The 111,916-nt window shown below is 63.3% G+C and carries 106 protein-coding genes, 4 tRNA genes and 1 riboswitch (1 of these 111 running past the window's edge); of the genes, 64 read left to right on the top strand and 46 right to left on the bottom strand.

Going from position 1 to position 111,916, the window contains the following annotated elements; translation table 11 throughout:
• Positions 1-79: 79 nt before the first annotated feature.
• Both DOM54_RS04100 and DOM54_RS20645 read right to left on the bottom strand, forming a co-directional pair.
• Positions 80-442: a P-loop nucleotide/nucleoside kinase family protein gene (locus tag DOM54_RS04100; protein ID WP_110715075.1), complete on the bottom strand. Its 363-nt coding sequence runs from the start codon at positions 440-442 to the stop codon at positions 80-82.
• Entirely contained in the window at positions 443-604 is a 162-nt protein-coding gene (locus tag DOM54_RS20645) for an AAA family ATPase (RefSeq protein ID WP_162619754.1), read from the bottom strand.
• A gap of 128 nt (positions 605-732) precedes the next feature.
• Here DOM54_RS20645 and DOM54_RS04090 point away from each other — a divergent pair, with 128 nt between their 5' ends.
• Positions 733-1,503 (top strand): SDR family NAD(P)-dependent oxidoreductase, encoded by a 771-nt coding sequence (locus DOM54_RS04090; RefSeq protein ID WP_281430313.1) that lies wholly within the window; start codon positions 733-735, stop codon positions 1,501-1,503.
• Between the two features lie 10 nt (positions 1,504-1,513).
• Here the strand turns inward: DOM54_RS04090 and hisC are convergent, their stop codons facing one another.
• Complete coding sequence (gene hisC / locus DOM54_RS04085; RefSeq protein WP_110715072.1) at positions 1,514-2,566, bottom strand: histidinol-phosphate transaminase; 1,053 nt, start codon at positions 2,564-2,566, stop codon at positions 1,514-1,516.
• Positions 2,567-2,744: 178 nt separating this feature from the next.
• Here hisC and DOM54_RS04080 point away from each other — a divergent pair, with 178 nt between their 5' ends.
• From DOM54_RS04080 to mnmH, 5 genes are all read left to right on the top strand, one after another.
• The gene (locus DOM54_RS04080; protein ID WP_110715071.1) at positions 2,745-3,842 is read left to right on the top strand and encodes an alkene reductase; all 1,098 of its coding nucleotides are present in this window, start codon (positions 2,745-2,747) and stop codon (positions 3,840-3,842) included.
• Positions 3,843-3,969: 127 nt separating this feature from the next.
• Positions 3,970-4,434, top strand: a complete 465-nt coding sequence (locus DOM54_RS04075) for a copper resistance protein NlpE N-terminal domain-containing protein (RefSeq protein WP_110598169.1) — start codon at positions 3,970-3,972, stop codon at positions 4,432-4,434.
• A 118-nt stretch (positions 4,435-4,552) separates the two neighbouring features.
• A complete protein-coding gene (gene radA, locus DOM54_RS04070; protein ID WP_110715070.1) occupies positions 4,553-5,932 on the top strand; it encodes a DNA repair protein RadA in 1,380 nt (459 codons plus the stop codon).
• A gap of 98 nt (positions 5,933-6,030) precedes the next feature.
• On the top strand, positions 6,031-7,071 hold the full coding sequence (gene selD / locus DOM54_RS04065) for a selenide, water dikinase SelD (protein WP_110715069.1): 1,041 nt from the start codon (positions 6,031-6,033) through the stop codon (positions 7,069-7,071).
• On the top strand, positions 7,068-8,156 hold the full coding sequence (gene mnmH, locus DOM54_RS04060; RefSeq protein ID WP_110715068.1) for a tRNA 2-selenouridine(34) synthase MnmH: 1,089 nt from the start codon (positions 7,068-7,070) through the stop codon (positions 8,154-8,156). Before selD ends, mnmH begins: the two co-directional genes overlap by 4 nt.
• Positions 8,157-8,167: 11 nt before the next feature.
• Here mnmH and DOM54_RS04055 read toward each other — a convergent pair whose 3' ends face one another.
• Positions 8,168-8,839, bottom strand: coding sequence for a type 1 glutamine amidotransferase (locus tag DOM54_RS04055; protein ID WP_110715067.1), 672 nt, complete (start codon positions 8,837-8,839; stop codon positions 8,168-8,170).
• A 59-nt stretch (positions 8,840-8,898) separates the two neighbouring features.
• Between DOM54_RS04055 and DOM54_RS04050 the strand changes: the two genes are divergently transcribed.
• From DOM54_RS04050 to DOM54_RS04040, 3 genes are all read left to right on the top strand, one after another.
• Positions 8,899-9,201, top strand: coding sequence for an MGMT family protein (locus DOM54_RS04050; protein ID WP_110715066.1), 303 nt, complete (start codon positions 8,899-8,901; stop codon positions 9,199-9,201).
• A gap of 10 nt (positions 9,202-9,211) precedes the next feature.
• Positions 9,212-9,802 (top strand): YjaG family protein, encoded by a 591-nt coding sequence (locus DOM54_RS04045; protein WP_110715065.1) that lies wholly within the window; start codon positions 9,212-9,214, stop codon positions 9,800-9,802.
• A 99-nt stretch (positions 9,803-9,901) separates the two neighbouring features.
• On the top strand, positions 9,902-10,678 hold the full coding sequence (locus tag DOM54_RS04040; protein ID WP_110715064.1) for an RsiV family protein: 777 nt from the start codon (positions 9,902-9,904) through the stop codon (positions 10,676-10,678).
• A 119-nt stretch (positions 10,679-10,797) separates the two neighbouring features.
• Here the strand turns inward: DOM54_RS04040 and hisF are convergent, their stop codons facing one another.
• The 4 genes from hisF to hisB all read right to left on the bottom strand — a co-directional run bounded on the left by hisF (position 10,798) and on the right by hisB (position 13,697).
• On the bottom strand, positions 10,798-11,571 hold the full coding sequence (hisF, locus tag DOM54_RS04035) for an imidazole glycerol phosphate synthase subunit HisF (protein WP_110715063.1): 774 nt from the start codon (positions 11,569-11,571) through the stop codon (positions 10,798-10,800).
• Positions 11,568-12,350: a 1-(5-phosphoribosyl)-5-[(5-phosphoribosylamino)methylideneamino]imidazole-4-carboxamide isomerase gene (gene hisA / locus DOM54_RS04030; protein ID WP_110715062.1), complete on the bottom strand. Its 783-nt coding sequence runs from the start codon at positions 12,348-12,350 to the stop codon at positions 11,568-11,570. Before hisA ends, hisF begins: the two co-directional genes overlap by 4 nt.
• A gap of 71 nt (positions 12,351-12,421) precedes the next feature.
• A complete protein-coding gene (gene hisH / locus DOM54_RS04025; protein ID WP_110715061.1) occupies positions 12,422-13,063 on the bottom strand; it encodes an imidazole glycerol phosphate synthase subunit HisH in 642 nt (213 codons plus the stop codon).
• A 40-nt stretch (positions 13,064-13,103) separates the two neighbouring features.
• Entirely contained in the window at positions 13,104-13,697 is a 594-nt protein-coding gene (gene hisB / locus DOM54_RS04020; RefSeq protein WP_110708031.1) for an imidazoleglycerol-phosphate dehydratase HisB, read from the bottom strand.
• Positions 13,698-13,979: 282 nt separating this feature from the next.
• Between hisB and DOM54_RS04015 the strand changes: the two genes are divergently transcribed.
• The 6 genes from DOM54_RS04015 (at position 13,980) to DOM54_RS03990 (ending at position 18,253) form a co-directional block, all read left to right on the top strand.
• The gene (locus tag DOM54_RS04015; protein WP_110715060.1) at positions 13,980-16,394 is read left to right on the top strand and encodes an AsmA family protein; all 2,415 of its coding nucleotides are present in this window, start codon (positions 13,980-13,982) and stop codon (positions 16,392-16,394) included.
• Between the two features lie 145 nt (positions 16,395-16,539).
• Positions 16,540-17,622 carry an A/G-specific adenine glycosylase gene (gene mutY / locus DOM54_RS04010; RefSeq protein WP_110715059.1) on the top strand — a complete coding sequence of 361 codons (1,083 nt, stop codon included), beginning with the start codon at positions 16,540-16,542 and terminating at the stop codon, positions 17,620-17,622.
• Positions 17,623-17,634: 12 nt separating this feature from the next.
• On the top strand, positions 17,635-17,907 hold the full coding sequence (locus DOM54_RS04005) for an oxidative damage protection protein (RefSeq protein ID WP_110715058.1): 273 nt from the start codon (positions 17,635-17,637) through the stop codon (positions 17,905-17,907).
• Positions 17,908-17,999: 92 nt separating this feature from the next.
• Positions 18,000-18,075 (top strand) — tRNA-Phe (locus DOM54_RS04000).
• Positions 18,076-18,082: 7 nt separating this feature from the next.
• Positions 18,083-18,157 (top strand) — tRNA-Gln (locus DOM54_RS03995).
• Between the two features lie 20 nt (positions 18,158-18,177).
• Positions 18,178-18,253: transfer RNA gene (locus DOM54_RS03990), tRNA-Thr, on the top strand.
• A 75-nt stretch (positions 18,254-18,328) separates the two neighbouring features.
• On the opposite strand, the gene DOM54_RS03985 is transcribed toward DOM54_RS03990, so the two are convergent.
• The 12 genes from DOM54_RS03985 to DOM54_RS03930 form a co-directional block, all read right to left on the bottom strand.
• Positions 18,329-19,321 (bottom strand): phage integrase, encoded by a 993-nt coding sequence (locus DOM54_RS03985; RefSeq protein ID WP_110715057.1) that lies wholly within the window; start codon positions 19,319-19,321, stop codon positions 18,329-18,331.
• Positions 19,321-20,616 carry a hypothetical protein gene (locus DOM54_RS03980; RefSeq protein ID WP_110715056.1) on the bottom strand — a complete coding sequence of 432 codons (1,296 nt, stop codon included), beginning with the start codon at positions 20,614-20,616 and terminating at the stop codon, positions 19,321-19,323. Before DOM54_RS03980 ends, DOM54_RS03985 begins: the two co-directional genes overlap by 1 nt.
• 231 nt (positions 20,617-20,847) lie before the next feature.
• The gene (locus DOM54_RS03975; RefSeq protein ID WP_110715055.1) at positions 20,848-21,594 is read right to left on the bottom strand and encodes a TraX family protein; all 747 of its coding nucleotides are present in this window, start codon (positions 21,592-21,594) and stop codon (positions 20,848-20,850) included.
• Positions 21,591-22,862: a secretin N-terminal domain-containing protein gene (locus DOM54_RS03970; protein ID WP_110715054.1), complete on the bottom strand. Its 1,272-nt coding sequence runs from the start codon at positions 22,860-22,862 to the stop codon at positions 21,591-21,593. The genes DOM54_RS03975 and DOM54_RS03970 overlap by 4 nt, the downstream gene beginning before the upstream one ends.
• The gene (locus tag DOM54_RS03965; protein WP_110715053.1) at positions 22,843-23,925 is read right to left on the bottom strand and encodes a zonular occludens toxin domain-containing protein; all 1,083 of its coding nucleotides are present in this window, start codon (positions 23,923-23,925) and stop codon (positions 22,843-22,845) included. The genes DOM54_RS03970 and DOM54_RS03965 overlap by 20 nt, the downstream gene beginning before the upstream one ends.
• The gene (locus tag DOM54_RS03960; RefSeq protein WP_110715052.1) at positions 23,925-24,287 is read right to left on the bottom strand and encodes a DUF5455 family protein; all 363 of its coding nucleotides are present in this window, start codon (positions 24,285-24,287) and stop codon (positions 23,925-23,927) included. Before DOM54_RS03960 ends, DOM54_RS03965 begins: the two co-directional genes overlap by 1 nt.
• Before the next feature lie 15 nt (positions 24,288-24,302).
• Entirely contained in the window at positions 24,303-25,733 is a 1,431-nt protein-coding gene (locus DOM54_RS20235) for a hypothetical protein (RefSeq protein ID WP_206019000.1), read from the bottom strand.
• 95 nt (positions 25,734-25,828) lie between these two features.
• Complete coding sequence (locus DOM54_RS03950; RefSeq protein WP_110715051.1) at positions 25,829-26,098, bottom strand: major coat protein; 270 nt, start codon at positions 26,096-26,098, stop codon at positions 25,829-25,831.
• A 100-nt stretch (positions 26,099-26,198) separates the two neighbouring features.
• Positions 26,199-26,297: a tail virion protein G7P-2 gene (locus tag DOM54_RS20570; RefSeq protein ID WP_420852727.1), complete on the bottom strand. Its 99-nt coding sequence runs from the start codon at positions 26,295-26,297 to the stop codon at positions 26,199-26,201.
• A 54-nt stretch (positions 26,298-26,351) separates the two neighbouring features.
• Positions 26,352-26,702, bottom strand: a complete 351-nt coding sequence (locus tag DOM54_RS03945; protein WP_240613755.1) for a hypothetical protein — start codon at positions 26,700-26,702, stop codon at positions 26,352-26,354.
• A 369-nt stretch (positions 26,703-27,071) separates the two neighbouring features.
• A complete protein-coding gene (locus DOM54_RS03935) occupies positions 27,072-27,278 on the bottom strand; it encodes a hypothetical protein (RefSeq protein WP_110598145.1) in 207 nt (68 codons plus the stop codon).
• Between the two features lie 931 nt (positions 27,279-28,209).
• Positions 28,210-28,416 (bottom strand): DNA-binding protein, encoded by a 207-nt coding sequence (locus DOM54_RS03930; RefSeq protein ID WP_110715049.1) that lies wholly within the window; start codon positions 28,414-28,416, stop codon positions 28,210-28,212.
• 667 nt (positions 28,417-29,083) lie between these two features.
• Between DOM54_RS03930 and DOM54_RS03925 the strand changes: the two genes are divergently transcribed.
• The 3 genes from DOM54_RS03925 (at position 29,084) to DOM54_RS20565 (ending at position 31,307) form a co-directional block, all read left to right on the top strand.
• Positions 29,084-30,550 carry a TIR domain-containing anti-phage reverse transcriptase gene (locus DOM54_RS03925; RefSeq protein WP_110715048.1) on the top strand — a complete coding sequence of 489 codons (1,467 nt, stop codon included), beginning with the start codon at positions 29,084-29,086 and terminating at the stop codon, positions 30,548-30,550.
• Positions 30,551-30,876: 326 nt separating this feature from the next.
• Positions 30,877-31,095: a hypothetical protein gene (locus DOM54_RS20230; protein WP_206019011.1), complete on the top strand. Its 219-nt coding sequence runs from the start codon at positions 30,877-30,879 to the stop codon at positions 31,093-31,095.
• On the top strand, positions 31,026-31,307 hold the full coding sequence (locus DOM54_RS20565) for a LysE family translocator (protein WP_206018999.1): 282 nt from the start codon (positions 31,026-31,028) through the stop codon (positions 31,305-31,307). Before DOM54_RS20230 ends, DOM54_RS20565 begins: the two co-directional genes overlap by 70 nt.
• A gap of 238 nt (positions 31,308-31,545) precedes the next feature.
• Here DOM54_RS20565 and DOM54_RS19950 read toward each other — a convergent pair whose 3' ends face one another.
• Positions 31,546-31,755 carry a hypothetical protein gene (locus tag DOM54_RS19950; RefSeq protein ID WP_162619753.1) on the bottom strand — a complete coding sequence of 70 codons (210 nt, stop codon included), beginning with the start codon at positions 31,753-31,755 and terminating at the stop codon, positions 31,546-31,548.
• Between the two features lie 152 nt (positions 31,756-31,907).
• On the opposite strand from DOM54_RS19950, the gene DOM54_RS03915 reads away from it, so the two are divergent.
• Positions 31,908-32,843 carry a pirin family protein gene (locus DOM54_RS03915; RefSeq protein WP_110715047.1) on the top strand — a complete coding sequence of 312 codons (936 nt, stop codon included), beginning with the start codon at positions 31,908-31,910 and terminating at the stop codon, positions 32,841-32,843.
• A 91-nt stretch (positions 32,844-32,934) separates the two neighbouring features.
• On the top strand, positions 32,935-33,060 hold the full coding sequence (locus tag DOM54_RS20510; RefSeq protein WP_276309660.1) for a hypothetical protein: 126 nt from the start codon (positions 32,935-32,937) through the stop codon (positions 33,058-33,060).
• 126 nt (positions 33,061-33,186) lie between these two features.
• On the opposite strand, the gene DOM54_RS03910 is transcribed toward DOM54_RS20510, so the two are convergent.
• Positions 33,187-34,113: a LysR family transcriptional regulator gene (locus DOM54_RS03910; protein WP_110715046.1), complete on the bottom strand. Its 927-nt coding sequence runs from the start codon at positions 34,111-34,113 to the stop codon at positions 33,187-33,189.
• Between the two features lie 231 nt (positions 34,114-34,344).
• Between DOM54_RS03910 and DOM54_RS03905 the strand changes: the two genes are divergently transcribed.
• From DOM54_RS03905 to DOM54_RS03850, 12 genes are all read left to right on the top strand, one after another.
• Positions 34,345-35,424, top strand: coding sequence for a 4-oxalomesaconate tautomerase (locus DOM54_RS03905; RefSeq protein ID WP_110715045.1), 1,080 nt, complete (start codon positions 34,345-34,347; stop codon positions 35,422-35,424).
• A gap of 130 nt (positions 35,425-35,554) precedes the next feature.
• The gene (locus DOM54_RS03900) at positions 35,555-36,664 is read left to right on the top strand and encodes a Bug family tripartite tricarboxylate transporter substrate binding protein (protein WP_240613754.1); all 1,110 of its coding nucleotides are present in this window, start codon (positions 35,555-35,557) and stop codon (positions 36,662-36,664) included.
• A 40-nt stretch (positions 36,665-36,704) separates the two neighbouring features.
• Positions 36,705-38,657 carry a tripartite tricarboxylate transporter permease gene (locus tag DOM54_RS03895; RefSeq protein WP_110715044.1) on the top strand — a complete coding sequence of 651 codons (1,953 nt, stop codon included), beginning with the start codon at positions 36,705-36,707 and terminating at the stop codon, positions 38,655-38,657.
• Positions 38,658-38,862: 205 nt separating this feature from the next.
• Positions 38,863-39,777, top strand: a complete 915-nt coding sequence (locus tag DOM54_RS03890) for an MBL fold metallo-hydrolase (protein WP_110715043.1) — start codon at positions 38,863-38,865, stop codon at positions 39,775-39,777.
• A gap of 82 nt (positions 39,778-39,859) precedes the next feature.
• A riboswitch (Fluoride riboswitch) is annotated at positions 39,860-39,944 on the top strand.
• 102 nt (positions 39,945-40,046) lie between these two features.
• Positions 40,047-40,448: a fluoride efflux transporter CrcB gene (crcB, locus tag DOM54_RS03885; RefSeq protein ID WP_110715042.1), complete on the top strand. Its 402-nt coding sequence runs from the start codon at positions 40,047-40,049 to the stop codon at positions 40,446-40,448.
• Positions 40,445-40,780, top strand: coding sequence for a DUF190 domain-containing protein (locus tag DOM54_RS03880; RefSeq protein ID WP_110715041.1), 336 nt, complete (start codon positions 40,445-40,447; stop codon positions 40,778-40,780). The genes crcB and DOM54_RS03880 overlap by 4 nt, the downstream gene beginning before the upstream one ends.
• Positions 40,781-40,874: 94 nt before the next feature.
• Positions 40,875-41,225 (top strand): ArsR/SmtB family transcription factor, encoded by a 351-nt coding sequence (locus DOM54_RS03875; RefSeq protein WP_110715040.1) that lies wholly within the window; start codon positions 40,875-40,877, stop codon positions 41,223-41,225.
• Positions 41,226-41,232: 7 nt separating this feature from the next.
• Complete coding sequence (gene arsC / locus DOM54_RS03870) at positions 41,233-41,649, top strand: arsenate reductase (glutaredoxin) (RefSeq protein WP_110715039.1); 417 nt, start codon at positions 41,233-41,235, stop codon at positions 41,647-41,649.
• Between the two features lie 31 nt (positions 41,650-41,680).
• Complete coding sequence (gene arsH, locus DOM54_RS03865; RefSeq protein WP_110715137.1) at positions 41,681-42,409, top strand: arsenical resistance protein ArsH; 729 nt, start codon at positions 41,681-41,683, stop codon at positions 42,407-42,409.
• 55 nt (positions 42,410-42,464) lie between these two features.
• Complete coding sequence (locus DOM54_RS03860; RefSeq protein WP_110715038.1) at positions 42,465-43,775, top strand: arsenic transporter; 1,311 nt, start codon at positions 42,465-42,467, stop codon at positions 43,773-43,775.
• Between the two features lie 42 nt (positions 43,776-43,817).
• Complete coding sequence (gene chrA / locus DOM54_RS03855; RefSeq protein WP_110715037.1) at positions 43,818-45,008, top strand: chromate efflux transporter; 1,191 nt, start codon at positions 43,818-43,820, stop codon at positions 45,006-45,008.
• 288 nt (positions 45,009-45,296) lie between these two features.
• Positions 45,297-45,578, top strand: a complete 282-nt coding sequence (locus DOM54_RS03850) for a DUF2243 domain-containing protein (protein ID WP_240613753.1) — start codon at positions 45,297-45,299, stop codon at positions 45,576-45,578.
• Between the two features lie 456 nt (positions 45,579-46,034).
• Here the strand turns inward: DOM54_RS03850 and DOM54_RS19945 are convergent, their stop codons facing one another.
• Positions 46,035-46,283 carry a hypothetical protein gene (locus DOM54_RS19945; RefSeq protein ID WP_162619752.1) on the bottom strand — a complete coding sequence of 83 codons (249 nt, stop codon included), beginning with the start codon at positions 46,281-46,283 and terminating at the stop codon, positions 46,035-46,037.
• A 471-nt stretch (positions 46,284-46,754) separates the two neighbouring features.
• Here DOM54_RS19945 and DOM54_RS03835 point away from each other — a divergent pair, with 471 nt between their 5' ends.
• Positions 46,755-48,437 carry a methyl-accepting chemotaxis protein gene (locus DOM54_RS03835; protein WP_110715035.1) on the top strand — a complete coding sequence of 561 codons (1,683 nt, stop codon included), beginning with the start codon at positions 46,755-46,757 and terminating at the stop codon, positions 48,435-48,437.
• A gap of 103 nt (positions 48,438-48,540) precedes the next feature.
• On the opposite strand, the gene DOM54_RS03830 is transcribed toward DOM54_RS03835, so the two are convergent.
• The 3 genes from DOM54_RS03830 to DOM54_RS20505 all read right to left on the bottom strand — a co-directional run bounded on the left by DOM54_RS03830 (position 48,541) and on the right by DOM54_RS20505 (position 51,405).
• The gene (locus DOM54_RS03830) at positions 48,541-49,353 is read right to left on the bottom strand and encodes a transglutaminase-like domain-containing protein (protein ID WP_110715034.1); all 813 of its coding nucleotides are present in this window, start codon (positions 49,351-49,353) and stop codon (positions 48,541-48,543) included.
• 70 nt (positions 49,354-49,423) lie between these two features.
• Positions 49,424-51,253 (bottom strand): GH36-type glycosyl hydrolase domain-containing protein, encoded by a 1,830-nt coding sequence (locus tag DOM54_RS03825; protein ID WP_276309659.1) that lies wholly within the window; start codon positions 51,251-51,253, stop codon positions 49,424-49,426.
• Between the two features lie 2 nt (positions 51,254-51,255).
• Positions 51,256-51,405 carry a hypothetical protein gene (locus DOM54_RS20505; protein ID WP_276309663.1) on the bottom strand — a complete coding sequence of 50 codons (150 nt, stop codon included), beginning with the start codon at positions 51,403-51,405 and terminating at the stop codon, positions 51,256-51,258.
• Positions 51,406-51,931: 526 nt separating this feature from the next.
• Between DOM54_RS20505 and DOM54_RS03820 the strand changes: the two genes are divergently transcribed.
• Complete coding sequence (locus DOM54_RS03820; RefSeq protein ID WP_110715033.1) at positions 51,932-52,153, top strand: hypothetical protein; 222 nt, start codon at positions 51,932-51,934, stop codon at positions 52,151-52,153.
• A 283-nt stretch (positions 52,154-52,436) separates the two neighbouring features.
• Here DOM54_RS03820 and DOM54_RS03815 read toward each other — a convergent pair whose 3' ends face one another.
• Together DOM54_RS03815 and DOM54_RS03810 are read right to left on the bottom strand one after the other, a co-directional pair.
• On the bottom strand, positions 52,437-52,913 hold the full coding sequence (locus DOM54_RS03815) for a hypothetical protein (protein ID WP_110715032.1): 477 nt from the start codon (positions 52,911-52,913) through the stop codon (positions 52,437-52,439).
• A gap of 290 nt (positions 52,914-53,203) precedes the next feature.
• A complete protein-coding gene (locus DOM54_RS03810; protein ID WP_206018998.1) occupies positions 53,204-53,467 on the bottom strand; it encodes a hypothetical protein in 264 nt (87 codons plus the stop codon).
• 591 nt (positions 53,468-54,058) lie between these two features.
• Here DOM54_RS03810 and DOM54_RS03805 point away from each other — a divergent pair.
• The 5 genes from DOM54_RS03805 to DOM54_RS03775 all read left to right on the top strand — a co-directional run bounded on the left by DOM54_RS03805 (position 54,059) and on the right by DOM54_RS03775 (position 62,529).
• A complete protein-coding gene (locus DOM54_RS03805; RefSeq protein WP_110715030.1) occupies positions 54,059-55,186 on the top strand; it encodes an AI-2E family transporter in 1,128 nt (375 codons plus the stop codon).
• A gap of 57 nt (positions 55,187-55,243) precedes the next feature.
• Positions 55,244-56,740: an efflux transporter outer membrane subunit gene (locus DOM54_RS03800; RefSeq protein WP_206018997.1), complete on the top strand. Its 1,497-nt coding sequence runs from the start codon at positions 55,244-55,246 to the stop codon at positions 56,738-56,740.
• Between the two features lie 91 nt (positions 56,741-56,831).
• Positions 56,832-56,907 (top strand) — tRNA-Thr (locus DOM54_RS03795).
• A 3,801-nt stretch (positions 56,908-60,708) separates the two neighbouring features.
• Entirely contained in the window at positions 60,709-61,659 is a 951-nt protein-coding gene (thpD, locus tag DOM54_RS03780) for an ectoine hydroxylase (protein WP_110715026.1), read from the top strand.
• Between the two features lie 207 nt (positions 61,660-61,866).
• On the top strand, positions 61,867-62,529 hold the full coding sequence (locus DOM54_RS03775; RefSeq protein WP_110715135.1) for a fumarylacetoacetate hydrolase family protein: 663 nt from the start codon (positions 61,867-61,869) through the stop codon (positions 62,527-62,529).
• A 173-nt stretch (positions 62,530-62,702) separates the two neighbouring features.
• Here DOM54_RS03775 and speA read toward each other — a convergent pair whose 3' ends face one another.
• The 3 genes from speA to DOM54_RS03760 all read right to left on the bottom strand — a co-directional run bounded on the left by speA (position 62,703) and on the right by DOM54_RS03760 (position 66,198).
• Positions 62,703-64,613 carry a biosynthetic arginine decarboxylase gene (speA, locus tag DOM54_RS03770; protein ID WP_110715025.1) on the bottom strand — a complete coding sequence of 637 codons (1,911 nt, stop codon included), beginning with the start codon at positions 64,611-64,613 and terminating at the stop codon, positions 62,703-62,705.
• A 172-nt stretch (positions 64,614-64,785) separates the two neighbouring features.
• Positions 64,786-65,742, bottom strand: coding sequence for a homoserine kinase (locus DOM54_RS03765; protein ID WP_110715024.1), 957 nt, complete (start codon positions 65,740-65,742; stop codon positions 64,786-64,788).
• Between the two features lie 144 nt (positions 65,743-65,886).
• Positions 65,887-66,198, bottom strand: coding sequence for a DUF2782 domain-containing protein (locus DOM54_RS03760; protein ID WP_240613752.1), 312 nt, complete (start codon positions 66,196-66,198; stop codon positions 65,887-65,889).
• 163 nt (positions 66,199-66,361) lie between these two features.
• On the opposite strand from DOM54_RS03760, the gene polA reads away from it, so the two are divergent.
• The 3 genes from polA to nadA all read left to right on the top strand — a co-directional run bounded on the left by polA (position 66,362) and on the right by nadA (position 71,785).
• On the top strand, positions 66,362-69,157 hold the full coding sequence (gene polA / locus DOM54_RS03755) for a DNA polymerase I (RefSeq protein ID WP_110715133.1): 2,796 nt from the start codon (positions 66,362-66,364) through the stop codon (positions 69,155-69,157).
• A gap of 152 nt (positions 69,158-69,309) precedes the next feature.
• Positions 69,310-70,725: an NADP-dependent phosphogluconate dehydrogenase gene (gndA, locus tag DOM54_RS03750; RefSeq protein ID WP_110715023.1), complete on the top strand. Its 1,416-nt coding sequence runs from the start codon at positions 69,310-69,312 to the stop codon at positions 70,723-70,725.
• Between the two features lie 13 nt (positions 70,726-70,738).
• Entirely contained in the window at positions 70,739-71,785 is a 1,047-nt protein-coding gene (nadA, locus tag DOM54_RS03745) for a quinolinate synthase NadA (protein WP_110715022.1), read from the top strand.
• Positions 71,786-71,910: 125 nt separating this feature from the next.
• Here nadA and DOM54_RS03740 read toward each other — a convergent pair whose 3' ends face one another.
• The gene (locus DOM54_RS03740) at positions 71,911-72,681 is read right to left on the bottom strand and encodes a MipA/OmpV family protein (protein ID WP_110715021.1); all 771 of its coding nucleotides are present in this window, start codon (positions 72,679-72,681) and stop codon (positions 71,911-71,913) included.
• A 350-nt stretch (positions 72,682-73,031) separates the two neighbouring features.
• Here DOM54_RS03740 and DOM54_RS03735 point away from each other — a divergent pair, with 350 nt between their 5' ends.
• Genes DOM54_RS03735 through DOM54_RS03725 form a run of 3 tightly spaced genes read left to right on the top strand, consistent with a single transcriptional unit; the run spans position 73,032 to position 76,955 of the window.
• Positions 73,032-73,724 (top strand): (2Fe-2S)-binding protein, encoded by a 693-nt coding sequence (locus DOM54_RS03735; protein ID WP_110715020.1) that lies wholly within the window; start codon positions 73,032-73,034, stop codon positions 73,722-73,724.
• A complete protein-coding gene (locus DOM54_RS03730; protein WP_110715019.1) occupies positions 73,721-74,707 on the top strand; it encodes an FAD binding domain-containing protein in 987 nt (328 codons plus the stop codon). The genes DOM54_RS03735 and DOM54_RS03730 overlap by 4 nt, the downstream gene beginning before the upstream one ends.
• A 22-nt stretch (positions 74,708-74,729) precedes the next feature.
• A complete protein-coding gene (locus DOM54_RS03725; protein ID WP_110715018.1) occupies positions 74,730-76,955 on the top strand; it encodes a xanthine dehydrogenase family protein molybdopterin-binding subunit in 2,226 nt (741 codons plus the stop codon).
• 108 nt (positions 76,956-77,063) lie between these two features.
• On the opposite strand, the gene DOM54_RS20220 is transcribed toward DOM54_RS03725, so the two are convergent.
• Both DOM54_RS20220 and DOM54_RS03715 read right to left on the bottom strand, forming a co-directional pair.
• The gene (locus DOM54_RS20220; RefSeq protein WP_206018996.1) at positions 77,064-77,582 is read right to left on the bottom strand and encodes a DUF302 domain-containing protein; all 519 of its coding nucleotides are present in this window, start codon (positions 77,580-77,582) and stop codon (positions 77,064-77,066) included.
• A 79-nt stretch (positions 77,583-77,661) separates the two neighbouring features.
• Positions 77,662-79,380, bottom strand: coding sequence for a Na+/H+ antiporter (locus DOM54_RS03715; protein ID WP_110715017.1), 1,719 nt, complete (start codon positions 79,378-79,380; stop codon positions 77,662-77,664).
• Between the two features lie 395 nt (positions 79,381-79,775).
• On the opposite strand from DOM54_RS03715, the gene DOM54_RS03710 reads away from it, so the two are divergent.
• The 3 genes from DOM54_RS03710 to DOM54_RS03700 are packed head-to-tail and all read left to right on the top strand — an operon-like array spanning position 79,776 to position 83,562.
• Positions 79,776-80,321, top strand: a complete 546-nt coding sequence (locus DOM54_RS03710) for a (2Fe-2S)-binding protein (protein WP_110715016.1) — start codon at positions 79,776-79,778, stop codon at positions 80,319-80,321.
• The gene (locus DOM54_RS03705) at positions 80,318-81,331 is read left to right on the top strand and encodes an FAD binding domain-containing protein (RefSeq protein WP_110715015.1); all 1,014 of its coding nucleotides are present in this window, start codon (positions 80,318-80,320) and stop codon (positions 81,329-81,331) included. The genes DOM54_RS03710 and DOM54_RS03705 overlap by 4 nt, the downstream gene beginning before the upstream one ends.
• Entirely contained in the window at positions 81,328-83,562 is a 2,235-nt protein-coding gene (locus DOM54_RS03700; RefSeq protein ID WP_240613751.1) for a xanthine dehydrogenase family protein molybdopterin-binding subunit, read from the top strand. Before DOM54_RS03705 ends, DOM54_RS03700 begins: the two co-directional genes overlap by 4 nt.
• Here DOM54_RS03700 and DOM54_RS03695 read toward each other — a convergent pair.
• On the bottom strand, positions 83,554-84,201 hold the full coding sequence (locus DOM54_RS03695) for a TetR/AcrR family transcriptional regulator (RefSeq protein ID WP_110715014.1): 648 nt from the start codon (positions 84,199-84,201) through the stop codon (positions 83,554-83,556). The genes DOM54_RS03700 and DOM54_RS03695 overlap by 9 nt on opposite strands.
• Before the next feature lie 122 nt (positions 84,202-84,323).
• On the opposite strand from DOM54_RS03695, the gene DOM54_RS03690 reads away from it, so the two are divergent.
• The 5 genes from DOM54_RS03690 to DOM54_RS03670 all read left to right on the top strand — a co-directional run bounded on the left by DOM54_RS03690 (position 84,324) and on the right by DOM54_RS03670 (position 91,716).
• Entirely contained in the window at positions 84,324-85,415 is a 1,092-nt protein-coding gene (locus DOM54_RS03690) for an HlyD family secretion protein (RefSeq protein WP_110715130.1), read from the top strand.
• 22 nt (positions 85,416-85,437) lie between these two features.
• Positions 85,438-86,988 (top strand): DHA2 family efflux MFS transporter permease subunit, encoded by a 1,551-nt coding sequence (locus DOM54_RS03685; protein WP_110715013.1) that lies wholly within the window; start codon positions 85,438-85,440, stop codon positions 86,986-86,988.
• A 296-nt stretch (positions 86,989-87,284) separates the two neighbouring features.
• The gene (locus DOM54_RS03680) at positions 87,285-87,698 is read left to right on the top strand and encodes a hypothetical protein (RefSeq protein WP_110715012.1); all 414 of its coding nucleotides are present in this window, start codon (positions 87,285-87,287) and stop codon (positions 87,696-87,698) included.
• Between the two features lie 9 nt (positions 87,699-87,707).
• Positions 87,708-90,077, top strand: coding sequence for a GNAT family N-acetyltransferase (locus DOM54_RS03675; protein WP_110715129.1), 2,370 nt, complete (start codon positions 87,708-87,710; stop codon positions 90,075-90,077).
• Positions 90,078-90,240: 163 nt separating this feature from the next.
• On the top strand, positions 90,241-91,716 hold the full coding sequence (locus tag DOM54_RS03670; RefSeq protein WP_110715011.1) for an aminoacyl-histidine dipeptidase: 1,476 nt from the start codon (positions 90,241-90,243) through the stop codon (positions 91,714-91,716).
• A gap of 189 nt (positions 91,717-91,905) precedes the next feature.
• Here DOM54_RS03670 and DOM54_RS03665 read toward each other — a convergent pair whose 3' ends face one another.
• Together DOM54_RS03665 and DOM54_RS03660 are read right to left on the bottom strand one after the other, a co-directional pair.
• Positions 91,906-93,072, bottom strand: a complete 1,167-nt coding sequence (locus DOM54_RS03665) for an App1 family protein (protein WP_338067005.1) — start codon at positions 93,070-93,072, stop codon at positions 91,906-91,908.
• A gap of 146 nt (positions 93,073-93,218) precedes the next feature.
• Complete coding sequence (locus tag DOM54_RS03660) at positions 93,219-93,782, bottom strand: type 1 glutamine amidotransferase domain-containing protein (protein WP_110715010.1); 564 nt, start codon at positions 93,780-93,782, stop codon at positions 93,219-93,221.
• Positions 93,783-94,020: 238 nt separating this feature from the next.
• On the opposite strand from DOM54_RS03660, the gene DOM54_RS03655 reads away from it, so the two are divergent.
• Positions 94,021-95,592: a DNA recombination protein RmuC gene (locus tag DOM54_RS03655; protein WP_110715009.1), complete on the top strand. Its 1,572-nt coding sequence runs from the start codon at positions 94,021-94,023 to the stop codon at positions 95,590-95,592.
• Here DOM54_RS03655 and DOM54_RS03650 read toward each other — a convergent pair.
• The 4 genes from DOM54_RS03650 to DOM54_RS03635 form a co-directional block, all read right to left on the bottom strand.
• Positions 95,589-97,151, bottom strand: a complete 1,563-nt coding sequence (locus tag DOM54_RS03650) for a chemotaxis protein CheW (RefSeq protein ID WP_110715008.1) — start codon at positions 97,149-97,151, stop codon at positions 95,589-95,591. The two genes, DOM54_RS03655 and DOM54_RS03650, sit on opposite strands and share 4 nt — an antisense overlap.
• Positions 97,148-98,518: a methyl-accepting chemotaxis protein gene (locus DOM54_RS03645; protein WP_240613750.1), complete on the bottom strand. Its 1,371-nt coding sequence runs from the start codon at positions 98,516-98,518 to the stop codon at positions 97,148-97,150. Before DOM54_RS03645 ends, DOM54_RS03650 begins: the two co-directional genes overlap by 4 nt.
• 197 nt (positions 98,519-98,715) lie before the next feature.
• Entirely contained in the window at positions 98,716-99,195 is a 480-nt protein-coding gene (locus tag DOM54_RS03640) for a Dps family protein (RefSeq protein ID WP_110715006.1), read from the bottom strand.
• Positions 99,196-99,375: 180 nt separating this feature from the next.
• Complete coding sequence (locus tag DOM54_RS03635) at positions 99,376-100,515, bottom strand: glycerate kinase (protein ID WP_110715127.1); 1,140 nt, start codon at positions 100,513-100,515, stop codon at positions 99,376-99,378.
• A 364-nt stretch (positions 100,516-100,879) separates the two neighbouring features.
• Between DOM54_RS03635 and DOM54_RS03630 the strand changes: the two genes are divergently transcribed.
• The 4 genes from DOM54_RS03630 to DOM54_RS03615 are packed head-to-tail and all read left to right on the top strand — an operon-like array spanning position 100,880 to position 103,669.
• Complete coding sequence (locus DOM54_RS03630; protein ID WP_110715005.1) at positions 100,880-101,467, top strand: hypothetical protein; 588 nt, start codon at positions 100,880-100,882, stop codon at positions 101,465-101,467.
• Positions 101,464-101,910, top strand: a complete 447-nt coding sequence (locus DOM54_RS03625; protein WP_110715004.1) for a hypothetical protein — start codon at positions 101,464-101,466, stop codon at positions 101,908-101,910. The genes DOM54_RS03630 and DOM54_RS03625 overlap by 4 nt, the downstream gene beginning before the upstream one ends.
• A 44-nt stretch (positions 101,911-101,954) precedes the next feature.
• Positions 101,955-102,593, top strand: a complete 639-nt coding sequence (locus DOM54_RS03620) for a DUF1007 family protein (RefSeq protein ID WP_110715126.1) — start codon at positions 101,955-101,957, stop codon at positions 102,591-102,593.
• Positions 102,581-103,669: a nickel/cobalt transporter gene (locus DOM54_RS03615; RefSeq protein WP_110715003.1), complete on the top strand. Its 1,089-nt coding sequence runs from the start codon at positions 102,581-102,583 to the stop codon at positions 103,667-103,669. Before DOM54_RS03620 ends, DOM54_RS03615 begins: the two co-directional genes overlap by 13 nt.
• Before the next feature lie 36 nt (positions 103,670-103,705).
• Here DOM54_RS03615 and DOM54_RS03610 read toward each other — a convergent pair whose 3' ends face one another.
• Positions 103,706-104,131: an HIT domain-containing protein gene (locus DOM54_RS03610; protein ID WP_110715002.1), complete on the bottom strand. Its 426-nt coding sequence runs from the start codon at positions 104,129-104,131 to the stop codon at positions 103,706-103,708.
• Positions 104,132-104,288: 157 nt separating this feature from the next.
• Here DOM54_RS03610 and DOM54_RS03605 point away from each other — a divergent pair, with 157 nt between their 5' ends.
• The 6 genes from DOM54_RS03605 (at position 104,289) to DOM54_RS03580 (ending at position 109,382) form a co-directional block, all read left to right on the top strand.
• On the top strand, positions 104,289-104,417 hold the full coding sequence (locus tag DOM54_RS03605; RefSeq protein ID WP_110715125.1) for an entericidin A/B family lipoprotein: 129 nt from the start codon (positions 104,289-104,291) through the stop codon (positions 104,415-104,417).
• A 143-nt stretch (positions 104,418-104,560) separates the two neighbouring features.
• Complete coding sequence (locus tag DOM54_RS03600; protein WP_110715001.1) at positions 104,561-104,692, top strand: entericidin A/B family lipoprotein; 132 nt, start codon at positions 104,561-104,563, stop codon at positions 104,690-104,692.
• A 136-nt stretch (positions 104,693-104,828) separates the two neighbouring features.
• Entirely contained in the window at positions 104,829-105,632 is an 804-nt protein-coding gene (locus DOM54_RS03595) for a formate dehydrogenase accessory sulfurtransferase FdhD (RefSeq protein WP_110715000.1), read from the top strand.
• A gap of 295 nt (positions 105,633-105,927) precedes the next feature.
• A complete protein-coding gene (locus DOM54_RS03590; protein WP_110714999.1) occupies positions 105,928-108,291 on the top strand; it encodes an FdhF/YdeP family oxidoreductase in 2,364 nt (787 codons plus the stop codon).
• Positions 108,284-108,571: a hypothetical protein gene (locus tag DOM54_RS03585; protein ID WP_162619751.1), complete on the top strand. Its 288-nt coding sequence runs from the start codon at positions 108,284-108,286 to the stop codon at positions 108,569-108,571. Before DOM54_RS03590 ends, DOM54_RS03585 begins: the two co-directional genes overlap by 8 nt.
• A 49-nt stretch (positions 108,572-108,620) precedes the next feature.
• Complete coding sequence (locus DOM54_RS03580; protein ID WP_110714997.1) at positions 108,621-109,382, top strand: SDR family NAD(P)-dependent oxidoreductase; 762 nt, start codon at positions 108,621-108,623, stop codon at positions 109,380-109,382.
• Positions 109,383-109,414: 32 nt separating this feature from the next.
• Here the strand turns inward: DOM54_RS03580 and DOM54_RS03575 are convergent, their stop codons facing one another.
• The 4 genes from DOM54_RS03575 to DOM54_RS03560 form a co-directional block, all read right to left on the bottom strand.
• Positions 109,415-110,137 carry an alpha/beta fold hydrolase gene (locus DOM54_RS03575; protein ID WP_110714996.1) on the bottom strand — a complete coding sequence of 241 codons (723 nt, stop codon included), beginning with the start codon at positions 110,135-110,137 and terminating at the stop codon, positions 109,415-109,417.
• Positions 110,130-111,437, bottom strand: coding sequence for a CitMHS family transporter (locus DOM54_RS03570; RefSeq protein ID WP_110714995.1), 1,308 nt, complete (start codon positions 111,435-111,437; stop codon positions 110,130-110,132). Before DOM54_RS03570 ends, DOM54_RS03575 begins: the two co-directional genes overlap by 8 nt.
• 119 nt (positions 111,438-111,556) lie before the next feature.
• Positions 111,557-111,883, bottom strand: a complete 327-nt coding sequence (locus DOM54_RS03565) for an AtuA-related protein (protein WP_110714994.1) — start codon at positions 111,881-111,883, stop codon at positions 111,557-111,559.
• Between the two features lie 10 nt (positions 111,884-111,893).
• Positions 111,894-111,916, bottom strand: partial view of an acyclic terpene utilization AtuA family protein gene (locus DOM54_RS03560; RefSeq protein WP_110714993.1) — the 3' portion only. Its footprint extends 1,339 nt past the window's final position; the window shows 23 of its 1,362 coding nt (coding positions 1,340-1,362); its start codon lies off the right edge, out of view; its stop codon occupies positions 111,894-111,896.

Below are 111,916 nucleotides of genomic sequence, written 5' to 3'. Positions count from 1 at the left end.
GCTGGGGTTTTTTTATGGTGGCATCCTCGGAAGAGAGACGGGCCTGTTCGTGGGCAAAGGGCGACAGCAGGCACTCGTGCTAAACGACACGACGCTCGAGTCGGGCATTGACCAGATCAATAATCTGGCGTGACGCTGTTTCGATATCTGTCTGCGCTGTATCCATCACCAGATCAATATTCTTCCAAGGCTCGTAATGACGCGCTTCGACCAGGGGCCAGTCGGGTAATTCCAGGTTCTCAATATCGCTTTCGCGGCTTTCAACGCGATTCCGATGCGTCGCTTCATCCGAGCAGAACAGCTCGATCTGCACGAATTCCGCGTTGGCTGACTCGGCTGCCCTACGCCATGCCTGTCGGGCGTCCTCGACAGCATTGACCGCATCGCCAATGACAATGCGACCCAGGCGTAGGTTATCCGTTGCCAAGCGGCTGGCAACCATTTATCCCACTGTCCCCACCCCATCATCGGGACAGACGTTAGCGTCCCGGACAGCCTGTTCGATCGTATCGATGCGGAGGTGGATTGCGCCAAGTGATTCTGCCACCCTTCTTGCAACGGAGGTCTTCCCGACGCCAGGTAGCCCTCCCAGAATCATCAGCATCTTCCTATCCCTGTGCCAATCTGCGCCATCAACGTGGCGGGGCATCGGAATCCTCTAAGCCGTTTGGGCTACGGGGATCCCAGGTGGCGCATCTCGTCGCCGTATGAACTAGTCTTCTTGCTGTGCCGATGAACTCATCTTCAGACGAGGGAAAAGCCGTGCTGCCAGCGCTACCCGAAGGATTCACGGCTGTCATGACCGGTGCCGGCGGTGGTATCGGTCAGGCCATGCTGAATCGGCTACTGAAGAGTGATCGTCCGGGGCGTGTCATCGCGGTTTCCCGTCAGAGTCTCGAGCATGACGATCGCCGAGTCGAAAATCTCAAAGCCGATGTCACGACCGAAGAGGGGCGCAAGGCGCTAAAGAAGCAATTGGATGGTGCGCCCCTGCACCTGCTATTCAATGCCATTGGCCTGTTGCATGACGAGCGGCGCAGGATCTCGCCGGAGAAGCGGCTCGAGGACCTCGATGCTGAAGCGTTGTCCACGCTATTTCACGTCAATGCCATCACGCCGGTTCTACTGATCCAGACGTTAGTCAGTTCCCTCAAGGGTCGCCATTCCGCCATCATCGCCAGCCTCTCGGCCAGGGTGGGTTCGATCGGCGATAACGAGCTGGGCGGGTGGTACGGCTATCGAGCCAGCAAGGCGGCACACAATATGCTCCTGCGCACTGCCGCCGTCGAACTGGCACGCTATAACCGGCAGGCGATAGTGCTCAATCTCCATCCCGGCACCACTGATACCGTCCTGTCCCGACCCTTCCAGCGCCGAGTTCCGGAAGGCAAGCTGTTCACGCCAGATTTCGTGGCGGCGCGACTTCTCGCGGTAATGGAAGACCGCCGCCCCGGCGAGAGCGGCAGTTTCTGGGACTGGGACGGCAAGCCGGTACCATTTTGATGGCGCTTGCCTAGACCATGACCTGCAACGCTTCGACCAGGCTGCCCATCTCGTCATCGGTGCCGATCGAAATGCGCAGGAAATCGCTGAGGCCATCCTTGTTGAAATGACGAACCAGAATGCCGCGCTCGCGCAGACCGCTGAACAGGCTGGCCCCGCTGTGTCGGGGATGGCGCACGAACAGGAAGTTGGTCTGTGATGGCAGGACCTCGAACGCCATCGCCTCGAGCTGTTGGCGTGTCCACTCGCGGGTGGCCATGACTTGTTCGCAGCACGCCTGGAAATGCGACTGATCCTCGAGCGAAGCGATGGCGACCTCGCTGGCCAGCATGTCGATCGGGTAGGAGTTGAAGGAATTCTTGACGCGCTCCAACCCTTCGATCAGCTCACGCGAGCCGATCGCGTAGCCCACACGCAAACCGGCCAGGCTGCGCCCTTTCGACAAGGTCCCGGTAACCAGCAGGTTGGGGTGATCCGCGATCAGCGGTACGATACTCTCGCCACCGAAATCGACATAGGCCTCGTCGACCAGGACGACGCTCTCGGTGACGCGCTCCAGCAGCTGCGCGACAGCCTGGCGCGTGTGGCCATGGCCGGTCGGTGCGTTGGGGTTCGCGAACACCACACCGCCGTTATCCGTGTCGAAGGCCTCCAGGGCGATCTGCCAGCGGTCGTCCAGCGCCACGGTTCGATAGTGAATATCGTAGAGCTTGCAGTAGACCGGATAGAAGCTATAGCTGATGGCGGGCATCAGCAGTGGCTTCGGCTGGCAGAAGAAGGTCTGGAACGCCAGTGCCAGCACTTCATCGGAACCATTGCCGACGAAGACCTGGTCCGGCTCGACACCGTGTGTCCTCGCCAATGCCTGGCGTAGTGCCAGCGATTCGGGATCGGGGTAGCGGCGAAGGTGGTCCACCGCGAACGCCTGCAACACCCGCTCGACGGCCGGGGAGGGCGGATAGGGGTTCTCGTTGGTATTCAGCTTGACCAGTTTTTCGCGCGGTTGCTCGCCCGGTACGTAGGGCGTCAGGACGCGAACGGCGGGGCTCCAGAATTGACTCATGATCTCTCGCGGGACGTTTTCTACGATGCTCGTTAGGCGTGGCGGGTCTGAGCTCATAGTGACCTCTGGCCCGAAGCGGCGCAAGCCACTCCCGTCGAATGTGGGTGACAGGGTTGATTAGTGTTCTAACTGCCTCATCTATGGGGTATCCGTTCTACTCAACGATCGAAGGCATTCCATGAATCACGACAGACTGCTCTCGCCCCTCACCGTCGGCGACGTCGAACTCCCCAACCGGGTGCTGATGGCACCGCTGACGCGCGCTCGCACCCCGGACAGCGTGCCGGGAGCGCTACAGGCCGATTATTACGCTCAACGCGCCGGTGCCGGGCTGATCATCAGCGAAGCGACCAATATCTCGCCCACGGCGCGGGGCTACGTCTACACGCCGGGTATCTGGACCGATGCCCAGGAAGCCGGGTGGCGTCAGGTCGTCGATGCCGTGCACGATGGCGGCGGCAAGATCGCACTCCAGCTCTGGCATGTCGGACGTATCTCCCATGAGATGGTGCAGCCGGGTGGTCAGGCACCGGTCGCCCCCAGCGCCCTGCGCGCCGAGGGGGCCAACTGCTTCGTCGAATTCGAAGATGGCAGCTCGGGCCAGCATCCGACCAGTACCCCGCGCGCGCTGGCACTCGACGAGATCCCCGGTGTGATCGACGACTATCGCCAAGCTGCCAAACGCGCCCAGCGGGCCGGATTCGACCTGGTCGAGGTCCATGCCGCCAATGCCTACCTGCTGCAGCAATTCCTCGCCACCGGCAGCAACCAGCGCAACGACCGCTACGGCGGCAGTGTCGTCAACCGCGCTCGCTTGCTGCTGGAAGTCATCGATGCCGTCGTCGACGTCATGGGCGCGGGACGTGTCGGTGTACGCCTGTCGCCATTCATCGAGATATTCGGCCTGTCGGATGATGAGCCCGAGGCGATGATGCGCTACCTGGCCAGCGAACTGAGCCGTCGCCGGATCGCCTACCTGCACGTCAATGAGCCTGACTGGACCGGCGAAGGCCCGCAGCTGACCGACGATTTCCGCCGCGACCTGCGCGAGCGCTTCAGCGGTACGCTGATCTACTGCGGGCACTACACGGCCGAACGCGCGGAGACCTTGATCGACAATGGGCTGGGCGACGCCGCTGCTTTCGGCCGCCCCTATATCGCGAATCCGGATCTGGTCGAGCGGTTCCGGCGTGATGCGACTCTCAACGAACCGAATCCGGAGACATTCTACGGCGGCGGCGCCGAAGGCTATACCGACTATCCAGTCATGGATTGAGACGCGCTCGCGTGGCAGCCTGATGCTCTCGTTTGAATGGGATGTCATGCGGGAGACTTACCGCTATCCTGTAGTCACGTGGCCGCCAAGGCGGCCTGTATGGCCCAGAAGTGTAAGGAGAACCAATATGCAGATCAGGACGTTGCTGGCCAGCGCCGCCACGGTAGCCGTACTGGCCGGTTGTGCCAGTGGTGGATCTCAGACTCAGTCCGGCACCGCCGATTCCTCTGCCGGGATGTCGTCGAACGCCGTCACCTACGAAGGCACGCTGCCTTGCCGTAGCTGCGATGGCATCGACCTGACCGTCAATCTCAACGGTACCGAGTCCTCTCCGGCCTCACAGCGCACCTTCACGCTCGAAGCCGACTACATGAATCACCCGCAGAATCCGGATCCCGAGCAGTACGAAGGCCAGTGGGAAACGATGACGGGTACCGCGGTCGACCCGCAGGCGACGGTCTATGAGCTGACGCCGAATGGCGAAGGCCAGATCTACTATTTCCAGAAGATCGATGACCGCACGCTGGAGCTGATCGATCCCCAGCGTCGTCGTTTCGAGAACGGCCAGATGTTGCGCCTGACTCGCCAGTAGGCAAGGCACTGACGAGCGTAGAGGCGGCCATGGGCCGCCTCTCGTCGTTTTGGGCTGACCCTTTGTGGCACCATACGGGTCTTGCGACCCTCTACCCGGCCTGACGGAGACCCCGCGCGTGGCAAAAGCGAAGAGCGCCTTCGTCTGCACCGAATGCGGTGCGGAGTACAGTAAATGGCAAGGCCAGTGCAGCAACTGCCGTGAGTGGAACACGCTGACCGAGATTCGCCTCGGCAGCGCGCGTCCCGGCGCTTCGACTCCTGGTAGCAACGGCGCTCGTGGCGGCTACGCGGGCACGCTGTCGCGGGAAGTCGTCGATCTCTCTGGTGTCGATCTCACCGAGGTACCTCGGTTCAGCTCCACGTTCGAGGAGTTCGACCGGGTGCTCGGCGGCGGGCTGGTGCCCGGTTCGGCGGTATTGTTGGGCGGTCATCCCGGTGCGGGCAAGTCTACCCTGCTGTTGCAGACGGCCTGCCGCCTGGCCCAGAGCAAGCGGGTGCTCTACGTGACCGGCGAGGAGTCGCTGTCGCAGGTGGCGATGCGCGCCCACCGCCTGCAGCTGCCCACGCAGGGCCTCAAGATGCTCGCCGAGACCAGCATCGAGACGTTGCTGGCCGTGGCGGAGCGAGAGCGTCCCGAAGTGTTGATCATCGACTCCATCCAGACCATGCATCTGGAGGATATCGGCTCGGCACCCGGTGGCGTGGCCCAGGTTCGCGAGTCCGCGGCGGCGCTGACGCGCTTCGCCAAGCAGAGCAACACCGTACTGTTGCTGGTCGGCCACGTGACCAAGGATGGCACCCTGGCGGGCCCCAAGGTGCTCGAGCACATGATCGATGCCTCGCTGCTGCTGGAGGGTGGCAGCGACTCGCGTTTTCGCACCTTGCGCGGCCAGAAGAACCGCTTTGGCGCGATCAACGAACTGGGTGTGTTCGCGATGGTCGAGCTCGGTCTCAAGGAGGTCAAGAACCCTAGCGCGATCTTCCTGTCGCGGAGCGAGGAGCAGGCCTCCGGCAGTCTGGTGATGGTGGTATGGGAGGGCACCCGTCCGATCCTGGTCGAGGTCCAGGCGCTGCTCGACGAGTCCGCGCTGGGCAATCCGCGCCGGGTGGCGGTGGGGCTCGACCACAATCGCCTGGCCATGCTGTTGGCGGTGCTGCACAAGCACGGCGGCCTGTTTACCGGCGATCAGGATGTCTTTCTCAACGTCGTCGGCGGGGTCAAGGTGCTGGAGACCAGCGCCGATCTGGCGGTGCTGCTGGCGGTGGTCTCCAGTCTCCAGAATCGGCCCCTGCCGCGGGAGTTGGTGGTGTTTGGCGAGGTCGGCCTCTCCGGGGAGATCAGGCCGGTCCCCAGCGGCCAGGAACGCATCGTCGAGGCCGCCAAGCATGGTTTCACGCGGGCCATCGTGCCTCGCGGCAATGCGCCCAAGAAGGCACCCGCCGGCATGCAGGTGGTGGCGGTCGACAAGCTGGCCGAGGCGCTGGAGGCGCTGTGAGCGGAGGCGGTTCGGCCGTCGCCGCTGAGTCGCGTCGCCGGGTCGGTTAAACTGACTGCCAGGATCGATATCTCCAGGAACGGGACGAGGAGCCAGAAATGAGTGCCATTCGCCTGACCCAGTACAGCCACGGGGCCGGCTGCGGCTGCAAGATCGCCCCAGACGTGCTCGATCGGATTCTCGCCAAGGCGGGACCGGGCGCCAACAGCAAGAATCTGATCGTCGGCAACCAGGGGCGCGAGGATGCCGCCGTCTACGATCTCGGCGACGGCCGTGGCTTGATCTCCACCACCGATTTCTTCATGCCGATCGTCGACGACCCGTTCGATTTCGGCCGTATCGCGGCGACCAACGCCATCAGTGACGTCTACGCCATGGGGGGTGACCCGGTCATGGCACTGGGTATCCTCGGCTGGCCGCTGGACAAGCTGCCGGCGGAAATCGCCGGTGACGTCATGTCCGGCGCCCAGGCCGTCTGCCGCGCCCTGGGCGTTGCCTTGGCGGGCGGGCACTCCATCGATGCGCCGGAGCCGATCTTCGGGCTGGCGGTCAACGGCCTGGTCGATCTCGACCACCTCAAGCTCAACAGCGGCGCCAAGCCCGGCGACCTGCTCTATCTGACCAAGCCGCTGGGCGTCGGGCTGCTGACGACGGCCGAGAAACAGGGCAGGCTGCAGCCCGGGCATCACGGTCTGGCGCGCGAGACCATGCTGGTCGCCAACGACATCGGCAAGGAACTGGCCAAGGTTCAGGGCGTAAATGCCATGACCGATGTCACCGGCTTCGGCCTGGCGGGTCACCTGAGCGAAGTGTGTGCTGCCAGCGGTGTCGAGGCACGAATCGACTTCGCCAAGCTGCCGAGGCTTGCCGAAGCCGAGGCCTACCGGCGCCAGGGTGCGGTGCCGGGCGGTACGAGTCGCAATCGCGAGGCGCTCGGCAAGGCGCTGCCGGACATGGATGCCGCCCATTGGCAGTGGCTGTGCGATCCGCAGACCTCCGGCGGGCTGCTGCTGGCCGTGGATCCGGCCTGGGCCGACGATGTCGAGCGGATCGGGCGCCACCACCAGCTCAAGCTGGAGGCGTTCGGCGAGTGCATCACGCCTCGCGGCGGCGCGGGACTGATCGAGGTGCGCGGTTGAAAAGCGACGAGTTCATCGACGCGGACCTGGCACTGCTGAAACGGCCTCTGATCGATGTGCGCGCACCGATCGAGTTCTCGGCGGGCGCCTTGCCCGGTGCGATCAACCTGCCACTGATGGACGACGACGAGCGCCGAGAAGTCGGCATTCGCTACAAGCAGGCGGGCCAGGCCTCGGCGGTTGCGCTGGGTAACCACCTGGTCTCGGGCGATCGCCGTGAGAGATGTCTCGCCGCCTGGGAGCAGGCGCTCGGCGCGGCGCCGGATAGCGTGATCTACTGCTTCCGAGGCGGCATGCGGTCGAAGATTTCGCAGCAGTGGCTGGCCGAACGGGGCCATCCGCTGCCGCGAATTCGCGGCGGTTGGAAGGCGATGCGCAATCAACTGATCGAGGCGCTCGAGATCCATAGCCCGGCCCCTCTGTTGCTGGTCGCGGGGCTGACCGGTTGTGCCAAGACTGCGCTGATCAACGCGCTTGGTTCGGGAGTCGACCTGGAAGGTCACGCACGTCACAAGGGCTCTGCCTTTGGCCAGCACCCGATGGCCGGCCCTTCGCAGATCGATTTCGAACACGGTTTGACGCTGGATCTGATGCGGTTGCCGCAGGCCCGCGTGGTCGAGGACGAATCGCAGCGCATCGGCCGGCTGGCGATACCGGCGACCTTCTGGCAGTCGATGAAAGCCGCGCCGTGCATCCGCGTGGAGATGCCGCTGGAGTGGCGCCTCGAACAGATCCGCAAGGATTACATCGAGGATCTCAGCGAAATCTACCATCGCCACTATGGCCCGCAGCTGGGCGAGGTGCTGTTTCGCAAGCAGCTTTCCGGTGCCCTGAAACGTCTCGGCAAACGCTTGGGGGGTGAGCGGCTGGCCCGATTGATCGAGGCACAGCAGAGGGCGTTCTCGGCGCAACGCCTCGGCAACGTGCAGGCACACGATGACTGGCTGGCTCCGCTGCTACGGGAATATTACGACCCGATGTATCGTCATCAGCTCGAGCACCAGCCCCGATCGACCCTGCACGTCGGGGACTGGGATAGCTGTCTGGTGGTCGCCCGGCAGTGGGAGCGCGAGTACGTGGCCTAGCGCCTTCGAAGCTAGCGGCCGCCGAGCCACTGGGTCATGACCCGGTCCAGCAGTGCCGACTGCCGATCGAAGCGTTTCGGGTCGCGCAGGATCTCGTCACGGGTCTGGATATAGGCAGCGGGGGCGGTCGTCGGCAGATCGTGATTGCACAGCGCCGCCGTGCCTTGGGCCGTCGATTCCAGATGGCACTGCAGTGCGACGACGCGACCCCCATCCCAGGCGAATCCCTGGACCGGGCCACCCGGCGTGCTGCCCAGAGGCAGGCAGCCATCCGGCAGGCCGAAAATGTCGCGATGCCAGAGCAGCGTCTCGAACATCTCGGGCAGGTCGAAGGGGCTGTCGTCGGCCAGGGTCAGCGGCTGCCAGCCGATCTCCGGCTGAACCGCGGGGGACACGATGGCGCCGAGCGTCTCGGCGATCAGGCCGGCTCCGAAGCCGATGCCCAGTACCGGCTTGTTGCTCTTCAGGGCGCGATCCACCAGCTTGCGCTCTCGCTTGAACAGCGTCGTCTCCGGTGGCGAGAACGCGTCGAGCAGCACGAGTGCGTCGCAGTTGGCCAGCGGTGGCGGCAGTTCGCCCTCGTCGAGCCGGCAGTGGTTGTAGCTGTGACCCATACCGGTGAGCCAGTCCGCCATGCGGGCTGGACCGAACAGCGGACTATGCTGGAGAAAATAGATATGCATGATACGTCCATGATGGGGTCGATCGGGCGACTCCACAAGCGGGGAGTTAGCATTTAGCCATGGCCATCCGTGCCCAAATTCTCGAACAGATCTATACCATCGTGGCGCAGATTCCGCCGGGGCGCGTCACCACCTATGGTCGGATCGCCGGGATGACGGAAGGGGCCACGGCGCGCATGGTCGGTACGGCAATGCGACAGTTGCCGACCGGGCACGACCTGCCCTGGCATCGGGTGATTGGTGCCAGCCGCCGGATCGCGGATCATGGCGGTGCCCAACGACAACACGAGAAACTGCGCGCCGAGGGTGTCGTCTTCGATGCCAGCGGCCGCGTACCCACGCATTTGATGTGGCCAGAATAACGGAGAGTCCATGACCAAGCCTTCGGGTGGCTTCAACGCCAGATTGCGTCAGCTCGACGCGCGCCAGCGGGTCGCATTCATGGCCGCGCTGAGCGAACGGCTGGTACCCAATTACGCGCTCTATGCCGGTGTGAGCGGCCAGGGCAACCCCAGCGTACTCCATAACGTGCTGGATCTGGTGTGGGAGCGGCTCAAGATCGCCGCGGCGAAGATCGACTTCGACAAGCAGGCCGAGAAGCTCGCCGATGTCGAGCCACCGGAGGCCGATGACAGCTTTGGAGCGAGGCGGGCGACGGAGGCGGTCATGGCTCTGACCACGCTGCTGGACACCCTGCGCGGCGAGGCCCCGGAAGCGGCGCTGGAGGTGAGCCGCGTCTCGCGCAACGGCGTACGCGCCTATATCGAGATGACCGAGGGCAGCGAGGACGCCGAGAGGCTCGATGCGTTGTTTCGCGAGCATGAGCTGATGCAGGACGAGCGCGACTTCCAGGACGCGGTGCTCGAAGCACTCGAGGCGGACCCTGGGCTCACGGAGCTCTCGGCATTGCGCGCGCTCGGTCGCAACCAGGGGGTCAGCAACCTGGGCCTGAGTCTCGACTGACCCGCTACCGGTTGTGGATAAACCGGCTACCCTGAGGCGTGTGGATGACGCTGACGACCACTCAGTGCCTCGACCTACGAATGTTCATGGAGGAACACCATGCAGAAGCGCTGGTTGATTGGCGGCCTGACCCTGGCGGCCGTCATGCTGTCAGGCTGCCATAGCCTGACCGGATGGGGAGGGGACGCGCTGCGAACCGAGGCGGTAGTGAAGAGCGCCCACGAGCCGGGCTGCGAGGAAGACAGCTGCGCCAACGTCAATGCAGCCTACTTGCGTTTCCCCGAGTCGCCGCGGCTTTCCGCCGAACTCGAGCGACGATTGTTCGGGCTGGCGAGCGGGCTCAGCGACAGCCCCGACGGCAATGCCATGGGACAGGCCACCTCGTTCGACGCCTTTGCCGATCAGGTCTTTGCGGCTTCGCGCCGCGCTCGCGAAGACGTGCCGCAGCTGCCGGGCTACGAGGCCGATCTCAAGGCCCACGTCGTGGCGGATCATGACGATCTGCTGGTGATCGAACTCGACGGTTATCTCTACAGTGGCGGCGCTCACGGCTTGCCGTTGACCTCCTACATGGTGATCGAGCGCGACACGCAGCAGATCGTCGATCTCGCCGACATGCTGCGGCCGGGCAAGCGGCCGGCCTACGAAGCGGCGCTGGAGCGGGCCCATCGGCGCTGGCTGCAGACGGATCAGGCTAGCGGACTGTCCAAATCCCAGTGGCCGTTCGTCGTCTCCGACAATGTCGCGCCGCTGGCGGATGCCGTCGCGGTCAAGTATCAGGTCTACGACCTGGCACCCTACGCCGTGGGCCAGCCGGTGCTGACCATTCCCTATGCCGATCTCGAGGGCATCTTCCGGCCGCGCTATCTGCCCTGACTATCTGTCCTGACATAGGCACCGAAGCGCACCGCACCAACGCAAGCGCCGCGACCCGGTCGGGTCGCGGCGCTTTTCGTGGATACGCTCTCGCCGCTTCGGCGCAGATCTCTGAGCGCTCAGAGCCGCATTTCGATCCCGTGCTCGGCCATGTAGCGCTTGGCGTCGGGGATGGTGTACTCACCGAAGTGGAAGATGCTGGCGGCGAGCACCGCATCGGCGCCGCCTTCCTTCACCCCGGCCACCAGGTGATCGAGGTTGCCGACGCCGCCGGAAGCGATCACCGGCACCTCGACTGCGTCGCTGATCGCGCGGGTCACGCCGAGATCGAAACCGACCTTGGTGCCATCGCGATCCATGCTGGTCAGCAGCAGTTCACCGGCGCCGTAGTCGACCATCTTGCGCGCCCACTCGACGGCATCCAGGCCGGTGGGGCGACGGCCGCCATGGGTGAAGATCTCCCAGCGCGGCGACTCGCCCTCGGCGCTGACCCGCTTGGCGTCGATCGCCACCACGATGCACTGGCTGCCGAAGCGCTCGGCGGCCTCGCGCACGAAATCCGGGTTGGTGACGGCCGCGGTATTGATCGAAACCTTGTCCGCCCCGGCATTGAGCATGGTACGGATATCCTCGCAGCGACGAATGCCTCCCCCAACGGTGAGCGGGATGAACACCTCGCCGGCAATGCGCTCGACCATCTCGACGGTGGTGTCGCGGTCCTCATGGCTGGCGGTAATGTCGAGAAAGGTGATCTCGTCGGCGCCCTGCTGGTTGTAGCGCTTGGCGATCTCGACCGGGTCGCCGGCATCGCGGATGCCGACGAAATTGACACCCTTGACCACGCGGCCGGCGTCGACGTCGAGGCAGGGAATGATGCGCTTGGCCAATGTCATGAGCGGGCTCCTTCGGTATCGATCCGGTCACCCCGCATCGAATCGCCCTGAATCGAATCACTCAAGGCCTGGGCCTCGGCGACGTCGAGCGAACCTTCATAGATGGCTCGGCCGGTAATGGCGCCGATGATGCCGCTGTCGGCGACCTTGGCCAGGGTGCGGATATCTTCCAGATCGGTCACCCCGCCGGAGGCGATCACCGGCAGGCCGCCGTCGCGGGCGAGTTGGGCGGTGGCTTCGACGTTGACGCCCTGCATCATCCCGTCGCGGGCGATGTCGGTGTAGACGATCGAGGAGACGCCGTCGTCCCGAAAGCGTCTGGCCAGGTCTACTGCCTTTACCGTCGAGACTTCCGCCCAGCCATCGGTGGCGACAAAGCCATCGCGGGCGTCCAGGCCAACGATCACGTGGCCTGGAAAGCGACGACACATCTCGCCGACGAAGTCCGGCTCCTTGACTGCCTTGGTGCCGATGATCACGTAGCTGACGCCGGCGGCGAGATAGTGCTCGATGGTCTCGGCACTGCGAATGCCACCACCGATCTGGATCGGCAGGTCCGGATAGGCGCGGGCAATTGCCGTGACGGCTTCACCGTTGACCGGCTTGCCCTCGAAGGCGCCGTTGAGATCGACCAGATGGAGCCGCCGGGCGCCGGCGTCGACCCAGCGTGCAGCCATCGCCACCGGGTCGTCACCGTAAGAGGTGGCATCGTCCATGCGGCCCTGCTTGAGCCGCACGCACTGGCCGTCCTTGAGATCGATGGCGGGGATTACCAGCATGGTTTCGAGTCCTTTGAGTCAGTCAGGTGCCGTCTGAAAAGCCGGCGGGGCAGCTACGTCTCGGGTTGTGTCTAGGGCGCCCAGTTGACGAAATTTTCCAGCAGCTGAAGGCCATCTTTGGCACTCTTCTCCGGGTGGAACTGCACCGCGAACACGGTGCCACGGCCGGTGACCACATGGGCATCGGCGCCAGCGTAATCGGTCTTGCCGAAGATATCGGCATCGCTGGCGGCTTCGACGTAATAGCTGTGCACGAAGTAGAACCTCGCGCCGTCCTCGATGCCGCTCCACAGCGGATGCGAATGGTGCTGGGTCACCCGGTTCCAGCCCATGTGAGGCACCTTGAGGCGCTCGCCCTCGGGGCTGGTCAGGTTGTGGCCGAAGTGACGCACGCCTCCGGGGAGGAAACCGAGGCAATCGATGCCGCCATTCTCCTCGCTGCGCTCGAACAGCATCTGCTGGCCGACGCAGATGCCGAGCAGCGGTTTGGCCTGCTCCTCGAGCAGATCCTTGACCAGCCCCTCTAGCTCGGTGCGCTGGAGTTCGCCCATGCAGTCGCGGATCGCCCCCTGGCCGGGAAGCACCAGCCGCGAAGCGCCGCGAATCGAGCGCGGATCGCGGGTCACCATGACGTTTTCATGGGTGACGTGCTCGAGCGCCTTGGCCACGGAGTGCAGATTGCCCATCCCGTAATCGATCACGGCGATCGTCATTGCGGTTTCCTCGCTGAGTCGGTGATGGCGCCGGCCGGTATCACAGGCTGCCCTTGGTCGATGGCATCTGGCCGGCCATGCGCGGATCCTGCTCGACCGCCGCCCGTAGTGCGCGACCGAACGCCTTGAAGATGGTTTCCGCCTGGTGGTGCGCGTTGAAACCCTTCAGGTTGTCGATGTGCAAGGTGACCTGGGCATGGTTGACGAAGCCTTGGAAGAACTCCCAGAACAGTTGGGTATCGAGCCGGCCGATGGTCGCGCGGGTGAATTCGACATCCATGAACAGCCCCGACCGCCCGGAGAAATCGATCACCACGCGAGAGAGCGCCTCGTCGAGCGGCACGTAAGCATGGCCGTAGCGACGTATGCCGCGCTTGTCGCCGATCGCCTGGGCGAACGCCTGGCCCAGGGTGATACCGAGATCCTCGACGGTATGGTGCTCGTCGATCTCGAGATCGCCCTGGGCGTCTATCGTCAGGTCGAGCATGCCGTGGCGCGCCACTTGGTCCAGCATGTGATCTAGAAAGGGGACCCCGGTCCGGCAATCGAGGCGGCCGCTGCCGTCCAGATTCACCGTCACCGTGATCTGCGTCTCGTTGGTGTCGCGCGACACCGTGGCGATGCGCTCGGACATGCGGGGGAAATCTCCCGGTACGGTTGGCGAGAATCGGCCATTATAGTGAATCGGGCGCCGCATCCGCTACAATGGCGGTGTTTATCGGGCGGCTGTCATTCGGCCGTTCTCCACCGCAGTCAAGTCGTTCCGCCGACAGGGAGACACAGGGGGCATGCCGGGAATCGCACAGCAGGTCGAGTCGCATCATCGGGCCATGCCCGGCCGCATCCGGCTCGAGTGGTGCAACGGTGGTTCCCGCCCACGAGTGCCTGCCCATGTTCGCGCACAGGGAGGATTCGAATGAAGGGGCTGGTCAGAGCACTGCTGGCGGCGATCGGTGTACTGGGAATTCTGGTCGTCGTGGCCGTGGTCTATATCACCACGTTCTTCGATCCGAACGATCTCAAGCCGCGTCTGATCGAGGCGGTCCGCAACCAGAGCGGGCTCGAACTGCGTCTCGATGGTCCATTGTCGTGGTCCTTCTATCCGCGCATCGGCGTCAGCGTCAAGGACGCCGAGGCCTGGCTTCCCGAACAGTCGCAGGACGATGCGCCCTTCGTCGGCTTCGACAGCGCCGAGGTTAGCGTGGCCTTTACGCCGCTGCTGACGGGAGACGTGTCCGTCGACGGGCTGATTCTCGATGGCATGCGTCTCAACCTGGCCCGCGACGCGCAGGGCCGGGGCAACTGGCAGGTATTGCTGGATCGCCTGGCCGGCAACGACGACGCCGGCCAGTCGGGGGAAGCGCCGCCGACATCACCGTCGCAGAATACCGCACCGTCGGAGCAGCCGGCCCAGCCCCAGAAACGAGGCCCCGGCCTGAAGGCGGGCGACGACCAGGCCGTGGCGTTCGATATCGCCAGCGTCAAGGTCTCCAACAGCCAGGTGAATTACGTCGACCAGCAGAAATCGTTGGATGTCACGCTGGCCAACCTCAGCCTGCAGAGCAGCAACGTCAGCCCGCAGTCGTCGTTCCCGGTCCAGCTGTCGTTCGATGTCGGCGGACGTCAGCCGAGCGTCGACGGCAACCTCCAGTTCAAGAGCCAGATGCGCATGGATCTCGGCGCTGGGCGCTACACCTTCGAGAACGTGACGCTCAACGGCAAGGCGCAATTGCCGGCGCTTGCCGAGCAGGCTCAGTCGCTCAACCTGAAGGTCGCCACGCTGGTCGCGGATACCCAGGCCAAGCATTATCGGGCCGACGGAATCGAACTGGGCGCCTCGCTCTACCACACGGCCATGCAGGAAACACCGCTATCGCTGGATCTCCGCGCCAATGCCGTGGCCGACCTGGAAGCCCGGACCGCCACGCTCAGCGATGTCGTCCTGAGCGGGGACGATGGGCTGAATCTCAAAGGCAATCTGGACGTCACGCAACTGGACGACACGCCGCAATACCAAGGGCGGTTGGAACTCGCGCCGCTATCGGTTCGAGACTGGCTGACGCGCTTCGGTGTCGAGGTGAACAGCGCCGATGACAAGGCGCTCACGGCGCTCTCGATGAGCGGGCCGTTCACCGCCAACGCCCAGCGTGTCGACTTCGACAAGCTGCAGTTGACGCTGGACGGCACGACGTTACAGGGCTCGCTGGGTGGCGCCTTCGACGGTCGGGCGCTGGATTTCGATCTGGCGGGTGACCAGCTCGACCTGGATCGTTATCTGCCCCCTCGGGCCCCGAGTGCGGAGGGGGCGGAGAGTGGCGACGGCAAGGACACGGCATGGCTTTCGGCGCTCGGGGTCCAGCCGGCGCTGGCCGCGGCCGAAGGTGCCGAGCTGCTGCCGGTGGACTGGCTGGCCGATCTCAAGCAGGAGGGGCATTTGACGCTCGACTCGCTCAAGGCCAAGGGCGTTCAGATGGGTGACGTCGAACTGAATACCAGCGGCAGTGGTGGTCGCCAGCGCATCGACTCGCTTGATGCCTCGCTCTATGGCGGCTCGCTGAAGGCCTCGAGCGCGCTCGATCTTCGCCAGCCGCCGATGAAGCTGTCCTTCACCGAGCGCATGAATGGGGTCGACATCGCACCGCTCTACCGGGACTTCAGTGGCAAGGATTCGCCGCTGCGTGGCAAGCTCAACCTGCAGGGCGATTTCGATTCGCGCACCAATACCGCCGAAGGACTCAAGCAGAATCTCGATGGCCAGGCGGCGCTGCGGATCGACGACGGCGCGATGCTCGATGTCAACGTGTCGCGTCAGCTGTGCAGCGCGGTAGCGACCCTGGAAGGCCGCGAGTCGACCCGCGAATGGAGCGAGGACACCGCCTTCGATCGTCTGCAGGCCAGCGTGAAAGTCGACAAGGGTGTGGCACACAACGACGATTTGGATATCGCCATTCCCGGCATCGCAGTGACCGGCAAGGGCGACGTCAACCTGGTGACCAACCGTTTCGACTATCGTGCGGCGGCGCGCTTTACCGACACCGCTGACAAGGCCGCCTGCGGCGTCAATCCACGACTGGCCAAAATCGACTTCCCGATTCGCTGTCAGGGTAACCTGAGTGATGCGCCTGGGCAGTGGTGTGGATTCGACCGTGAAGCGTTTCAGGATTCGTTGGCGAATCTCGCCACGGACGAGGCCAAGCGCAAGGCTGGCGAGCGTGTCGACAAAGAGCTGAACAAGCAGTTGGATGAAGAGACCCGTCAGAAGATCGACGACAAACTGGGGGAAGGGGCGTCCGAGAAACTCGGCAACAAGCTCCGCGATCTGTTCAATTGAACCGAGCCGGTAGCCGGCACCCTTGCGCCGACGCGATGTCGGCGCCTTCTCGCCAAGCCGTGCCACGGTTGTAGCGCCGGCTGATTTCCCGGAGCGATTCACCCTCGATGATCAACTCGATTCCACTACTCTGGAGAGGTGCTGTTTGGCGGAAATAGCTCTATCGGCCGAGGCCTTTCGCGAGCGAGTCTTCGGCTGGTTCGACGCCCACGGTCGCAAGTCGCTGCCGTGGCAGCACGACAAGACGCCCTACCGTGTCTGGGTATCGGAGATCATGCTGCAGCAGACCCAAGTCACCACCGTCATTCCCTACTTCGAGCGCTTCATGGCGCGCTTCCCCGATGTCCGGACGCTGGCGGATGCGCCCCAGGATGACGTGCTGCATCTGTGGACCGGGCTTGGCTATTACGCCCGCGCTCGCAATCTGCACAAGGCGGCCCGGGTCGTCGTCGGCGATCACGATGGCGAGTTCCCGACCCACGATCTCGAGGCGATGACGGCGCTGCCGGGGATCGGTCGTTCCACGGCCGGCGCCATCGTCAGCATCAGCACCGGCCAGCGTGCCGCGATCCTCGACGGCAACGTCAAGCGCGTGCTGGCTCGCCTGCACGCGGTGGAGGGCTGGCCGGGCAGGAGCGACGTGCTGGCGAGCCTGTGGGAACTGGCGGAGCGCTACACGCCGGAACGCCGGCTACCGGAGTACACCCAGGCGATGATGGATCTTGGCGCCATGATCTGCACACGCGGCAAGCCAAGCTGCCTGCTGTGTCCGTTCGAGGATGTCTGCGTGGCCCACGAACAGGGCGATGAGCGCCGCTATCCCGGCTCCAAGCCCAGACGCGAGTTGCCGACGCGGCGGACGCAGATGTTACTGTTGCAGGATGACACGGGCCGGGTGCTGCTCGAGCAACGTCCACCCAGCGGCCTGTGGGGCGGCCTGTGGGGCTTTCCCCAGTTCGATGGCGACAGTGAGCTGCATGACTGGCTGGAGCGGCGCTATCGAGGCTCTCACCTTGGCACTGCCTGGCAGCCGTTCATACACACGTTCACCCACTTTCGCCTGGAGATCACGCCGAGACCGGCTCGACTATCGGATCGCCGGGCCGCCACCGTGGCCGAATCGAACCAGCAGTGGGTCGATCCCGCCGCACCGGCGAATGTCGGGCTGGCGGCGCCGGTCAAGACCCTGCTGGCCACGCTGGCCCAGGCGCACGCACTTATCGACTGAGAGGAGACTGACATGGCGCAGACGGTATTCTGCCGCAAGTACCAGCAGGAGCTAGAAGCTCTGGCATTTCCGCCGCTGCCCGGTGCCAAGGGCCAGGAGATTCAGCAGACGGTCTCCAGGCGCGCCTGGGAGGAGTGGCAGGCGCTGCAGACGCGGCTGATCAACGAGAAGCATCTCAATATGCTGGACCCGCAGGCGCGGGAGTATTTGACGACGCAGATGAATCGGTTCTTCGACAATCAGGAAACGGATCACGCCGAGGGCTACGTGCCGCCTGACCAGTGATTTTCCGGCAGCGTGAAGGGAACTCATCTTTTTGAAATAAAAAGGCTTGACCCCCAAACGGCATGCTGGTTAAATGCGTCCCCGTTGGCGAGGGCCAGATAGCTCAGTTGGTAGAGCAGGGGATTGAAAATCCCCGTGTCGGCGGTTCGATTCCGTCTCTGGCCACCATCAATGCTGGGGTATCGCCAAGTGGTAAGGCACCGGTTTTTGGTATCGGCATGCGCAGGTTCGAATCCTGCTACCCCAGCCATCGCTGACGTCTCTATGCTCGCCGACATAGCTCAGTTGGTAGAGCAACTGACTTGTAATCAGTAGGTCCCGGGTTCGACTCCTGGTGTCGGCACCAGAGCTTAGAGATTGATTTAAAAGGCTTTTTAAGCCTTTCAAGAGACCGCCCTTAAAGGCGGTTTTTTTGTATGTGTCAACCAAGTGTCAACCGCGCCAGCGGGTTGAATTTTACCGCCTCCTCCAGGTGGTCGGGTGCAAAGTGCGCGTAGCGCATGGTCATTGCCAATGACTGATGCCCCAAGATCCTTTGAAGAACCAGTATGTTGCCGCCGTTCATCATGAAATGGCTGGCGAATGTGTGCCGCAGAACGTGGGTCAGTTGCCCCGGTGGTAGCTGGATCTGGCTGTCTTCAATGGCCTGCCCGAATACCTTGTATGCGTTACCGAACAGTCGCCCCACGCGTTTGCGCTGCCGTATCTGCCCGACCAGTTGCTGGTCGATGGGAACGGTTCGATTCTTGCCGGCTTTGGTGTCGACGAACGTGACGCGGTCGGCTCGGAGGTTTTCGGCGCGTAGCGTTTCGGCTTCGGACCAGCGTGCGCCCGTCGAGAGACAGATGCAGGTGATGTAGTAACAATCTCGATTGGCGAGGCTCTTAAGTCGGGTCAGCAGCGCACGGATGTCGGGTTCGGAAAGAAACGCCATTTCTTTTTCCGTAACGCGGAGCAGGCGGATGCGTGCCAACGGGTTTTCCTGATCCCAGAGCCCGAGGCGTCCGAGTTCGGAAAAGACAGCCTTGAGATAGGTGTGTTCGTGATTGACGCTGATCGGGGAGACTTCCTTGATACGCTCCGTTCGGTACTCTGCCCAGGTCTGGGACGTGAAGTGTCGAACCTTGGGATTGCCCAGTGCCTGGGCGACGTTCTTGAGCGACCTAACGCGTTCCTTCCCGCTTTTCAGCGACATCCCATGATGCGCGTACCAGAGGTCGACGAGATCGGAGAGAGTCCGGTCGTCGCGCTGAGGTTTCAGGTAGGGCGTGCCATCGGCATGCTGAGCCCGGACCTTGTTTTCGAAGCGCTGGGCCTCGGCTTTCGTAGGGAACGACTTTCGAACGCGGCGCTGCCCACGGCCTCCAGGTTGTATGTCGACCTGCCATCCCTTCGCGGTTTTCTTGATCGCCACTAAGCCGCTTTCCCCAGTAGTCGCCGCTCGACGAGCCGTTGCGAGATGAGTAGCCGTAGCTGATCTGCGTCTATCCCTCGTCGCCGGTAGTAGTTGGCGATGTCGTCCCAGGCACCGCAGCGGGTGAGGCCGTTCATGGCTTGTTGGGTGGTGAAGCCCTGGCGTGCGTAGAGCGAGATCAAGTTACCCACGACCAGGGCGACGTTCTTTTCGTTGCCGAGCCCAGGGGCCTTGCGGGCCCGTTTGTAGAGGAAGTGGGGTTCGTGATCGTAGAACCGGGCGTCTTCCTGCAGGAGCTGCCACGCGCTGTCGATAAGGTTGCGGGAGTGGTCGAGCCGGTACTTGACCATGGCGGTGCGCCAGAGGCCGGTGAGGTGGGGCACAGTGTCGATGAAGCGCTTGAAGCCGTGTTCCATGTCCAGGCATTCGCCGGTGTCGACATTGCAGGGGACGCCTTGGGCGAACTCCCGCAGCACGGATTGATGGAACCGCATCTCGATACGCCACACGTCACGGTCGGGGTCGTAGTCGGAGACGGTGGGGTCGTCGCTGGAGGCGGTGTTCCAGATGCTTTCCCAGAAGTGGATCTTGTCGCGGGCGTGGGCCTCCTTGGTCTTGTTGTAGATGCAGCACTGGAGCGCACTGGCGGTACCGAACATGAAGGTTTCGGCGTTGCCGTAGGTGGTGGCGATGGTGCCGTGGTTGAAGCTGAAATCGTAGATGCCGTCGATCTTGGTGACCTTTTTGGAACGGGTGACGAAGCGGTCCATGAAGTCTTTCGGGGGCTTCCAGCCTTGGATGTCCAGGGCGAGGTGAACGGCACAGCCCATGGGCTCGACGTAGGCCATCAGTTCCTTGGCGATGCTGTCCAGGTAGGTCTGGATATCGGCGGTGCTGCGCTCGTGGATGAAGTGGGGTGACAGCTCGATCTTGAGGTGGGTGCCGACGTCTTCGGCCTTGGTGTGCCGGGCGTAGAACAGGACGATGACGCCAAGCTCGTTGTTCTGGAGCCGGTAGCGGAAGCCGCTGTTGGTGTTGCCGGCGCCGACGATCCAGGTGGTGCCGAACAGGTCGATGGTGGCGCCACGTCCCTCGCGGTACGTCTCGATGATCCGGTCGAACAGGTGTATGCACGGCTTGCCGGCGTAAAGCTGACGCACGGTGTCGACGCCAGTGTGGAGAAGCTTGATGTGGCCGAGTTGCTGCTGGCCCTTGGGACTTAGAAAAAGCCGACCCCTGGGGTCTTCACGGTCTTCGATAAGTGACTCGATGGAGTAGCGTTCCCAGCGTTTCATGGCTTGTTCCTCGTAATGGCGGTCAATGACGGTTTATGACGGTTTCGATAGTTAATCTGCGAGACGTGTTACAGGGAGGGTCTCGCCACCTTCCGAGCCTGGGCGGACTGGTTGACTACCGTTGATCCACGACAGATTCGCTCAGGCTCACTAGTCATTGATCCCCGGCAGTCTGCATTTCGGCCGCTTGTCGATTCCGTAATAGATAGCGTTTTCATTGGGTTAGGAAATTTACGGGGTTATGGCCATAACGATGATGGCGATGACCAGGAGATGCAGCGGGTACCAGGAGAGCCGGAGCTGGCGCGGTATGGCCGGCACCGGGACGTCGAAGCGTAGCGAGCCGTTGGCCAGCAGGACGAGCGTCATGGCCGTGGCGGTGCTGATCAGCATGTGTAGCGGTGTTCCGTTGATCATGGCGGCCAGGAGCAATGCCGGGATCGCGGCGACGGTGCGGTGTGGGTAGCGATAGGCCAGCACGAACGCTGGCACCAGGAGCAGCCCAAACAGGCCGTATTCGACATGGGGGCTGATCGAGAGGGCCAGGATGACCAGGACGATACCAATGGCGGCCTGGAGGGTGCGTTCCTGGAGCTGCTGCAGGGCGATGACGGAGAGCATGCCCAGGGCGAGGGTGAAGCAGACGTTCAACTTGTCCGGGGTGATCACCAGGGCATAGGGCAACTGCGCCAGGGAGCCTACCCAGAGCAGCCGAAGGCCGTATCGAGCCGGCCGACGAGTGTTGTGGAGGAGATGCCACGCGACCATGCCGGCGAACAGCGGGAAGGCGACGCGGCCGAGGGTGATGGCCCAGGGCGTGAACGCGGCATCGGGCCAGAGGTATTTGGAGACGTGCTCGACGGTCATGGCCAGGATCGCGAGCCACTGGGCGAGCGGTACCCAGGTATTGTGGGACGACTCCGAACACAAGATGTTGTGCCGGTTCAGCTGACTTTTGCTACCACATATTGTGTTCATGACGTGACCTCCTGGGTGGGTAGCACGGTGGCCTGGAGCAGCACATAGAGATTGCTGGTCTGGGAGCTGGTCGAGGTGGAGCGGAACAGACCGCCGATGACGGGGATATCGGAGAGCACCGGGACGGAGTTCTCCTGGCGGCGGTTTTCTTCGGAGACGAGGCCGCCCAGGAGCACCGACTGGCCGGACTGGATCTGGACCGTGGTGGCGATGCTGCGCTGGTTGGTGATGATGTCCGAGGCCAATAGCGAGTCCGTCAAGCTGTCGGCGGCGGTGTTGACGTCCATGACCACCAACCCCGAGGGGGTGACCACCGGGAACACGTTGAGGGTGATGCCGATGTCCTTGCGCTCGATGGTCTGGAACGGGTTTTCGATATTGGCCGCTTCTCCGGTAATTCGCCCGGTGATGAACGGCACGTTCTGGCCGACGCTGATGGTGCCGCGCTGACCCGAGAGGGTGAGGATCTGCGGCGTGGAGAGTACGCGGGCGTTGGAATCGCGGCGGATGGCGTTCACCGCGAGCGCGAGGGTGTCGCCGTCGAAGATCCCGAACGAGGCCCCGGGCACGGAGAGCGCGTTACCCAGGCTGGAGGTGTTGAAGCCGCCGGCGGGGTTGCTGCCGTTCCTGGCCCGACCGAACGCGACACCGAGATCGAAGGTATCGCCATCGCTGGTTTCGAAGATGATGGCGCGGATCAGCACCTGGGCGCGGGTGACATCGATCTGCGGCAGTAGCTGCTCCAGTGCGTCGATCCGATCCTGGGGGCCGTTGACCAGGAGCGCGTTGGCGGCGTGGAGGATCTGGGCATTGGCGGCGGTGAGGCTGCCGGTGGTGGTCTGCGCGAGGAACGCATCGACCAGGGGCGCGAGATCGTCGGCCCGAAGGTGGGTAATCGGCAGCACGCGGGAGACGGTGGGTTGGAGCGGTTCCGGGGTGCCGATCTGGGCCATGAACGTCTGTTGAGACCGAGCGGGTACCAGCGTCGGCGGATTGCCGGGGACGAGCTGATAGCCGTGGGACTGCATCACGCCCTGGAAGAACTCGGGGAGCTGATCGTCAGGAACATCCGGGGCGTAGACGGTCAGCGTGCCGTCGACGCGGGGATCGATGGCGATGGGTGTGGCGGTTTCCTGGGAATACCAGTGGACGAACTCCCGCACGTCGGCGCCCTGCATATCGATGGGCATGGCGTGAGCGGAGACGGCAGAGAACGAGGCCGCGAGGGTGAGCGCGGCCAGGGCGTGTCTAGCAACCGATGTCGGCATGTTGGGCTCCAGATTCGAGGCGGAGGTGACAGGCACCCATCGGGACGAGGGAGAGCCCTTGGCGCTCGAGATCGTCACTGGTGAGAGGTTGTTTGTCGCCGTCCAGGAGTCGATAGGTGGTGAGGTCGCCCAGCTGGGCATACCCGGTGATCCGCGCCCGTTGGTAGGCCGTGAGGTCGACCGTGGGGGCGGGGGTGTCGGGCGTGGCCTCCGGGTCCGGTCGGCTGTTGCGCGCATCGACTTCATCGATGACCAGCACGGACGTGGTGAGGACGATTCCCAGAACGAAAGCGGCGACCGCCATCAACGGTCGGTTGAAGCGTTTCCAGTAGATGCGGGTCAGGCGCATGAAGAACCTCGCGTCGCGGGGCACGCGGAACACGCCATGGGTGAGCCACGGCGGCAGCATGGAATAGGTCTGGTGGGGATAGGCGTCGGAGAACGCCTGCTTGGTGTCATAGGCCGGGTAGAGGGAACGGCCGGTATAGGTCCAGCGCTCGACGACGAGGCTTTGCGGAGAATCGCCGTACTTGACGATGCCGAGGTGGACCTTGGGCATCGGCAGCTTGCCGCCGGCGAACATCGACCACAGCGAGCCGATGAACGGAATCGAGAGGCGATCCAGGCGACGGCAGTAGACGACGTGTTCCGCCAGGGCAACGCGGGCCTGCTTATCCATGATCGAGAGATCCTGGATCAGGAAAATGATGTCCCAGCCGAGCTTTCGGGCGTGGAGAAACCAGTCGATGACCGCCTGGCGTGACTTGTCCGCCCAGGATCGGGAGTTGAACCAGGTACCGCACTCGTCGAGCACCAGGAGACCGTTCTTGGCCTCGTCGTAGCTTTCGTTGCCCCTACCGATCGCTTCCAGGTCGGCCAACTGGGGCTTATCCGGGATGCGATAGACGCGGGTGTTCCTAGCCTTCTCCCCGATCAGTTTGTTCAGCCGGAGATCCAGGTTGGTGGCCACCGGGCAGCCGCGGTTGAGCTTGTCCTTGATCTTGCCCACCGCGACCAGGGTTTTGCCCGCGCCGAGTTTGCCGGTGACGACGTAGACGGCCATTAGAGCGTGCTCGTCACGAAGGAGACGAACTTCGTCGAAATCGAGAAGAAGAACGAGATGGCTTTGGCCGCGATAATGACCGTCAGACACTCACCGAAATTATCGGGAAGAACGCGCTGGATGCCTTCGAATAGCATAGGTGGCATGACGACCTGGATGCTATCAAAGAGGGGAGAAATCTTGTCCCAGAGATATTCGATACAGAGCTTAAGGATATAGACCTTGATCAAAATCACGGTCCAAATCAGTCCGATCTTGAAGTAGTAAATGCGGAAGCGTGCGAGGATGTTCCCTTCGGCAATCGCTTCAACCAAGGCGAACCAAATCCGACTGCCAATACCGATAAGCGCTGCGAGTGGCATCGTTATTATCTCCGTTTAATGGGGTCGAGCGTTGAACATGGTTGTAATAACGACGTAAGCCGTCAGCGCGTACATGATCCAGGCGAGTGCATCGCGGATAAGATCGAAGATTTCGCAGTCGATGGTGAAGCTGTAGACCTCACCCGGTGCGAAGACGAGAGGGGTGCAGGAAGGCGCGGGGACGGTGGGCATCATGGATTGCCCCCACGACTGCATGTCGTCAACCACGCCGGTCAGCGTGTCGTCAGTACCGTCAACGTACTTCGAGAGATCCGAGCCGAGCCCTTCAACCGCTTGGTTGACCAGAGCGGCATTACCTTCATCGCTGCCATATTTGGCGTCGTAGTCGGCCTGGGTAGGGGCGCCATCAGCGATAGCGGAAAAACGATCTTCGGCGGCCTGATTGCCTTCATCGACGGAAGCCTTCACGTCATCGACGGCATTGGTAACGCCAGTAACCTTATCGACGAGGTTGTTGAAGCCATTGTTGATCGCGCTGCGGACGCCGGCTATGGCATCCAGAACGGCATCGAGACCATCACCGGAATCGCCGTCACCATCGCCGCTATCACCACCGGACGATCCACCATCCCCACTACCGCCCCCTGATGAGCCGCCACCACCAGAGCCGCCGCCACCGCCAGAACCACCGCCGGATGAACCGCCACCAGAGCCACCGGAATCACCACCGGAGGAACCGCCATCAGAGCCGCCAGTATCGCCAGTATCACCGCCGTCACTGCCGCCAGAGTTGCCGCCGTCATTGGAGTCATCGATAACATCCCCGTTTTCGTCGACGTTATATTCCGTCGGTTCGCTCGTACCGGTGTAGCAATAAGACTTGCCGCCGCTGCTGTAATAGCCCCCCGAGCAGCTAGCGGGATCGTCGGTTTGCTGAAATAACGGTTCTTCGACAATGCCAGGTGAAGACTCAGGATCGTTTTCTTCATCTGTCGATTCAGCGACCCAATTAGAGAGACAGGTTTGTGTGCCGTCATCGTTGTTATAACAGGGCATAACGCCGCCGGTAGACGTCACTCGGCAAGCGCCCAGGTTCACTGTCGTGCGAGATTGGCCACCTAGATCTTGAGGTAAGCCGGAAATTTCGCGAGAGCCGCCATATTTAGCCTGACATTGCTCGTCTGTATATGAGCCGCCGTACACTTGATACTGCGAATAGATATCCGGATTAACACTATCAGTAAACGCAGCATCCCAGCCAACGACTGCAGGATAACCCTTATCGCAACTAGTGCCGGTTATCCAGAAAACACGACCTTGTTCATCAGGAACAACGTTAACACGATAGAATTTAGAGGTTGCTTCGGCGATCAAAAGGGGGCAGTTAGAAAGGTCCGAGTTAGCTTTTCCTGTTGACTTAGTAACACCAGCATAGGCAGTCGATGAAAAAGCAAAGGCAAAAATAACCAAAAGAAGGATTCGCATAAGTCACCAACAAAAAAGGAGCCCCGGAAGGCCCCTTGAGTCACCGGCCCCGGTGTACGCCCAGGGCGGAGATCGGGGCCGGTTGAACCACCGGATCAGGTGGCTTTGTTGGCGAACTTCTTGAACAGGCCGATGGCGAGTAGCGAGCCAACGACACCGACTACGACCGGCCACGCTTCGGCAGCCATACCGGTTGCCTGGACGCTCAGCGTGGAGAACGCTTCCGACCAGGGCTGGCTGCCCTCGGAGGCCATGGCGGCACCAGTGCCAGCGAGTGAACCGGCACCGACCAGAGCGGCTTTGCCGGAGACGGACTTGGCGATGTTGCGGGTACGAGCGACAGCGTTTTTCAGTTGAGTTTTCATAGTGTTTTTTCCATGAATTGTTTGAACGCGAGTGTGGACTTACCCCACGCCCAACCTAGGGCGTAGGCTCCTAACAGGTAGCCGATGAGGGTTGCGGAACTCATCGTTGGCCACCCTTGATTGCACCAAGCCCGAAGCAAGCCACGAGCCCGATACAAAAGATGAGGAGGCAGAGTTGATCGAACTGTTCTGCGGTCATGGCTGCCTCCTCGTTGTCGGTGAATGCGTCTGGTGATGAATCAGGGGTTCAGGGTTACGCCTTGGCGGATTCCGGCTTGGCGTTGCTGGACGGTGCCGATCCGGCGCCCTTGGGTCGACGGGCGGCGATGACGTGCATCGAAGTGGTTTGTTGCTTGTTCTGGCCCGCGCGGACCATGCGCAGTTCGATGTCGAGTTCGAGATTGCACGGCAGCTCGACCCCAGCGTTACGAATCTGATCGACGATGGAAAAATCGGCGGACATGTCGGAGCACTGCATACCGACCTGATTGTCGTTGTCGGCGTCGACTTCGTTGATGACGCTGAGCTTGCCGCCCTTGCGGCCGTCGAATTCGTAGCGAGAGGCACCGGAGACGCGAGCGACGATGGTGTTAATCATGGACATGGTTTGGTTCCTTTTAGCGTTGGTACTGGGTTGCCAGGGTGTGGCAGTGGCGAGCGAGTACGACTAGCTCTGTTAGGTCGGATGACTCGGGATCGAGCATCCGGGTTAAGTGTTCGGCCTGGGCGTAGAGGAGCGCGGCGTGACCGAAATCGCGCCCCTGGAGACACCGCCGAGCCCGCTCCCTCAGAACTCGGGGCTCCGGGCAGGCGTCTGCCCACCCGACACCGCCTGCCATCGGTCGTGAAGCACGGCGGCCGATCCCGCACCCCCCGTCAACCCGTGCTGCGCAGGGTATGACGGGGGGCACGGTTCCGGCCTGGGAGGCCGTGCGACCGATGGGCGACGGGTGACGGGCAGGCAGGAACATGATTAGAGCCCCGGTTCCGGGCGGGCCGGAGAAGGGTCACCTTCCAGGACGGAGCGGTCGCCGCGCTCAAGTTGGGCAAGGCCGTACTGAAAGAGCCGTTCGCCCAGGGCGGAAGGGGTCAGGCGGTTGGTGCCAGCCTGGACGAGAAACCGGGAGTGGTCGCTCTGATCCAGGAACACGCGAACGGGTTGTTTCTTCGCGGTGGTCATTGGGTGTTCCTCGTGTGGGTGGGTGCTGCTGGAATGCTGCGATGCGCATTCAGGAGTGAACGCGTAATCGCTTTGGGGAGAAAAAAGGCCCGTGACGCCGGGGAAGCCTGTCGGGCTGGGAACGACGAGCAGGCGGAAGCGCCACGGACCAAGGGGAACGCGGTTGGGGCGGAAAGCGGGGACAAAAAAATGGCCCGGTAAGCGCCACCAGGGAAGATGGTTGACTTACGGGCCGGAAAAGATCGCTTTCTGTGGAAGGCGACCATGAACTCGGTGGAGGCGACATCGATTAGGAGAATCGAATTTAGCCTAATGCGGAAATTGTCGCCGTTCTGCGTCGCCGGGGCAAAGTCAATTTTGACATCGTAATAATATTTTACAATCTCTAGCCAGACTTCAGACCAAAGACGAAGGAAGGTAGCGCTTATCGGTAGGAGAACGTCGATGGAAAGTAAGCGAGAGATACAACCGGCATGAAAAACCCGCGTACGGCATAAGGCTTGGTTGAGCCATACACCGACGCGGGCTGGGAGTGCGTCAACTGATCGAGTCAGGACGTCATTTTTTTGATGACACTGTTCATGGTCGATTTGTAACTGTGCGAGCCGACGAGCGAGCTCATCCGCAGTACGACTAAGGGATAGGGGCCCACCCGGTAGACCGGATGCACAGGTTGATGCTACGCCCTCCGCACGGGGGGAAGCAACCTCGCCGAATGGATAATGACCAAAAGAAACCCGGCCATGGGAAACGTTCAGCGGGGAGCGTTTGCCATGCCGGGTTGAAGCGGCCGCAGGGAAGCAACCAGAACTGGAAATCTTGGCGCGTGTGTCAGCGCAGACATATGTTACCAAATGTATCGGAAAAGTTACGGTTTGATTAAGAGCTGAATACGACGCTTTCTCTGAAAGTTGTGTAGGAGATCGACGATTCATGACCATTCCTCCTCATCGAGGCATTCGCACTGGAGGAGGGCGACGTTGATCATCAGGCGGCGACCGATCTTGCGAGACGGCAGATAGCCACGGCGAAGGTGGCCTTCAATGGTGTCGAGAGACAGTCCGGAGAGTTCGGAGAAGCGCTCTTTGGTCATGAGTGGCACGAGGGCCGGGACCTGGGGCGTTTTGCTTGCTTCCATTGTCGTAAGCCGCCTGTGTTTGTCTGTGGTAGGCTTTTTCTGATTCACGTCGGGATTGAGTAGAGTGTACCCGTACGCGAGGACACCGTTAGAAGGTATACCCTTGGGCGAGTATATGGCAAGCGATTTAGCAAAAAGAATTCGCCTTATCCGTGAAGTGGAGACTTCAGGGCGCGCGGAGTTTTCGCAAGTCACTGGAATTTCTAAGAAAACCATTGAGGGTGTGGAGCAATCTGGTCGTACCCCTAAGGGGGAACTGCTCGAGGCTGTTTGCCTTCAGTGGCCGAAATACTCTCTATGGCTGATGACAGGGCAAGTGAATGAAGCGGCAGGGCAGATAAGCCCAGAGATAGAGGCGACAAGAGATCGGCTTAAGCCGACCGGAACGGATACAGGATCGCGAAGCGAGTAAGGGATCGCTGGTACCAGGGAACAGGGAATTAGTGTTGGGCGGGAAAAGGGATGGGAGGGATGCTAGTCAATGAACGTACATTCTGATAATTTGAAACGGCGCTTTTCCCTTCATCATGCAATGCTACCGTTGCACACAGATAGAACGTGAGGGACAAACGCCCCTCTACGCCATCGCGCCAGGATTACGCTGATTGTCGGATCGCCAATTAGCGCGCGGCAGAAAGTTACGGGGAAAAGCGCTTTTAATTTACATATGAAACTAATTGAAAAAGAAGAAAATCCGCTTCGGGATATAAAATCAATAGACGACCTTTTGTCGGTGTTGAATATCGAAAAAGGAAAGCTTTTTTACGTTCTATATGAAGTTGGTGTTGATAAAAGATATAAGAAGTTTTCAATACCCAAGAAAAGAGGTGGCGAGAGACCTATTTCGGCGCCTACAAAAGGGCTAAGGTTGGCGCAATATCGTTTGTTTAAATTGTTAACGGATAATATAGAGTTTAAGCAGTGTGCAACCGGCTTTGTCAGTAAACGGGGGATAATAAAAAACGCTAAAGTCCACAAGGGGACGAAATGGATCCTTAATGTGGACATCGAAGATTTTTTTGGCACGATAAATTTTGGCAGAGTGCGAGGGGTTTTTATGTCGAGCCCTTTTGATATGCCTAAGCAAGTGGCTACTCTTATAGCTAAAATATGTACTTTTAATAATGCTCTACCTCAAGGCGCCCCTACATCTCCTGTTATATCTAATATAATAGCGTCGTCCTTAGATAATAAGTTGCTACGATTGAGCAAGCAATATCGTTTAAGATATACGCGCTATGCTGATGATATAACATTGTCGGGTTTTGGCCAGCCTCCACAAGATATTGCAAAAATAGTAGAACAAAAGACAGTTCTGAGCGAAAAACTTGTTGCTGCTTTTACAAAGTCTGGATTTAAAGTAAATGAATCCAAAACAAGATTGCAGAAAAAAGTAGTGCGGCAAGAAGTCACCGGGTTGGTTATAAATAGTAAAGTCAATGTGCCGGTTGAGTTCAAGAAAAGCTTAAGGGCTGCAATTCATCAGTGGTGCGATAATCCAGAAGAAGCAGAGCGGAAGTTTTTAGCATCAACTGGAAAGATTAAAGAAGGAGAGGAGGTGACCCAAGGAGGTCAGATTCTTAAGAGAAATATTTATGGGCGTTTGTCATACCTGGCGCAAGCAAAGGGCAATGAGGATCCGACATACATAAAGCTGGCTATGAAGATGGGGCGTGCGGATCCTGAGCCACCAAAATTCTTAAGGCGTATTATGGAAAAATACCACGAGTATCAAGTTTTTATATGTCATGCTTCCGAGGATAAAACTAAAATAGCATCTCCGCTGTATGAAGCGCTTGAAGAAAGGGAGATCTCAACTTTTATAGACAACAAAGTTATCGAGTGGGGGGATTCTCTAGTTGATACTATTAACCACGCACTGTACAAGGCGAAGTTGGTTGTTGCAGTGGTTTCGGAGAATTCTTTAGGCAAGAGTTGGCCACAAAAGGAAATTAATGCGGTTTTAGCCAGCGAAATTCAAGGTGAGAGTAAACTACTAGTGCTTGTTGATGGCGATGGTCAGGAGCTGCTAGGAAGGCTTTTCCTTCTGCAAGATAAGCTATACAGGCAATGGGAAGATAATCCAGATGAACTGGCAGATGAAATTGCACGGATCGCAATGAAGATTCAGTAGTGTCAACGAGATGTCAACCGCGTTGACGCTTAGAGACGTGCTTTGCCGATCCTGTCTCTTATAACCGACTGTTTTTGCGAATAAAGACGGCCAGCGGCAACGCCCTGTAACAACTTGTAATCAGTAGGTCCCGGGTTCGACTCCTGGTGTCGGCACCAGAGCTTAGAGATTGATTTAAAAGGCTAGTGAGCCTTGAAGAAAACCGCCCATCGAGGCGGTTTTTTCGTTTGCGTAGATTGGCTACGTAGAGGAAAGCGACCCATCGCCATGAGATGCTTGCAGCTGGGGTTTTTGATCACCTATCGAGTGCGACATCGCGAGCCGCCATGGAAAACATAATTGCTTTCATCTTCGCGGCCACGCTGCTCACCTTGACTCCCGGCCTCGATACGGCGCTGGTGCTCAGAACGGCTTCGATTGAGGGGCCCTGGCAGGCGGTGAAGGCCGCGCTCGGAATCAATGTCGGCTGTTTTCTATGGGGGCGGCGGTTGCCTTTGGCCTGGGCGCTGTCGTTGCCGTTTCAGAACTCGCTTACAGCGTGCTGAAGTATTGCGGCGCTGCTTACCTAGGCTGGCTGGGTCTGAACATGCTGCTTTCGCCCCGCTGCAGTATAGGGGCGTTCGATCTCCACTCGATCAAGCGTGAAAACTGGTTCCTGAAAGGCGTTCTGGGAAACGCGCTGAATCCAAAGGTGGGTGTCTTCTATGCATCATTCCTTCCTCAATTTATTCCCCAAGATAGCTCGTTAGTCGTCTAGACGTTTGGACTCGTGGCCATTCACGTGCTAATTGGTTCGGCGTGGTGCCTGACTCTTATCGCCGCGACTCGACCGCTCGGTCGCTTCCTGCGCAAAGCGCGTGTTATCCAGTGGCTGGATAGAACTACCGGTATGGTGCTGCTGCTGTTCGCCGCGCGCCTGGCCTATAGTCAGCGCTGACTTCTGATAAGCCGCATCGTTGGACGGCAGTGGGTGAAGCGGCTTCGTCGCCATCCGGCTACGATTCCTCTGCAGTGGGGTGATCTCCCGGTCGTCGATACCCATGCCGTTTCCGGACGAGGTTGGAGCGTGCCGTGGTGAAGAGCCGGGTACCCGGTTCATCGCGCAGGGCCCGCACGTCGTCGATGAGTGCCAGCGTGTCGGTCTGGCGCGGACAGTGCAGCGAGCGATGCCCGGCTCGGCCATCAAGTCGATCGTCAGGTGCCATCTCGTCGCAGTGCCTTTGGCGTTCCCTGTTCAGCAACACGGTCGGACGGTCCCCAAGGCTAGTCATCAAAACGCTCCGAGCGCTAAATTGACGCTTGATGGCAGCGGGTCCGACTTCACTCCCGCCGCACCTGCCGAGGAGAAAAAAACCCCATGAGCTGGAATCCCGCATTCGAGCCCGGCTGCCCCAATGACGTTGACATCGACGCGATCGAGACATTGATCATTCCCCGCGCCCGCGATCTGGGGGGATTCGAAGTTCGACGCGCGCTACCGGCACCCAAGCGGCAGATGGTCGGGCCGTTCATTTTCTTCGACCAGGCCGGGCCGGCCGAGCTGTTGACCGGCCAGTGCATCGATGTCCGCCCACACCCGCATATCGGTCTCGGCACGGTGACCTATCTTTTTCGCGGGGATTTCCATCACCGCGACAGCACCGGGGCCGACCAGATCATTCAGCCTGGCGCAGTGAACTGGATGGTCGCCGGACGCGGTGTTACCCACTCCGAACGCACGACGAGCGCTGCCCGAAATGCCGCCAACAGCCTGTTCGGAATCCAGACCTGGCTGGCACTCCCCGAAAGCCACGAGGACATGGCGCCCACGTTCGAGCACCACGGCAAGGCGACGCTGCCGGTCATCGAGGATGGCGGTACGCGTGTTCGGCTGATCCTCGGTAGCGCCTACGGCAAGACCGCCCCTGCCTCGATGTTCTCCGAGACCTTCTACGCCGAGGTGACACTCGAAGCGAAAAGCCTGCTGCCCCTACCGGATGATCACGAGGATCGGGGCATCTATATCGTCGAGGGCGCGATCTCGATCGCTGGCCAGGATTACGCCGCGCCTCAGATGATGGTTTTTCGGCCCGGCGACCGCATCACCGTCGCTGCCGGTGGAGCCGGTGCACGGCTGATGATTCTGGGCGGCGCCACGCTCGGCGGTCCTCGCTACATCTGGTGGAACTTCGTCGCCTCTTCTCGCGAGCGCATCGAGGAGGCCAAGGCCGAATGGCGGGCCGAAGACTGGGGGCGTGGGCGCTTCGATCTTCCGGTGGATGACCGGGAGGAACATATACCGCTGCCGAGCTGACCGGCGGCGAGCCGGAATAGCGGCGGGTGCGCCCGACACTCCGGGAGCGACATCGCTCCCCGGTATGGGACCGAACGTGGACAAGGAAGTCATGACAGATCGTCTGCCCCCGCCGGCAGGTCAGTATCCCGCCCGCAAGATCCGCATCCTCACCGAGCTGCTGATCGAGAGTTTCGAGCAGACCCCGCAACGTTGGGGTTTGAGTGTCGAAGCATGACGGGTTCGCGGCCTCTTTCCGGCCAGGCTCTAGCCGAGATGATCTTGGGCGCGGGTGACCTCACGTCAACGTTCCTGGGGCAAGTCCCAGGAGCCCAGAGGTGAACGGTCGACGGGAATTGCATCGTTACAAGTTGATCGGCCCGATGCCACCTTCAATGCCGCCCTTGTCCCAGTGTTTCAGTAGTGTCTCGACGAAGCGCTCCGCCGCCGGTGATAGCGCGCTATCCCGTCGCCTTACCATTCCCAGGGTCCGTTTCACCAGCGGCTCGATCAGCGGACACTGGACCAGCAGCGGGTGTTCCTGGTCGGGCATCGACAGGCGGGGAACCGCCGCGACGCCCAGCCCGGCCTCGACCATGCCGAGCGAGGTCGATAGGTGCTGGACCTCGTAGAACCAGCTCGGTCGCTGGGTCAGCGACGAGAGTTCGTGGTCCAGCAGCATCCGGTTGCCGCTCATCTTTCCCACCCCGATCAGCTTGTGCTCGCTGAGCTCGCTCCAGGTGACGCTGCCATGCGTTGCCAGCGGATGATCGTGCCGACAGACCAGCACGAACGGCTCGACGACCAGGGGAGTAAAGACGATATCGGGGTGATGCCCGCTGAGCATGTTGATGCCGAATTCGGCTTCGCCGCTCAATACGGCACCGAGTCCGTCGTTCGCGCTCAGGTCGAGAAGGCGGATTCGGATATTGGGATAGCGGGCGTTGTACTCACGGATGACGGCAGGGAGGAAATAGAACGCGGCGGTGGGTATGCAGGCCAGCGTGATCTGGCCGATCCGGTTCTCGGCCAGGGCGCGAATGTTGAACAGGGCATGGTCGAACTCATCCACCAGTCGCTTGGCCTGGGGGAAGAAGTCCCGCCCGACGGTGGTGAGCGAAACGCTGCGCGTCGTGCGCGCCAATAGCGGCGTGCCCAGAATGGATTCCAGCTTCTTGATGCGTCGGCTCAGGGCCGGCTGGGAGAGATTGAGCGACTGCGCCGCCGCCTGGAAGCTCTCGAGTTCCGCGACCTTGAGGAACGCCTGAATCTGCTGCAGCTCATAGTTCACAACTTAAAGCTCATAGTTCATTGGTCGAATACCGCCTCGGCAGACCTCTCTGGAAAATGTAGCGGATGAATCATTTTAATAATAAATATCAAAAGGTTATGTGATTTTGGTCTATTGATGTCTTTGGTGCATTAATGGTCACGATAATTGCATTGGATCACTCGATACAAGCGTGCGAGTTTGCCTTCCACCAGTGGCCGCGGGTCGGCCGAAACGTGGAAGGAACGATCTATGCAAGCCATTCCCTGCGTGCTGATGCGCGGTGGTACATCGAAGGGCCCGGTATTTCTGGGTAGCGATCTGCCTCGGGATCCTGCCCGGCGCGACGAGGTGCTGCTGGCGCTGATGGGATCGGGCAACGAACTGGAAGTGGACGGCATCGGCGGCGGTTACCCGCAGACCAGCAAGGTCGCCATCGTGTCGCCCTCGTCGGAGCCCGGTATCGATGTGGATTATCTGTTCGTCCAGGTCATGGTCGAACAGCGGCGCGTGGATACCTCCCCCAACTGCGGCAACATGCTGAGCGCGGTCGGTCCCTTTGCGATCGAGCAGGGCCTGGTAGCGGCCCAGGGCGATGTCACGCGGGTCACGATCCGCAACGTCAATACCCAGAGCGTCATCGATGCCGATATCCAGACGCCGGACGGCCGGGTCGCTTACGTCGGCGAGACGCATATCGATGGTGTCCCCGGCACCGCCGCGCCGGTGTTGCTGGAGTTTCGCAACGTCGTGGGAGCGAAAACCGGCGAGCTCTATCCCACCGGCCGGCCACGAGACGTCATCGACGGCCTCGAGGTGACCTGTCTCGACGCCGCCATGCCCATGGTACTCCTCCGGGCTGCAGATCTCGGCAAACGGGGTGACGCGTCGCCGGCCGAACTCGATGGCGATCGCGAGCTGATGGCCAGGCTGGAGTCGATCCGACGACAGGCCGGAGCCGCCATGGGTCTGGGCGATGTCGCCGACAAGGTGATCCCCAAACCCGTTCTGATCAGTGCGCCGCAAGCGGGCGGTATTTTGCAGGTGCGCTATTTCATGCCGCACCGGTGCCATCGCGCGCTTGCCATCACCGGTGCAGTGGGGCTTGCCGTGGCGTGTGCCGACAGCCGCGGTATCACCGACGGCCTCGCCAGCGTGCCGGACGACAACGGACTGATGGAGTTCGAGCATCCAAGCGGCCGGCTGGGCGTGGTCAGCCATTGGCCCACGGGGCAGCCGTGGCCGCGCTGTTCGCTGGTGCGTACCGCTCGCCGGCTGTTCAGCGGTTCGGTATTCGTCCCGGAAACGCTGGAGCTGGATGCCGCCGGCTGAGGACGTCGGACACCTTATCCAAGGAAATACTGAATAAATCGACGAGCAGGATGAAGCGCAACGCAGCGATTCGCCTGCGCAGGCATTTATGCAGTGTTTCCCCAACACAACACCAAGAGAAGGAGAGGATATGCACGCCAAGCCAAAACTCTCGCGAATGCCTTGCCGGCGCTGGTGGATCGCCTGTGCGCTGGCGCTGTTACCGCTATTCGCCGAAGCCGACGACGGCCAGCCCATGCCCGACACGCTGACCTGGACCGTGCCGTTCGGGGTCGGCGGGGGCACCGATGTCTGGGCGCGCTTCATGTCGCATTGGATGGCGCAGTCGCTGCCCTCGCATCCCGCCATCGTCGTCGACAACGTGCCTGGGGGCGGTTCGATCACCGGTACCAATCTCTTCTATACCCGCGCTCAGCCCAATGGCGAGGAGATGCTGGTCACTTCGGCCTCCACGCAGTTCCCGGCCATGCTGCAGGATCCTCGGGTCCGCTTCGATTACGCCAAGTGGACGCCGATCATTGCCGCGCCCACCGGCGGCGTGGTCTACGTCCAGCCGCGCTTCGGCAAGGAGACCGCCGAGATTCTCGACAATCTGCGCGAGGAGCCGACGAAGTTCGCGATGCAGACGCCGACCGGGCTCGAGATGCCGGTGATGCTGGCATTCGACATGCTGGGCCTGGCGGTCGAGCCGGTCTTCGGCATGCGCAGTCGTGGCGAGGGGCGCCTGGCGTTCGAGCGCGGAGAGGCCGGGGTCGATTTCCAGACCACCTCTGCCTACTTCAGCAGCGTCACGCCGCTGGTCGAATCCGGCCAGGCCGTGCCGCTCTTTTCGCTGGGCGTGATGAACGAAGAGGGCGTGATCGTGCGTGATCCCGCCTTCCCCGATCTGCCCACGTTCTCGGAACTCTATCTGGCCCAGCCCGGCGCCAGCCGAGACGACGTCGCCTACGAGGTCTTCCACAAGTTCTTCGCCTCCGGCTATGCCCTGCAGAAACTGCTGCTGGTGCCCAAGCAGGTCGATGCCGAGCTGCTGGGGCGTTATCGCGCCGCTGCCAAGGACCTGACGACGAACGAGGCGTTTATTGCCGCCGCGCGTCAGCAGGTCGGGCCGTACGAGCCGGTCGTGGGAGAAGTTGCCGCCAAGCAGCTGGCGTCAGCGATGGAACTCAGCGATGCCCGTCGTCAATGGGTCGTCGACTGGCTCAAGGATCGTTACGGCGTGCGGGTCGTGACGCGTTAACTGATTCGTCGTCGCCGAGACGGTATGAGGAGACAACACAATGATAGATGCCTTGGTCGCGAGTTTAGGCGAGGTATTCAGTGCCTCGCATCTGGTCTACATGGGTCTGGGGGTGATGATCGGTCTGCTGGTCGGCATCATTCCCGGGTTGGGCGGGATTGCCGGCATGGCGCTGCTGCTGCCGTTTCTTTACGGCATGGAGCCGGGATTGGCGCTGGGTATGCTGATGGGCATGGTCGCGGTCATTCCCACGGGAGACACGTTCACCTCGGTGCTGATGGGAATTCCTGGTTCGAGCGCCTCCCAGGCTACCGTGATGGACGGCTTCCCACTGGCCAAGAAGGGCCAAGCGGCGCGGGCGCTGGCTAGCGCCTTCCTGTCATCGCTGTGCGGCGGCGTTATCGGCGCCATCGTGTTGACCGGATTCATCCTGGTTGCGCGGCCGCTGGTGCTGGCGTTCTCGTCGGCGGAACTGTTCGTGCTGACGCTGCTGGGGCTGGCCATGGTCGCGGTGCTCTCCGGCGACAGCCTGTTCAAGGGCATGGCCGCCTGCGGCCTGGGATTGCTGGCCGGGGCGATCGGGACGGCGCCGGCGACCGGCGAGTTTCGCCTCAACCTTGGCGTCGAGTATCTGTTCGACGGTATCCCGCTGATCGTCGTAGGGCTGGCGATCTTTGCGTTGCCGGAGATCGTCGATCTGCTCATTCGGCGCGGCAGTATCGCCCGTGAGCAGACGTCGCTGGGCCATGGGTGGCGCCAGGGCATTCGCGACGTCGTCGACAATCGCGGTCTGGTCGCCAAGTGCGCCGGTATGGGGAGCCTCATCGGCACCATCCCCGGGCTCGCCGGCTCGGTCGTCGACTGGCTCACCTATGCGTTCGCATCGAAGACGAAGGGCGAGAAGCATTTTGGCCACGGCGACATTCGCGGCGTCATCGCGCCGGAGTCGGCCAACAACGCCTGTGCCTGCGGGGCCATGGTGCCGACGCTGCTGTTCGGCGTGCCGGGTTCGGGCACGGCGGCGATCTTTCTGGGCGGACTGCTGCTGCTGGGGCTTGAGCCCGGGGTTAGCATGATCACCACCCACCTGGATCTCACTTACACCATCATCTGGTCGCTGGCGCTGGCCAATATCCTCGGTGCCGCACTGTGCCTGATGCTGGCGCGGCCGGTCGCCCAGCTCACGCGCATCCCCTTCGTGCTGCTGGCGCCGGTGATCACCACGCTGATCCTGTTTGCCGCCTTCCAGGCCACCCGGTCGTTGGGCGACTGGTACACCCTGGTCGCCGTCGGCGCGATCGGGCTACTGTTCAAGCAGGCCGGCTGGTCCCGTCCCGCTTTCCTGATCGGCTTCGTGCTCGCACCGGGTGCCGAGACCTACTTCTATCAGAGCGTGCAGTTCCATGGCATGGCGGCGTTTCTTCGCCCCGGGGTCATCATCATTCTGGCATTGATCGCGCTGGCGTTTGCCTTCCCGCTGATCAAGCGGTTGCTCCAGCGACGGCGGCAGCCGCTGGCGGTGGGTGCCGATGTCAACCGCCAGACGGCCGACTCGCCGGCGCCGACCTTCGGCAAGATCGATCTGGTGCTGGTCGCGGGCATGCTCGCACTGGCGGCCGGTGCCTGGTACGACGTCAGCGGCATGTCGATGATCGGCGGCATCTTCCCGATGCTGGCCATCGCGATCATGGCCATCGGCGCGTTGCTGACCGGCGCCCAGGCGTGGAAGGGGCAGGCAACCTGGGTCAGCCAACCCATCGGCCAGCCGCTGGTCTGGCTCGGCGGACTGCTGGCCCTGATCGTCGTGGCCTCGCTACTCGGCTTCATCAGCACTGCGGTCCTCATGACGCTGTGCTTCATCCGGTTCGTTGCCAAGGCACGCTGGTCGGCGGCGCTGCTGATCGCCATCGGCATTGGAATCTTCCTGCTCGGCATGCAGGCACTCCTGAACCTGCACTATCCCACGGGATGGCTGGACGCGATGCTGTTCTAAGCTGTCGCTCGTAGGGAGACTGAAGGACAACACCACCAAAACCAGGATGGCACCGGCGACACCGGTGCCGTTTTTTTGGCCTCGAGAGCGATGATACCCAGGAGGCATAACCGCAGGCGCCAAACGGGTCTTGATGTCAGAAATCGATATAACGTTATAACTGTACAGGCGTTACGCTAGGGGTAGGCTTTCCCAAGGAGTCGTCATGAAGACCTTCGCTCTCTCTCGGGGTGATGCAAACGGAGCCCGCCCTGATGTCGCCGGCTTTTTCGATCCCCGCACCTTCAGCATCCAGTATGTCGTCAGCGACCCACTCACAAGCCATTGCGCGATCATCGACCCCGTGCTCGACTACGATGAGAAGTCCGGCGCCACGACGACGTTCCAGGCCGATGAGCTGCTGGCCTATGTCGAGCGCAAAAGACTTAAGGTCGACTGGGTTCTGGATACCCATCCCCACGCGGATCACTTCTCCGCTGCCCGATATCTGCACGAGAAAACCGGTGCGCCTACCGCTATCGGCCAGCCGGTGATCCGGGTGCAGGCGCTATGGAAGGCAATCTACAACTGGCCGGATCTGAAGGACGACGGCAGCCAGTGGGATCATCTGTTCGATGACGGGGACACCTTCAAGCTGGGCGAACTCGACTGTCGCGTAATGCTCTCACCGGGTCATACGCCGGCCTCGATCACCTACCTGATCGGCGATGCGGCCTTCGTTCACGACACCCTGTTTCAGCCCGACTTCGGCACCGCCCGCGCCGACTTTCCCGGCGGAAGCGCTCATCAGTTGTGGCACTCGATCCAGGCGATCCTGGCGCTGTCCGACGAGACCCGGTTATTCACCGGTCACGACTACATGCCCGACGGCCGCGAACCGCAGTGGGAAAGCACGGTGCAGGAGCAGCGCGAGACCAACAAGCACCGACTCGATGACAGTAGCGAGGCCGAGTACGTCGAGCTGCGTCATCGTCGCGACCGCGAATTGCCGATGCCGAAGCTGATCCTGCATGCGCTGCAGGTCAATATCCTCGGCGGACGACTTCCCGAGCCGGAGAGCAACGGCAAACGCTATCTGAAGATTCCGCTCGACGCCCTGGAAGGCGCGGCGTGGGAGTGAGAGGGCGCCACTCTACGCATCAATAGGGCAGCGTGGCGTACCGGACTGCCAGTGGCGCGGCCGGCGCGTTCGGTGCTAAGGTCTCGGCGTGGGAGATGGCATTCCTCCCGAGCGGTTTTCCCGGTCGCTCGAACCACCGTCTATCGGTTAATGATGCCTGCGAGGCGCTTCGGTCGAGGCGTGTCAGCAGGTGTCCGTATTTCCTTCCTTGCTGGCTCGCCTCCTCGAGCGGATCATTCCATCAAAAGGATCTATCGAGGACGTCAGGTATGTGGTTGTCCGTATTGTCGATCGGGGCCGGTGCCGCGATTGGCGCGAATCTGCGATGGCTGTTGGGCGTCTGGCTCAACGCCCTGTTTCCGGCGATTCCGCCCGGTACGCTGGTGGCGAACCTGTTGGGCGCGTGGCTGATCGGCATCGGCATCGCGCTTTTCGCGCAACTGCCGTCCCTGTCGCCGGAGGTCCGATTGTTCGTGATCACCGGCTTCCTGGGCGCGCTGACCACGTTTTCCACCTTCTCCGCCGAGATGTTCGGCAACATCCAGGCGGGGCGCTACGGCATGGCGCTGCTGGGCATCGGCGTTCACGTGCTGGGCTCGCTGGTCATGACCGGCCTGGGTTTTCTGACCTACGGCGTCATCCAGAACCTGCTGGGAGGATCACAGTCATGAATCGGCTCAAGAGCGGCTATGAAGTGATATTCATCGTGCCGGAGTCGCGTCGGCACGAGGGCAAGCGCGTCTATGACTGGATCATCGAGACGGCGGAAAGTCTGGATCTCGGCCGGATGACCCAGCGCAGCGACGTCGAGGGGACCGGGGCGGACGGCAAGCTGCACTCCGCCCATTTCTTCGATCTGGCCGACCAGCCCATCGAGCTGATGTACGCGATGGACGAGGAGACGGCGGAGCGCTTCGTCACGGCCGTCGAGGCAACAGGGGCGCCAGTCTTCTGTCTCTGCCGACCCGTCTACTATGGCCAGTTGAACGACAAGAGCGGCTGAGGCGGCGCGGGGAGAGGCTCCCGAGGAACCTCTCCCTCCTCGATCTTTTTCAAAGGTCGTTGTCAGGCTTCAATGTGTCTTATATTCTGGACATATGGAAATAAAGAACGCTATCGACAGTTTCGCCGCCCTGTCCCAGGAGACGAGGCTCGAGACCTACCGGCTGCTGGTGAGCCATGAACCCGAGGGGCTTCCCGCCGGCGAGATCGCGCGTCAGCTCAGCGTGCCTCACAACACCCTGTCCGCCCATCTCTCGGTGCTGGCGCGGGCGGGGTGGGTCGTTTCCCGGCGGCAGAGCCGGTCGATCATCTACCGCGCCAATCTCTCTCACATGAGCGAGACGATCCGGTTCCTGGTTCGCGATTGCTGCGCCGGGCACCCGGAGGCCTGTGAACCTTTTCTGAACTGTTCCCCCGATGACGGGAATGCCGAAGACAAATCGTGAGGGCGCCATGAAGACGTTGATCTATCACAACCCCGCCTGTGGTACGTCGCGCAACACGCTGGCGATGATCGAGGCCTCCGGCGAGACGCCGGACGTGATCGAATACCTGAACACGCCGCCCACTCGCGAGCGCCTGGTCGAGCTGATCGCGATGATGGGCATCACGCCGCGAGAGCTGCTGCGCCGCAAGGGCACGCCGTTCGAGGAACTCGGCCTCGACGATCCGGCCCTGAGCGATGACCGGTTGATCGACGCGATGATGGCACACCCGATCCTGATCAACCGGCCGATCGTGGTCACCGACAAGGGCGCCCGACTGTGCCGGCCTTCGGAGCTCGTGCTGGCGCTGCTGGCCGACCCGGTGGCGACGTTCACCAAGGAAGACGGCGAAGTGGTGCGGGCCGATGGGGCCGGGCATGAGTGACGGCAATAGGCGTGCCAGCGGCGGGCGTGAAATGAGTGATTCTGTCGATCTCGACGACCTGCCCAATATCGATCCGGAGAAGTTGCAGCCGATCGATGTCGAGGCGCTGGTGGGCGCCGACGCGCCGCGCCATCCGCCAAGGATCCTGGTGCTCTATGGTTCGCTGCGCGAGCGCGCCTTTTCGCGGCTGGCATCCGAGGAGGCGGGCCGGCTGCTGCGCTGGTATGGCTGTGAGGTGAGAACCTTCAATCCGTCCGGTCTGCCGCTGCCGGACGATGCCGAGGCGGAGCACCCCAAGGTACGGGAGCTGCGTGATCTCGCCGAGTGGTCCGACGGTATGCTGTGGGTCAGTCCGGAGCGTCATGGCGCCATGACCGGGGTCATGAAGGCCCAGATCGACTGGATTCCGCTGTCGCTGGGTGGCGTGCGCCCGACCCAGGGCAAGACGCTGGCGGTGATGGAAGTCTCCGGCGGCAGCCAGAGCTTCAATGCGGTCAACCAACTGAGAATCCTGGGGCGCTGGATGCGGATGATCACCATCCCCAACCAGTCCTCCGTACCCAAGGCATTCACCGAGTTCGACGACGCCGGACGGATGAAACCCTCGCCGCTCTACATGAGAGTCGTCGATGTCTGCGAGGAACTGGTGAAGTTCACCTGGCTGACGCGGGGGCGCTCGGCCTATCTTACCGATCGCTATTCCGAGCGGGTCGAGAGCGCAGACGAACTCTCGCGTCGCGTCAATCAGGGCACTCACTGAAAGTGCTCGCTAAACGTAATTGCTAGAAAGTACTCACTGAACGCAGGGGCATTCGATGCTGGCACTGGCTATTTTCGTCGTCACCCTGATCCTGGTGATCTGGCAGCCCAAGGGTCTGGGAATCGGCTGGAGCGCCCTCGGCGGGGCGCTGGTGGCACTGCTGGCGGGCGTGGTGCGGCTCTCCGATGTCGGCGTGGTGTGGGATATCGTCTGGGATGCGACGTTTACCTTCGTCGCCCTGATCGTCATCTCGCTGATTCTCGACGAGGCTGGGTTCTTCGCCTGGGCGGCGCTGCATGTCGCCCGCTGGGGCAACGGCCGCGGGCATCTGCTGTTCCCGCTGGTGGTGGTGCTGGGCGCGGTCATCGCGGCGCTCTTCGCCAACGACGGCGCGGCGCTGCTGCTGACGCCGATCGTGATCGCGATCCTGTTGCGGCTGGACTTCTCGCCACCGGCGGCGCTGGCGTTCATCATCGCCACCGGCTTCGTCGCCGATTCCACCAGCCTGCCGCTGATCATCTCCAACCTGGTCAATATCGTCAGCGCCAACTACTTCGACATCGGCTTCGACCGCTACGCGGCAGTCATGGTGCCGGTCAACCTGGTTTCGCTGGCGGCGACCCTGGGCGTGCTCTGGATCGCCTTCGGCCGTCGGATCCCCAAGCGCTACTCGGTCGAGGAACTCGATGCCCCGCGCTCGGTGATCCAGGATCCGCTGATTTTCCGCACCGCGTTTCCGCTGCTGGCAGTTCTGCTCGTCGCCTACTTCGTCACCGCGCCGCTGGGTGTCCCCATCGCCTTCGTGACCGGTGCCGCGGCCATCGTGCTGATGGCGATCGCCGGTCGCTGGTGGCGGGGCGGCAAGGGCGCCGCCGTGTCGGTCACCGCGGCGCTCAAGGGCGCGCCGTGGCAGATCGTGCTGTTCTCCATCGGCATGTATCTGGTGGTCTACGGGCTGGGCAACGCGGGCCTGACCGACTATGGCGCCCGGGCGCTGCAGTGGCTGGCCGGGCAGGGCGACTTCATCGCTACCATCGGCACCGGCTTTCTCTCCGCCATCGTCGCCTCGATCATGAACAACCTGCCGTCGACGCTGGTGGGGGCGCTGGCCATCGACCGGGCCCAGGTGCCGGCGGTGACCCAGGAGCTGATGGTCTACGCCAATGTGATCGGCAACGACCTGGGGCCGAAGTTCACGCCCATCGGCAGCCTGGCGACGCTGCTGTGGCTGCATGTGCTGGCCGGCAAGGGTTACAAGATCGGCTGGGGGCAGTACATGAAGATCGGCCTGTTGATCACCCCGCCGGTACTGCTGGCGACGCTCGTCGCGCTGGCGCTGTGGCTGCCTGTCATTTCCACACCGTAAGGTGAGCGGTAATAAAGGTCGCCGCGAACAAGGAGTGTCGGCATGACCGGGATCCGGCAGTCCCCCTCCCGCTATGGTGAGATATTTCGGGCGTTTCTGCTGCTCGGGCTGACCTCCTTCGGCGGCCCCATCGCGCATCTGGGGTATTTCCGCGAGGCTTTCGTGGTGCGTCGGAAGTGGCTTTCCGAGCCGGATTTCGCCGATCTCGTCGCGCTTTGCCAGTTCCTGCCCGGTCCCGCCAGCAGCCAGGTCGGCTTTGCGATCGGCCTGCGGCGGGGTGGCCTACCCGGCGCGCTCGCTGCCTGGTTTGCGTTCACGTTGCCCTCGGCCATCGTGCTGGTGCTGTTCGCCTCCGGCGCGTCGGCGCTGGGGGGCGATGTCGGCCAGTCCCTGATTCATGGTCTCAAGCTGGTGGCCGTCGCCGTGGTCGCCAACGCCGTCTGGGGGATGGCCGGGAAGCTGTGTCCCGACCGGCGGCGGGCCGGGATCGCCCTGATCGCCGTATTCATGGCCGTCTTCATCGGCGGCATGACAGGCCAGTTGGGGGCCATCGCGGTGGGAGCCGCTATTGGCGTCTGGCGCTGCCGGCCGGAAACGACGACCCCATCCGATCGCCTCGAGCTCTCCGGGCGCTGGAGCCGATTCGCGCTTGTCCTGTTCTTCCTGCTCCTTCTGCTGCTGCCGCTGGCGGCATCGGTGGGGGGAAGCGAGGTCGTCGCGGTCATGGACGCGTTCTACCGGGCCGGAGCGCTCGTCTTCGGTGGCGGGCATGTCGTGCTGCCGCTGCTGCAGGCCGAGGTGGTCGACCCCGGTTGGATCTCGGAGAGCACCTTCCTGACCGGTTACGGAGTCGCGCAGGCCGTGCCGGGTCCGTTATTTACCTTCGCTTCCTATCTGGGTGCGGCGATGGCGCCCGGCGCTCAAGGCTGGTTGCTGGCGGCAGTGGCGACGATCATGATTTTTCTACCGGGCATGCTGTTGCTGGTGGGCGTCCTCCCGCACTGGGACCGGTTGCGCGCCTCGTCGACCGCGCAGCGGCTGATCCAAGGCACGAACGCGGCGGTGGTCGGCATACTGGGGGCCGCGCTGTACGCCCCGATCTGGCAAGGCGCCGTTGTCGAGCCGGCCGATTTCGCGCTGGCGCTGGCCGGCTTCCTGCTGCTGACGGTATGGCGCTGGCCGGCGTGGCTGGTTGTGATCGCGCTTCCCGTGGGCAGTCTCGTATCGGGCTGATGGTTCCAGCGACGAGTGACTGGGTGATATGGGTCGAACGATCAGGCTGGCGTTACACAACGAAACATAACTTCCGCGCTTCTTTAACCTGCATGAACTTCATTGATGGCTTTGAGGCGTACGGTGGTCTTGCAGCGTCAGGAAGACGCAGTGCCAAGGAGGGAGTCGCGGGAAGCGATGTTCACAAGGACGCATGGCAGGACGCCATGGCAAGTTGGCAAGGAACCGCCACGATCTAACCCCGGCCCCAGTGGCCGGGGTTTTTTGCATCCTCATGGGCGTCGAGAGATGAAGACGCATCTGCACGAGGGGATCGATATGAGCGAGCGAGTTCAGCGACGAACCGGCGCGACGATGGTGACCGCCGTCCTGTTGGGCGTCGGCATCATGGCGGCGCTCGACGAGATCGTATTTCACCAGGTATTGGCCTGGCACCACTTCGTCGAAGCGGAAATCCTACTCGTCTGCTCGTTCTCCCGACAAGGGCGCCCAGTCGGCCGACCACGGCTCGGCATCGAAAAAATCCCGCAAGGCACCCGCCAAGGGCGAACTGGCCAGGCTCTCTCGTGAGGCACGCTACCGACTGGCACAACAACGCGACATCGCCGGGCGCCGTGGCATGACCAAGGCCCAATTGATCGAGGTGCTACGATAAGGTGGCTAGAACGAGGTAGCTGGTTCGGTGCGACTGGCGTGGGGAAAGCGGAAATACCCACGCCTTATCGCTTCGTCGCCGCCAACGTGGGTGGCGCTGCTGTCTGGCCGGCCCTGCCGACTGGCCAAAAAAAGCCGCCAGAACAACGAGGCGGCCAGACAAGTACGATCGAGTGATGAATCAGGCGGCGGAGACTGCTGTGCGGTGCCGGCTTCGGCCAACGGCGATCAGGGCCTTCTCGAGATCCTGGACCTGACACTTGTACGCCGAGCAGTTCGCGCAGATGACACGGGACCCTTCCTCCTGCTTGATAGGCAGTCGAAAACGATGATGCCCGCAGACGCTGCAGTCGAGATTCAGGGTGACGGTCATCATGCCGATTGCCGCATCATCTGCTGCTCGAGACGATGGCCGCTCTCTCTCGCCATCTGCAGGATCAAACCACGCGATAGATTGAGTGTGTGAAGCGCGTAGCTGGGCGAGGCGAGATCGGCCTGGTGGCCGTAGGTGTCGATGAACTCTCCGCACTCCGTGCAGGTGATTTCATCCCAGTCTCGTGGACTATCTGCAGATACTGCGTGGGGGTTTCCACAGCGGGTGCATGAAATATGATGCTTCATGATGCTCCCTCCTTGGTGATGGCTGGCCGTCCTGGCCAGCGAGATGAGGCAGTCCTTGCCTGCGGCGGTTCGACGATCCTTGTCGACTCGGCCAGCGATCCCTGCGGCCGTTAAGAACACTTTGGCATAGCCGTAAAAATTGTACAAGAAAGAATTTGCGTACAAGAGTCGTCATCGTTGGGCAGTTTGGCGCTGCCGAGAGCCCTTCCTCCTTCCATCGCCATATCGATACCTCGTTTGGTTTTTTTAAAAGGGCCTTTACCCTTTCCAATCAATGCTTACGGGCCAAAAATCCATAACGGCGGTGTGTGGTAGCAACATAATGGGCTAAATGAAATTAAGTTTATTTGTACAGCAGCCGATAGGACGTCTCACGGCATGGTGCGAGTGATACAGGCCTTCTCACGCTTGCCGAATCCAGTTCCATACCGCCTGACGGCCAGAGCCGTGGGCATCTATCGGGGGCTTGCCATGCTGCTACTGAATCGAAGTGTGAAATTGCGTCTCGCCGCGAGCCTGGGCGCCTGTGTCGTGATGTTGTTCATCGTCGGAAGCTTCGGATTGTTCGGGCTGAGTTCGACCAAGGACGCTCTAGAACGCACCTACCAAGGTAACGTGCTGACGCTGAAAGCGCTCAGTCGCATCGACCGAGCGCTGCTCAGCAACCGGGTCAAGATCACCGCAGAACAGCGTGATCGTGACCCCGAATCGGCTCGGACGACACAGCAGGAGATTGCGGAAAACGATGCCATCATCGACGCGGCCTGGCAGGACTACTATCCGAACCGTATCAGCGGTCCGCGTGAGCGAGAGATGGCCGATGCCTTCATCACCTCGTTGGCCAAACTCAGACCCACCATCGCCGAGCTCAACACGGCGATGATCGGCAATGATTTCGACCGAGCCCGAGTCATTGCTACCACGACGCTGCGGCAACAGTATCCCGACGTACTCAATGGCATTCAGCAGTTGGTGGAACGCAACAGCGCGCAGGCCGCCGAATCCTTCGAGGGTGCGGTCGCGCTGTATGAGTGGGAGCGCAAGCTCGTCATCGGCACCATGATCGGTGCATTGATCGCGAGCGTACTGCTGGCGCTGTGGCTGATCCGGGGAATCATGACGCCGCTGGGTAAAGCCCAGGATCTCGCCAACGCCATGGCCGACGGCAATCTCGACAACGCGATCGATATCACCTGCAAGGACGAGTTCGGCGTGATGCTGCGTTCGTTGAAGGCGATGGAGAGCCAGTTCTCCCATATCGTCATGAGCGTACGCGGCAACGCCCAATCGGTCAGCATCGCGGCGGACGAGATCGCCCAAGGCACCGACGATCTCAGTCGCCGTACCCAGGAGCAGGCCGCGAGCCTCGAGCAGACGGCGGCATCGATGGACGAGATCACCTCGACCGTACGCCAGAACGCGGAGAACGCCGCCGAAGCCGACAGGCTCGTGCATGACGTCAGCCAGCGAGCCAATGCCGGCGGCGAGGTGGCCGGCGAGGCGGTCAAGGCGATGGAGGGGATCAATTCCTCAAGCCGCAAGATCGCTGGCATCGTCGGGTTGATCGACGAGATCGCCTTCCAGACCAATCTGTTGGCACTGAATGCCTCGGTGGAAGCGGCAAGGGCTGGCGAGCAGGGACGCGGCTTCGCCGTGGTGGCCAGCGAGGTGCGGAATCTTGCCGGGCGCAGCGCCGATGCCGCCAAGGAGATCAAGCAGCTGGTTCAGGAAAGCATGGGTCAGGTCGATGCCGGTACCGAGCTGGTCAATCGGGCGGGTCATGCGCTGGAAGAGATCGTCGAGGGGGTCGCCCGCGTGACCACGCTGGTCGGGGAGATCGCTGTGGCTAGCCGCGAGCAGGCGCAGGGCATCGACCAGGTCAACACCGCCGTGTCCCAGATGGATGGCGTAACCCAGCAGAACGCGAGCCTGGTGGAAGAGTCCAGTGCCGCCGGGCGATCCTTGCAGAGCCAGGCCGCGTCGCTATTGAAAGAGGTCTCTTTCTTCAAGGGGGCCGCGAGCGCCACCACCCAGGCGCTACCCGCCGCCTCGACCGGTGTGGCGTCGACCGTGCCGAGGCCCCAGGGGCTTAAACGACCACCGGCGAAAGCCGTTCCGCGGCAAGCCGAAACCGAAGAGTGGACCGCTTTCTGATACTCGTCACGCTTGAAGCGCCTCCCAAGAGGGGGCGCTTCGTCTCTCGACTACCCTCGGGGTAGCCTCTCGCATTCTGGACTGCCCTCATTCCATTCGGTCCTTACTTCGCTTCCAGCTCGTAAATCCACACACTGAAGCCGCCCAGGGTATTGGGGCCGAAGGTATGGGTCAGCGGCACGTCGGTGGCGTCGCGACCCTGAGCGATCAGCACACGGCCGATGCAGGGCGCGTTGTTGCGCGGATCGAAGGTCCACCAGCGCCCTCCCAGATAGACCTCCATCCAGGCGGCGAAATCCATGTCGGCGTAGGGAGGCGGCTTGCCGATGTCGCTGATGTAGCCGGTGCAGTAGCGAGCCGGCAGGTTCATGCACCGACAGAGGGTGATGGCGAGATGTGTGTAGTCGCGACAGACGCCGACCTTTTCCCGGTAAGCTTCGGCGGCCGTACGCGTGGGGCGCGAGTGCTCGTAGCCGAAGGTGAGGTGCTGGTTGACGAAGTCACAGATTGCCTGGACACGAGTCCATCCCGGCGGCGTGCCCTGAAAGCGCTGCCACGCCACTTCGCTGAGCAGGTCGGTCTCACAGTAGCGACTGCCGAGCAGATACTGGAGGACATCGGCCGGCAGCTCTTCCACCGGATGCTGGCGGGCCGATGGCTCGACGGGATCGTAGCCGCCGTCGTCATGCAGGATCGCATTGGTGCCGAGGGTGAAGGTGCCGGCCGGCGCCACCATCCGGTTGCACCAGTTGCCGAAGCTGTCGCGATAACTCGATAGATCGACCATCGGGGAGGTGATCAGGTGATCGGGCCCCTCCAGGCTCGAAAAGCGCGAGTGGTGCACATTGAGCATGGCAATCATCGGCGTGTGGGCCGCGAACTGGTAAATCATTTCACAACCGAGCTGAATTCTCATGAGCGGTTTCTCCGAGGTGCCGTGTCGGCGAGTGTTGGTGCTTGTGGGGCAGCCCTGCCCCGGCGTTCCTTCATGATCCACCGCCGTCGGCGCTGGCAGTTGGTGTCGGCGAGGTTCGCGGGACGGCACCGGGCCATGCCGGATCGGGCCCGCGTTCCGCGAGACGCAGGATCAACAGATGAGGTTTGCCATCCAGCGTCAGCCAGGCTTCGAAGGCGCTGTCGGGTAGCGGCTCGCCATCCAAGGTGGCGCCGGCAGGCCGGTCCTCGGAGGGGCGCTCGACGCGTATCACGCAGGCGCTCCCCTCGAGGTCGACGGTGGCCGAAAAACCTGGCCAGGTGTCGGGAATGCAGGGTGAGACGATCAAGCGGCGACCTTCGCGGCGGATCCCGAGGATGCCGGCCACGCCGGCCTGATGCATCCAGCCGGCGGAACCGGTGTACCAGGTCCAGCCACCGCGTCCGACGTGGGGCGGTTCGGAGTAGACGTCGGCGGCGATCACATAAGGCTCGACGCGGTAACGCGCCACGTCTTCCGGGGTCAGGGCGTGGTTGATCGGATTGAGCAGCGAGAACAGCCGATAGGCCTGTTCGGCTTGGCCCAGCTTGACGAACGCCAGGATCGACCACATCGCAGCGTGGGTATATTGCCCGCCGTTCTCCCGCAGCCCTGCCGGGTACCCCTTGATGTAACCCGGCTCCATGGCGGTTCGGTCGAACGCTGGCGTGAACAGCAGCGCCAATCGTTGCTCGGGGTGGATCAAGTGGCGCGACACCGACGCCATGGCCTGGTTGGCGCGTTCGGGATCGGCACCTTCCGACAGTACTGCCCAGGACTGCGCGATGGCGTCGATTCGGCAGGCATCGTTATCGTGGGTGCCAAGCCACCGGCCGTCGTCGAAGGTGGCACGTCGGTACCATTCGCCGTCCCAGGCCTCGTTTTCCAGCGCCAGGCGCAATGTCTCGGCGCGTTCCCGCCAGCGTTGGGCAAGGGCACGATCTTCTGGCGCATCGCGGGCTTCGGCCAGCGGCGCAAACAGCCTCAGCGTGCGCAGCGGTAGCCAGCCCAGCCAAACGCTCTCGCCTCGGCCCGCATCACCGATACGATTGAATCCATCGTTCCAGTCGCCGGTGCCGATCAGCGGCAGCCCGTGTTCTCCGAACCTTTCGAGCGTCTGATTCAGCGCCCGGGCGCAGTGCTCGAACAGCGACGCCGTTTCGTCGGCTATCCACGGTTGTGCGAAGTCGTCATGCGCCTCCGGCGCCAGCGGCGGCCCGTCCAGGAACGCGACCCGCTCATCCAGCACGGCGGTGCCGTCTGCCGCCTGGATATAGGTGGCGGTGGCGAAAGCCAGCCACACCCGGTCGTCGGAGATACGGGTGCGCACGCCCTGGCCGGAGTGCGGTAGCCACCAATGCTGTACGTCGCCCTCGACGAACTGGCGGCCGGCGGCGCGCAGCAGATGCTGCCGCGCCAGCGCCGGCATGGCGAAGGTGAGTGCCATGCCATCTTGCAACTGGTCGCGGAAACCGAAGGCACCGCTGGCCTGGTAGAACGCCGAGCGCGCCACGATTTCGACCGTCTCTCCGGGGGCCAGTGTCAGCTCGCACTGCTGCACCGTGCAGGGGTCGTGTCCCGCCCAACTGCTTGCCGACAACGGCCGCATTGCGGTCAACGCTTCCGGCGCGGCCAGCGAGCCCCGGCCGAGGAACTCGCGGCGGTCCGTGGTCCAGCGACTCTGGCGTCCGTCCAGATCGACGAACCCGACCCGTCCTGGGAAGGCCTGGTTCCATGGGTTGTGCATCAACAGTGCACCAGTGACGGTATCGTGTCGGGAGACCAGGAACGGCGCGGTCTTGGCTCGCGCCGTGCCCATCACCCACGCGGTATAGGCAGTCACTATCAGCCGACGGGGGGGGGCGCGGTGCGATTCTCCAGCGTCAGTCGCGATATCTTGATCGGGTGGTTCAACGGCACGTACTGCAGCAGCATCATGGATAGCTGGGGCGTGTCGTGCTCGAAACGGGTGTAGCCGAAACCGTGACGCGTGATGTGGCGAGCTCGGCAAGCAGTTGCATCGATGCATTGGTGATCTCCTGCCGCCGACCGAGGGGATCAGCGCTCGGGTCCAGGCGGTAACGCCATGCCATGGTGAGAAACTAAGCACGCCCGCTGGCGTTAGGCGGTGCCACTCGAAAGTTCGTCGAGTGTCGAGTTGAAAAGCGTCGTGACTGGTCACCACGACGAGCGGAGAGATGAGAGGCTCACGAGAGGTACAGGCCGACCTAGGATGATCGTCACACGCCTGGCGAAAGTCGGAATAGATCGTGAAGTCAGTATGGGTGCTGGATAGCAAATTAGCGAATGCTAACTTCGTTGCCAGCCGGGGCTTTCGGCGCGACGAAGTCGGGCAATCTTCTCTGGCTGGAGTCTCTGCCGAAAAAGGAGTGGCCAGCGGCGTGAGAAGCGACTAGTTTCGAGAGTCTCGATGTCGTCGAGTTGCCCAGTTCTATCCTCCCTCCCATACCATTTCTTCTCACCCGAGAAAGAGGTGGCTAGTGCCTCCAAGGAAGTCGCGATGAAGATCACCCCGCACGAGCAGCGAGTGCTCGTCCCGAGAAAGAGAAACACTCCCAAAGAGGGGAGTCTCTCGGCCAGGGCAGCATTGAGCAAAGTGCCGGTAGGCACACTCAAGACACGCCTCAAGAAACTCGTTGAGAGTGGTCTCGACCGGGATCGTGCGATCGAGGTTGCGCTGGGCCGCCCCATCGGCCCGCAGGGGCGGCCTAGGAAGTTCTGAAATTTCAAGTTTTCAACGAGACGGTGACGTTGCAAGGGGCTTGGCGCGCAGTTGAACTGGGTAAAAAAGGGCGTGAGGGTAGAATTGTGGGCGAAAGTCGGCTCTCGTCGGGCTTTTGCCGGGGGAGACTTTGGCTAGACTGCCTGTCGTTTCGTTTCCTGCGGAACCTTTCCTTGGCCCCGATTTCGATCGGGGCTTTTTTGTGGCCAAAGGGGGCGCATCACGATGCCGGAAACGGCGACATCGGCATTTCCTGGGCTTTGGCCATCCTATCGTGACGGCTTCAGGTACGGAGCCAGCGATAGAGCAGTTTGTAGAACGATACGTCGGTCAACTGGTGGTATCGCGAAAGATCGCGCTTCTGACCGAACTGCAGTTCGGTGAAGTAGTATTCGTCTTCCGACTTGATGATCTCCTTGATGTCATCTTCATCGGCAGACGAATACAACAGGATGCGAGAGCCATGAAGGTACTGCTCCTCGGGAGCGACATGCAGCTTACAACTGCCAAAGGAGAGCGTCAGTTGCTGCAGCGTCAGCTCAAAGGTCTCGTCGAACTTCTCTATCGTATGGGTGGTTTCATCATAGCGGCGATCGATATTTTCCAGCTCCAGCGCATCGACCCACTCTTCGATCTTTGCCTGCAATAGACGCAGGTCTTGTTGACGGGCTTCCAGCTCCTGCTTGAATGTCGCCAGGCGCTGCTGGCAGGCACCAACCTCGTCCCTGATGTGACTTCTCAGCTGCTCGATGTCGACCATGACTTGGATCCTTCGTCGGAACCTCTAATGAGTTTTTCATTATGATTGGCAACGCAAAAAACCGCCTCTTGGAGGCGGCTTTTCGAATGGCAGCTCGCGTCACGCTGCCGCAGGCTGGTGCCTGGCGGGTAGCCGGTTCACGGCACTGAGGGCTTTCTCCAGGTCCAATATCTTGCATTTGAAGGCGCTGCAGTTGGCGCACCGGACATTGGAACCTTGCTGGCTATTGACCGGCAAATGAAACTGTTGATGACCACAAACGGAGCAAGTGAGATCCAGAGTGACTTTCATCATGCCGATTGCCTCAAGTCGAGGTGATGGTCATTCGGAAAGTGATACGAGAAATCGCTCTCGCGCGACATCTTCAATGTCAGGCTGCGGCACTGGTTGAGAATCTGTACCGAGTAACTGGGCGCGTGGATATCCTTCCAATGACCGACGGTATCGAGGAACTCGCCGCATTCGATGCAGCTGATTTCGTCCCACTCGGTGTGCGATTCAAATTGAACCGGCTGAGTATGACCGCAGCGGGTACAAGCAATGGTATCTTTCACGATCAGCCCTCCTTGGCTTGGACGTTGGTCTTCCTGATTGGCCAGTTGGCGGCAATCCTCGTCGCCTCGTGCCGGGCGTCTTTGCCCGATCATTCCGGCTTTCCGTGCCGACTTCACGACTTCATGCTGGCATAGCGACTGAGGGTGTACAAGGGTTGTACGGCGAGGGATTTGATGTCTTATTATCCTGCGTTAAACAGTGCCTGGTAAGTCGCTGAATCGGCTAAGCCGGCCCCAGTCCTGAAAATTGAAATTTTTTGTAAGCCTGCAGGGTGCCGCAACCAAGACATTTCTCCGAGTAGATTCACACCGTTGTTAACGTTTTGTCATCTATCGGGGGCTAGAGTGGCGACGCGATACCGGGAAGGTGTCGATCAGCAGGGAAGCGCAACGCAGGAAGCTTGATACGACATCAGGGACGATGGGTCAGTACCAGCGCTCAGCCGTGAGGCTTGGCGCTTCTTTGCCGTCTGGCGCGGGTGGTTGGAGCGCCTGGACAGGGCAACATCGAATTGTAGGCATTCTTAGTTGAACGCCAAGGTGGCGAGAACGCTATGCTTAGCGTCAGTGACCCTTCAATTCGGAATCCCCATGAGTTCTCTGAGCCAACACAAAGCGTTCATTCTCTTGCTGACGCTGGTGTCCATCGCGTTCGTATGGCTACTGCTGCCTTTCTATGGTGCCGTGCTATGGGCGGTGATTCTGGCGATCCTCTTCCAACCCATGCATCGGCGTCTGGTCATCCGGCTCAAGGGCCGAAGCAATTGGGCTGCGCTCATCAGCGTAATGGCGTGCGTATTCATCGTCATCATCCCCATGTCGTTGATCTTCGGGGCCTTGGTACGTGAGGGGGCGAGTGTCTATCAGCGCGTGGGCAGCGGCGATATCGATTTCAATCAGTACATCCAGCAGTTTCAGGGATCGCTACCGGCCTCGGTTCAGAGCTGGCTGGGGGATGCGGGCTTCGGGAGCTTTTCCGATATCAGCAACCGCCTGGCTTCGGCGCTCGAGCAGGGGAGTCGACTGATCGCCACGCATATGCTGAGCATCGGGCAGAACACGCTCCAGTTTCTGGTCAGCGCCGGCATCATGCTCTATCTGCTGTTCTTCCTGTTCCGGGACGGGCGCACGCTCGGACAGCTGATTCGCACGACGATCCCGTTGAGTGACGAGTACACCTCCAAGCTGATCGAGAAATTCACTGCCGTGGTGCGTTCCACCGTGAAAGGTAATGTGATCATCGCCATCGTCCAGGGGGCGATCGGAGGGGTGGCGTTCTGGGCGCTAGGTATCGAAGCCGCGCTGCTGTGGGGGGTGATGATGGCGTTCCTGTCGCTGCTGCCGGCGATCGGCTCGGCGATCGTCTGGGTCCCGGTGGCTGCCTACCTGCTGCTCAGTGGGGCCTACGTGAAAGGCGTGATTCTGGTATTTGTCGGTGTGGTGGTCATCGGGCTCGTCGATAACTTCCTGCGTCCACCGCTGGTGGGCAAGGAGACCAAGCTGCCCGATTATGTGGTGCTGATCTCGACCGTCGGCGGAATGACTCTGTTGGGGATCAACGGCTTCGTGCTCGGGCCGCTGATCGCTGCGCTGTTCATCGTCGTCTGGTCGCTGTTCCGTCAGGAGCAGCAGCAAGAGACCGAAATGGCGTCACGCGAGGGCACGGCGGGCGAGGTGGTTCCCGAATCGCCTAAGCGTGGCGCGTCAGTGGATGGCTAGGCACTGTTATTGTTATAGTGCTAATTAAATTTTGGAACTCTTTGGATCAAGACACGGATGTCTGATTTCTCTCCGCTCCCTGGCACCATGGCCCGATGGGCCGCTGGTGCCATGCTCGCCGGGACCTTGCTGGCAGGCTGTGCCAACTATGCCGGGATCGAACCACAGCAGACGCTGACGCCCATTAGCCGATTGAGTGCCAATCAGGTGCTTGGCCGCTCACCGGTCTCACCGGCTGCGTGGCCCGATGCCGACTGGTGGAAGCGGCTGGGGGACCCGACGCTGGATACGCTGATCCAGGAAGCCTTGAGCGACTCCCTGGACATCGCGATGGCGCAGGCGAGACTGCGTTCAGCCAACGCGGCCATCGTCTCGGCAAGGGCCGACGAACTCCCCGGTATCGATGCTTCTGCCGAAATCTCGCGCTCCCGCGTATCCAAGGTCGAGGACCCGCGTGGGCAGGGCAACTTCTACTCCACCTCGCGCTCGCTGCTGCTGTCCTTCGACTACGATCTCGATCTGTGGGGCGGCGCCCGTGCCGCCTGGGAAGCCGCGCTGGGAGAAGCCCGTGCCCAGGAGATCGAATACCGTGCCGCCGGATTGACGCTATCGGTCAACGTGGCGCGCGCCTACGTCAGTCTCGCCGACGCCTATGCCCGCCGCGATGTCGCCCAGCGCCAACTGGACCGAGCCCTGCGGATCAACGACATCAACGATGAACTGCTCCAGGCCGGACTCAACAACGAGACCCAGAGCCTGCAGTCGCAGGTGACGGCCGCCAGCGCGCGCCAGGCGCTGGAGGCGGCGCAGCAGTCGATCCGCAGCGAGCGGATTTCCCTTGCCATCCTGCTGGGCAAGGGGCCGGACCGTGGCGATACGATCCCGCAGCCCGACGCGCTATCGCCCGCCATTGCCGCGTTGCCCAGCGTGATCCCTGCCGACCTGATCGGCCATCGGCCGGATGTCGTCGCCGCACGCTGGCGGGTCGAAGCCGCCTCGCGCAGCATCGACGCGGCCAAGGCGCAGTTCTATCCCAATATCAACCTCTCGGCGATGGCGGGATTTCGCTCGGTGCTGGGAGATTATTTCTTCAGTGAGGCGGCCAAGTCCGGTAGTGTCACGCCGGCCATCTCGCTGCCCATCTTCGAGGGTGGCCGGCTTCGCGCCAACCTGGACAGCACCGATGCCGAGTACGATTTGGCTGTGGCGCAATACAACAAGACCATCGTCTCTGCGCTGGGAGAAGTCGCGGACGACGTGACGACACTGCAATCGCTGGAGCGTCAGCGCCAGAGTCAGCAGCAGGCCCTGGCGAGCGCCCGCTCCGCGTACGGGCTGGCCGAGGAGCGCTATCGTGCAGGATTGGCAGGTTATCTCGACGTGCTCAGCAGCGAGCAGCAGTTGCTTTCAGCCGAGCAGAGTCTGACCCAGATCAACACCCAACGCCTAGACCGCTCGGTACAGCTCGTCCAGGCGCTGGGCGGCGGTCTCGCACTGGACGACAGCGTGCCGACGGGTGGAGATGGCCCGAGCGTTGCGCACGGCGCGAAATGAGCGCTCCGAGAACTCAGGCGCGGCGAACGATATCGCGAGCGTCGCCCCAGTTGTCCGCCACGGATTTGGTGATTATGATAGGCGCCGCCTGGCCGGTATAGCTCAGCTGGCAGAGCAACGCATTCGTAATGCGTAGGTCGGTGGTTCGAGTCCACTTACCGGCACCAAAAAATCTTTTTGGTTCAATGTCTTAGGTATCGTCAAAAGTCACCTTCGGGTGACTTTTTTCGTTGTTGTGGCCCCTCCTGAACAGAGTCGACACGTTACCCTCCCTCCCCATTCGGAAGTGTGATCAATCATCAAGTGAAGCGCATCCAGCAAGATGACGCTCTGGCTATTGGATAGACGACGGTAAACCCGATAAAAGGGGAAGAACTGACTCATAAGCGGGCCAAGGTCCGCTATGCTACCCGAGGCGATCAGCGGTAAGACAGTCAATAGGCGAAGTGATAAATCGCGTGATCGATGCCGCGTGCCCGACGAGATAACCAGTGTAATCACCGGCCAAGTAGCGCCACCTACGGAAGGGGTGTCGGGCATCAGTTAGGCGAACAACCCGCGGATTGCGATCGAAGCATCCGTCTAATGCGAAAATTCTGGAACAAAAAAAGGCCCGATAAGCGCCATCAAGGGAGATGACTGACCTATGGGCCGGAAAAGATCGCTTCCTGTGGAAGGCGACCATGAACTCGGTGAAGGCAACTTTGATTAGCAGTACAGAATATTTATTGCCTGATTGCGGAATTGTCGCCGTTTTGCGTCAACCTGGCAAATAGAATTTTTGGACAGTCCGTTGAAACCATTAACGGCAGAGAAGTCGTTACGGCAAAATAAGTAAAATTAATTCAAGATGCGAGCAAACAGTAAAGTGCAAACAATCGTTACAATAAGGCTGAAAAAACCCGCGTCCGGTGAGAGGCGTATTGAGCCAAATGCCGGCGCGGGTTGGGGGTACGTCTTGAGAGACGTTTATGATTGTATAGCGCTGTTCATGGTCGCTATATTCTGGTGCGATCACGGACAGCTACCATCCGTGAATTGAGGATGCCGGGTGAACCTTCACCCTTTACGCTCGGCGCACTAAGGGATGATACCCTTAAGTTTAGTTGGCTAACAAGATGCCTGATCAGAAAAGGCGAGAAATGCCATGCGCTTCTTGTGAGGTCTCCGGCGCGAGGGACTGTCTAAAAGCCCCTGGCCTAGGGGAACCATCAGGGAAGACCGTTTGGCCATGCTGGCTCGAAGCGGCCGCAGGGAAGCGAATAGAACTGGCAATCTTGGCGCGTGTATCAGCGCCGAGGCGGGCCATAGGTGAAAACAACGTTTCCTCCAGAAACGTTCAGGAGATCAACGAATTATTAGCGTCCTCCTCGTCGAGACACTCGCGCTGGAGGAGGGCGAAGTTGATCAGGGGGCGACCCCTCACCCTTCTGAACTAAGCCGACACGTTCCCTTCCCTTCTTGAGAATATGATTGATCAAGAAGTTAAGCGTGTCCCGAGACCACACTTCGGTTATCGCATAGAGGCTGATGGAATCAACGGGTAGGGAGGGCGAAATGGCTTGTGAGCGGGCTTTGGCTTGCATGTTTCCCAAGGTGCTCAGCGGTACGGCAGTGAATAGGCGAAGTGGCAAATCGCGTAGTTGTACGCTCGCTCACTCACCGAAATTACCGGCGCAATCGATATCTTGGCAGAAAGCACCTCTCGGCGGGGGCGCCGGGCATCGGGTTGGCCAGCGGGGCCTGCGTTATGACTGGCACGTCCGTACAGTGCGGAAACTCTAGGCCAAAAAAACGGCCCGATAAGCGTCATTCTCATGATGACTTGCTTACGGGCCTGAAGATGTTGCTCCCTGCGAACTGCGACCATGAAACCAGTTGCAACTGGACGGGATGTTTCCATCCGGGCAGTGCATGAGAGTCATTGTGGACGTTATGTGGCAGAAAAGGGATAGGCAGAATGCAAACAAAAGTTACATAAGGGATTGATGAATAGAAACAGAAAGATACCGCTTGGATAAACGCCTGGGTAGCGGACCCGCCGTAACACTCTGTAGCACTGGGCGCCGCCTGAAATCGATGAGCGAGTCTCGCTGTCATGAAAATCGACGGGAAGCGGAATTTACGCGGTGTGAACGAGCATCTCGAGCCGATGTCCAGCGTCGCCGTATTGTAGGCGTAGTCCTTTTCAGGCAGTGCCTGGGGTCGTCATCTGCGCGGCCAGAGGGTCGGCCAAAAGAAACCCGGCGATGGGAAACCGTCAGGGAAGACCGTTTGCCATGCCGGGTCGAAGCGGCCGCAGGGAAGCAACCAGAAATCGATCTTTGGCCGTTTCTGAGAGGACGTTGTTCATGATCGCCCGTGGAAACTGACCTGCGGCCACTATTACTGCCGATTTAACATAAGTTAACGACAAGTAACAAAGAAAGTGTAGTCCCGGAGCGAAATAAATTTCGGATACTTTCGTAGGGGGCCGATAATCCATGACCATTCTTCCCTGCCGGAGCCTTCGCAGCCAAGGAGCGCGATGTCGGCACTCCTCTATGCAGCACCAGAAGCCCGCTGGCGCGGCGACGAAACGTGCGGTTGGCAATCTTCTCTTGATGCTTTGTAGCGTGCTGGTCTGGAAGCTGCCTGGCGGTCGCGGTATCGACTTCCCTGCTCATGCAACTGATCCATATCCTTCATCCGCGGGTCGCGTCACTGCTCTCATCGCGGTAATCGGCTCTGCCGAGCTCCATGCGCTGGATCTTCCGTTCGCCTTTTCCCGGTCGCGACCGACTGCATACTGATGCGAGGCGTTGTTGATCAACAGCCTGGCGAGGCATCGTCGCTACCCGCTGCACTGGTGGTAGCGCGGTGACCGCTTCGCGAAGGCTCACGCTTTTCGCGCTCCGAGTATGACGCCTTTCAGGCGGCAGCGGAGCGAGGCTCTCTCTACAATCGGGGTTTTCGTCGCGATTCCAGCTCGAAGCGAGAATGCCATGAGAACGCTTGGATGCTTACTGACCGTCATCTGTGTGACGGGCGCGGGGCTGGGCTCGAGTCCTGGCGCCATGGCCAGCGATGGTGCAGAGGCGAATCCCGAGACTTCCCCGGCATGTGTCAACTTCCGCTGTCGTTTCGGGGACGTGCCCAGGGCCGATCCGCCATTGATCGCGGAGCCATTCGTTTCCTTCTATCGCGATCAGGTCGTCAAGCCGCTGCAGCCCTACCACGACTGGGAGCCCACGGCCCGGCAAATACCGATATCCCGATCGCCCCGGGTTGACCTTCCGGACACGGCGGCGCGCAGGTTTCCGGCTTCGGACTGATCGTCGCAGCGCTGGTCCTTCTTTCTCGTCTAGAGGCGCGGAGCACCTGGATTGCCGGGTAATGACAGCACCGCTGTCATGCGGCGTCGGCCCGGTGTTGCCCGGAACGTCGTCTCCGATCGCGAGCCAGGGAGATCATCGCGTTCTCCAGGTCCGCGGAGTAACACTTGAATGCCGCGCAATTGGCACACCGGACTTGTTGTCTCTCGTCGGCTCGCACCGGGAGATGAAACTGGTCGTGGTCGCAGATCGAGCAGGTGAGATCGAGCGTGACGCGGATCATGGCGCACCTCTGGAGCGGGTGAAGGTTGGGTCATCGTCGCTTCGTGGGGCGTAGTGTGGCGGGTGCGTGTGACGTGGTGATGAATGCCGCGCGGCGTCTTTGCCTCTCCCCGCTGCGGTAGCGCGGTATTTCAGGATTACTTGATTTACGTTATCGAGAGCGTGATTGGTGAGTGTCACCGTGGCGTCCCTGGACGAGAGCCCCGCCGGTTGAAATTCCTTGGCTCTTTTCTAGGATAGTTATCCCACTGAAAGACAACTGAGGATCCTTTGACCCTTTCCTAATCAAGTGTCGTGCGGCGCCTCGTTTCGTAAGGCGAATCGCACCTAGGACTGGATCTGAACCCTGATCACAAACTTGGAGGTGATTGGATGTCAGTACAGACCGCATCCCCCAAAACCCGAAGTGCCACGTGGACGAAGCAGGATCGCTATCCGACACGCTTGCGCCAGCCGCAGGACGCGCTCTGGCAACAGCGTCAAGAGGACGTCGTCAAGGGGCGCCATCTGAATGGCCCGCTGAATGGCGAGCAACTGGATCGCTTCGAGCGCGACGGTTTCCTGTTCGAACCCAACTTTCTGGACCAGGCGGAACTCGACGCCCTACGCGCCGAACTGGCCGCCATGCTCGATCGTGACGACTTCCGAGACCGAGACTTCTCGATCACGGAACCCCAGAGTCACGAGATTCGCTCGCTGTTTGCCGTCCACCACCTGTCCCGGCGTTTTGCCGAGCTGGCGGAAGACGAACGCATGGTGGGCCGTGCCCGACAGATCGTCGGTGGCGATGTCTATGTGCATCAGTCGCGGATCAACTACAAGCCCGGCTTCCACGGCAAGGGCTTCAACTGGCACTCGGACTTCGAGACGTGGCACGCCGAAGATGGTATGCCGGAGATGCATGCCGTCAGCGCCTCCATCGTGTTGACGGACAACCATCATTTCAACGGCCCGTTGATGCTGATCCCCGGTTCGCACAAAGTGTTCGTGCATTGCCTCGGCGAAACGCCGGACGACAACCACAAGCAATCGTTGAAACAGCAGGAACTCGGTGTGCCGAGCAACGATGCGCTGCGTGAGTTGATCAAGGCGCGTGGTATCGAGGCGCCGACCGGTGCCGCTGGCGGGTTGCTGCTTTTCGATTGCAACACGCTGCACGGCTCCAACGCGAACATGTCACCGGATCCGCGCAGCAACGCGTTCTTCGTCTATAACCGTCGCGACAACGCCTGTGTCCAGCCTTTTGGTGCCAGGAAACAGCGACCGTCGTTTTTGGCCCACCAGCCGGACGAAGTGTGGACGCCGCCGCAGGGTACCCACTGAGGCACTCTTGATCGCCGTCCCGTGGTCTTGAACTTTCGCCCAACACCCGGGGCCGGGTCGGCGTGATGCCAATAAGCCGCCGTTGGAGGTAGACTCGATGAGTTGCCGCCAGCGGCGGCTTGTTGTGTCTGGAGGTTGCCGTTTCGACGCGAACTTCGAGTCGTCGAGCGGTCCGTCACGTTCATCGTCATGACTTTGGAGTTCGACATGCCCTTTACCACCCGATTCGTCGACGGTCTCGAGACCGGCCTGCCGCTGGGCAAGATTCTCTGCGTGGGGCGCAACTACGCGGAACACGCCAGGGAGCTCAATAACCCGGTTCCCACCTCGCCGATCCTGTTCATCAAGCCTCCGACCAGTGCCGTCGAACTGGAAGAGCCGATCGAGCGACAGTTCAGCCACGGCGAGGTGCATTTCGAGACCGAACTGGCGCTGCTGATCGGCGAACGCCTGAGTCGGGTCAGCGCGGAAGAGGCGATGAGCGGTGTGGTCGGGGTCGGCCTGGCGCTGGATCTGACGTTGCGCGACGTGCAGTCCCGGCTCAAGGAAAAAGGGCACCCCTGGGAGCGGGCCAAGGCGTTCGACGGTGCCTGCCCGATCTCGCGTTTCGTACCGGTGGAGGGCGAGATCGACTGGAATGCGATCACGTTCCATCTCGACATCAATGGCGAGCGCCAGCAAAGCGGCAAGACCAGCGACATGCTGTTCGACATGCCGGCGTTGATCGAAGAGATGACCCGGACCTTCACTCTCGAGCCGGGCGACGTGATCCTGACCGGCACGCCTTCCGGCGTCGGCCAGCTGCCGCGCGACGCCGTTCTCGGACTGTCGCTGTCGCTGGGGCTGGATGTCGGCACGCGCACGCGATAAACGCATCGACGACTGCGCCAGCCTGCGGCGCTTGAATGCAGCGACGAACTACGAAGAAAGCCAGCTAAATGAACCGTCCAACTTTATGGGGTCAGTTCAACATCGCTGGCTTTCTTCTTTATGGCAGACCGCAGGCTGGTTTTCGTGGCTCGTGGCTCGTGGCTCGTCGCCCATCACTCCAGATAGGTATAGCCGCTCAAGCCTTCCGACAGCTCGCTCACGAACAGCTCACGCTCCTCGACGGTGAGCGGACTGGCGATCAGTTGCTCGGTGAGTTTCCGCTTGAGCGCCTCGGCATCGAAGTTGACGTAGCCGAGCACGTCCGCGACCGCGTCGCCCTGCTGGACGTGCGATAGCCGCCACTCGCCGTTGGCATCCAGCGCCACGTCCACCGAGTCGGTATCGCCGAACAGGTTGTGCAGGTCGCCAAGTATCTCCTGATAGGCGCCGACCAGGAACAGGCCGAGCAGCTTGTCGTCGTCGTCGTCCCACTCCGGCAGTGGCAGGGTGGTCTCGAGACCCTGACCGTCGACGTAGAGATCGATGCGGCCATCGGAGTCGCAGGTGATGTCCTGGATCACGCCACGACGAGTCGGCTCGCGATCCAGGCCAGTCAGCGGCAGCACCGGGAACACCTGGTCGATCCCCCAGACATCCGGCAGCGACTGGAACAGTGAGAAGTTGGCGAACAGCTTGTCGGCGAGTTTCTCGGCCAACTCGTCGGCGATTTCCCGGTGGGCGCGGTTGCGGCTGTCGAGGCGCTGGTGCAGGCGCTGACAAGCGGCGAAGTAGACCGACTCCCCCTCGGCCCTAGCCTGCATATTGGCCAGCCCCAGCACGAAACGATCCTGCAGTTCTCCTACCGCCTGGACCACGTCGTGATAGGCCTCGACCAGATCCCGCGGCTCGCGCATGCCCTCGAGACGATCGTAGACCCGCCACAGTTCGGCGACGTGGGCGTCGCCCTCGACCCGGCGCTCCGGTTCGATGTGCCCGAGCCGCTCCTCGCCGATCACGTTGGTGACCAGCACCGCGTGATGCGCGGTCAGCGCCCGGCCGGATTCGGAAATCAACCGGGGATGCGGCAGGTTGTGGGTTTCGCAGATCTGGCGGAAGGCCCACACCACGTTGGTGGCGTACTCCTGCATCGAGTAGTTGATCGAGCAGAAGCTCTGGGAACGAGTGCCCTCGTAGTCCACGCCCAGGCCGCCACCGACGTCGACGGTGTCGATCGGCGCGCCCAGTTCGCGCAGGCTGTGATAGAACCGGGCGCACTCGCGCAGGCCGCGCTGGATATCGCGAATGTTGGCGATCTGCGAGCCGAGGTGGAAATGCACCAGTTGCAGGCTGTCCAGCGCGCCCGCGTCACGGACCCGTTCGGTGATCGCCAACAACTGGCTGGCGGTGAGGCCGAACTTGGATTTCTCGCCGCCGGTATCCTGCCATTTGCCTTTGCCGACGGAGGAGAGCCTGGCGCGCAGGCCGATACGTGGCTTGACCTTGAGCTTCTCGGCCTCTTCCAGGATCAGGCTCAATTCGGAGTATTTCTCGACCACCAGGTAGACTTTGTGGCCGAGCTTTTCCCCCATCAGCGCCAGACGGATGTACTCGCGATCCTTGTAGCCGTTGCAGACGATCAGCGACGAGCCCTCGTCGCCGGATAGCGCCAGCACCGCCATCAGCTCCGGCTTGCTGCCCGCTTCCAGGCCGACCCGGCCATGGCCACGCTCCTGGGTGGCGAGAATCTCCTCGACCACGCGCCGCTGCTGGTTGACCTTGATCGGGTAGACCGCGGTGTAGCTGCTCTGGTAATCCTCCTCCTTCATCGCCCGGTCGAAGGCCATGCAGAGCTGCTCGACGCGGTCGTGAAGGATATCGATGAATCTCACCAGCACCGGCAGGCGCAATCCAGCCTCGCGCAGGCGGTCGACCAGCGCGTCGAGTACCAGCGTCGGTCCGGGGGTTTCGCTGCCCAGGGGCCGGACCAGCGTGCGGCCCTGGTCGTCGACATCGAAATAGCCGCTGCCCCATTGATCGATGTTGTAGGTACGGCGGGCCTTGGCGGCGGGGGAAGAATGCTTCATGACGCTCTCCGATCGACCGGCGGTGGACACCCGGCGTGAACGATGACGGTGGGCCGGGAACGCATTTTCGCGCGCATTATGACGATCACGACCCCTGATGTCAGGGAAAAGCTAGTCGAAAGTCGCCATAGGTACAGTGGTTGGCGTCGTGGGTCCGTCCGGCAACACTGGCTCAGGCGAGGGCGTCGGGGAGTTCGGGGGGCACGGCCTCGAGCCGTCTGCCCAGCAGCGTGCGGAAGCGCGCCGGGTCATGGGGCGTGATGTCGTAGGCCGGCGGATCGACATGGATCACCAGCAGTCGCGAGAGCCAGTAGCGCAGCGCGGTCATCCGCAGCATGGTCGGCCACAATTCGCGCTCCTGCTCGTTCAGTGGGCGATGCGCGAGATAGGCGCCGAGAATGGCGGCGTAGCGAGCCTCGTCGATGTCGCCGGCATCGTCACTGGCCCAGTCGTTGATCACGATTGCCAGGTCGAACAGCAGCTCCCCGGTGCAGCCATTGTAGAAGTCGATGATGCCGCCGAGCCGGTCACCTTCGTAGAGCGTGTTGTCGCGAAACAGATCGCCATGGATGGCGCCGGCCGGCAGCTCGACACCGCCGAAGGCGTCGGCGTAGTCGGCTATCTCGCGACGCATCAGGGCCTGATCGTCGTCGGACAGATACGGCAGCACCTCGCGATGGCGCCGCGTTAACCAGTCGAGATCGCGCGGGTTGGTGCGCTGGCCGGTGAAACGCTGCGAGACCTGGTGCATCCGGCCAAGGGCGTCGCCGAGTGCGGCACACTGGGTCAGGTTCGGGGCGCTGGGGTGGCTGCCCGGCATGCGCGGGAATAGCAGGGCGGGTCGGCCGGCCAGGCGCTGCAGGGCGACACCATCGCGATCGTGGACCGGCCCCGGCACCGGCAGCTGCTGTGCGGCCAGGTAGTCCAGCAGATCGACGAAGAACGGCAGATCCTCGAACTCTCCCTGCTCGAACAGCGTCAGCACCCACTCGCCCTGGTCGGTGGTCACGAAGAAGGTGCTGTTCTCGGTACCGTGCGGCACGCCCTTGAGCGTTTGCAGGCGGCCGACGGTGTAGCGTTCGAGGAAATCGGCGACCTGTTCGTCGCTCAAGGGAGTGAATACGGCCATGGGGTCTCGGTCGTCAGGGGAAAAAAGCCAGCGCGCATTGTAGCTGCTCGCGAAGCGCTCTCCTACCGGCTATCGGGCGCCGGCCGGTGATCGTGCCGAACCGCGGTCGACTCGGATCGGAACGCCCGCGGTTCGTCGCCGGCATCATTTCTGCCCGACCCACGCCGGTACCGCAACGCTGGGTGCCTCGACGCGGGTGAAGTCACCGTCGCCGTTGTCGTCGTAGAGGAAGTAGGGCTTGCCGTTGGCGGGCACGATGCGGATCGCATAGAGCTTGCCGTTGACGCGGCACTCGTCGATCGTGCGCTGGCCGTCCTGCTGCGACGTGATGCTGGGCTGCTCCGCGGGCTGTGCCAGGGCGGGCAGCGCTGCCCCGGTGATCAGCAGTGCCACCAGCAGGCTTGTCAGCGGTGCCATCGTTCGCGAGCTTGAGGTCATTCGCGGCCATCGTGACATGGCGGGCTCCTTAGCGGGTCTCGGGACATTTGCCCTTATGGGATACGGATGAATCCAGTGTATCGCTTTCCACCCCGATGACGCAGGGGGTTAACGCCCTGACGCCGAGCCGAGGCTTGCGTATCATGAGTTCATCGAAAGCCAGCCACGGATCATGCAGCTCATGGCAGATGCCCCCATCGTCCTCGTTGACGGATCGTCCTATCTCTATCGCGCCTTTCACGCGCTGCCGCCACTTTCCACCTCCGATGGACAGCCCACTGGCGCCGTTCGCGGCGTGCTGGCAATGCTCAAGAGCCTGATCAAGCAGTATCCGCAGAGCCCCATGGCGGTAGTGTTCGATGCCAAGGGCAAGACCTTCCGCGACGAGATCTTCGCCGAGTACAAGGCGCACCGGCCACCGATGCCGGACGACCTGCGCCCGCAGGTCGAGCCGCTGCACGATTGCGTCCGGGCGCTCGGCCTGCCGCTGCTGTGCATCGAGGGCGTGGAAGCGGACGATGTGATCGGCACGCTGGCCCGGCTCGCCACCGAGTCCGGGCGCGATGCGGTGATCTCCACCGGTGACAAGGATATGGCTCAGTTGGTCAACCAGCACATCACGCTGGTCAACACCATGAAGGGCGAGACCCTCGACGTCGCCGGGGTCGAGGCCAAGTTCGGTATCCCGCCGGCGCTGATCATCGACTACCTGGCGCTGATGGGGGACAAGGTCGACAACATCCCGGGTGTGCCCGGGGTTGGCGAGAAGACCGCGCTGGGGCTGCTCCAGGGCATCGGGGGTGGTCTGGACGCGATCTACGCCGATCTCGAGCGCGTCACCACGCTGAGTTTTCGCGGCGCCAAGACCATGCCGAAGAAGCTGGAAGAGAATCGTGAGCAAGCCTACCTCTCCTACGAGCTGGCCACGATCAAGACCGATTGCGAGTTGCCGGTCGGGCTCGACGACCTGCATCTGGCCGAGCCGGATCGCGAGGCGCTGAAGTCGCTCTATCAGCGGCTCGAGTTCAAGAACTGGCTGACCGAGCTGCTCGAGGGCAAGGATGAAGGCGTCGATGACGTCCAGAGCGGCAGCCGGGCGAAGCTCGGCGAGGCGGCCAGTGGCGGGATCGAGGAAGACGCCGCGCTTGCCACCTCCAGCCGGGAAGACGAGACGGTGCTGACCCAGGCCGCCTTCGATAGCTGGCTCGAGCGGCTGAAGGCCAGCGAGGCGTTCTGTTTCGATCTCGAGACGACCAGCCTCAACTACATGGAAGCCGCGATCGTCGGTATCGGCCTGGCGCTGGAGCCGGGTAAAGCGGCCTACATTCCCGTCGGCCACGACTATCTCGATGCGCCCGCGCAACTCGAACGCGACGGCGTACTGGCGGCGCTCAAACCGCTGCTGGAAGACCCGAGGATCGGCAAGATCGGCCAGAACCTCAAGTACGATATCTCGGTATTGGCGAACTACGAGATTCGCGTCGCTGGTGGGTTGGACGACACCATGCTCGAGTCCTACGTGCTCAACTCGACGGCGACGCGCCACGACATGGACTCGCTGGCGCTGAAGTATCTCGGCGAGAAGACCATCAGTTTCGAGCAGATCGCCGGGAAGGGGGCCAAGCAGCTCACCTTCAACCAGATCGCCCTCGAAGAAGCCGTGCCTTACGCCTGTGAAGACGTCGACATCACCCTGCGCCTGCATCGCGAACTGCGCCCGAAGGTGGAAGATGCTGGCCGCCTCGCCGAGGTGCTGGATACCCTCGAGCGGCCGCTGATTCCGGTGCTCTCGCACATGGAGCGCAACGGCGTGGCGCTGGATGCCACGCGCCTGCACACCCAGAGTCAGGCGCTCGAGGGGCGGATTCGCGAACTGGAGACCGAGGCCTTCGAACTCGCCGGCAAAGAGTTCAACCTGGGCTCGCCCAAGCAGCTCGCCGAGATCCTGTTCGAGGAGCAGAAGATCCCGGTGATCAAGAAGACTCCCAAGGGCGCACCGAGTACTGCCGAGGCGGTGCTCGAGGAGCTGGCGCTGGACTATCCGCTGCCCAAGCTGATCATGGCCCATCGCGGCATGACCAAGCTCAAGTCGACCTACACCGACAAGTTGCCGCGGCTGGTCAACCCGGCGACCAACCGGCTGCATACCAGCTACCACCAGGCCGTCACCGCCACCGGGCGCTTGTCGTCGTCCGATCCCAACCTGCAGAACATCCCGATTCGTACCGAGGAGGGGCGCAAGATCCGCCAAGCGTTCGTCGCTCGCGATGGCTATCGGATCGTCGCCGCCGATTACTCGCAGATCGAGCTGCGGATCATGGCCCATCTCTCCGATGACAAGGGCCTGCTGGACGCCTTCGCCAACGACCGCGACATCCACGCCGCCACCGCGGCGGAAGTCTTCGGCGTCGCCTTGGAGAAGGTCACCGCGGAGCAGCGGCGTAGCGCCAAGGCGATCAACTTCGGGCTGATCTACGGCATGAGTGCCTGGGGGCTCTCCCGGCAGCTGCATATCGACGCCAAGCAGGCCAAGGTCTACATCGATCGCTACTTCGACCGTTACCCGGGCGTGGCCAGGTTCATGGACAATATCCGCGCCCAGGCCGGCGAAGACGGCTTCGTCGAAACCGTATTCGGACGGCGACTCTACCTGCCGGAGATCAAGGCCCAGAACCACGCCCGGCGCCAAGCCGCCGAACGCACCGCGATCAACGCGCCGATGCAGGGCACCGCGGCGGACATCATCAAGCTCGCCATGATCGACGTGCACCACTGGCTCAACCCGGCCAAGGGCCAGGCCGAGTTCGACGCCTGGATGGTGATGCAGGTGCACGACGAGCTGGTGTTCGAGGTCGAGCGGAGTCAGGTCGACGACTTCCTCGTCGCGATCCGGGGCCGGATGCAGGATGCAGCCAAACTCAATGTCCCGCTGATCGTCGACGCCAATAGTGGGGCGAACTGGGACGAAGCCCACTAGGTGAGCACATGAATGCACGTCTTCAGCGCTTCCCACTTCGCAGCGTGAAATCGGAAAATCATAGGCGATTCGGATGATTCGCCTCTGTGGCTTACACTACCGTCATCGTTATCGCCGCGTGACGGCTTCATTTTCGCAAGGAGCACAAGGTAATGGCCAAACAGCAAATCGGTGTCGTCGGCATGGCCGTCATGGGACGCAATCTGGCGCTCAACATCGAAAGCCGTGACTACACGGTATCGATCTTCAACCGCTCGCGGGAAAAGACCGATGAAGTGATGCAGGAAAATTCCGATAGCAAGCTGGTACCGTTCTATAGCGTCGAGGAGTTCGTGGCATCGCTGGAGACCCCGCGCCGCATCCTGCTGATGGTCAAGGCGGGCGACGCTACCGACAAGACGATCGCGTCGCTGACGCCGCACCTCGACCAGGGCGATATCCTGATCGACGGCGGCAATACCCCGTTCGAGGACACCATTCGCCGCAACAAGGAGCTCTCCGAGGCGGGCTTCAACTTCATCGGCACCGGCGTCTCCGGTGGCGAGGAGGGCGCGCTGAAAGGGCCTTCGATCATGCCGGGCGGCCAGAAGGAAGCCTACGACATGGTGGCGCCGATCCTCGAGAAGATCGCTGCGCGTGCCGACGACGGCGAGCCCTGCGTGGCCTATGTCGGCCCGGATGGCGCCGGCCACTACGTCAAGATGGTCCACAACGGCATCGAATACGGCGACATGCAACTGATCAGCGAAGCCTACGCGATCCTCAAGGGCTCGCTGGGGCTGTCGAATGCCGAGCTGGCGGAGGTGTTCAGCGACTGGAACGAGGGCGAGCTCGACAGCTACCTGATCGATATCACCGCCAAGATCTTCACCAAGCGGGATGACCAGAGCGATCACGACGTGGTCGATATCATCCTCGACTCGGCGGGGCAGAAGGGTACCGGCAAGTGGACCAGCAAGAGCGCGCTCGATCTCGGCGTGCCGCTGCCGCTGATCACGGAGTCGGTCTTCGCGCGCTTCATCTCGGCGCTGAAGGACGAGCGTGTCGAGGCCTCCAAGGTGCTCAAGGGCCCCAAGGAGACGCCGCTCGAAGGTGACAGGCAGGAGTTCATCGAAAAGGTGCGCAAGGCGCTCTTCTTCAGCAAGATCGCCTCCTACGCCCAGGGCTTCGCCCAGATGCGTGCCGCTTCCGAGGATCATGGCTGGGACTTGAACTACGGCGAAGTGGCCAAGCTGTTCCGCGCCGGCTGCATCATCCGCGCGCGCTTCCTGCAGAAGATCACCGACGCCTACCAGGAGAATCCCGAGCTCAAGAACCTGCTGATGGCGCCGTACTTCGGCGATATCGCCGGCAACTACCAATCAGCGCTTCGAGACGTGATCGCTCATGCGGTCCAGAGCGGCATTCCGGTACCCACGTTCTCCTCGGCGATCGCCTACTACGACAGCTATCGCAGCGAGAAACTGCCGGCCAACCTCATTCAGGCCCAGCGCGATTTCTTCGGCGCTCACACCTACAAGCGTGTCGATCGCGACGGGACCTTCCACACCGAGTGGCTGCAGGACTGACGGAGACGACGCGATGGCGGAACTGGAACGGGGTCGCGTTCGCGAGCATCTGGCGGGCCAGGCGCAGCCGACGCTCGACGAGGGCGCCAAGGCGCACTATCGGGCGCGCATCGCGGCGCAGTTGAAGGCGCGTAATGCGGTGCTGGTCGCGCACTACTACACCGACCCCGAGATCCAGGCGCTGGCGGAAGCGACCGGCGGCTGCGTCGCCGACTCGCTGGAGATGGCGCGCTTCGGCAAGGATCACACGGCGACCACGCTGATCGTCGCCGGGGTGCGTTTCATGGGCGAGACCGCCAAGATCCTGAGCCCCGAGAAGCGGGTGTTCATGCCCACGCTGGAGGCAACCTGCTCGCTGGACATCGGCTGTCCGGCGGATACCTTCTCCGCCTTCTGCGACCAGCATCCGGAGCGCACCGTGGTGGTCTACGCCAACACCTCGGCGGCGGTGAAGGCGCGTGCCGACTGGGTGGTGACCTCGTCGATCGCGGTGGAGCTGATCGATCATCTCGACCGGCAAGGCGAAAAGATCCTGTGGGCGCCGGATCGCCACCTGGGCCACTATGTGCGCGAGCGAACCGGCGCCGATGTGCTCTGCTGGGACGGCGAGTGCATCGTCCATGACGAGTTCAAGGCCAAGGGCATTCTCGATCTCAAGGCGCTGCACCCGCAGGCCGCCGTGCTCGTGCATCCGGAATCACCGGCGTCGGTGGTGGAGATCGCCGACGTGGTCGGCTCCACCTCGCAGTTGATCAGTGCGGCCCAGAAGCTCGCCAACCCCAGCTTCATCGTCGCCACCGATCGCGGCATCTTCTACAAGATGCAGCAACTGATGCCGGGCAAGACCTTCATGGCCGCGCCCACGGCAGGCAATGGCGCCACCTGCAGAAGCTGCGCCAACTGCCCGTGGATGGCGATGAACGGCCTCGAGAACACCCTGGCGGTGCTGGCAGACGCCAACGGCTGCGGCCAGGAGATCCATGTCGACCCCGACATCGCGCGTCAGGCGCTGGTGCCGTTGAATCGGATGCTTGAGTTCGGTGCCGAGTTGAAGCGCTAGACGCTGTACGCTGAAAGACGACAACGCCCGCCCCGGTCGATGCCGGGGCGGGCGTTTTTGCAGAGAGGGCGGCGTGGGACGCCCCTGGCGATGTCACCAGTGCTCGGTGTCAGAAGTGCCCGGCGTCAAAAGTGATAGTTGATGAAGGCGCCCGCTCGCCACTGAGTGGCGTCGCCGAGATCGTCGACGATCGGGCTATCCTCGGCGTCGCCGGTGAGGCGTGCCACGCCGACCAGGCCGGTGATCGACCACTGCCGGGTGAGGTAGTAGCTCAGTGACGCATCGCCGCCGATCGCAAAATAGCCGTCATCCGGATCATACGCCTTGATACCGGAGCGTGCGCTCTCGCGGTTCGAGACGCCGAACATGTCCTCGGTCCAGTCGGCACTGGTGTACTCGAAGCGTGGCCCGATGGTGAAGGCCATGCGCTCGCCGAGCTTGGTGACATATGTCGCCTTGAACTTGACGCGATAGCCATCGATGTCGCCGCTGAAGGGCGTCTCTGCGGCGGCACTATAGCGCCAGGCGTCATCGAGGTAGCTGACGCGCAGTCCGGCGGTGGCGCCACCGTCGACTTGATCGAGATCATCGATGTCACCGGTGTCGTCGCGGCCAAAGGTGTAGCCGATGAACGGGGCGACCCGCCAATTGTCCTGCCTGATCACGTTCCAGCCGATGCCATCGGTCACGCTGACGAAAAACGTATCGCCATAGGTGGCGTCCAGTGACGGCCATGCATTCCATTCGTAGTCGTCGCTACCCAGATAGTCCGGGCTGTAGATCGCTCCAGCACCGACGGTACCTTCCCATTCGGGCTGGGCGGCGGCGGCCGAGGCGCTGATCGATAGGCCACCGGCGATTGCCAGCAACCAGATGCCATTCCGTGGAGCAGTCATGTCTCGTATCCCTGTGACGAAGCGGGTTCGGCAAAAACATACGGTAGTGTAGGTAAAAAGGCCAGCCTGTTAGCGGGGCATCATGCCCATTCCTCCACGATCGCGGCGGATTACTCCTGAATGTCATCCGCCGCTTTGCGACCGCCGCTATCCTCCTCTAAGTTGACTGTGATGCCGTCGCCTGACACGACGGCTTCCAACCGACTCCCCGGCCAGCGAACTCTCGCTGCCTGCCTCTGCCTCGCGGGCTTACAGACCAGACGCGCGGGCGACATTGAGGCGCGCCCGACACGAACGATCTCGATAGCGATAACGAAAAGGATCGGGCGGAAACTGATGAGGATGACTCCATGGACGACAACCGACGATCGAGCACGGGTGTGGGTATCTACGAGCCCGGAAACGACTCGACTCAGCCCCGCTCTCCAGGGCGCCGGCGCTTTCTGCAGACGGCGGGTGTTTCCGGCCTGGTCGTGGCGGCGGCCCCGGCGCTCTCCCAGGTGAGCTACGCCGGCTCCCCCGACCAGTCTGCAACGCAGACCGATGCACCGCCCGCCGAGGGCAAGCAGCGGATCACGCTGACCGTCAACGGCCAGCGCCAGCAACTGGACGTGACACCCAACGTGATTCTGCTCGACGCGCTGCGCCACGGTCTCGGCCTCACCGGGACCAAGAAGGGCTGCGATCATGGCCAGTGCGGCGCCTGCACGATCCTGGTCAACGACACCGCGATCAACTCCTGTCTCAGCCTGGCGGTCACCCACGACGGCGACGAGATCACCACCGTCGAGGGGCTGGAGAAGAACGGCCAGCAGCATCCGATCCAGCAGGCGTTTCTCGAACACGATGCCTATCAGTGCGGCTACTGCACGGCGGGCCAGATGATGAGCGCGGTGGCGATCCTGCAGGACGACTCCATCGGCACCAGTGACGCCGACGTGCGCGAGGCAATGAGCGGCAATATCTGCCGCTGCGGCGCCTACAAGAACATCGTCGCGGCGATCCAGTCAGCTCGAGGCGCCGTGAAGGGAGGCAACGCATGAGACATTTCGACTACGCCCGCGCCGAGAGTGCGCAGCAGGCGGTGGCCGCCCACGGGAGCGACCGCGAGGTCTCTTTTCTCGCCGGCGGTACGACGCTCCTGGATCTGGTCAAGCTCGACGTCATGCAGCCGGACAAGATCGTCGACATCAACGGTGTCTCCCTCGACGAGATCGAGCGCCTGGACGACGGTCGCCTGCGTATTGGCGCGATGGTGACCAATACCGCGCTGGCGCGCGACAGGCGTGTCGTCGAGGATTACGCCGTGCTGTCCCAGGCGCTGCTGGCGGGCGCCTCGACCCAGTTGCGCAACAAGGCCACTACCGGCGGCAACGTCATGCAACGGGTGCGCTGCCCCTATTTCCGCGATGGCGTCTCCGACTGCAACAAGCGCGAGCCCGGCAGCGGCTGCGCGGCGATCGGCGGCGTCAACCGCACCGTTCACGCAGTGCTCGGCACCAGCGATGACTGCATCGCCACGCACCCCTCGGACATGTGCGTCGCCATGATCGCCATCGGCGCCACCATCGAAGTACAGGGGCCAGAAGGCGTCCGCGAGATCGATTTCGCCGACTTCCATCTGCTGCCGGGCGATACCCCGGCACGGGAACATGCGCTGGAACCGGGCGAGCTGATTACCCATGTGGTGCTGGATGCGCCGCTCGACGGCAGCCGCTCGGGCTATCTCAAGCTGCGCGACCGCCAGTCGTATCAGTTTGCGCTCGCCTCCAGCGCGGTGATCGTGCAGATGGATGGCAACACCATTACGGATGCCCGCGTGGCGATGGGTGGCGTCGGCACCAAGCCGTGGCGGGCACCGGAGGTGGAGGCTGCACTCAAGGGCAAGTCGGCGAGCGAACGACTCTTTGCCGAGGCCGCAAAGCTCGCTTTCGAGAATGCCATCGCCTACTCCCAGAACGGCTACAAGATTCCGCTCGGCCAGCAGGCCATCGTGCGCAATCTTTCCGACCTGACCGCCGCCTGATCGCCCGCGAGGAGAATCGACCATGAGCGACAAACCGCAAAGCATCATCGGCGCAGGCGTGCCGCGCATCGATGGCCCGGACAAGCTCTCCGGACGTGCCAATTACGCTGCCGACAACCTGCCACCCAACCTGGCCTACGGCTACGGCGTCTTCAGCACCATCGCCAGTGGCAAGATTTCGCAGTTGAGCGTCGACGAAGCCCGCCAGATGCCGGGCGTCATCGATATCTTCCACCACAGCCACTTCCCGTCGCTGTACCGGACGCCGTCGAGCTTCGCCCAGGGCAACAAGGTCGAAGAGACCCGGCTGCCGTTCGAGGATGAGCGCGTCTACTACGACGGTCAGTTCGTGGCGCTGGTCGTCGCGGACACCTTCGAGAATGCCCGAGCGGCGGCACGCCGGGTCAAGGTGACCTACGCGGCGGACAAGGCCGTGGCCAATCTCGATCAGGGCGTCGAGGCCAACGGCACCCAGGCCGGCAGCGGCAATCACGATCGCGGAGACGCGGCCTCCGCCTTCGATAGCGCGGCGGCCACCATCGATGCGACCTACCGCACGCCGGTGGAGACGCATAATCCGATGGAGATGCACGCCTCCACGGCGTGGTGGGACAACGGCGACCTAACGATCTTCGATGCCTCCCAGGGGGTCGTGGTGGCGCGAAACGCCCTCGCCAAGATTTTCGCGATTCCACCAGAGCGCATCACCGTCCACGCGCCCTACATCGGTTCCGGCTTCGGCAGCAAGCTGTGGACCTGGCCCCATGCGATCGCCACCGCAGCAGCTTCCCGCGAGCTGGGACGTCCCGTTCAACTCGTCGTGCCGCGCCAGCAGATGTTCACCACGACCGGGCATCGACCGGAAACGCGTCAGCGCCTGCGTCTGGCGACGGACGACAACGGCAGGCTGGTCTCGCTGCGGCACGAGTCGATCAACACGACCTCTTACACCGACCAGTACGTCGAGACCTGCGGCAGCGTCACCAAGAGCCTCTATCATTGTCCCAACCTCACCGTCAGCCACGAGACGACCCAGGTGAATCGCGGCACGCCCACCTCGATGCGCGCCCCGGGCGCCGCGCCCGGGTTGTTCGCGCTGGAGTCGGCGATCGACGAAATGGCCGACGCCGTGGGTATCGACCCGGTCCAGTTTCGTCTCGACAACTACGCCGAGCGCGACGAGAGCAAAGACCTGCCGTTCTCGAGCAACCATATCGTCGAGGCAACGAAGCGGGCCGCCGATCGGTTTGGTTGGGCAGACCGCAAGCCGGAAGTCGGCAGCATGAAAGAGGGCCGCGAGATCGTTGGCTACGGGATGGCGGCGTGCAACTGGGAAGCGCTCAAGATGGCCTGCGATGCGAGGGTCTCGATTCGCGCCGATGGCACCGCGTTTGCCTCCTGCGCCACCCAGGATATCGGGACCGGCACCTACACCATCGTGGCCCAGGCGGTCAGCGATGTGACCGGCATCCCCATCGATCGCATTACCGTCAAGCTCGGCGACTCCTCCTATCCCGACGGGCCGGTTTCCGGCGGCTCCTGGGCGACGGCGACCACGCTGCCAGCCATTGCCGGAGCCGCGCGCAACGCGCTCGATGAAATGAAGCGCTATGCCACAGGTAGCAACGGAGCCTTTGCCGGGGCCTCCAGCGACGATCTGGAAGTCGCGGATGGCGGCTTGCGCAACGCCGATGGCAAGCAGGTGAGCTTCGCCGACATCCTCCAGGCGGGCCGGTACGGCAGCGCCGATGGCGAGGCGCATACCGAAGGGGCGGATTCGAAGTACTCCTACCGCTCCTTTGGGGCCCACTTCGTCGAAGTGCGCTGGGACCCGGGCATCTCGCGCCTGCGCGTCGCCCGCGTGGTCAGCGCAATCGATGTCGGCCGAGTGATCAACGAGACCACCGCGCGCAACCAGGTTGAAGGTGCCGTGGTCATGGGTATCGGCATGGGGCTGTTCGAAGCGACCGAATACGACGAGCGCAACGCCCGGCCGGTCAACAATGACTACGCCGAGTATGTGGTCCCCGTGCATGCCGATCAGCCGGAGATCGACGTGATCCTGCTCGACTACCCGGACCTGGCGTTCAACGAATACGGCGCCCGTGGCATCGGCGAGATCGGCGTCACTGGCCTGGCTGCGGCCGTTGCCAACGCCGTCCACCACGCGACCGGCAAGCGCATCCGCGAGTTGCCGATCACCCTCGACAAGCTGATGGACGACGTGCCCCAGGTCCGGAGCGCGTGATACCACGAAAGGCAAGATCTGCGTGAGGTGATTGTTCTCGCGTCAACGAAAGCCGCCGCGTCTGTCAGATCACCATATCCGACAGGCGCGGCGGCTTTTCCCTTTGCGTCACTCCTCCCGCAATGTCGCCTCGACCAGCTTCCGCATCGCCTGCTGGAGCGGTTCGACGGCGGAGCAGTCGGCGACGCCGTGGCGTCGGGCGATCCATGCCGGGTCGTTGTAACCGAGCCAGGTCTGGCCGTCGTTATCCTGCCAGACGAGGGCCTTCATCGGCAGGTCGATGCCGGCAGTCGGGGCGCACTGCATCAGTGGCGTGCCACCCTTGGGGTCACCGAAGATGACCACCTCGTTGGGCAGCAGCGCCATGCTGCGGGACATCGCGCCCTGGCGGTGATCGACTCGGGCGAATACGGTCATGCCGCTGGTGCGAGCCTGTTCGGCGAAGCGGATGGCGGTCTCGTGCACGCCAGCGTCGCTCCTGGCAACGATCAGGCCGGGAACGGATGGCGTCGCCTCCTGTGCGGATTCGGCCGGCGGTGTCGCCTGTGCCGATACGCCGGCGGTGAAACCCAGCAGGCCGGCGGTGATCAGCGCGAGGCGCAGGGGGCGGAAGAACGGTCGGGGCATGTCTCGTCTCCGGATCGAGGATGTCGTTCGGTAGTGACGCTCGAGACTGTCGCTCGAGCTTGCGTGTTCAGCGTGCCGATCAGTGATGCGCTGCACCCTGGTCTCCGGTCAGCGCCGCTTCGGCGAGATCGACCTCGCGGACCAGCTTGCGCAGCACGCTGTCGTTGATGCGGTCGCGCTGGCGCAGCTTGTAGTACTCGCGGCGCTCGGCGCGCAGCGCTTCCAGGCGGGTGTCGCGCTCGAGCTGGCGCAAGGCGGCGAGCTGTGGCGTCGACGTCTCCGTCGAGTGCAGCGTCAGGCGCTCGCGATAATAGCTCATCAACTGCGAACTGATGTCGTTGAAGGCGATGATCGTCTCGTCATTGGTCTTGTCGCGGGCGAATTCGCCGGTGCGATCGTGGTGGTAGCGTTCGATGCGATAGATGGCGGCCTCGGCGCCGGCGATTCTGGCCTTGCGCTCCTCCTCGAACTCGTGGGTATCGGCCGGGATCTTGAGATTTCTCAGCACCAGCGGCAGGCCGATGCTGCCGGTTATCAGGGTGAACAGGATCACGCCGGTCGCCAGGAAGATCAGCAGTTCGCGGGCAGGAAAGGGGGTGCCATCAGCCATGACGTGTGGCAGCGACAATGCCGCCGCCAGGGTGATGGTGCCGCGAATGCCGGCGAGTGTTGCCGCCAGCATCAGCTTGAACGGCACACGGCCGCGGCTGTCCGGCGAGGGCAGCCGTGGCCGTCTGCCGAGGAAACCGCTCAGCCTGGTAAGCCCGCGGCCCACTTCCCGGGCCAGCCAGATCCAGGCGAAACGTGAGGCGAGCAGGGCGATCGAGATCGCCGCCACGTAACCCAGCAGGCGCAGGAATTCGAAGTCGCCGATGTCGTGCAGCGAGTGATCCAGCGCGGCGCTGATGATCGCCGGCAGCTGGAATCCCAGCAGCAGGAAGACCAGCGCGTTGAGGACGAATTCGAGCATTTCCCACACCGCCTGGGTCTGCATGCGGGTGTGCAGTTGGCCGACGCGTTTGATATCGGCGCGATTCATCACCATGCCGGCGGCCACCGCCGAGAGGATACCGGACATGCCGAGGTGCTCGGCCAGCAGGTAGGCGGCGAAGGGCAGCAGCAGCACCAGCAGGATGACCTGTACCGTGGTGGCCTCGCCGAGGTGCCGCTCGATCAGTCGCGTGCGCAGGAAATTGAAACCGAAGGCCAGCAATCCGCCGACCACCAGGCCGCCGATCGAAATCAGCAGGAAACTCCCGGCCGCGTCGGTCAGCGAGAAGGTTCCGGTCAGCGCCGCCGCGACGGCGAACTTGAACGCCACCAGGCCGGAGGCATCGTTCATCAACGACTCCCCCTCGAGAATGCGCATCAATCGCGGCGGTACCGGCAGCCGGCCGGAGATCGACGATACCGCCACCGCATCGGTGGGCGAGAGGATCGCCGCCAGGGCAAAGCAGATTGCCAGCGGCAGCGTCGGGAACAGGAGATGGATGAAGTAGCCGACCCCGACCACCGTGAACAGCACCAGCCCCAATGCCAGCGCCAGGATCGGGCCGCGCAGGATCATGAACTCACGCTGGGGGAAGCGTCGAGCATCGGAAAACAGCAGTGGCGCAATGAACAGCAGCAGGAATATTTCCGGCTCGAGTTCGACGTGCAGCCCCGACGCCGGCCATGCCAGCAGGGCGCCGAGCAATATCTGTATCAGCGGGGTCGGGAGCGTGGGGACGAAGCGTGTGATGACACCGGTCGCCGAGGCGACCAGCAGCAGAATCAGAACCAGTAGCAGCGTATTCATCGATCCAGTCGACCGGTGGGAACTCGTTAGCCGCCGAGCTTAACGGATGTCGAGCCCGTTGGGGGGGGCGGTGCGGCAAAATTTCCCGCCGACGGCTTGGGCGAGATCGTGGCGACGTGACTATGCTGTTGTCGGTGGGTGGCATCGATGTCCTGACAACATCGGCTACCCGGCGCTTCCGTGACAGACAGGCTGAGCCGTCGCCTAGCCGTAGGCGGCAGCTGGCGACGGGCGGGTACCGCGACAACTCGTGGTTCAGGCCCGTGACCGAGAGAGCGAGACAATGCTCTGCGACGGTTCGGTCTGCGAAGACGACACCCTGACAACGAACCGTGACGAGGCGCAGTGACGCGCCGTGTCGCCATGGTTCAGATCCCCGATGAGGAGCCGGCAAGATGGATGATTCCGTGCATTCCCGACCCCGGGTGCCAGAGACTCTCGGTACCCAGACGCTCAATTTCACGCTCAACGGCGAACCGCGCACCCTCGACGTCGCGCCAAACGCCGTGCTGCTCGACGTGCTGCGGGAGCAGCTCGGGCTCGGCGGCACCAAGAAGGGTTGCGACCACGGCCAGTGCGGCGCCTGCACCGTGCATGTCGACGGCCAGGCGATGAATTCGTGTCTGCGCCTTGCCGTGATGTGTGAAGGCCAGCAGGTGACTACGGTGGAAGGGCTGGCCCGCGACGGCGAACTCCACCCGGTGCAGCAGAATTTCCTCGAGTGCGACGCTTACCAGTGCGGCTACTGCACGCCGGGACAGATGATGTCCGCCACCGCGCTGCTCAACGACGAGCGTATCGGCACCGACGACGCCTCGGTGAAAGAGGCGATGAGTGGCAACATCTGCCGCTGCGGGGCGTACAAGAACATCGTCGAGGCAATCCAGAAATCCCGCGTGCAGTTGGGCCATGACGCCACGCGCAAGGAGGGAGCGGCATGAGAACCTTCGCCTACTCCCGCGCCGATAGCGTCGATCACGCCGCCCATCGAACGATGCCCCACGCCGCCTTCGTCGCCGGTGGCACCACCCTGCTCGATCTGATCAAGCTCGACGTGCTGAAGCCGGAAAACGTGGTCGACATCAATGCGCTGCCGCTCAAGCGGGTCGAGCGGCTCGACGATGGTCGGCTCAAGATCGGCGCGCTGGTCACCAATACCGACCTGGCCCATCACCCCGAGGTCAAGTCGCACTATCCGGTGCTTTCCGAAGCGCTGCTGGCGGGGGCGTCGACGCAGCTGCGCAACATGGCGACCACCGCCGGCAACGTGATGCAGCGCACCCGCTGCCCCTACTATCGCGATCCGGCGGCCAAGTGCAATCGGCGCGAGCCGGGCAGCGGCTGCGACGCGATAGACGGCATCAACCGCATGCATGCCGTGCTCGGCGGCAGCGACGCCTGTATCGCCGTGCATCCTTCGGACATGTGCGTCGGTATCGCCGCCATCGGCGCGACGCTGACGCTGCAGGGGCCTGACGGTGAACGCGAGGTCGACTTCGCCGACTTCCATCGCCTGCCGGGCGACACACCGCACATCGAGCATGATCTGGCCGACGGTGAGCTGATCACCGCGATCACCCTGGACGCGCCGCTGGCAAACGCCGGTTCACACTATCTCAAGCTGCGTGACCGTGCTTCCTACGAGTTCGCGCTTGCCTCCTGCGCCGCCCAGGTGGTGCTCGACGGCGACACGATTCGGGAAGCGCGCCTCGCGCTTGGCGGCGTCGCCACCAAGCCATGGCGTTGCAGCGATGCCGAGGCGGCGCTGGTCGGTCAGGTCGCCGACAAGGCGAGCTTCGAGCGCGCCGCCGACATCGCCCTGAAGGATGCCCAGGCGTGCGAGCACAACGGCTACAAGATTCCCCTGGCGCGTCAGGCGGTCGTGCGCGCGCTGCGCAACGCGGCCCGTGGCGAGACGCCGGCGAGCGAGACACAGGAGAGCCAGGCATGAACGACATGACCCGACCCGACTTCGACAAACCCCGCGTCGTCGGCCAGCGCACGCCGCGCATCGACGGCGAGTTCAAGCTCACCGGCCGAGCCGGCTACACCGGTGAACTCCACGTCGACGGCATGCTCTACGGCTACCCGGTGTCGGCCACCATCGCCAACGGCGTGCTCGAATCCCTCGATCTTGATGCCGCCCGCGCGATGCCGGGCGTAGTGGACATCTTTCACCACGGCCACTTCGAGGCGCTGCACCGCTCGCCCAACTCCATGGCCCATGGTGACATGGTCAACGAGGTGCGCCTGCCGTTCGAGGACGAGCGCATCTACTACCACGGCCAGTATGTCGCCCTCGTCGTCGCCGAGACCTTCGAGCAGGCGCGAGCCGCGGCCCAACGCGTGGTTGCCCATTACCGTGAAGAGCGCGGCGCCGTCGTCAGCCTGCTACAGACCGAGGCCGAAGGCACGTTGCAGGAGAGCGCCGGTAGCTCCCGTGGCGATCCGGAAGCGGCATTCGGCGGCGCCGAGGTCAAGGTCGACTCGACCTACCACATCGCCGCCGAAAGCCACCTGCAGATGGAGATGCACGCGACCCTCGCCGAGTGGCGTGACGCGGGCAAGCGCCTGGTGGTGCATGAATCGACCCAGGGTGTCTTCTTCCAGCGCAACGCCATGGCGCGGGTCTTCGGGCTCGCCCAGGAGAACCTCGAGGTGATCTCGCATTACGTCGGCTCCGGATTCGGCAACAAGCTGTTCATGTGGCCCCACTCGGTCGCCACCGCGGTGGCGGCGCGGATGATCGGCCGGCCGGTGAAGGTCGTGCTGCCGCGCCAGCAGGACATGACCAGCGGTGGCAATCGGCCCGCCTCGCGTCAGCGTATCCGCCTGGGTGCCGACCGCAGCGGCAAGCTCACCTCGGTGATCCACGACAGCACCACCGAGACCTCGCTGGTGCATCAGTATGTCGACACCTGCGGCAGCGCCACGCCGAGTTTCTACGCCTGCGACAACGTTTCGACTAGCCAGCGCGTGCTCGAGGTGAATCACGGCACGCCGTGCCCGATGCGGGCCCCGGGTGAGGTCTCCGGCATCTTCGCGCTGGAGACCGCCATGGATGAGCTGGCGGTGGCGCTCGAGATGGACCCGGTGGAGCTGCGGCTGAAAAACAACGCCGAGCAGGACCCGGCGAGCGGGCTTCCGTGGTCGAGCAAGCATCTCGACGAATGCCTGACCAGCGCTGCCAAGCGCTTCGGCTGGGAGCAGCGCAACCCGGCCGTCGGCTCGATGCGCGACGGTGACGAAATCATCGGCTACGGCATGGCCTCCTGCACCTGGTCCGCCGGGCGCCAGCCCTGCGAGGCACGGGTCGAGCTGCGCGCCGACGGCTCGCTGTTCGCCGCCTGCGGCACTCAGGACATCGGGACCGGCACCTACACTATCGTCGCCCAGGCCGTGGCCGAACTCACCGGCGCCGAGCTCTCCCGTATCGAGGTCAAGCTGGGTGAGACCAGCCTGCCGGCGGGGCCGCTCTCCGGTGGCTCCATGGCAACGGCGACGGTGCTGCCCGCCGTGGCGGCGGCGGTGCGCGATGCGCTGGATGCGATCAAGGAGGTGGCAGTCGGCAGCGGCGGGGCATTCGAGGGCAGCGACGCCGATGCGCTCTCCGCGGAAGCGGGAGGTCTCACCGATGGTGAGCGCCGCGTGAGCTTCGAGGAGATCCTCGAGACCAGCAAGCTGTCGAGCGTCAACGGTCAGGGCAGCGCCGCGCCCGGCGACGAGCGGAGCGAGTACGCTTTTCGCTCCTTCGGCGCGCACTTCGTCGAGGTCCGTATCGATCCGGAAATCTCCCGGGTGCGCGTGGCGCGCGTGGTCTCCTCGATCGATATCGGCCGGGCGATCAACCCGCCGACGGCGCGTAATCAGGTCGAGGGCGGCATCGTCATGGGCGTCGGCATGGGCCTGCTCGAGAAGCTCGACTACGACCCGCGGGATGCGCGGCTGATCAACGCCAACGTGGCCGACTACATTGTCCCGACGCACGCCGATGCGCCGGAGATCGACGTCGAATTGCTCGACTACCCGGACTTCAAGCACAACGAGTTCGGTGGTCGTGGCGTCGGCGAGATCGGCCTGACCGGCGTGGCGTCGGCGATCGCCAATGCGATCTACCACGCCACCGGCAAGCGCCATCGCGACCTGCCGATCACCATCGAGGCACTGTTGGCGTCATCGTGACGGAAGACCCTTGACGCCATGCAGGAACAGGTCGACACAGCGTGTCACCCGCTCCTCTATCGCCGCCCGCGAGGGCGGCGATTTCAGTTGCAGCACGCGAATCAGGTGCCATTCGCCCAGCAGCATGCCAAGGAATATGCCGGCGAGCTCGACGGTATCGCAGGCTGGCATCAGTTGCCGCTGCACCCGGCGCTCGAAGTAGTTGGCCAGGGCGAGCCGAACGCGACCGGGGCCGCCATCGAAGAACAGCCGGGCCAGCTGTGGCTGGCGGGGGCTCTCGGCCACCACTTCGCGGTAGATACCCAGGGTTTCCTCGCCCATGACCTTGACCAGCAGATCGATGCCGAGTCGCTGGAGCGCCGCCTCGATGGCCAGCTCGTCGACCCCCTCGTCGGTCAGGGTGCCGTAGATATGATGGGAACGGCGTTCGACCATGGCCTGGAACAGGCCTTCCTTGTTACCGAAATGGCGGTAGAGAGTGGACAGTGAACCGCCGGCGCGGCCAACGATGTCGTTGACACTGACCTGGCCGTAGCCGTGCTCGAGAAACAGCTGCTGTGCCGCGTCGAGCAGGGCATCCCGACGCTGAAGGCCCCGCGCGGTGGTCGGGGGGGAGTCTTGGGGGCGTGGTGATGGCATGGCGTTCCCTCGTGCCGGCAAGGCTGGATTTTTTCGATACGCGGTGGCGTTTTCAAAAAGATAGTGTAGTCTACACTACACATTGATTGGGCGCGCAGTTCTGGCATCAAAATAGGCTCGGCATGAAGATCAAAAAGAAACTCTACACGGCAGTCGTGATACTGGTCGCGCTGGCGGTGGCGCTCGTCTTCGCGTGGCACTGGTGGCAGACCAGTCGCTTTTTCATCGAGACCGACAACGCCTATATACATACCGACAGTGTCGCGGTGCGCGCGGAGGTCAGTGCGCGGGTGCTCGAGGTGGCGGTGGACGACAACCAGCGTGTGAAGCAGGGCGATCTGCTGGTGCGGCTCGACGACCGCGATACCCGCAGCCAGTTGGCCCAGGCCCAGGCGCAACTGGCCGTCAGCTCGGCCAACGTGACCCAGGCCCAGCGCCAGGTCGAACTCGACCAGGCCAGTATCGACGAGGCGCAGGCTCAGGTGACCGCTGCCCAGTCCGATGTCGCCCAGGCGCGCCAGCATCTCGAGCGCTCGCAGTCGCTGGCGGCCAACAACTACGCCTCGCGCCAGCAGTTGCAGGACGACCAGGCGTCACTGCGGGTCGCCCAGGCCACGCTGGCGGCGCGACAGGCGAGCGTCGAATCGGCCAAACGGCGACTGTCGGCCGACCAGGCTGCCATCGACAGCGCCAAGGCCAATCGAGACGCCGCCGAGGCGGACATCGATTACAACCAGAGCCAACTGGCCAAGACGCGTATCGTCGCCCGTCGCGACGGTATCATCGGCAATCTGACCGTCGAGCCCGGCGATCTCGCCCAGCCGTCGCTCACCTTGATGCAGCTGGTTCCGGTCGCCAGCGCCTATGTGGTCGCCAACTACAAGGAGACCGAGATCGAGCGGATGCGGGTGGGCCAGCCGGTAACGCTTGCGGTGGATGCCTATCCGGATATCACGTTCACCGGCAAGGTCGACAGCGTGGCGCCGGCCACCGGCACCCAGTTCAGTCTGCTGCCCCAGGACAACGCCACCGGCAACTTCAACAAGATCGTCCAGCGCGTGCCGGTCAAGATCCGGGTCACCGGGCCCAAGGATCAACTGTGGCGGCTGCAGTCCGGCCTTTCGGTCGAACCCTCGGTGGATACCCGCGAGGTCGACGGCCAGGCGATCTACTTCGATCCCGGCCCCGAGCTGGACGATGGGCCGCGATCGTGACAGTCCCTCGTGAGGCCGTGGCATGAGTGAAGTGGCGGCACCAGCCGGCGCCGGCCCGCAGGAGATGCCGTCCTGGCATTACCGCTTCGGTTTCATCGCGGCGGTGTTCGGCATGTTCATGGCGATTCTGGACATCCAGATCGTCGCCAGCTCGCTGAACGAGATTCAGGCCGGCGTCTCGGCCTCGAGCGACGAGATATCCTGGATCCAGACCTCCTACCTGGTCGCCGAGATCATCATGATCCCGCTCTCCGGCGTACTGATGCGCTGGCTCTCGACGCGGGTCGCTTTCGTCATCTCCTGCGCCGGTTTCACCTTGGCCAGCCTCGGCTGTGCGCTTGCCTCGAACATCGAGCAACTGATCGTGCTGCGTGCCATCCAGGGTTTCATGGGGGGCGCGATGATCCCGATCACCCAGGCGATCAGCTTCTCGCTGTTTCCCCGGCGCGCGATGGGGGCCGTCCAGGGCGTGATCGGCATGGTGGTGACCATGGCGCCGTCGATCGGACCGACCGTCGGAGGCTATGTCACCGAGCTGTTCAGTTGGCACTGGCTATTCCTGGCCAACGTGATTCCGGGGATCTTCGTCACCCTGGCGGCGTGGCGCTTCCTCGACATCGACAAGGGTGACAAGGAAGTCGCCAAACGTCTCGATTTTCGCGGCCTGATCCTGATCGCGCTGTTTCTCGGCAGCCTCGAGTTCGTACTCGAGGAGGGGCCGGGCGACGACTGGTTCTCCAGCGAGCTGATCGTGTGGATGGCACTGCTCTGCGCGGCCTCCTGCGTCGGCTTTTTCTGGCGCGTGTTCACCTATGAATTTCCCATCGTCGACCTGCACGCCTTTCGCAATCTCAATTTCTCCATCGGCACCGGGCTCGTGTTCGTGGTCGGTATCGCGATGTACGGCCTTGTCTATCTGATGCCGCTGTTTCTCGGCGGCGTGAGGGGGTACTCGAGCCTTCAGATCGGTGAAGTCATGTTCGTCACCGGAGTCGCGATGTTCTTCACCGCCCCTGTCGTGGGGCGGCTGACCAATTCGGTCGATCTGCGTGTGCTGCTGTTCTTCGGTCTGACGCTGATCGGCATCGGGACGGCGATGAATAACAACCTCACCAGCGAATCCGGGTTCTGGCAGTTCTTCTGGCCGCAGATCGTGCGCGGCATCGGCATGATCATGTGCATCATCCCGGCCTCCCGCATCGCGCTCGGCACCTTGCCGCCGCAGGAGCTGGGCAACGCCGCCGGGCTCTTCAGCGTGATGCGTAACCTCGGCGGCGCGGTGGGGCTGGCGATGCTCGACACCGTCCGCGACTGGCGCGAGGACTATCACTGGAACCAGTTGATCCCCGCGCTCAACGAGGGGCGAGTCGTGGTCCAGCAGCAGATCGACAATTATCAGGCGATGCTGATCGGGCATGTCGCCGATCCCTACCACAGCGCGGTGGCGCTGCTCGGCCAGCGCTTTGGCGTCCAGGCCCAGGTGCTCGCCTACAACGACATCTTCCTGTGGCTTGGCTGCATCTACCTGCTGAGCGTGCCGCTGGTGTTCCTGCTCAAGAAGATCGAGCATTGAGCCGGCTACGCCGGAGCCGCACCTGAGCTTCGCTCGGAGCTGTAAGCGATAAGCTGGAAGAGCGGCACTTCGTGCCTGGAAGAGGAAAGTCGGAAGAAAAAGCCAGACCAAAGACGAAAACCGGTCGCTTTGTTTTATGGTGATGGTTTGGTCTTCCGTCTTCCGTCTTCCGTCTTCCGTCTTCCGTCTTCCGTCTTCCGTCTTCCGTCTTCCGTCTTCCGTCTTCCGTCTGTAATCTGGCTCTCCTGCTGACCCGCCTCAGCGTTTCGTTCGATCGTTCAGGATGGTTTGCCGCTATGAAAACGCCTCAGTCAAATAAACCCGGCGCCGACGAACCGACCCGCACCGTGTTGCGCCTGATCGGGAGTTTCGCCGCGCCGGTGGCGATCTACCTGGTGGCCTGGGAACTGGTGGCGTGGCTGGTACTTCCCGCCGTGGCGGCGGCCGGGCGAGCGTTCACGATCAACCTCTTCAGCGTGCTGATTCCATTCGTCGGCGTGCTGGCCAGCGTCTACCTCGCCGGTGTCAGGGCCGGTCGGCTGCTGGGTGGCGGCGTGATGACGGTGTTCTTCCTCTATCTCTACACCTCTTCCGGCGTCGTGTTCAGCTGGCTGCCGGTCGCGCTGACCCTGGTCGGGATTCTCCTCGCGGTGGCCGCAGCCCGATACTGCTCCACGATGAAACCCGATCTGGGTGACGCCTTCGGTTAGATGTCGGTCATGTCCGCCTCGAATGCGCATCCCAGGCTCGGCGACTGGCTGGTCGTTCGCAGCGAGGAACTTCGGTGCCGTCGCTGGCGAGGCGTGCTGTGGATCGCCGACGACGCCCCCCAGGCAGTCAGCAAGGCTCGGGCCTGGATCGCGGCGGGGCGCTGGCGCTCTCCGCTGTGGATCGGCCCCGAGTTGGCCTCTTTCTCCCAGGCGTCCCCACTACCCGAGGGGGTGACGCGGCTGAGTGCCTCCCGCGCCCGCGGCCAGTTGGGCAGCGAGCACGATCTGGTGATCTTCGACGCCCTATCCCCGGAGGCGGGGTTCGATCCGGATGCCTTCGGTGCCATCAGCGGTACCGTCCTGGCCGGGGGGTGGCTGGTGCTGTTGACGCCGAGGCACTGGCAGCAGCCCACCGATGCGGACTGGCTGCCGGATGCCGACTATCGACGGCTAGCGCACTGGCCCCATGATGCGGAAACCCTGTCGACGCACTACCTGCAGCGCCTCGCCGGAGGGCTTCGAGACAGCGCCGATCTGGCGGTATGGCCGTCTGATGCCGCGTTGCCGCTTTCGTCTTCAGCGATCTTCTCCGGCCCGAGTTCCGATCCCATCATCGATTCAAACATCGACCCAGAGCTCGACCCTGACTCTTACATCGAGGATCGCGTCAACGACAGCGACTGCCTGACCCGTGACCAGGCCGAAGCGGTTTCGCGACTGACGCGAATGCGGCGGCGCCGGCCGGTGGTGCTGGTGGCCGATCGCGGCCGTGGCAAGAGCGCGGCGCTGGGCATCGCGGCTGCGCGTCGGCTGATGCGGGGAGAGCGACGGCTCTGGATCGCGGCATCGAGTGCGGTCGCGGTGGAAGCGGTGTTCGAACGCCTCCAGCGATTGCTGCCCGACGGTAGGCGCGACGCGGGGCGTTTCGAGGTCCGCGTCGACGGCCGGGAGTGCCGGGTCGAATGGCTGGCGCCGGAGCAGGTCGTTCCCGCGCTATCGGCGCCCGACATCGACGCGCAGTCGCCGCCGACGCTGTTCGTCGACGAGGCGGCCGCGATTCCCGCCGCGCGTCTGGTCGACTGGCTGCGTCGCTTCCCGCGGATCGCCTTCGCCACCACGGTGCATGGCTACGAGGGCACCGGCCGCGGGTTCGAGGTTCGTCTGCGTGAGGCGTTGAATCGGCTGACCCCGGAGTGGCGGCGGCTACCGCTGGATACCCCCATTCGTTGGGCGGCCGGCGACCCGCTGGAGGCGTTGACCCGCGACCTGCTGTGCCTGGATGCCGAGATCGTCGCCGCCGACTCCGTCGCCGCTGTCGCGTCCCCGATGCCGGTCACCCATGTCTGGCTGGACCGGGCGGCGCTGGCCCGGGACGACGGCTTGCTGAGATCGATTTTCGGCCTGCTGGTGCAGGCTCACTACCGTACGTCGCCGAGCGATCTTCGCCACCTGCTGGACGGCCCCGACGTTCACCTGCTGGCGGCTTTCGTCGGCGACATGGCCGTCGGTATCTGCGTGGTGCAGCAGGAAGGGGGCTTCGATGTCGCACTGGCCGAGGCGATCCATCGGGGGCAGCGGCGACCGCGGGGGCATCTGCTGGCGCAATCGCTGGCCACCCACGGCGGTTACCGGGAGGCCGCACTCGCCAGCTGGTGGCGAATCATGCGGATCGCCGTTCACCCGCAGGCCCGGCGGGAGGGGATCGGCTCGGCGATGATCGAACGGGTTGCCGCGACGGCACGGGAGCGTGCTGTCGATCACCTGGGTGTGAGCTACGGCGCGGAGCCGTCGTTGACCGGCTTCTGGCGTCGGCAGGGGTTTCGCTCGCTACGGATCGGGCTGACCCGAGAGGCGTCCAGCGGGGAACCTGCGCAGATGATGGCGTTGGCGCTGGCGAATGAATCGGCGCGGCTCCTCGACCGGATGCATGACGATTTCGTGCGTCATCTGCCGGACCTGCTGGCAGCTGAACTGCGGGAGATCGAGCCTCTCGTCGTGGCGGCCTGGCTGCACGAGGGGCCCGAGCCGGTCCTGTCCACCGATTGCCACGAACGACTGGACTGGTTCGCGTCAGGAGGCGGCGAGCTGGGCCCCGTCCGGCCCTGGTTGCGGGAGGCCTGGCTTGGCTGGTGGCGGCAACAGCCGTTGGCCACGGTCGAACGCCTGCTGGCGTGCGAGGAGGAGGGGCCATTGCTGCCCGGCGACCTGACGCGATCGGTGCGGGTGGCCGTCCCGGCGTTGTTCCAGTATCGCGACGAGGCGCTCTCGCGACAGGGGCGGCGGGAACGGCTGGCGAGCGCGCGCGGGCTGGCCGCGGCGCTGCTGGCTTGGTACCACGACCGCCGCGATGTCGAGGGCACCGCACCGGCGCCTGGCTGAAGCGTGCGAGCACTCGGCACATATGGTCAAGCCGCAGTCAGACGAGTAAGGTGTTCGCACCTCAAAACGAGCTGCGGTCCGCTGGCGGCTCGGGTTTCATTCATCACTCTTTCGACACCCGTTGCGGCGAGCTGCTCGCCGCGCGACGAGGCTGGAATCGACCATGAACGATCATCTGCTGCAACTCTCCCCCGAGCCCGTGTGGCGTCATTTTCGTACGCTCTGCAATACGCCGCGCTCCTCTGGCCACGAAGCGAAGTTGATCGACATCCTGCAGCGCTGGGCCGACGACAAGGGCTTGACCCACGATCGCGATAGCTACGGTAACCTGCGAATCCGCAAGGGGCCGAGTCCGGGCTGCGAGGCCGTCCCCGGCGTGATCCTGCAGGGCCATCTCGACATGGTCACGCAGGCCAACAGCGACCACCCCCACGATTTCCTCAACGATCCACTCGACACCTACGTCGAGGATGGCTGGCTCCACGCCCGCGGTACCACGCTGGGTGCCGACAATGGTCTCGGTGTCGCGGCGGCGCTGGCGATTCTCGAGGCGGACGACATCGATCACGGCCCGATCGAGGCGCTGTTCACGCTGGAGGAGGAGACCTCGTTGCAGGGTGCGCTGTCGCTGGACGAGAACTGGCTGGAGGGGCGCTACCTGCTCAATCTCGATTCCGAGGATCGCGGCGAAGTCTATATTGGCTGCGCTGGCGGCGCCGATGTCGTGGTCGACGCCGACTTGCCGATGCGTGGCTGCGATGAGGAGGAGGTGATGCGTCGCCTCTCCCTGACCGGCCTGGTCGGCGGGCACTCCGGTGCCGATATTCACAAGGAGCGGGGCAACGCCAACCAGTTGCTGGTGAGGGCGCTGCGAGGACTGGGCGAGTTCGAGATTCGACTGGTGGACTACCAGGGGGGCACGCTGCGCAATGCGCTGCCTCGTGAGGCGTTCGCCACCATCGTGGTGGACGAACACCATCTGCCGGCGGTGGAGCAGGCGCTCGCCGACCTTCAGGCGCTCTACCGCGAGGAGCTGGCCGGCGTCGACGACGACGTGACGCTCTCGCTGTCGCCGGCCGCGGTCTCTTGCGAGGACGTGGACGCGCTGACCGACACTGCCACCCAACTGCTGGTTTCCGCCCTCCACGCCGCGCCTTACGGTGTCGAGCGCATGAGCGTCGAGGTGCCGGGCGTGGTGGAGACCTCCAACAACCTGGGGGTGGTATCGCTGGAGAAGGGGCGCTTCCACCTCTGCGCGCTGGTGCGATCGCTGCGGGACAGCGCGACGCGCAACCTGGCGGATCGTTTCACGGCGCTGTTCGGCCTGATCGGCGCCCAGACGCGGGTCGAGAACGCCTATCCTGGCTGGACTCCGAGCGCGGACAGCACGCTGCTGACCCGCTTTCGTCGGCTTCACCAGGAACAGCTAGGCAGCGACCCCGCGGTGAAGGTGATCCATGCCGGCCTCGAGTGCGGCATCATCGGTGGCAAATATCCGCAGTTGGAAATGATCTCCTTCGGCCCGGTGATCCGTGGCGCCCACTCACCCACCGAGCGTACCGAGCTGGCCTCGGTCGAGGAGTTCTGGAAGGTGCTCAAGGCGCTGGTCGCCGACATCGCCTCCGGCAAGGCTGCCTGAGGCCGGTCCGGAAGCGAATCTGGCGAGTGCTCTCTCGCGGCAATGGCGCTCCCGCCGGAACGCCATTGAATTGAGAGAATCACTCTCCATGGTGCCCCCCTCGTCTCCATGGACCAGAGGCCAACATTTGGCGGGCCTCTCTCCTGCAAACGACGGTAATACAGGTCGTCAAAGGGCGATAACCACGTCTTATTGCTGCTGCTGGCGGTGCGTGTCCTCGCGTACCGCCTCGCAGCCCTCTTCCGAGATATAGCCTTTCGCCAGCGCATGCTCGGCGATGCTGACGCTGTCGCGGGCGAGGATCAGTTCGCAACCGGCGTGCTTGACTTCATTGGCCAGGGCCTCGATGGCGGCGTCCCGCTGCGGGTCGTCGTCCACCTTGCGGATGTAGATGGCACGGACGCGGTCGGGATGCATCTTGACGATCTCGGTGTAGACCTCCGGATCGCGCTGGCCGCTGTCGCCGATGAGAATGAAGGGGAGCGTGTCGTAGAGCGACAGCATGTTGCAGATGACATCGGACTTGTGGTCCTCCGCCTTGCGTGGCCAGGGCCGCTTGAGCGTCATGCCCCACTCGCGCAGGAACAGGATCGGCCCGACCGGGATACGATTCATGTTGAAGAACATCTCGAGGACCTCGTAGATGCTCCAGGGCCCCCGCGAGACATACAGCATGGGGCGTTTGCGGTTGCCCTCGGCACCGCCGTAGAGCGCGCGATAGAGGGCGGCGACGCCTGGGAACGCGGTGCGCCGGTCGGCCTTTTCCATGAACAGCCGATAGAGCATCTTCAACTTGTTGGCGACGCCGGTGTACATCACGGTGTCGTCGATATCGCTGATCACGATCAGGTCGGTGCTCGCCGGCGGGATGTAGATCTCGGTCTCGGTGCTGATGGCGTCGTCCTCCGAGAGGACTTCCAGCTTGACCGAGTGCCAGATTGCTTCGGCGGGCAGGGTGTGGGTAATGTCGATATGGGCGTGGAAGTAGCCATCGCGATCGGTGGTGACGGTGGCGTGGGTCGCGCCGAGCCGGATGTCGACCCGCGCATCCCTGACTCCATGCCTGACCAGGCGACGTGTGACGTCGACCAGGTCGCGCGCCGCACCACCTTTCTCCCATTTCATCAGTCGTCCGGGCTGGCGGAAGACACGGCCCATGATGAAGGCTTCCGTATGCGAGCCGTAGCCGCGATAGGGATGGACGATCACCCCACCCTCGCCCTTGTCGCCCCCGCGCATGGGCCGAATGAACAGGCGAACCAGCTTCTTGGTGAAGTGGATGAGCTTGGTCACGAACAGCCGGGGGAGCGAGCCAGCGCGGGCGGTGTCGGAAGCGGTGTCGGAAGAGTGGGGCACGATAGCTGGCAATCCTAGGTTCGATTAACGATGAGTATGGGAACTTGCAGGTTATCGTGCAAAGTCTGGCCGAGCCGTTCACCGATACCAGATACCAAGACGCCCACCATAGGGTGGGCGTCCGGACGGTCGTTGTCGAGCGTCGATCAGGCGTGCTGCTTGCTGTGACGACCCTCGGCCAACTCTTCGAGCAACTTGCCGTTGAAGTCGTCGAGATCCTTTGGCGTGCGGCTGGTGACCAGGCCGCTGTCGACCACGACCGACTCGTCGAACCACTGGGCGCCGGCGTTTTTCAGATCCTGCGCGACCGAGGGCACCGAGGTCATCTTGCGGCCCTCGACGACGCCGGCGTTGATCAGGATCCATGGCGCATGACAGATCGCCGCGACTGGCTTGCCGGCTTCGAAAAAGTGCCTGACGAACGCCAGTGCCTTGTCGTTGAGTCGCAGGGTGTCCGGGTTGAACAGGCCACCCGGCAGTACCAGAGCGTGGTAGTCGGATTCGTTGACCGCGTCGAGGCTCTTGTCTGCCTCGTAGGTGTCGCCCCACTCCGTCTCGGCCCAGGCGCGAATGCCCTTGCCGTCCGGGGTGATGACATGAGTCTCGACGCCCTGGCCCTGCAGCGCGGCACGAGGGGAGGCAAGTTCGGACTCCTCGAAGCCGTCGGCGGCGAGAATTGCGACACGTTTACCGTTAAGTTGCTGAGCCATCTTGACCTCCTGGTCTTGATATATCGGCTTGATGTTTCGGTGAATAGCAAGCCCATGAGCCATCCTGGTCCATGTCTCGGCTCACTCAGGAAGTTTGGGATAGTCTGGGCAAAGTTCAAGGAAAAACGCGCGTGGGCACCCCCGGTCTGGAGCACGCCGCTTGCGCGCGGGAGCCGACTCGGGGATGGTGGCCGCCGCGAGATGGCGAGTGGGTGCCAGGGCAAGAGGAAGCGATGCGATGAATGGCGGAGTGGGGGAATGGCTGTTGCCGTCTGCCGGTGGGCTCGTCCTGCTGGGTGGCCTGGTGACGATCCTAGTCGGCGTCCTGGTGTGGCAGCGCCGGCGCTGGAGGGGCGAGCGCGACAGCCTCCAGGTGCGGCTCCAGACCAGCGAGACGCAGTGCCGGCGCCTTGAGCAGGAACTGGCCCAGAGCGATGCCCAGCAGGACGATCTGCGCGAACGGCAGGGGCAACTGCAGCAGCAGCTTGGTGCCCGCGAGCAGCAACTCGAGGCCCTCAACGAGCGCCTGGCGACGCTGCGCGAGCAGTATGGGCGGCTCGAGACCCGGTACGAGCAGCAGCAGAACCAGCACGCGGAACAGCTCCAGTTGCTGGAGCAGGCGAAGACGCGGATGGGGCACGAGTTCGAATCCCTCGCCGGACGCATTTTCGACGAGCGCCAGCGCGCCTACAGCGCCCAGAGCCGCGACAGCCTCGAAGCGCTGCTCAAGCCTTTCCGCGAGCAGGTCAGCGGCTTTCGCCAGCGTCTCGAAGAGATCCATGGCCAAGAGGTGCGCGAGCGCACCACGCTCAAGGTGCAGATCGACCAGCTCGCCACCCTCAATCGTCAGATCACCGAAGAAGCGGCCAACCTGACCCGGGCGCTCAAGGGCGACAAGAAGATGCAGGGCAACTGGGGCGAGATGATGCTGGAGTCGGTGCTCGAACGCTCCGGGCTGCGCCGCGACATCGAGTACCGCCGCGAGGTCTCGATCGAGGGCGAACAGGGCCGTCAGCGCCCCGACGCGGTGATCTACCTGCCCGACGACAAGCATCTGATCGTCGATGCCAAGGTCTCGCTCAACGCTTACGTGCGCTACGTCAATGCCGAGGACGATGCCGAGCGCGAGCAGGCGCTGCGCGCCCACGTGCAGGCGATCCGCGCGCATATCGACGGCCTGGCGGGGCGCGACTATCCGCGCCTGCCGGGGCTGCGCTCGCCGGATTTCGTGTTTCTGTTCATGCCCATCGAGCCGGCCTTCGCGGTCGCCTTCCAGTTCGACGACACCCTGTTCCAGGACGCCTTCTCGCGCGACATCGTGGTGGTCACGCCGACCACGCTGCTGGCCAGCCTGCGCACCGTGGCGAGCCTGTGGAATCTGGAGCGTCAGAACGAGAACGCGCGTCATATCGCCGAGCGCGCCGGCAAGCTGCTCGACAAGTTCCAAGGCTTCGTCTCGAGTCTCGAGGATGTCGGACGCCACCTGGGCCGTGCCCGTGGCAGCTACGATCAGGCCATGGGACGGCTCGCCACTGGCCAGGGTAGTCTGGTCGGCCAGGCGCTGGCGCTGGAGAAGCTCGGCGTGCGCATGAAGCGAGCGCTGCCCGAGCACCTGACCCGGGAGGCGGACGCCGACGAGACGGCACTCGATCGAACGCCGCGCGGCGCCGACGCGAGTCGCGTGGGTGATGACGGTGAAAACGAGAGGGGCGAGAGCGAGCGTGGCGAAGACGGGGTGGACGCCGTTGGCGGCGCGGACAATGACGTGCCCGCGGCGCAAGGCCGCCCGGACCCGGGCAGACCGGGCTAGGCGGGTTCGGGGGTCGCGTCGGCGTTCGGCAGCGTCGCGCTGCTCGTCGCCAAGTCGATCGCCAGGCCCTGCAGGCAGAGCAGCGCCATCACCTGATGGTCGGGGCCGACGCCGAGCGCCACCAGCCGCTTGGCGCGTTCGATCGCCGGGGCCGCGGGATCGATGTCACCCCGCCAGCGCACCACCAGGCTCTCTTCGGCCGCCTCGACGTAATCGATGCGCTGCACCGCATCGGCGAGAAAGCCGATCAGGCCCTGGCCGCTGTCGGCGATCAGCACGTGCTGAGGTGGGCGCGACGTGTCGCGGCCCAGCAGGCGGCGCAGATCGACCAGGGCCACGCTGCGCCCGTGACGGCGCCACACGCCGACGAAGCGCGGGTCGCCGCCGCTGGCGAGATAGTCGGTGGGGGCGGCATCGACCGCGTCGAGCTGGTCGAGCAGGGTGGTGTAGTCGCCCGCACAGGTGAAGCGCACCAGCGCGAAGCGCCGCCGGGGTTGGTGTTCGGCGGCTGAGTTGCCGGCTCGCTTGCCATCGAGCCGCGCATGCAGGCGTGACAGTGCGCTCAGATTGAGCGCCGACAGCAACACCCGGTGATCTAGCGCCAGCGCATCGCGCCCCGAGGGCCCGACGACCAGCCCGGCCACCGCCGCCGCCTGGCCCGGGCCGGCCGGTGACAGGGTGCCGTCGGCGCTGAGCGCGGCGACGTGCTCCAGGGCCAGTGCCAGACGCCCCTCGGGGCCATCGAGCACCACCATGTAGCTGGGCTGTACGCGCTGCGTGGCACGCCCGATCAACTCGCCGGGGGCGAACAGCGGCAGCCGCGCGCCGCGCAGCGTGACGTTGCCGAGATAGGCGTCGAGTTCGATCGGCGGCGGTTCGATCTCGGGGCAGTTGGCGACCTCGCCGACGATCGCGGTATCCAGCGCCAGCGCCTGGCCGCCACTCTCCACGATCAGCCAGCGTCGGGCAGTGAGCCGCGTCGGCGTGGCGTCACTGGTCAGCGTCGGCGGCGCCGAGGTGTCGAAGGATGGGCGCTCGGTCCGTTCCGGTGAGGGTGTCACCGCAACCATCTCCTTCAGCGCGAACAGTGCATCCAGGTCGAGCAGGTAAGCCGGGTGGACCAGGCTCGGGTGGTCGATCAGCGCCGGGGTCAGCGCCAGCGTGCTGCCGTCGCCGTGGCTCACCGCATGGCGCTGGTTGGGCAGCACCTCGATCACATCGACGATCTGGGTCACACACAGCCCGAAACGCGCGCCGCGATGCGCCACCACGGCGACGAAGCTGGCCTGAGCCTTGCTCTGGGGCTCGTCGACATGGACGGCGTCATGGATATCGAAAGTGGGCGCTGCCTGGGGGGCATGGTCGAGCTGCAGCAGCCCTGCCAGATCGACCAGCGGCAGCGGCTGGCCGCGCAGCGACAGCGTGCCCCGCGACCAGGCCGGCGCCCGCGGCCGCGGCGGTGGCAGTTTCTCCAGGCGCACCACCTCTTGCAGATCGTGGGCATCGAGCGCGACATCGCCGGCACCGACGCGCAGGATGCCGAAGACGCGCGCGCTCATGATCTCGCCCGCTCCTCGCCACGGGTTGCCCGGGCCAGTTCACGGATCGCGCTATCGACCCGGTTGGCGGTCTCGAGCTGGGCGCTGGCGGTGGTGGCGATCTCCTCGATCGAGTCGGTGGTCTGGGCCACGCCCTCGACGATACGTGCGAACGAGTCGGTCGCGCGCTGGGTTACCATGTTGCCGCTGTCGATGCGCTTGAGCGACTCGCCCAGCAGGCGGTTGATCTGGCGCGTGGCGTCGGCGGACTTCTCGGCCAGCTTGCGCACCTCGTCGGCGACCACCGAGAAACCCAGCCCGTGCTCGCCGGCGCGGGCTGCCTCGATCGCGGCGTTGAACGCCAGCAAGTTGGTCTGCGAGGCGATCTCGCCGATCACCTTGACGATCGCATCGATATCCTCGGAAGACTTCTGGATCGCCGCCATCGCCTCGCGCGAGTCGTTCAGCGACTGGGTGCCACGGCCGGCTTCCTGCTGGGTCTCGCGGGCCAGTGAGCGGGTCAGCTGGGTATTCTCGGCGATCGAAGCGATAGAGGCGTTGAGCGCGTGGATCGACCGGCTCATGGCCTCGGTCTGGGCCTGGATATGCTCCTCCAGCTCGACCTCGGCGGTGATATCGGTGGCGAACTTGATCACCTTGTAGGGCTTGCCGTCGGCATCGAAGATCGGATTGTAGGTGGCCTGGATCCAGACCCGGCGGCCATGCTTGCCCAGACGCATGAAGCGGCCATCGAATAGCTCGCCGCGGCTCAGCGCCAGCCAGAAGTCGCGGTACTCGCGGCTGACCACATGGTCGGGTTCGCAGAACAGGCGGTGATGCTGACCCACGATCTCGTCGGCGTGATAGCCCAGGGTATCGAGGAAGTTCTGGTTGGCGGCGAGGATGTTGCCCTTGAGATCGAATTCGATCACCGCCTGGGCGCGATCCATCGCCTTGACCTTGCCTTCGTACTCGGCGACGGCGCGCTTTTGCAGGGTGATGTCCGAGGCCAGCTTGATCACCTTATAGGGCCTGCCCTCGGCGTCGAGCACCGGGTTGTAGGTCGCCTGCAGCCAGATATCCTCGCCCTGGCGGGTGACGCGATGGAACTCGCCGCTGACGAACTCGCCGCGCCCCAGGCGCTTCCAGAACTCCTGATAGGCGCGGCTCTGAGCGTAGCGCTCGTCGCAGAACAGGCGGTGGTGCTGACCTACCACCTCGTCGCGGTGGTAGCCCATGACGTCGAGGAAGCATGCGTTGGCATCGAGCACATGGCCGTCGAGATCGAACTCGATCACCGCCTGGGAGCGATTGACCGCCTGCCACAGCGCCTCCATCGGCGGGGCGGCGAGTGCGTCGAAGCTGTCGGTGGGCGTATCGAGGGGCATGATGGCCTCCGCTGGGCGGGAAGTAAGCCGCGAGCCTGCCGGATCGCAGGGCTCGTGGTGGGTACCGCACAACATCGGCCGGAGGATTGTCGAAGTTTAATTAATCTCGACTATCGGTGAGATAGCCCGTGCCCCAAAAGACGATGCCGCCCCTCGGGGCGGCATCGACATTGGCAGCGGCGGTTAGCGTGAGCGCTTCAGCCGAGGTAGGCGTTGAGCATCCACACGGTCTTTTCCTGCTCGCGGATGTAGTCGCTGGCCAGGGAGGCGGTGCCCTCGTCGTCGGCGTCGCTGGCCTGGGAGAGCAACTCGCGCTGCAGCTCGATCAGGACCTGAAATCCCTTCACCAGACCCTGTACGCACTGCTTGCCGTCGGCGACCTGCTTGTCTTCCTGAATCTGCGATACCTTGGCGTAGTCGCTATAGGCGTGCAGCGGCTGGTAGCCCAGGGTCAGGATACGTTCGGCGACCTCGTCGACCTTGGTCAGCAGGTCGGTATAGATCTCCTCGAACTTGGCGTGGAGCTCGAAGAACTGCTCGCCCTTGACGTTCCAGTGGTAGCCGCGGGTGTTCATGTAGAACACCTGGTAGTTGGCGAGCAGCGTGTTGAGCTTTTCGGCGAGCTGCTCGGCGCTGGACGTATACAGGCCGATGGCATTGGTATCGATGTCGGACATGGTATCTCTCCTGAAAGGTGATCGTGACAGTGTAACCGGGCACTCTCCGAAGCCCCATCCAAGTCTCGATATGGCACGGATAGCGTCGTTCTATCAGGACGTTAAGCGCGTTCCATGCCTGGGTATATCAGGGCTACATGACGACAAAACAAGCGTCGCGAAAGATCGTCCGGTGGCGCGTCATCCGTGGTTGCCCGCACGCCACAGTCTGGCCAGCGTTCGCGCGCGATCGGCCAGCAGTTCGCCGCAGCGAGCCAGCGCCTCGTCCAGGGTGATCGGACCATCCGCCAGGGCGAACGCGGCCGTGATGCCATGATCGAAGGAGGCTTGCCACTGATCGCCCAGCCGTCCGGCCAGCACGATGGAGGGAACGCCGAAGCGTTCTGCCCGGCGGGCGATGCCGATCGGCGTCTTGCCCGAGAGACTCTGGCCGTCGAGCTGGCCCTCTCCGGTGATGACCCAGTCGGCATCGGCCAGCAATGTGTCGAAATCGACCTGATCCATCACCAGTTCGATGCCGGGGCGCAGGGTGGCGCCGAGAAAGGCGCGAGCCGCGAAGCCCATCCCGCCGGCGGCGCCGGCACCCGGCAGCTCCCTGAAATCCTCGTCCAGAATCCTGGCGACATGGTCGGCGAAGTGCGACAGCGCCTGATCCAGCCGCTCGACATCGGCCTCGGTGGCGCCCTTTTGCGGGCCGAACACGGCGCTGGCGCCACGTGGCCCGAGCAGCGGGTTATCGACATCGACGGCGGTCTGAACCGTCAGCGAGGCCAGCCGTGGATCAAGGTCCTCGAGATCGAGTGTCGCCAGTTCGGCCAGCGCGGCACCGCCGGGAGGCAGGGGATTGCCTCTGTTGTCGAGCAGTCGTCCGCCAAGCGCCGCCAGCATGCCGGCACCGGCGTCGTTGGTGGCGCTGCCGCCCAGGGTCAATACCAGCGACTTCGCGCCGGCATCCAGCGCCGCCACGATCAGTTGCCCGACGCCAAAGGTCGTGCTGTCGAGCGCGGTACGCTCGTCACGCTCGAGCTGCTGCAGACCGCTGGCCTCGGCCAGCTCGACGAACGCGGTGCGCGATGCCTCGTGCCAGCCCCAGGCCGCGGTGGCCTCGCGCCCCAGCGCATCCTGCACGCTTGCCGTCCTCCGCTCGGCATCCGTCGCCACCAGCAGGGCATCCAGCGTACCCTCGCCGCCGTCGCCCATCGGACACTGGTGCAGGATGGCGTCGGGCAGTTCCCGCTCGATGCCGGCGGCGATGGCGGCAGCGGCGTCGCGGGCGGAAAGGGCATCCTTGAAGCTATCGGGGGCGATGACGATGTTCATGGCATCCTCGGCTGGGAGTGAATCGAAACGCATCGTGGTGGCGCCTGGGCGTCTGTCGGACTTGATACTGATCTGCCGTGAATCCCGGGCCTATGGCCAAGTTCATTCTATCGGATGCTGTAAACAGCGGGCCATTCGCCTTATCCGATCGATAAACTTGACTCAGAACCCATCTTTCCCGCGGCGATCGGTCCCGCAGACGGGCCTTAGCATAACGTCGTTGCAAGCCGGCAGCGACGGGCGGCGGCCTGCGGTCGGCCAAGCGGGGGGAACGGAGTGTCGGCCACGGCGGAAGCAGCATGGAACGGTGGCCGCGAAACTGGCATGCTGAACACTGTTCGCAATCTTCTGCGAGGATGCCGTGATGAACGATCTGCGATATCGGTTGGGGCGCTGGGCAGCGATGTGCGTCGGACTGGGTGTCTTGAGCGGATGTCAGGCCATGTCGGCGCCGGAGCCCACCTCGGCGATGGGCGGTAACGCCTTGCCCGCCGCCTGCCGCTGGCCGGCCGGTAGCGGCGACCCGCTGGTGCGTCTGCGGGCCACGCGGGATGCGCTGGAAAGCCAGGGCTACTCTATCCTGGATACCGACGTGTCGCTGGGGCTGGTCAGCGCCGAACGCAAGACCTCACAGCCAGGCCTTGGCGCCGTCAACAGCCCGTTCGGGCGTACCGGTTTGTGGGGAGGGTTCGGCCTGGGTGGCAGGAGCGGGTATTCGCTGGGGGTGTTCCAGAACTTCGGCGGTGGCTACAACACCGATCCGGTGCAGATCGAGCGTGTCTCGGTGGTGACACCGGAGGCGACGACGCTGGTCGACCGCGATTCGGTGGTGGTCGATCACAACGGTTATCTGATCGATGCACGTAGCTACAATCAGCCTTCGTTCTGCCAGCAGTTGCGCCAGGATATCGAATCTCGTCTGAACCCGCCCGCCACCGGAGTGACACCATGAGAGACCGCGAGACCATGCCTCGCAGGCGAGTCGTGACAGCGAGGTCCGGCGGGCGCAAGGCCGCCTGGCTGGGCGCGCTGGTCGGATTGCTGTTGCTGACCGCCTGTGCGGTGTCGCCGCAGCCACAGCCGCGGAGTATTGCCGTCCAGGCCACGGCGGAGGAGACGCTCAAGGCGACGCTGGCGATGCTGGCCGAGCGCGGGTTCGTGATTCGCCACGGCGATGGCGACCTGGGCCAGCTCGATGCCGTGCTGGCCTCTCGCTCCGGCTACGAGATTCACGCCCAGATCACCAGCGGCGGCGAACGCCCGCCGGGGCTCGTGATGCAGAATGGCGATACCTACCTCACCTTGAGCGGTCGGCGTGGCGGCCAGCCCCTGGATGCGCTGGAACTCGACCCCTTGTTCATCGACGTTCAGACTCGATTGGGATTGCTGCCTTGAGGAAACGGTTTTTTTGGCGACACTGCGCGTGGCTGGGGTTGACGATGAGCGTGCTCCTGGGGGCTTCGCCGGCCGCGCTGGCGCATCCACACGGTTGGGTCGACATGAGCGTCGAGGGTGTCTTCGACGATCAAGGTAACCTGACCGCACTGCGCCAGCGCTGGCGCATGGATCCGTTCTACAGCCAGGTGGTGATGGAGGAGATGGCGACCGTCAAGGACGGTACCAGCATGGCCCAGCGCCTCGATGCGCTGGGCTTGGAGATCCGCAACAATCTTGCCACCCAGCACAACCTGACCAACATCACGCTCGATGGTCAGCCCGTCGCCCAGGGCGACGTCACCGACACCAATACCGACTATCGCGACGACCGACTGGTGTACGAGTTCGTGCTGCCGCTGTCGACACCGCAACGGCTGGCCGGCCATACCCTGAGCTATCGGATTTTCGATCCCACCTACTACATCGAGATGGTGCACGAGGCCAACGAGGACGGCTCCCAGCCACTGCCCGACGCCCTGACACTGGACCATCCGCCGGCGGGCTGCACCACCCGGATCGTCAAGGCGACCCCGGACCCGCAGAAGGTGATGGAGGCGGCGATGCTGGACAAGGGTGAGAATGGCGAGCCGAATCTCGGGCGCTTCTTTGCCGAGACCGGAGAAATTACATGCCCGGCTTGAAAATGACGCTGAGATTCCTGGTGCCGCTGGCGCTGCTGATTGGCGTTGGCGGGGTTGGTTATGCGCTGGGGTGGTGGCAGCAGGTCGCGGTCCAGATCGTCTTCTGGCAGGGCGAGTTCTATCACGCCCTGGTCGAGGCCGTCAGTGCGCTGAAGCGCGCTCCCGACGCGACGACCTGGGCCGTGCTGCTCGGCGTGAGCTTCGGCTACGGTGTTTTCCATGCCGCGGGACCGGGCCATGGCAAGGTGGTGTTGAGTACCTATCTGGCGTCGCAGGGGGGCGCCTGGCGCCGCGCGCTGAGCCTCTCCGCGCTGGCGGCACTGCTGCAGGGCGTGATGGCGATCGCCATCATCGGCATTCTGGTATTCGGTCTGGGATGGTTGACCCGCGAGGCAATGGGCAGCATCGATCAGGCGGAACTGGCGAGTTTCGCGATCGTCACCCTGGTCGGGCTGTGGCTCTGTATCCGGTCGCTGCGACGCCTGTGGCGAACGCGCCACAGCGCTGGCACCGCTGCCACGACGGCCTTCACCTCGACCTTCACGGCGGTGGCGACGACCGCTCCGGCGTCGCGTCATTCGGCGAAAGGCCTGGTGACGCCCGCGCAGCGCCACGCCCACGACGCCCATTGCGGGTGCGGGCACGAGCATCATATCGATCCCCGGCAGGCGGGAGATTGGCGCGTGGCGCTGCTGACGGTGCTGTCGATCGGCATCCGCCCCTGTAGCGGCGCGGTGCTGCTGCTGGGTGCCGCCTCCCTGCTGGATCAGTTCGGCAAGGGGGTGGTCGCGGTCATGGCAATGTCGCTGGGGACGGCGCTGACCGTCTCGTCGCTGGCCTTGCTCAGCGTGCTGGCGCGCGACTGGGTCAAGCGCCACCTCAAGCCCGCCAGGGGCGGTGGCCAGTGGCAGTCATGGGTCGGTCTGGCGGGCGGGGCGCTGATACTGGTGCTGGGCCTGTCGCTGACCCTGGCCCAGTGGCAGCGAGGGCCGGCCGCCGGCCCCCCCATGCTTGGCGCGCCTACCGCGCAGCAATCCGCCCCCGCGCCGGGTCCGTTCGGCGCCGGGCGAGGCTGATCCTCACGGTGGTGAGGTGAACGCCTCCCGTCGGCGTCACAGTGATGACGTCGCAGCGCTCGCCAGCCGCGCGATCTCTGCACGACGCTGTTCGAGCGCGTCCGCCGAATAGGCTTCGATATTGCCATGGCCCCAGACCGGGCCGGGCCAGGCGGCATCGCCGGCAAAGCGCACGATGACATGGAGATGGAACTGCGGCACGACGTTGCCAAGCGTGGCGATGTTCAATTTATCCCCCCCGTAGAACGTCATCATCGCCTGCCCCAGTCGCGTGGCTTCCTGCCATAGGCTCGCCTGATCGTCGCCTGGCAGATCGTAGATCTCGACGATATCGGCGCGCTGCGGGATCAGGATGATCCAGGGGTAGCGGGCATCTCCGCTCAGCCGAACCTGACACAGGGGCAGATCGACGACGTGGATGCTGTCCTGCTGCAGGCGAGAGTCGAGCGTGAAATTGGGCATGACGCCTCCGGCGGTGAAGAAAGGGAGAAGCGGATCGCAAGTCGTCACTTTACGTCGAGGCCACGGGAGCGTCGAGTTGCGCCGCGAACGAGGCAACGATGGTAAGCTCTCGATTCCGTCGCATCGGTCGGCGGCCTTGCAACTGAGGAACATGGCGATGAAAGCTGGTTTGGGATGGCTGGCCGTCGGCTGGCTGATATTGACACTGAGCGCCTGCAATACCATGCATGGCCTGGGCAAGGACATCGAGCGTGGCGGCGAGAAGATCCAGAACGCTTCGCAATAGCGGTTTGGACGCCAAATCCGCGAGTTAGGCAAGATCTCATACGCGTTTGCGCGACTCTCTGCTACTTTGATGACAGGCCGATCACACAACGGCCCGGATGGACCTCGCGTCCATCCGCCTAAAACGTTAAGGAGGACGACATCATGAAACGCCTAATCGCTTTCTCTCTGTCCGCACTGTTCAGCGCAGGTATCCTGGCAGGCTGCAATACGGTCGACGGTGCCGGCAAGGACATCGAAAGCGGCGGTGAAGCCGTTCAGGACGCTGCCAGCTGATAGCCGAATGCCCGATCCACGACGGATCGGGCATTGGTTTCTTTCTTGCTCGTTCCGACGTGGCCCTTTTCCTCCCTCCGATGCGTGATATCGTCATCTTGTCTCCCCGGCAATCGTCGATGGATCGGAGTCTGCCATGACGTCCCCTCTCCGCACCGAGTCCAGCCCGCAGGGGCGCCAAAGCGATCGCGAGCCGCTGACCGGCTACGATGATGCCAGCCCGCACGCACTCGACACGCTGCCCGGACCGCAGGAATCTCCCGTTTCCATCGTTTTCAACGACACCGCCTACGCCACGGTGCTGGCAACGCCGCACCAGCTCGAGGCGCTGGCGGTCGGTTTCGCGTTCAGCGAGGGCGTGATCGACCGATACGCCGATGTCGAGGCGACGGCGGTCGAGACCAGCCGCCACGGTTTTCGGGTCCGGCTGCAGGTGGCCGAGCGGATTGCCCGGCGGGCCGGCAGTCAGGCGCGGGCGACCCTGTCGACCAGCGGCTGCGGTGCCTGCGGGGTTCAGGAGGAGTCGCAACTACTGTTCGGCCTGACCCGACTGCCCGTGTCGTCGTTGCCGCTCGTGGAGAGCCTCGGCGTGGGATTGGACGCGCTGCGAACCGAGTCCTCGCCGGGCGTTCATCTGGCACTGGGGCTTTCCGAGCAGGGCCGAATCGACACCGTCGGCCGCGATATCGGGCGCCACAATGCGCTGGACAAGGTGATCGGTGCCAGCCTGATGACAGGCCGGATGCCGGCGCTGGTAATGACCTCCAGTCGTTGTAGCCTCGAACTGGTGCAGAAGAGCGTCCGGGCCCGGATTCCGGCGCTGGCGACGCTCTCCTACCCGTCCCGGCTCGCGGTCGAGGTCGCCCGCAGCTGCAACCTGACCCTGATCAACTGCCACCGCGGCAAGCGGCTCGAACTGTTGAGCCGTGGCGACGGCTGAGCCGGAACGCCGCCGCTGCTGCCTCTAAAGCCTGGCGCGTATCGGCCGATACGTTACCTCGTTCCGCGTGCCTGCTAGCTCCCGCCAGTTGTCGACAGCCGAAACGTCAGCGGCGTAATATACTTTTGTATTACGACCAACGTCTGCAGCGCGCTCGTCGCTTCTCGCGGGCATCAGCCGCTTTGCGCCGACACCGGATCCAGAATCTCATGCCGACCCAAGCCGACCGTATCGCTGCGCGCCGGCGGGCATCCGTCCGCGATTTCCGGTCGTCACCGAACGTGTAAGGAACAGCATGTCCCAGTTTCAACCAGAGTCCCGTCCCGAGTCTCCCGCCGAGGATGCCCCAAGGGCCGCGTCGGCCAAGGCACCCAAGATATTCGACTATCACAACCCGGCCGGTGGCTGGGGCGCGCTGAAGTCGGTGGGCCGGCATCTGCTGCACAGCCGCTCGCCGGCACTCAACGCCCGCTCGCTGTTCAAGCTCAACCAGCCCGACGGGTTCGACTGCCCGGGCTGCGCCTGGGGCGATCCCGAGCACGGCTCGTCGTTCGAGTTCTGCGAGAACGGGGTCAAGGCGGTGACCTGGGAAGCGACCGCCAAGCGCGTCACCCGCCAGTTCTTCGCCAAGTACAGCGTCAGCGAACTCAAGACCTGGGACGACTATCGGCTGGAGGACCAGGGGCGTCTGGTCGAGCCGATGCGCTATAACGCCGAGACCGATCATTACGAGCCGGTGGCGTGGGACGAGGCGCTCGATCTGATCGCCGACGAGCTCAAGGCGCTGCCGACCCCGAACGACGGCATCTTCTACACCTCCGGCAAGGCGTGCAACGAATCCGCCTACGTGTTCCAGCTGCTGGCGCGCCTGTTCGGGACCAACAACCTGCCGGACTGCTCCAACATGTGCCATGAAGCCAGCGGCGTGGCGCTCAACGCCGCGCTGGGCACCGGCAAGGGCAGCGCGCGGCTGGAAGATTTCGAGAAGGCCGAGGCGATCTTCGTGTTCGGCCAGAACCCGGGCACCAACCATCCGCGCATGCTCGGCGTGCTGCGCGAGGCGGCGGAACGCGGGGCGACCATCGTCACCTTCAATACCCTGAAGGAGCGTGGGCTGGAGAAATTCGCCGACCCGCAGAAGCCGCTGGAGATGCTGCACAACGGCAGCCATCGCATCAGCAGCCACTACTTCCGGCCCAAGCTGGGCGGCGACATGGCCGTGGTGCGGGGGATGGCCAAGGCGCTTTTCGCCCGCGATGCTGCCGGGGAGGCGGTGCTCGACCATGACTTCCTGAACCGACACACCGCGCACCTGGAAGCCTACCGTGCTCGCGTCGAGGCGACCGAGTGGGCGACGCTGGAAGCCCAGTCCGGCCTGACCCGGGAGGAGATGGAGCAGGCGGCCGAGCTCTATGCGCGCTCCAATGCCACCATCGCCTGCTGGGCCATGGGCATCACGCAGCACAAGCACTCCGTGCCGACAGTGCGCGAGATCGTCAACCTGTTGATGCTGCGCGGCAACCTCGGCAAGCCCGGTGCCGGCACCTCGCCGGTTCGCGGCCACTCCAACGTCCAGGGCGACCGCACCATGGGCGTCTTCGAAAAGCCGTCGAAGGCGCTGCTCGACGCGCTGGAGGCGAAATATGCGCGGCCGATGCCGCGTGAACATGGTGTCGACTCGGTGGCGGCGGTCGAGGCGATGCGTGACCAGCCGGGCAAGGTGTTCATTGGCTTGGCCGGAAACTTCACCCGCGCCATTTCCGACAGCGTCGTCACTGAGAAGGCGATGGCCAACTGCCGCCTGACCGCCTTCATCAGTACCAAGCTCAACCGCAGTCACCTGGTTACCGGAGACCAGGCCCTGATCCTGCCGTGTATCGGCCGCAGCGAGATCGATCGCAACGCGGCCGGGAAGTCGCAACTGATCACGGTGGAAGACTCGATGAGCATGGTTCACGGCTCGGCCGGGATCAACAAGCCGGCGGACCAGTCGCTGCGCTCCGAGATCGCCATTCTGACCGGCATTGCCGAGCGGTTGTTCGCCGACGAGGCGATCGCTGACAAGGTCATCGATTGGGCAGCGATGCGCGAGGACTACGACGTCATCCGCGAGCATATCGCCGCGGTGATTCCCGGGTTTCACGATTTCAATAGCCGCGTGCGCGTGCCGCGGGGGTTCTGGCTCGCCAATCCGGTGGCCGGGCTCGAGTTCGGCACCGCGACCGGCAGGGCCGAATTTTCCGCTGACCCGCTGCCAGCGGCGGTGATGCACCAGCAGCTCGCCTCGCGCGAAGGGTGGCTGACGCTGCAGACGATGCGCTCCCACGACCAGTACAACACCACCGTCTACGGTTACGATGATCGCTATCGCGGCATCGAGGGCGGTCGCCAGGTGATCTTCCTCAACCGTGACGACATTGCGCGGCTCGGGTTCGAGGCCGGTCAGTGGGTCGACCTGGTGGGCGAGTCCGACGATGGCGTCGTCCGCCGTGTCGACGGCTTCAAGATCGTCGCCTACGACACCCCGCAGGGCTGCGCCGCAGCCTACTATCCGGAAACCAATCCGCTGATTCCGCTTTCCCACAAGGGCGATTTCAGTCACACCCCGGCCTCCAAGTCGATCGCCGTCAGGCTCGAGGCGAGCACACGACTTGCCTGAACCGCTCGACCCGGAGGCTCTGCAGCGTCGACTGGCGACGCTGCAGGCCGAACATCCCGAACTCGACCCGCTGGCGGCGCTGGTGCTGCTGGCGATTCGTCACTCCAGCGTAGCGGGTGACAGCGGCGTCTCCACGGCACTGGTATCCCGTCGTCTGGGCCTCGAGCACGCGCTTGTCCGCCGGGCGGCGGCCGAACTCGAGAGCGACGGCTGGGTCACGGCCACGCCGGTCGGTGGCGCCAGTCCTGCCCTGCGGTTGATTTTGGCCACCACTTGCTGACTCAATGCCGGTATCGATGCACTTCACGATCACCGGGAAAGGAAGTCAGATGCCAGACGATCAACTGAAGGGACGAGTCGCCGTCGTCACCGGTGGCGGGGTGGGGATCGGTTTCGCCATCGCCCAGGCGCTGGCCGCTGCCGGGGCGCGATTGGTGATCACTTATCGCTCCCACGAGCCTGATGCCGGGAGATTGGCAGCGCTGACCGCCAGCGGCGGCGAACCGGCGCTGGCGCGGTCGCTGGACGTGACCGACGAAACCGCCGTCGAAGGGTTCGCCAGATGGCTGGGGGAGGAAGTCGGCGGTGTCGATATTCTGGTCAACAACGCCGGCGGCCTGATTCAGCGTTCGACCATCGAGGAGATGCCGTTCTCGCTGTGGCGTCGGGTACAGGCGCTCAACGTGGACTCGGTGTTTCTGGTCACCCACCACCTGCTTCCGCTGTTTCGCGATGGCGGGCGCGTCGTGACCGTCTCCTCGCTGGCCGCGCGCAACGGCGGCCACCCCGGCGCGACGGCCTATGCCACCGCCAAGGCGGCGCTGTTCGGCTTCACCCGGGGGCTGGCCAAGGAGGTGGCCGGTCGCGGCATCACCGTCAATGCGCTGGCGCCGGGCTTCATCGAGGCGACGCCGTTTCACGCCACCTTCACCACCGACGAATCGAAGCGCGCCACCCTCGAGACGATTCCCGCCGGGCGGGCCGGATTGCCCGAGGACGTCGCTTCGGCGGCACTGTGGCTGGCCAGCGACGGGGCGGCTTTCGTCTCCGGCACCATCATCGATATCAACGGTGCCCAGTACTTTGGCTAACGGCACTTTTGGTTAACCGACTTTGGCTAACGTCACTTTGACTGGGGGTACCTGGCGAGAAAACCGTCGAGACAGCTGGCCACCGCCTCGGGGCGCTCGAGCATCGGGGTGTGACCGGCGTCGAGCGTCTTGAGCCGCGCGCCGGCGATACCGGTGGCCAGCTCCCGGGCGTGTCGAAGCGAGCGAGCCGGGTCGCGGATGCCGTGGAGGATGAGCGTCGGACAGCGGATATCGCCAAGCCGCGAGGCGAGGTCGAGACCACGCAGGCTCGTCATGGCGCGATGGGCGCGTTCGGGGCCAGTGGCAAGGGCGTAGCGACGCAGTGCATCGCCGTGGCGATCCAGTGCTTCCCGTCCGACGCAGCGCAACAGGAAGGCGTCGATGAACGCCGGCCCCCACTGCGCCCGCAGGCGCTGCGGCAGATCGGGATCGCCATGACGGGCGGCGCTGGCGCCGGTATCGACCAGGACCAGGCCGTCGAGGCACTCGCCCAGCGCTGCCGCGACCTGCAATGCCACGACGCCGCCGGCCGAGTGGCCTACCAGCAGCCGGTAGCCTGGCTCCCGGGCGGGCCAGCGGGCAACGATCTCCCCGGCAGCGAGCTCCAGGTCGCCGGCGCCCGGCCCGGCAAGCCAGTCGAGGGATTCCCACGTCCAGCCCGCTTCCAGCGCTACCGGTTCGAAGATCGTCGGCGGCAGCAGCGTACCGGGCAGGGCGGTCAATCGACCGGCCGGACCGGCGACGCGATCAGCCACCGATGGCGCCGATCAGCCAGGCGAAGGCGAGCAGGATGATGCCGATACCCCAGGCCCACAGGAAGGTGAACTTGAGATGTTCACGCAGCTCGACGCCGGCCAGGCCGATGGCCAGGTAGACGCTGGGCACCACCGGGCTGATGCTGAAGCCGGTGTTCTCGCCGATCAGCATCGCGCGGGCGACCGCCTCCACGGGGACGCCGGCGGCGGTGGCGATGTCGCGCACGATCGGCATCAGCGCGAAATAGTAGGCGTCCGGCGAGAACAGCATTCCCAGGGGAACGCCGAAGAAGCCGACGATCAAGTGCAGTACGCTCGCCGACCCCGCCGGTAGCAGCTCGATCAGCGCACCGGCCATGCCATCGGACATGCCGGCGCCGGCCAGGATACCGAGCAGGATGCCGGCGGCGAGCATCACCAGCGCCATCTGCAGTGCATCGTTGGCATGCCTGGCCAGTTCCTTGCCCTGAGCTTCCGGACGCGGGTAGTTGAGCAGCAGGGCGATGCCGAGACCGACCATGAAGCTGGCGTAGAGCGGGAAGGCGCCGGTGAACAGGATCAGCAGAATGATCAGCGTCAGCCCCACGTTGGCCCAGTAGCGCCAATCGCTGAGTGGCAGTGCCGTTTCCCGCGGCGGCAGCAGGTAGGCGCTCATGTCGCCGCTGGCATGGCCGTGCCCGGTGACCCGGTTGTGGCGCTGCGCCTTGATGCCGAAGTAGCTCGCCAATCCCAGCAGCAGCACGATCCCCAGCGCCTGTACCGGTATCAGCGGGAGCCACAGTTCCGAGGCGTCCACGCCGGCGGTGGCCGCCGCGCGGGCCGTGGGGCCGCCCCAGGGCACCATGTTGATCACCCCGGCACTCAGCCCGACCAGGCAGAGCAGGATCAGCGGGCTCATGTTGAGGCGCTGGTAGAGCGGCAGGAAGGCCGGAATCGTGAGCAGGAAGGTCGCCGCGCCGACGCCGTCGAGATGGGCGATGGCGGCGACCAGCACGGTGACGATGGCGACTCTGAGCGGCTCGCCGCGGGTACGCTTGATCAGGAAGTTGACCAGCGGGTCGAACATCCCGCGTTCACGCATGATCCCGAAATAGAGGATGGCGAAGATGAACAGCGTCGCGGTCGGGGCGACGGCGGTCAGGCCATCCTTGATGAAACCGCCGGTCTCGGCGGGGGTGAAGCCTGCCAGCAGGCTGGCAGCGACCGGAACGAGGGCGAACGCGACCACCGGGGGCAGTCGTTTGAGCAGTATCAGTGCGATGATGCCCAGCATCATCACGAATCCGAGCGTTGTTATCATGATGGCTCCGTGAGTTGGCGTAGGTTGGGGCGCTTGGGCGCCTCTTGGATGGGAACGAGGCCCATGGCACCGTCCTCCGCTGGCTGCCGATCGTCACGACGCGACGACCCCGGTCGCGTTCAATCCCCGGGCGAGGGCAGGCACATGCCCAGCAGCAGATAGCTCAGGCTCTTGCCGTGGCGGTCGAGGGTGGCACTCTGGTTGACGCCGCCCTCCAGCGCGCCCTCGATGACGAAGTTGATGCCGGCGAGCTGGGGCAGGCAGTAGCGCGTTACCCTGTTCGGATGGCGATGGCCGAAGCGCGCCGCCACCGCGTCTTCGGAGAGGTGTCGCTCGAGCCAGGCGTAGTGACGGCGCTCGAAGGCGAACACCGCCACGTTCAGCGTGTTGCCCTTGTCGCCGGCGCGGGCGTGGGCGACATCGGCGAGTAGCACGTCAGGTGTCATCGTCGGTACCTCATGGCCAGGTCACGAACGGTG

The organism is Salinicola acroporae (assembly GCF_003206615.1).
GTDB lineage: Bacteria > Pseudomonadota > Gammaproteobacteria > Pseudomonadales > Halomonadaceae > Salinicola > Salinicola acroporae.
Note: the sequence above shows the minus strand (reverse complement) of the source record. Positions and strands in the feature narration are given on the sequence as shown.

Bases quoted from the DNA above. Each gene is read 5' to 3' on its own strand.
- DOM54_RS03965 (WP_110715053.1), bottom strand. From the start codon at position 23,925: ATGGCCGTCTACGTCGTCACCGGCAAACTCGGCGCGGGCAAAACCCTG.
- speA (WP_110715025.1), bottom strand. From the start codon at position 64,613: ATGAAGCATTCTTCCCCCGCCGCCAAGGCCCGCCGTACCTACAACATC.
- DOM54_RS03935 (WP_110598145.1), bottom strand. From the start codon at position 27,278: ATGACCACCGCGAAGAAACAACCCGTTCGCGTGTTCCTGGATCAGAGC.
- DOM54_RS03700 (WP_240613751.1), top strand. From the start codon at position 81,328: ATGAACGACATGACCCGACCCGACTTCGACAAACCCCGCGTCGTCGGC.
- DOM54_RS03670 (WP_110715011.1), top strand. From the start codon at position 90,241: ATGAACGATCATCTGCTGCAACTCTCCCCCGAGCCCGTGTGGCGTCAT.
- DOM54_RS03630 (WP_110715005.1), top strand. From the start codon at position 100,880: ATGAACGATCTGCGATATCGGTTGGGGCGCTGGGCAGCGATGTGCGTC.
- DOM54_RS03800 (WP_206018997.1), top strand. From the start codon at position 55,244: ATGTCTGATTTCTCTCCGCTCCCTGGCACCATGGCCCGATGGGCCGCT.
- DOM54_RS03605 (WP_110715125.1), top strand. From the start codon at position 104,289: ATGAAAGCTGGTTTGGGATGGCTGGCCGTCGGCTGGCTGATATTGACA.
- DOM54_RS04045 (WP_110715065.1), top strand. From the start codon at position 9,212: ATGACCAAGCCTTCGGGTGGCTTCAACGCCAGATTGCGTCAGCTCGAC.
- DOM54_RS03610 (WP_110715002.1), bottom strand. From the start codon at position 104,131: ATGCCCAATTTCACGCTCGACTCTCGCCTGCAGCAGGACAGCATCCAC.
- hisH (WP_110715061.1), bottom strand. From the start codon at position 13,063: ATGACGATCGCCGTGATCGATTACGGGATGGGCAATCTGCACTCCGTG.
- DOM54_RS04050 (WP_110715066.1), top strand. From the start codon at position 8,899: ATGGCCATCCGTGCCCAAATTCTCGAACAGATCTATACCATCGTGGCG.
- DOM54_RS03775 (WP_110715135.1), top strand. From the start codon at position 61,867: ATGCCCTTTACCACCCGATTCGTCGACGGTCTCGAGACCGGCCTGCCG.
- DOM54_RS03980 (WP_110715056.1), bottom strand. From the start codon at position 20,616: ATGAAACGCTGGGAACGCTACTCCATCGAGTCACTTATCGAAGACCGT.
- DOM54_RS20510 (WP_276309660.1), top strand. From the start codon at position 32,935: ATGACAGATCGTCTGCCCCCGCCGGCAGGTCAGTATCCCGCCCGCAAG.
- DOM54_RS03925 (WP_110715048.1), top strand. From the start codon at position 29,084: ATGAAACTAATTGAAAAAGAAGAAAATCCGCTTCGGGATATAAAATCA.
- DOM54_RS20220 (WP_206018996.1), bottom strand. From the start codon at position 77,582: ATGCCCCGACCGTTCTTCCGCCCCCTGCGCCTCGCGCTGATCACCGCC.
- DOM54_RS04100 (WP_110715075.1), bottom strand. From the start codon at position 442: ATGGTTGCCAGCCGCTTGGCAACGGATAACCTACGCCTGGGTCGCATT.
- DOM54_RS03675 (WP_110715129.1), top strand. From the start codon at position 87,708: ATGTCCGCCTCGAATGCGCATCCCAGGCTCGGCGACTGGCTGGTCGTT.
- arsH (WP_110715137.1), top strand. From the start codon at position 41,681: ATGAGTGATTCTGTCGATCTCGACGACCTGCCCAATATCGATCCGGAG.
- DOM54_RS03835 (WP_110715035.1), top strand. From the start codon at position 46,755: ATGCTGCTACTGAATCGAAGTGTGAAATTGCGTCTCGCCGCGAGCCTG.
- DOM54_RS03590 (WP_110714999.1), top strand. From the start codon at position 105,928: ATGTCCCAGTTTCAACCAGAGTCCCGTCCCGAGTCTCCCGCCGAGGAT.
- DOM54_RS03815 (WP_110715032.1), bottom strand. From the start codon at position 52,913: ATGGTCGACATCGAGCAGCTGAGAAGTCACATCAGGGACGAGGTTGGT.
- DOM54_RS04075 (WP_110598169.1), top strand. From the start codon at position 3,970: ATGCAGATCAGGACGTTGCTGGCCAGCGCCGCCACGGTAGCCGTACTG.
- DOM54_RS03895 (WP_110715044.1), top strand. From the start codon at position 36,705: ATGATAGATGCCTTGGTCGCGAGTTTAGGCGAGGTATTCAGTGCCTCG.
- DOM54_RS03655 (WP_110715009.1), top strand. From the start codon at position 94,021: ATGAATGGCGGAGTGGGGGAATGGCTGTTGCCGTCTGCCGGTGGGCTC.
- DOM54_RS03565 (WP_110714994.1), bottom strand. From the start codon at position 111,883: ATGACACCTGACGTGCTACTCGCCGATGTCGCCCACGCCCGCGCCGGC.
- DOM54_RS03690 (WP_110715130.1), top strand. From the start codon at position 84,324: ATGAAGATCAAAAAGAAACTCTACACGGCAGTCGTGATACTGGTCGCG.
- nadA (WP_110715022.1), top strand. From the start codon at position 70,739: ATGGCGGAACTGGAACGGGGTCGCGTTCGCGAGCATCTGGCGGGCCAG.
- DOM54_RS03650 (WP_110715008.1), bottom strand. From the start codon at position 97,151: ATGAGCGCGCGCGTCTTCGGCATCCTGCGCGTCGGTGCCGGCGATGTC.
- DOM54_RS03730 (WP_110715019.1), top strand. From the start codon at position 73,721: ATGAGACATTTCGACTACGCCCGCGCCGAGAGTGCGCAGCAGGCGGTG.
- DOM54_RS04090 (WP_281430313.1), top strand. From the start codon at position 733: ATGAACTCATCTTCAGACGAGGGAAAAGCCGTGCTGCCAGCGCTACCC.
- DOM54_RS03975 (WP_110715055.1), bottom strand. From the start codon at position 21,594: ATGAACACAATATGTGGTAGCAAAAGTCAGCTGAACCGGCACAACATC.
- DOM54_RS04055 (WP_110715067.1), bottom strand. From the start codon at position 8,839: ATGCATATCTATTTTCTCCAGCATAGTCCGCTGTTCGGTCCAGCCCGC.
- DOM54_RS03660 (WP_110715010.1), bottom strand. From the start codon at position 93,782: ATGGCTCAGCAACTTAACGGTAAACGTGTCGCAATTCTCGCCGCCGAC.
- DOM54_RS03640 (WP_110715006.1), bottom strand. From the start codon at position 99,195: ATGTCCGACATCGATACCAATGCCATCGGCCTGTATACGTCCAGCGCC.
- DOM54_RS03625 (WP_110715004.1), top strand. From the start codon at position 101,464: ATGAGAGACCGCGAGACCATGCCTCGCAGGCGAGTCGTGACAGCGAGG.
- DOM54_RS03860 (WP_110715038.1), top strand. From the start codon at position 42,465: ATGCTGGCACTGGCTATTTTCGTCGTCACCCTGATCCTGGTGATCTGG.
- DOM54_RS03945 (WP_240613755.1), bottom strand. From the start codon at position 26,702: ATGTCCATGATTAACACCATCGTCGCTCGCGTCTCCGGTGCCTCTCGC.
- DOM54_RS19945 (WP_162619752.1), bottom strand. From the start codon at position 46,283: ATGAAGCATCATATTTCATGCACCCGCTGTGGAAACCCCCACGCAGTA.
- gndA (WP_110715023.1), top strand. From the start codon at position 69,310: ATGGCCAAACAGCAAATCGGTGTCGTCGGCATGGCCGTCATGGGACGC.
- arsC (WP_110715039.1), top strand. From the start codon at position 41,233: ATGAAGACGTTGATCTATCACAACCCCGCCTGTGGTACGTCGCGCAAC.
- DOM54_RS03680 (WP_110715012.1), top strand. From the start codon at position 87,285: ATGAAAACGCCTCAGTCAAATAAACCCGGCGCCGACGAACCGACCCGC.
- DOM54_RS03930 (WP_110715049.1), bottom strand. From the start codon at position 28,416: ATGGAAGCAAGCAAAACGCCCCAGGTCCCGGCCCTCGTGCCACTCATG.
- DOM54_RS20645 (WP_162619754.1), bottom strand. From the start codon at position 604: ATGCTGATGATTCTGGGAGGGCTACCTGGCGTCGGGAAGACCTCCGTT.
- DOM54_RS04040 (WP_110715064.1), top strand. From the start codon at position 9,902: ATGCAGAAGCGCTGGTTGATTGGCGGCCTGACCCTGGCGGCCGTCATG.
- DOM54_RS03735 (WP_110715020.1), top strand. From the start codon at position 73,032: ATGGACGACAACCGACGATCGAGCACGGGTGTGGGTATCTACGAGCCC.
- DOM54_RS03615 (WP_110715003.1), top strand. From the start codon at position 102,581: ATGCCCGGCTTGAAAATGACGCTGAGATTCCTGGTGCCGCTGGCGCTG.
- DOM54_RS19950 (WP_162619753.1), bottom strand. From the start codon at position 31,755: ATGGCACCTGACGATCGACTTGATGGCCGAGCCGGGCATCGCTCGCTG.
- DOM54_RS03875 (WP_110715040.1), top strand. From the start codon at position 40,875: ATGGAAATAAAGAACGCTATCGACAGTTTCGCCGCCCTGTCCCAGGAG.
- hisC (WP_110715072.1), bottom strand. From the start codon at position 2,566: ATGAGTCAATTCTGGAGCCCCGCCGTTCGCGTCCTGACGCCCTACGTA.
- chrA (WP_110715037.1), top strand. From the start codon at position 43,818: ATGACCGGGATCCGGCAGTCCCCCTCCCGCTATGGTGAGATATTTCGG.
- DOM54_RS03620 (WP_110715126.1), top strand. From the start codon at position 101,955: ATGAGCGTGCTCCTGGGGGCTTCGCCGGCCGCGCTGGCGCATCCACAC.
- DOM54_RS03705 (WP_110715015.1), top strand. From the start codon at position 80,318: ATGAGAACCTTCGCCTACTCCCGCGCCGATAGCGTCGATCACGCCGCC.
- DOM54_RS03645 (WP_240613750.1), bottom strand. From the start codon at position 98,518: ATGCCCCTCGATACGCCCACCGACAGCTTCGACGCACTCGCCGCCCCG.
- DOM54_RS03760 (WP_240613752.1), bottom strand. From the start codon at position 66,198: ATGTCACGATGGCCGCGAATGACCTCAAGCTCGCGAACGATGGCACCG.
- DOM54_RS04015 (WP_110715060.1), top strand. From the start codon at position 13,980: ATGAAGGGGCTGGTCAGAGCACTGCTGGCGGCGATCGGTGTACTGGGA.
- DOM54_RS03960 (WP_110715052.1), bottom strand. From the start codon at position 24,287: ATGCCACTCGCAGCGCTTATCGGTATTGGCAGTCGGATTTGGTTCGCC.
- DOM54_RS03890 (WP_110715043.1), top strand. From the start codon at position 38,863: ATGAAGACCTTCGCTCTCTCTCGGGGTGATGCAAACGGAGCCCGCCCT.
- DOM54_RS03635 (WP_110715127.1), bottom strand. From the start codon at position 100,515: ATGAACATCGTCATCGCCCCCGATAGCTTCAAGGATGCCCTTTCCGCC.
- DOM54_RS03970 (WP_110715054.1), bottom strand. From the start codon at position 22,862: ATGCCGACATCGGTTGCTAGACACGCCCTGGCCGCGCTCACCCTCGCG.
- DOM54_RS03805 (WP_110715030.1), top strand. From the start codon at position 54,059: ATGAGTTCTCTGAGCCAACACAAAGCGTTCATTCTCTTGCTGACGCTG.
- DOM54_RS03710 (WP_110715016.1), top strand. From the start codon at position 79,776: ATGGATGATTCCGTGCATTCCCGACCCCGGGTGCCAGAGACTCTCGGT.
- DOM54_RS03570 (WP_110714995.1), bottom strand. From the start codon at position 111,437: ATGATAACAACGCTCGGATTCGTGATGATGCTGGGCATCATCGCACTG.
- DOM54_RS03880 (WP_110715041.1), top strand. From the start codon at position 40,445: ATGAATCGGCTCAAGAGCGGCTATGAAGTGATATTCATCGTGCCGGAG.
- DOM54_RS03715 (WP_110715017.1), bottom strand. From the start codon at position 79,380: ATGAATACGCTGCTACTGGTTCTGATTCTGCTGCTGGTCGCCTCGGCG.
- hisB (WP_110708031.1), bottom strand. From the start codon at position 13,697: ATGTCCGAGCGCATCGCCACGGTGTCGCGCGACACCAACGAGACGCAG.
- DOM54_RS03905 (WP_110715045.1), top strand. From the start codon at position 34,345: ATGCAAGCCATTCCCTGCGTGCTGATGCGCGGTGGTACATCGAAGGGC.
- DOM54_RS03695 (WP_110715014.1), bottom strand. From the start codon at position 84,201: ATGCCATCACCACGCCCCCAAGACTCCCCCCCGACCACCGCGCGGGGC.
- DOM54_RS04005 (WP_110715058.1), top strand. From the start codon at position 17,635: ATGGCGCAGACGGTATTCTGCCGCAAGTACCAGCAGGAGCTAGAAGCT.
- DOM54_RS20565 (WP_206018999.1), top strand. From the start codon at position 31,026: ATGGGGGCGGCGGTTGCCTTTGGCCTGGGCGCTGTCGTTGCCGTTTCA.
- crcB (WP_110715042.1), top strand. From the start codon at position 40,047: ATGTGGTTGTCCGTATTGTCGATCGGGGCCGGTGCCGCGATTGGCGCG.
- hisF (WP_110715063.1), bottom strand. From the start codon at position 11,571: ATGACATTGGCCAAGCGCATCATTCCCTGCCTCGACGTCGACGCCGGC.
- DOM54_RS03725 (WP_110715018.1), top strand. From the start codon at position 74,730: ATGAGCGACAAACCGCAAAGCATCATCGGCGCAGGCGTGCCGCGCATC.
- DOM54_RS03740 (WP_110715021.1), bottom strand. From the start codon at position 72,681: ATGACTGCTCCACGGAATGGCATCTGGTTGCTGGCAATCGCCGGTGGC.
- DOM54_RS03765 (WP_110715024.1), bottom strand. From the start codon at position 65,742: ATGGCCGTATTCACTCCCTTGAGCGACGAACAGGTCGCCGATTTCCTC.
- DOM54_RS03685 (WP_110715013.1), top strand. From the start codon at position 85,438: ATGAGTGAAGTGGCGGCACCAGCCGGCGCCGGCCCGCAGGAGATGCCG.
- DOM54_RS20570 (WP_420852727.1), bottom strand. From the start codon at position 26,297: ATGACCGCAGAACAGTTCGATCAACTCTGCCTCCTCATCTTTTGTATC.
- DOM54_RS04080 (WP_110715071.1), top strand. From the start codon at position 2,745: ATGAATCACGACAGACTGCTCTCGCCCCTCACCGTCGGCGACGTCGAA.
- DOM54_RS03850 (WP_240613753.1), top strand. From the start codon at position 45,297: ATGAAGACGCATCTGCACGAGGGGATCGATATGAGCGAGCGAGTTCAG.
- DOM54_RS03820 (WP_110715033.1), top strand. From the start codon at position 51,932: ATGAAGATCACCCCGCACGAGCAGCGAGTGCTCGTCCCGAGAAAGAGA.
- DOM54_RS03580 (WP_110714997.1), top strand. From the start codon at position 108,621: ATGCCAGACGATCAACTGAAGGGACGAGTCGCCGTCGTCACCGGTGGC.
- DOM54_RS03595 (WP_110715000.1), top strand. From the start codon at position 104,829: ATGACGTCCCCTCTCCGCACCGAGTCCAGCCCGCAGGGGCGCCAAAGC.
- DOM54_RS03915 (WP_110715047.1), top strand. From the start codon at position 31,908: ATGAGCTGGAATCCCGCATTCGAGCCCGGCTGCCCCAATGACGTTGAC.
- DOM54_RS03600 (WP_110715001.1), top strand. From the start codon at position 104,561: ATGAAACGCCTAATCGCTTTCTCTCTGTCCGCACTGTTCAGCGCAGGT.
- selD (WP_110715069.1), top strand. From the start codon at position 6,031: ATGAGTGCCATTCGCCTGACCCAGTACAGCCACGGGGCCGGCTGCGGC.
- DOM54_RS03900 (WP_240613754.1), top strand. From the start codon at position 35,555: ATGCACGCCAAGCCAAAACTCTCGCGAATGCCTTGCCGGCGCTGGTGG.
- DOM54_RS03830 (WP_110715034.1), bottom strand. From the start codon at position 49,353: ATGAGAATTCAGCTCGGTTGTGAAATGATTTACCAGTTCGCGGCCCAC.
- thpD (WP_110715026.1), top strand. From the start codon at position 60,709: ATGTCAGTACAGACCGCATCCCCCAAAACCCGAAGTGCCACGTGGACG.
- DOM54_RS20235 (WP_206019000.1), bottom strand. From the start codon at position 25,733: ATGCGAATCCTTCTTTTGGTTATTTTTGCCTTTGCTTTTTCATCGACT.
- polA (WP_110715133.1), top strand. From the start codon at position 66,362: ATGGCAGATGCCCCCATCGTCCTCGTTGACGGATCGTCCTATCTCTAT.
- DOM54_RS03950 (WP_110715051.1), bottom strand. From the start codon at position 26,098: ATGAAAACTCAACTGAAAAACGCTGTCGCTCGTACCCGCAACATCGCC.
- DOM54_RS20230 (WP_206019011.1), top strand. From the start codon at position 30,877: ATGGAAAACATAATTGCTTTCATCTTCGCGGCCACGCTGCTCACCTTG.
- hisA (WP_110715062.1), bottom strand. From the start codon at position 12,350: ATGCTGGTAATCCCCGCCATCGATCTCAAGGACGGCCAGTGCGTGCGG.